A 109,896-nucleotide genomic window follows, 5' to 3' on the forward strand; every position below is an offset into this window, starting at 1 on the left:
TCCGCCGGGAAGATCATGCGAACGGTGCATAAATGTCACGGCACCGACACAACGCAGAGCTTCTCGCCGTTCGGACCAAAGACGGTGAGCCGGGCGCTCCATCCGTTCGGCGACACGGAGACGGTCGATCGCGAAAGCGCAAGCCGTCCTGGGTCAGCCTTCTGGAAATCACCGCCTTGAACATTGCTTGAGGTGTTGCCATTGGAATTCGAGAAGATCTCGAACTGGTAGCTTCCTTCACCGCGACCATCGCTTTCGATCGTCGGGACCAGGGTCATGGCGCCGCCAGTCTCCTTATGGTGCTCGATGATGCAATGTACGGGTGGGAGGGCCGCAATCATTGTAGGACTCCGTAGCGAAAGAGGTCAGCGGCATCGCCGCTGACCTTCAACTGAACTCGACTAGTGTTGAATGGTGATGGATTTGTTGCCGACGCCGGACTGATAGGTCTGAGAGTCGTTGCCAACGCCAAACTGACCGGTAAAAGACATGTTTCCTCTGCCCGATTGTTCGGTATACGATTCGTTACCGAAACCTCTTTGTAGGGTTACGGATTCGTTGTATCTGCCATGTTGAACAGTTGATGCGTCATTCCAGCCGCCGCGCTGGCCAGTGAAGCTGAAGTTGCCCCTGCCACTCTGGGCCGTGCCAGCGAAGTTGCCCCAGCCGCTCTGATCCGTGATGGACTGATTATCCGCAGCGAATACGCCGGAGATCGACGAAAGCGCAAACACGGTTGCAATTACTAGACCCTTGATTTTCATTGTATCTCTCCTCTTCCCCCGTCGGAATTGACGGTTGAGAGACACTACCGCATCGCCACTCGCGCGCGGGTTTCAAAGCTTACCTAATGGAATGGATGAATTCCCCGTTTGCGGCAAGGAATGTGGTGTCGCTTAGTGATGATGGGGGCTGCAATCGTTTCCGTGACTATGCCATTAGTGACATGTGCCAGACAGGTAGGCTGGAGCTCTAGAGTTCCTGAAGGTCGCTTCAACGACACATTGGGCGACTGCGATACGCTTCCACACGATTTTGAAAAGAGATGGTGCCGCTTACGGGCACAGGAATCGCACATCACCGCATTTCAAGCCGTATCATGACGCCTCAATATGATTGTTTTACAATGACTTACTTGTAAAATCACGACTCGTCATGTATCACTCAATACCATCAAATCTCACTCAAAAGGGTGGATTGAAAGGTGGATTGAATGGGTCGCGAGTTAAATAGGCTGTCTGCCGTTTCAGTCAAGAAATTGGCACCGGGAAAGTACGCTGACGGTGGCGGCCTTTGGCTTTATAAGCGCGAAGACGGTGGGGGGCAATGGGTGCTCAGGGTCACTGTTCACGGTCGTCGTCGCGAGATGGGGCTGGGTCCAATTGCAGATATCTCCCTGAAAGACGCACGAGACGATGCCACCAAATGGCGGGCAGTTACGCGGCAAAACCTCGATCCCATCAAAGAACGGGAACGGCTGAAGCGAGAGGCCGCAAAACGCCTGCATTTGTTAAAGGAGATAGCTGAAGACGCTTTCGAAAGCCGGAAGGCAGAGCTGAAGGAAGACGGTGTCGCCGGACGTTGGTTCAGCCCGCTGGAGATCCATATCCTGCCCAAGCTTGGTAAGGTTCCAGTTTCGGAAATCGATCAGACCGATATCCGGGACGTCCTCTCGCCCATATGGCATAAGAAGGCGGAGACGGCGAGGAAAGCTTTAAACCGCCTTAGCATTTGCTTGAAGCATGCCGCAGCCCTCGGGCTTGAAGTTGATATTCAGGCCACAGAAAAGGCTCGGGCCCTTCTTGGCCAACAGCGGCACAAAGCCACCAATATCCCCGCCATGCCGTGGCGCGAAGTGCCTGCATTCTACGGCACGCTGTCCGATGGCACAGTCACGCATCTCGCGTTGCGCCTACTGATCCTTACGGGGGTCCGCTCTGGCCCCCTGCGTTTCCTGCACGACAGCCAAATCAACGGCGATGTCTGGACAATCCCTGGCGAGGCCATGAAGGGGCGGAAGGACAAGACACCGGATTTTCGGGTGCCGCTTTCTGACGAGGCACTGGAGGTCATCAAGCAGGCTCGTCAGTTGTCACGCGACGGCTTCCTTTTCCCGAGCGTAAAGCGCGGCGTTGTGTCGGATATGACCATGTCGCGGCTGATGGAGCGGGCGAAGATGGCGGCTAGGCCGCATGGCTTTCGGTCCAGCCTTCGCGACTGGATAGCCGAAGCGACCGATACCCCGCACGACGTCGCTGAAACGACACTCGGGCACATCGTCGGCGGCGCTGTCGAGCGGGCATATCGACGAACTGATTTTTTGGAGCAGCGCCGAACTCTGCTGGCGCGTTGGGCGAAACACGTCACAGGCCAAACCGGTCAAGTGATCCAGCTTGTGAAGGAATGATAGAATGTTCGCCGTCGATGGATATGAATCGCTCAAAGTGTTCACCCGCGCTGCAACTGGCGTTATATGGGAAAGAGTTCAAGGTGAGGATGCGAGACGGTGGCGCGAAGCGATCGCAAAAGGCGAAGCGTACCAGTTACGAATGGAAAAGATTCAACGTTGAATGCGCCGCTCAGTTCCTGGTCTATGATCTATTCACCAGCTTAAGGGCGACTGGAGCTAAGCGGATACAGCTTCTGAGGCCGGATGGAGTAAGGCTCGCTTTTCCGTTAGGATTGCTCAGTCCGCATTGGTTTTGGTCCGTATCTCCTGAATCTCCATATGCCGAGGCACTTGGTGCTGAAGCTAGACGCAGAGGTAAAGAACCAAGTCGTTTGTATTTGCCGATCCCATCTTTTGACGTTGAAGCTTTATCTCACGACTATTGGGTTTTCCCGTTTTTAGAATCGCAGGCATTCGTGGCCCGCGGTGGATTCACCATGAACAGGTTCAATCAGAAAATTGAGCTGATGTTTCCTGTCGTCAACTGGGATACCGGTTGCATCGATCTCCAAGCCCACAGGACATATCTAGAAAGCGTCAAGGGCTTTAGACGGGTATCAGTGCACTCCGTCGCCTGGGCGTCGACAACGTTCCGAAACAGGCAGAGAGATTCGCATACGGGTCATCCGACAATGAAGACTTTATAGCGTCGATACTGCCTTTTGATGGCTGTTCTATCATTGCCCCTGAAGAATGGCTTGAAACGATCCATAAGGGAAACTCATTGGGGAAATTGGAAGACGCTTCGTCCGCTTCGCTTCAAGGCCCACGCGACATGATCGTGTCCATTTTAGAGGAAGAACCAAGTTTCAATAAAGCCGCCGTCAGGAAGCAAATAATGAGCGCTTTTCCAAACGTCTCAAATCGGAAATTCGATCAGTATTGGGCATCTGTCGCCGAAGAGAAGCCCTACATCCAGACGCCAGGACGGAAATCAACACGGCGTATCAAAACGCTTTCTTAATCGTGTAGACTATTTCGTTGTCTAACAATCCAGCAAATTTCAGCCTGTATCAAACAAGCTACAGGCTGAACAAATGCAAATCACCGACCCGCTTCTTACTAAGAAAGAAGCCGCTGCGATCCTGAAGATCAGCGTTCCTACGCTTTATCGTAGAGTTGCTGACGGCACTGTTCCCAAACCCATTAAGATCGGCGCACTTTCCAAGTGGCCGATGTCTGACATTCTTGGCACGATCGAAGACGCCAAAGCTGCGCGGAATCCACGCGCATGGTGAGCGTCCGGTGAGGGGATTTTGGTCAGGCGGGGAATTGGCGCAAGTTACGACACAGATGAATCATTTGTGACGTAACAGGGTATGAATGGCCAAGGTTGAGATCCTGACGGGTACGGAGCGACAACGTCGATGGTCCACAGAATTGAAGCTTTCGATTTTGCAAGAAGCGTTTAGTGCGGATGGGAGCGTTTCCGACGTAGCGCGCCGGCACGACGTCCTTCCGCAACAGATATACGCCTGGCGAAAGAAGTTCTTTCCACCTGAATTGAAATCTCCGGAGACCGCATTCATTCCGGTCTCGCTTATCGGAGCATCGGCGAGCCACAGCGACGATACCAAGAAGAGCGGTGTTCGGTCGAAGTGTAAAGACGTTGAGATCGTTCTGAGGAATGGCCGCTTGCTAAGAATTGCAGCGGACATGGATCTCCAGGTGTTATCGTCGCTGGTCGCTTGTGTGGAGGCAGCATGATCGGGCCTTCGGGAAATGTGCGGGTTTATCTGGCCTGCGGAGTGACCGACATGCGGCGTGGCATTGATGGACTGTCGGCGCTCGTTGAGACGGTTATCAAGGAGGCGCCAGGTTCCGGCGCAATCTTCGGCTTCCGCGGAAAACGTGCTGATCGGATCAAACTTTTATGGTGGGATGGCCAAGGGTTCTGCCTATTTTACAAAATTTTGGAACGCGGATACTTTCCCTGGCCGACGGCGAAAGAAGGGGTTGCGCATCTGACGCAAGCCCAGTTGTCGATGCTTGTTGAGGGGATCGACTGGCGCCGACCTGCGTGGACTTCCGCTCCCGGTCGAACGGGTTAAAAGCTATATTTTGCAATGACATCCGAGGCATAATGCTAGCGTTTCCGGCGCAAATCGGCTACGTATGCGGGTATGGAAACGACGCCGCTGGACAGTCAGGACGAGCTATCTGTTTTGCGCGCTCTCGTCGCTGAACAGGCGGCGAAACTTGAGAGCCAAGAAGCTGAAGTCAGCAAGCGAGACTCCATTATCGGGCTCCTGCGCGCGCAGTTGGATTTGCTCCGCCATCGGCAGCATGGCGCTTCTTCGGAAAAGATCGACCGCAAGATCGAGCAATTCGAGCTGATGCTGGAGGAGATCGAAGCCTCCCGTGCCGAGGCCGAGCTTCGCTCCGGGAAAGCTCCTTTGCCGGAGTTGGACGACGCACCGGACAAGCCGAAGCGCAAACCATTGCCCGATGGTCTTCCAACCGAAGAACTGGTCTATGCGGCACCCTGCAATTGTCCGACCTGTGGTGGTACATCGTTCCTGAAGGCCGCTGACAGGGTGGTCCAGGTGATGGAGCACGTGCCGGCGTCCGTCAAGATTGTCCGCCACGTCGAAAAGCGCATGATCTGCAGGGACTGCGATACGACGGTGGCAGGCGAAATGCCGACCCTGCCGATCGAACGCGGCAAGCCCGGACCGGGGTTGCTGGCCCATATCATGGTCGCCAAATTCGACGATCACATCCCGCTCTACCGTCTATCCGAGATGTACGACCGGCTGGGGATAGATATCTCCCGATCCGTGATGGCCGACTGGGTCGGCCGCGTGTCAGTTCTGCTGGCTCCTCTCATCTTGCTGATTAGAGCCCATATCGCGGCGGTCGATCGAATACATACGGACGATACCCCGGTGGATGTTCTCGACCCTGGGCGAGGAAAGACAAAAACCGGGCGGGTCTGGGTCTATGTCTTCGATGGCAGCGGCTATCAAGATCCCACTCCAAGAGCCATTGCCTACTACTATAGCCCCGACCGCAAGGGCGCGCATCCAGCCGACCATCTCGCTGCCTTCAGCGGCGTGATGCACGCGGATGGCTATGGTGGCTATAAGAAGCTTTACGGCAACCAGATCATCGAGGCTGCGTGCATGGCGCATGTACGCCGCAAGTTTCACGATGTGATCAAGCTGAAGCCATCTCCAATCGCTGACGAAGCGCTGTCGCGCATCGGTACGCTCTACGATATCGAAGATCGTATCCGCGGCATGTCGGCTGACCAGCGGCGTACACTGCGCCAGCAACACGCCAGGCCCCTTCTGGAGGACCTCAAGAGCTGGATAGAAGAGACGCTTTCGACGCTGCCACAGAAGCAGAAGCTGGCTGAAGCGATGCGATATGCCCTCTCGCGATGGGCAGCGTTGAGCGTTTACATCGATGATGGCCGTGTCGAAATCGATAACAACATAGCTGAACGAGCCATGCGTCCGCTTGGAATCGGAAGAAAAAATTGGCTCTTCGCCGGGTCAGACAAGGGCGGTGAGCGCATCGCCAACATCCTGACCATCATCGAGACTGCCAAACTCCATGGCCACAATCCGGAGGTCTATCTCACAGACGTCCTGACCCGGATACAGAGCCACCCAAAGGATCGGCTCCAGGAATTGCTACCGTGGCAGTGGGCGCCTGCAAAAGACCGATACGAGGCTGCGTGATGGCACGCTCGAGGTTCATCTATACGCTGAAAGAAGTCGCCGGCATGATCGGCGAGAACCTCGAATTAATCGAGGAGGTGACCGCCAACTCAGACAATATCGCCGAGGGCGAACTGGTATATGTCCGCGATGGCAGTGAAGATGGCACAACAGGCCTGACCGAAAATGGAATTGACGACCTTCGAGATCTCCTGGCCGACATACGGACGTGGGATGGTGGAATCCGCCAGTTCCTCGTCGATGAACAATGCGATCCCGAGATGATCGAGCGCGTCATGGCAGATGAACTAAGCCGCAAGTCCTAAACCGCGCCTCGTAGACGCAAAAAATGCGTTCGCCGGACGCTCACCGCGCATGAAGGCCACCACCGAGGAGCAACTGGAAGCCTGGGAAACGTTCCGGCTGGCGAAGATCAAGGCCGATAAGACCCTCGACTTCCGAGACGGCCGGACCGCGGCTATCGCGTGGAACCATTTCGCGAACATGTTTATCGGCGAGAAGCCGGTGACGCCGACTGATTTTCTGCTTCATCGCAAGATTGCGATTTTTCCCGTCCATAAGACCCGAGCTCCCGGAGGTCATCTCGATCGATGACCGAAGCTCTCGACGTGCAATGCCTCCCCTACATGCCGCTGCAAATTGAGCGCCTTCGAAAGTCGAAGGCGTGGCTGAGGTGCAAGCGAAATCCAGAGATTGCCTTCTACATGGTGAACCTGTGGATGCGCGCCTGGCACGAGATCCCAGCCGGCAGCATCGAAGACGATGACGACGTTCTAGCCGACGCGGCCATGTGCTCCCCCGAGAAGTGGGAAACGCTGAAAGTAGATATTCTGCAGGGCTGGGATCACCGGGACGGCCGGGTCTTTCACAGCACCGTTACAGAGATTGCGACAGAGGCAGAAAGCAAGCTTCGTCGTAACAAAACGCGTACTGCCGCAGCGAGAGAGGCGCGCGGACAGCAACGTCATTCCTCTGTGACAGACGCTGTAACAGGCAATGTCATAGAGGATGTAACAGGCAACGAAGGGAAGGGAAGGGAAGGGAAGAGAAAGAGCAACATCTGACGATGTTGTTAGCGCAGCCGACGGAAAGTATGCCTTCGAGGCCAAGGCAATTCGCCTTACCGACGCCGACTTGGCGAAATGGAAAAAGGCATTTCCCCACGTTTCGCTCGAGGCAGAGCTTTGGGGTCTCGACGAGTGGGCAGTGGCCCAAGGCAACAACTGGTTCAACGCCGTCAGCGGTGCGTTGGCGAAGAAGGAACGCAGCGCGGTCGAGCGAGCGAATGCTGCGGCCGCCATCCGCGACAAGGGAGGCGGGTCGAGGCGTCCCGATCCGCGGATATGAAAACTGCTGAGCAAATCCTGAGAGATTACAAAATCCAACTGAGGCGCGTCACATCGGGAAACCAGAAAACAATCTGCCCGAAGTGTTCAGCGACCAGACGAAACAAGCGCGAGCCGTGTCTATCGGTCCGGATAGACAGTCAGGGCATCCAATTCAACTGTCACCATTGCGGCTTCCATGGAGGCGACTACTTTGACGACCAAGCTAGGCCAAATCGGGGTTCAAGCGTTCGTAAACCGGAAGATCGACCCAAACGTCGCAGCACTTTCCGGCGCATATACGGGTAAGGCTGTAACGGATGCAGACGGACAAACCGTTGTCGAGCCTGATGTCTCCGGCAACATCGTCGTGTTTCCGTTCATCGACGGCGGTCGTGCTGTTGCCGAGAAGTATCGAGCTCCGGGAAAGAAATTCTGGCAACGGAAGAACGGCCGCAAGACGTTCTGGAACGCCGACTGCATGGACGATCCTGCGTTGGAGGACGGCCACAAAGCATTGATCATCACCGAAGGCGAGATCGACGCCCTTACCTCGATCGACTGTGGCTTTCATACGACCGTCAGTGTTCCCGATGGGGCTCCGCCGGTTCGAGACGGCGAAGACCCCGATCAAGTCGAGGATACGGCGCCGGAAGACGATAGCCGCGGCAAGTTCGAATTTGTGTTCAACAATCGCCACCGGATCAAACGCATCAAGCGTTTCATTCTCGCCGTCGACAACGACGGCCCCGGCCGTCGCCTTGCTGCCGAGCTTGTTCGTCGCATCGGTGCGGCTCGATGCTCGTTCGTGACCTATCCGGAAGGTTGCAAGGATCTGAACGACGTCAGGATGAATTTCGGTCCCGACGCCGTCGTTCGAGTGTTGACGGAAGCGAAGCCCTACCCGGTCAAAGGTATCTACCTGCTATCGGATTATCCCGAGCTGGACGAGCCGAGAACCTATTCTACAGGGTGGCCCGATCTCGACCCCTATCTTCGTGTCTGGCTCGGTGAGCTGCTCGTGGTAACGGGCATTCCCGGGCATGGCAAGTCAACCTGGACAATGAACATGTGCGTCAACCTAGCCCGCGCCAATGGCTGGCGGATAGGCGTTGCATCCTTTGAGATCCCGACGGTGCCGGCGCTGCGTTATAAGCTGCGTCTGGCCGCGTCTGGCGTCGAGAGCAAGCAATGGAACCGTGATATCGTCGCAGACGCTGACGTGTTTATTCAGAAGCACTTCGTATTCATCGACGCCGATCCCACGGGCGATGCCGATGACGATATGACGTTGGAATGGTTACTCGAGCGCGCGGCCGATGCGGTCTTGCGGCATTCAATCCGAGTGCTGGTGATCGACCCGTGGAACGAGGTTGAGCACTACCGCCCAAGGAACGAGAGCGAGACACAATACATCAACAGGGCGCTGCGCCAGATCCGCCGCTTCGCCCTGAAATACGAGGTTTTGGCGATTGTAGTTGCCCACCCGACCAAGGAGTTGGGGAAAGGCGGAGAGGCCAGAACGCCGACGCTCTACGACATCGAAGGCTCCGCGGCATGGTACAACAAGCCAGACCATGGCGTGGTGATCGATGTTCCAGACCCAGACCTGAACGAAACCGTCGTCTGGGTGAAGAAGGCTCGCTTCTCATGGTCCGGCCGCAAGGGTGATGTGACCCTTCAATACCTCCCAGAGGTCGAAGGCTACCAGTCGCTCAACGGCTTCGCGCCCATGTGGAAAGCAGCTCAGGCCGAACATGAATACCAGCCCACCAGACCGTCGAAATCAGGCGCCTACCAGGGGAAGAAGCAATGACTTCAGCGATCGAAGAACAACTCCCCGAAGACGTCCAGCAGCGCATGATCGAGAAGCTCCTCGGCAAGGTGAACGCCGAGCGCATCAAGACGGCGACAAGAGGCTTCCGCCCGGTGTCCGTCATCGTCGCCTATGAGTTCTACCGGATGCCAATGCAAGATTTCCGAAGCTGGCGGATCGATCGCATCGAGAACGGCAGGAAGGATCAGCATCTCGGGAACCTGAACGCCGAGGACTGCCGCAGGGAAGTCGAAGCCCTCCGGAGCAAGGGCTTTACCGTCAGGCAAGTGACGATCGGTCTCGCGCCTACAAAGGCCCAACTCGAGCAAGCGCGGAAAGCCGGCAAGATTCGCCGCAGCTCCATCATGGACAAATTGAAGGATGTACGAATTTGAAAATGCAAACACTAAACCGAGCCTTCAACCCCAGCAACGAAGAGCGGCTGGCGAAGGAGACGAAGGCCGAAGAGCTGACGTTTCGTGGTCTTCGCAGCGAGGAGGGCAGGCAAGGAGGGCAGGAGTTATGGTTTGCCGTCAAGGCGGTCCCAGGGTCCCAGCGCTCGCCGTCGACGCCGGCGAACGACGATCGGGCGCCGAGCCTCAGCCTCGTCGAGCGCAGTCTTGCCAACGCCGGTTTCGAGTGCTTCATGCCTACGTACCGTTTGGTGGTGAGGCATCACCGGAACCGCAAGCTCATCGAAAAGCGCTTCCCGATCTTCACGGGGTATGTGTTCGTCAACCTGCCCAAGCGGCGGTTTGTTGAGGTCGAGGCAGTCGAAGGCGTAGGCAAGCTATTGAAGTTCAGCCGGACCTATGGCGAAGAGCCGGAACCCTTCAGCTTTCCCCAAGAGACGATCGACCGTCTCCGCTTTACGGAGTGGTTTGAGGATCAGCAGTTCTTGAGCCGGAAAGCATATGAGGTGCGGCAGGACGAAGTCGATCGCGAGTTGAAGGCGATGAAGAACGCTAAATCCAAAGGCAGCAGGAAGATCCGCAGCGCGCACTATTCTGAGCTGGCCGGCAGTTTGTCGCGCAGCATGACGTCGCCGTCGTCACGTTCTTTGGTTATGGAAACGATGGCTCAGTTGTTGAAACTGAGCGGAACCGCTTGAAAACTCATTACCATATGGTAATGTCTGCGCACTGATTTGTGGATGTACAGTGCGCAGAGACGCCGGTCCACGCGGCCCTGATCGGGTAAGCCGCACGACGGGAGAATAAGCTTGTCTTCAAAGCTCACGTCTGGATACTCCAGTCGGAAGTTGTCGCCAGCAGCCTTGACGTAGTTGGCAATGTCCCCTTCTTCGGAAGCAGAAAACTCCAAGATAACCGATGATCGGGGTTCTTTTTGTCTCGTATAGACACTTTCATGCGCATGCGTAGACTCCATATCTGGACTTTCTCTTGAAGGCACACGGACCTAGAGCTGGCAGCGCACGTAGGCCATTCTTTTGTCCCCACGTTTGTAGCCTGCCCGAGGCCCCCTCGATAATTCATCGACCACATGGGTCGCGAACGTTTCATCAAGCCGCAGGTACTTCCACCCTTGACGCTCGCCGCTATTGCTGCCGCCGCGGACCTGCCAGGCGAGCATGATGTCATTGCCGTCTTGTGTCGTCCCAACGGCGTGGACCTCAACGACGCGTGTGTAGCCGTCATATCGAAGCTCAAGGCACTGTTTTAGGCGTAATGCTTCACAAGGGGTGTTCAAGCGCATTTCCGACTCACCTCACGGGGCTAAACCAGGTGAGACTTAATCGAATACAGCGAAGAGTTGCAATAAGCGGCCAGCGTGTCCGGCGACGATGATTGATGGTCAGTTAGGGTAGTGGATGAACCAGGTGGTCCTTATTACTCACTCGGTGGCACTTGTCGCTCTGGGCTTAAGCTTCCTGTTCAATGTGGTCCTGATCTGGCGAACATTGAGAGCTCTGTCTTCTAGAGTAAATTCGATCGAGATTAATTCCGCTCGAAGCCGCGATGGGATGTAGGCAAAGAAAACCTCGCGGCATCCGTCGGTCTCCCCCACCAACTTGAACTGGGATGCCGTGCCGGCGGGCGCCACCGATGATACCGGAGAGGTGACGTTGGTCAGGTTGTCCGCTGAGAGGTCAGAAGCCGCGGGAGAAATCCTGTTCCCGTAGCCGTCATCGACGAGCACGATCTGGGATGTGACGAGCTTTCCGCCAACTGGCAGGGTTAGACGTGCTGAGGCCATATCCCAAAAGCGATCGGTTCGGTTCTTGGTCATCACGTCAATTGAGTACCATTCATCCGAACCCGAGAGCCATCCATGGGAGATAACCTCTAGATCGGGTGACGTCGGTCCCTCAGCAGCGAGCGCCTGTCTTCGGCCATAGATGACCCCCGCAACGCCAGCCAAAATCCGAATATACCCGTTGCCGTTCCAAGAGCCGCGATCCAGAAGTTCGTATCAGCGTCCACTCCGAGCCCCATGTTTCGCCAATCCAAAACGCGATCATGCAATTTGCGGGTTAATGCTACCCTACAGGCGAAGTAGTCATGGGCAAGCTCAACACCATTAAGCCACTTGTGGCCACTCTTCCTCCGCTCATTGGTAGACCCAAGGGTGAGAAGGCACGAGACCGACACCGCCGCCAGACACAGCCCTGGCGAGCCTGGTACAACACTCCACGATGGGAGAGGCTGAGGCGTCAGGCCTTCGAGCGCGACCTCTACTTCTGCCAGCGCAGCGGAGAGCTATGCTCGGGCACTGGCAATGATCAGAACGCACCGGTGGCGAACCATAGGATCCCGCACCACGGTGATCCGACTCTCTTCTGGGACATCAACAACATCGAGACGGTGACCAAGCGCATCCACGATGGGCTGATCCAGTCCGAGGAGCGCAGGGCACTAGTAGGACTGTAGAGCCAAGAAGGCTTAGGGCCACTGAGGACCAACCGCGTACATGTAAACCCCAGCAATGGCGATCGCGATGAGGAAGATGATGATGACAAACCGAGACATCCCTCGGCTGGCTTTCTTATCGGTGCTCTTCATGAGCGTTCAACGGTAGCGGACCACCGAAGGTTCCAGCGATCGAGCAGCCCGGGGGGGTATGCCAGATCCGAAACGCCTCTGCGGCCGGACCCGCGTCCCCCACATGTAGAGATTTTTTTGTGATCCAGCAGTTTCCAGCCGGAAACCAGAGTGGAAACCATGGCTAAAGAGAACAAGCCCATCGACTGGGCCGGCATCGAGAAAGACTACCGGGCTGGCGCCATGAGTGTCCGCGACATTGCCCGCTGGTATGGGGTTTCTCACACCGGGATTAACAAGAAGGCGAAAGCTGATGGCTGGGTAAGGGACGCCAAACCCAAGCACATTGACCGGTCCGAGCCGGTTGAACGAGTTGCCAAGCCGGTGGAACCTACTGTGGACCTGTCGGAGAAGGGCAAACTGCTTGCTGGCCGGATGATGGACGAGCTCGACGCAGTGACGTCACTGCATGGCGAGCTGGAAGACATGATCTGCGACGAGGAGAGCGATCCGCGGAGACGGCAGGCACTCTTGAAGGCGATCTCGCTCGGTGAGCGGGCAAAGACCTTGAAGGATCTCAGCGCCACACTGAAAACGCTCACCGAGTCAGCGGCACCGGCGGGAAAGAAAGCTGCTCGAAAAGATGCGGCCGCAGCCGCTGCAGCCGGTGGCGGTAAGTTCGCTCAGCGGCCGGGCCCAAAGCTGGTGGTCGATAACAAGTGACGCTGCATTGGTCGACAGCATGCCCGGACTGGGAAAAGCGGATCGTATCGCAACGGTCGCTGATAGCATTCCGGCCACTCTTCCAGAGCGAGGCCGACTACGCCCTGAGCGTATTCAAGGCGCTGAAGGTCACAGACCTGCCAGGCCAACCGACGTTTGGCGAAGTAAGTGACCAGTGGGTGTTTGACTTCGTCGCGGCGATCTTCGGGGCGTACGATGCCGAGACCGGCAAGCAGCTCATCACCGAATTCTTTCTGCTGATCAGCAAGAAGAACACGAAATCCACTATCGCCGCAGCGATCATGCTGACGGCGCTGATCATCAACTGGCGGCATAACGAGGAGCTGCTGATCCTGGCGCCGACGATCGAAGTTGCGCAGAACAGCTACAAGCCTGCCGCCGCGATGGTCCGTGCGGATCCGGAGCTCGACGCGAATGCCGACGAGGGCGGCTTGCTTGTCGTCCAAGACCATCTGCGGACGATCAAGCACCTCGGGACCGATGCGGCGCTGAAGGTGGTGGCCGCTGATACGGACACAGTGTCCGGCAAGAAGGCTGGCCGAATCCTGATCGACGAGCTTTGGGTGTTCGGCAAACGAGCGAACGCGGATGCGATGCTCAGGGAGGCGACGGGCGGCCTGGTGTCGAGGCCGGAAGGGTTCATAATCACTCTGTCGACGCAGAGCGACGAGCCTCCGGCCGGCGTCTTCAAGGCAAAGCTCGACTACGCGCGAAACATTCGCGATGGAGTGATAGAGAACCGGAAATTCTTGCCGGTCATCTACGAATTCCCGCCAGAGATGATCAAGACGAAGGCTTACGAGGATCCGGCGAACTTCTACGTCACGAACCCGAACATTGGTCGATCGGTCAGCCAGGAGTGGCTGCAAGACGAGATGACTAAGGAGCTTTCGGGCGATCGGACGACGCTGGCGACGTTCCTCGCCAAGCATTTGAACGTCGAGATCGGCATGAACCTTCGCGCCAACAGGTGGCCGGGAGCGGATCTCTGGGACGGCAGGGCAGTAGAGAGCATCACGCTCGACTATCTCGTCGCCAACTGCGACGTGATCGTTCCGGGGTTGGATGGCGGCGGCCTCGATGACTTGTTCGGCCTTGCTGTTGTCGGAAGGCATAAAGTGACGCGAGAGTGGCTGTGCTGGGTGCACGCCTGGTGTCACCACGGTGTGCTGAAACGACGCCAGTCGATCGCAACCAAGCTGCGCGAATTCGAGAGCCGGGGCGAGTTGACGATCGTCGACGACGAGCTCGAGGATATCTCTGACATCGTCGGCATCATTGCTCAAATCAAAGATGCCGGCTTGCTCGCTTGTGTGGCCGTCGACCCTGCCGGCTTAGGCGAAATGGTCGAAGCATTGGATGAGATAGGCGTCACCCAGGAAGAGGGGATGCTGATCGGTGTTCCGCAAGGCTTCCAGCTGATGAATGCCATCAAGACGGCGGAGCGCAAGCTGGCGAACGGCACCTTGCGCCATTCTGGCACCGGCCTCATGCAGTGGTGCGTTGGCAACCTAAAAATCGAGCCCACGGCCACTGCCATTAGAGCGACGAAGCAGAACGCCGGCGATGCGAAGATTGACGTCGCGATGGCTCTTTTCAACGCCGTAACGGTGATGAGCCGCAACCCAGAACCGAAGCGTAAGCCGCAATTCCAGATGCTTGTCGTCGGCGGCCGATAAGGAAGCACACATGAACAGGATGTATTCGGTCCTGACGGTGAAAGCCGTCGAGGAGGATCAGCGCATTATCCGCGGCGTCGCAACCACACCCAACCCGGATCGTGTCGGCGACATTGTGGAACCCCTCGGTGTCCAGTTCAAGAACCCGATGCCACTGCTACATCAGCACGTTCACGACAAGCCTGTCGGCACCGTGACCTTCGACAAACCCACCAAGGACGGCATCACCTTCGAGGCAAAGCTGCCGAAGATTGAAGATGCTGGCCCACTGCGCGACCGGATCGAAACCGCGTGGGGCGAGCTTAAGGCCGGCCTCGTGCGCGCCGTCTCGATTGGATTTCGTTCGCTCGAGCATGCCTGGATGGATGATGGCGGTATCCGCTTCATCAAATCGGAAGTGCTCGAACTCTCTCTTGTGTCCGTACCGGCCAATGCCGACGCGGTGATCTCCACCATCAAGTCAATCGATCGCCCTCTGCTCGCCGCGACCGGCAAAGAGCCGAAGGCAAACGATCGGCCTGCTCGTCCCGGCGCCTCGGGAAAATCCACCAAACCGGTAAATCTCAAGCCAAAGGAAAATGCAGCTATGAAGACCGTAGCAGAACAGATCGCGGCGCTGGAAGCCTCTCGGCAGGCCAAGTCCGCACGCATGGGTGAAGTCATGCATAAGTCCATCGACGAAGGCCGATCCACCGATCAGTCCGAGCAGGAAGAGTTCGACACGCTCGAACAGGAAGTCGGCCAGATCGACGGCGACCTGAAGCGCCTTCGCGCTTTGGAAAAGACGCAGGCTCTCACCGCAAAGCCGGTAATAGCCAATCAGATCAAGACCACAGAAGCGGGCGCTGCCGTCCGTATGGGCGCTCCCGTCGTCATCAAGAGCGACAAGGACGAAGCCTTCGAAGGGCAGAGCTTCACACGCATGGTGATCGCCAAGACCCTGGCGCGCATCGATGACATGTCGGCGGTCGGCGTCGCTCATAAGCGCTGGGGCAAGAGCAACCCACAGCTCGTTGAAACCATCAAGGCTGCTGTCGCAGGCGGCGGTACAGAATCCGGCGAGTGGGGTTCGGAGCTCGTTCACATCGATCGCTATACCGGCGACTTCATCGAATACCTGTACAGCCGTACCGTGTTCGACAAGCTGCCGCTGCGCGAAGTGCCGGCCAACGTCAACATCGCTGGCCAGGATGGTGCTGCCACCGGCTACTGGGTTGGTCAATCCAAGTCCATTCCGGTCACCAAGGCTGACTTCTTCGACGTGAACCTGACGCCTCTCAAGGTTGCCGCTCTTGCTGTGGTGTCGAAGGAACTTCTTCGCGATTCATCGCCGTCCGCTGAGAAGCTCGTTCGAGACGCCCTCGTCGAGGCATCGGCGCAGCGTGTCGATCAGACCTTCCTTGGCACCGGCGCAGCCGTTGCTGGGGTATCGCCGGCTGGCATCCTCAACGGCGTCACGGCCGGCACCAGCGCGGGCTCCGACATCGAAGGCGTTATTGCCGACGTCAAGGCGCTCTATGCTGGCTTCATCGCGGCGAACAACGCTGACGGCCTCCAGTTCGTAACCACGCAGTCGCTCGCCAAGTCCGTAGGCCTCATGCAGAACGCTCTCGGCAATTGGGCATTCCCCGGTTTGTCGGCGAATGGCGGCAGCCTGCTCGGCGATCCGCTTGTTGCTGGCGGCAATGTCGGAGCCGGCGACCTGATCCTGCTGAAACCGTCCGACATCTACAAAATCGGCGACCGCGGCGTGGAAGTCTCGCTTTCGACCGAAGCCGCCATTGAGATGGACAGCGCACCGGCCGGAGCTAGCGACACGCCGACCGCGAACACGAGCGTTGTGTCGATGTTCCAGACGGATTCCGTGGCCATCAAGGTCGTGCGCCCGCTGAACTTCGCGAAGCGCCGCGCATCTGCCGTCGCTTACATTGGCGACGCCGATTACGGCGCGGTGGCACCGTAAAGCGCTAAAGCGGGGCTTCGGCCCCGCCATTCTCCTTATTTTGATGGAGGGTTCGATGGACCTGATTGCTACTCGCCGTATGAGCTATGGAACGCGTCGGCTTCTGCCGGGTGACAGGTTCACCGCACCGAGCCAGACTGCCCGCGTATTGATCGCAATCAAGAAGGCAAAGGCGGCCGGCGCTGAAGGGCTAGGCGCAGAGCCAGCAAAGCCGTTGGCAGTGCTTCGCACCGAATATCAGGCGGTGACTGGCAAGCGCCCGTTCCACGGTTGGGATGCCGAAACCCTCAAGACGAAAATCGCAGAGGCGAAGGACGCTAACTGATGCGCCTTTTTGGGTTCAATATCTCCCGCGCAAAGTCGGTTGAGAAAGCGGTCTCGCCTGTTCCGCAAGGCGGTCGCGGATGGTGGTCGATCCTCGAAAGCTTTCCGGGTGCATGGCAGCAGAACGTCGAGATCAAATTCGACTCCGTTCTGTCCAATCACGCTGATTTTGCGTGCCGGACGCTGATCGCCTCGGACATTGCCAAACTTCGTATCAAGCTGGTGGCGAAAGATAGCAATGGCATTTGGTCGGAGACCTCAAACCCAGCCTATTCGCCCGTCCTGCGCAAGCCGAACGACTGGCAGACCCGTATCCAGTTCATGGAGAGCTGGGTGCTGTCAAAGCTGCAGCGAGGGAACGCATATATCCTGAAGCAGCGCGACGGGCGCGGCGTTGTGGTCAAGCTCTATGTTCTGAACCCCGACCTAGTGACGCCGCTCGTCTCCGACAGTGGGGCGGTGTTCTACCAGATGAATACAGACGCTTTGAGTGGCGTCGACCAGCTTATTACCGTCCCGGCGCGCGAAATCATCCATGACCGGTTCAACTGCTTTTTTCACCCGTTGGTTGGCCTATCGCCGATCTTTGCCAGCGGCTTGGCAGCGATGCAGGTGCTTGCGATCCAGAACGACAGCACTCTGTTCTTCCAGAACGGAGCCCAGCCGGGCGGTGTGCTCACGGCTCCCGGTGCGATTGAGGACGCTACCGCGCAACGGATCAAGGAAAAATGGGATAGCAATTTCTCCGGCAAGAACGCCGGCAAGGTTGCGGTCCTTGGCGACGGCCTCAAGTACGAGGCGATGAGAGCCAAATCCACAGACAGCCAAATGATCGAGCAGCTGAAATGGAGTGCTGAGGTCATTTGCTCGACCTACCATGTCCCGCCCTACAAGATCGGCGTAGGGCAGATGCCGACGAACAACAACGTCCAGAGCTTGAACGTCGAGTTCTACAGTCAGTGCTTGCAGCGGCTGATCGAGGACATTGAGCTCTGCCTGGACGAGGGGCTCGGCACAGGGGAATCGCTCGGTACAGAATTCGACCTCGATGGCCTCCTACGTATGGACAGCGTGTCGATGATGGAGACGCTCGATAAGGCGTCCGGCATCATGACTATAGACGAGAAGCGGCGGAAGCTGGATCTCAAGCCTGTGCCGGGCGGTGGCAGCGTCTACCTGCAGCAGCAGAATTACAGTCTGGATGCCCTCGCCAAGCGCGATGCACAGGCTGACCCGTTCGGTACGGCCAAACCTGAAACTGCTTCGACAGAACCTGATCCGGCCAACGACAACCCGTCTGAGGCAGAGGCTCGCGCCGCCTTGGTGGAAATTCTCAAAGGACTTCGCTGATGAAATTCGATGGAAAGGCCTTCGGCGCTGAGATCGTCGGCGTGGTGAAGGGATATCTGGAGAAGGAGTTGGCGCCACTCGCGGCTCGAATGGATGCTCTTGAGAAGCGCATCGAAGCAATCCCGGCGCCAGTGGATCTGTCCTCTGATCTCGCGGCTCTGAAAACAGCTATAGAGGCGATCGTCATCCCGGAAATTCCGAACACACCAGAGCTTCCGGATATTACAGCGATAGTCGGAAAGGCCATCAAGGAAGCGGCAGCTGCTATCCCGGCCCCAGAAGACGGCAAGGACGGCCTTGGCCTGGCCTGCGCCTTCATCGATCGCGACGGCAACCTCGTCCTCACAATGACCAACGGTGAGCCGAAGAACCTCGGGCCTGTCGTCGGCAAGGACGGCGAGCCCGGCAAGCCCGGCCGCGATGGCTTCAACCTCGAAGACTTCGACGCCTCCGTAATGGATGACGGGCGCACGGTGCTCCTGTCCTTCACTGGCAAACAACTCGACTACAAGGTCGAGCTTGGCTTCCCTGTCATGCTCTACCGCGGCGTCTTCAAGGACGGCCAGCCCTACGAGCGCGGCGACACCGTCACCTGGGCGGGTTCGCTCTGGCATTGCGACAAGGCGACTTCTGAAAAGCCGGGAGACGGCTCCAAGGACTGGACCCTCTGCGCCAAGAAGGGCCGCGACGGAAAGAACGGCGAGGCAAAGGAAGCCAAGCCGTTTCAGCCGCTGACGATAGGCACTCCGGCGAAGGGGAAGTGACATGGCCCTTGTAACCGTCGACCAAGTCAATCTCGCGCTCCGCCTAGAACTCGTAGATGCCGATGAGCGCATTCCTGATATCGAGCTGAAGATTAGCCAGGCCGAAGACGCGGTGATCGACTACCTGAAAAAGCCAGATCATGGATGGGACCAGACGACCGTCCCCGGGCGCGTTTCGGCAGCGATCTTGCTCGTCATCCAGAGCCTGCTCGATGTGGCCGACACCGGCGGCCTTCTCCCCGGTCTCGGCTCCGGTGACCCCAAGAATCCTGTGGTGGCGCTCCTGTATCGCCTCCGCGACCCTGCAATCGCCTGAAGGAGCTTTCAATGGCCCGTGTCCGTTTCACCCATGACTTCGACTACAAGCCAACGCCTCAGTCGACGATCGGCTACAAGGCCGGAATGGAATTGACCGTCAAACGAGAATGCGCCGATCAGGCGGTTGCGGCCAAGAAGGCTGTCGAGCTCCCGTCAGCAGGAAAGCCCGCCGATGGCGCCGAGTAAGCCAACCTCTGGCGAGCTGCAGCACCGCGTCGCCTTTGACGAGCGGACAACGGTTGATGATGGTTACGGCAACACCGAAGGCGGCTTTGCCGAGCGGTTCAAGTCGTGGGCCGCATTTCGCCCCCGGGGCGGCTCCGAGGCTGTTGTTGCCGCGCGGCTGGAAGGCCGCAACATCCTGGGCGTCTACCTCCGTTCCACGGCGCAGACGACGCAGATCAAAGCGGATTGGCGGATGAGGGATGTTCGCACCGGCGACGTCTACGCCATCCGGATCGTTGATGCCGTGTCAGACCGCTACTGGGTCTACGTCGAGGTGCAGACGGGAGTTGCCGCCTGATGAAGACGAAAGCCAAGTTTCTCAGCCGTCAAAAGACGATGAGCCTCCTGAACGGCATCGTTCCTGAAGCTGAGAAGGAACTGGCGAAAGCGCAGATGGACGGCGCTCAGTCGCTCGCGAACAAGATCAAGCCTCGCGCTCCGAGCGAGACCGGCTCGTATAGGCAGAGCATCCAGGCGGACAAGCTGTCCAACCGGCCGGGAGAGCGTTCTGTTAGCGGCAAAGGGATCGACAACGAAACTAAGGACCCCAATGCGACGGGGGTGTTCGCCGACTATATCTGGCGCTTCCTTGAGTTCGGTACCGTCAAGATGACGAAGCGTCCGCACATCTTCCCCACCTACCGCCAAGAGCGACCGAAGATCCGCCGGAAGATGGCGGCTGCGGTGCGCAAGGCCGTGAAAAAAGCCAAGGGTTAGCAATGGCCTCACCATCGTTGGAATTGCAGGGTGCCATAGCGGCACGCCTGAAGGCCTCGGCTGGCCTCACGCCTCTGGTCGGGAGCCGCATCTACGACGCTGTACCGGCAGACAAGGTCTTTCCCTACGTCACGATCGGGGAGGGCGACGAGACGAGCGACGACGCCGATTGCGTCGACGGCTTCGAGATCTCGCTCGACATCGATGTCTGGTCGAGAGCTACCGGGTACCCAGAAGCCAAGCGCATCAGCGACGAGATCCGAAAGGCGCTCAAGTCACCGGACCTGACTCTGCCGATAAACGCTCTCGTCTTTTTCCGTCACCGCCAAACCCGATTCCTACGAGACCCGGACGGCCTGACATCGCATGCCGTGATGACCTTCGAGGCATTCGCGGAACAACCTTAACCGCCATTAGGAGACCCTAAAATGACCAAGGCGACTACCATCAAGGGCGGGAAGTTCCGCGTCCTAATCGGTGACGATGCTACCCCAATTGGGTATTCCGCTCCCTGCGGGTTCACGCAGCGTTCGATCACCCTGAACAAGGGCCTGAATGAGGTCAACGTTCCGGACTGCGACGACCCCGACAAGGTCGACTGGCTGGGCCGTGACGCCACCTCGCTTTCTATGACGATCGCCGGTGAGGGCGTTCTCGCGGCCGAGAGCGTCGAGACCTGGCTCGATGCCTTCGACAGCATCGATTCTATCCCGGTCAAGGTCGAATGGGAGTTCCCCGCCAAGACCATCACCTGGACGGGCGCCATGCATCTCGAGAGTGTTGAAGCCGGGGCAGCCAATGCCGGCCGCGCAACGCTGAACGTCTCCATGCAGAGCGACGGCGAAATGGTCCGTACCGTCACGCCGGTGACCCCGTAATGAGCAGAGACGGTTCCTGCGAGGTTCCTTTCAATGGCCGGCGGACGTTCTTCAAGCTGGCTTGGCGTGAACTGATGAAGATCCAGGAGGCCTGCGACGCGGGCCCCTATCTCGTCCTCGATCGGCTGGTGTCTGGTCGCTGGCGGCTTCAGGATATTTCGGAGGTCATCAAATGGGGGCTGATCGGCGGCGGCATGTCACAGGGTGATGCCTTGACGCTGGTCGAGTCCGAGGTCGAGGGACGGCCTCCGCTGGAAAACCTCGTCGTTGCACAGAAGGTCCTTGGGGCTGGCGTCATCGGCAGCGCGGAGGAGGACGTCGGAAAAAAATCGGTGGCGGCAAGCCCGGTAAAGCGGAAGAGCCGCTCCCGAATGGGAAGATCCGGTTTGCCGCCGTCATCGGAAACGGAATAGCCATGGGCCTGTCGCCTCAAGAGGTGATGGGCCTGTCGATTTTCGAATATCTCGCTGCTCTAGACGCCGTCTGCGAGGAATCGGAGGGCGACAAGAAGTTGAGCGCGACTGAGAAGGACGAGCTTTGGGAGTGGCTTTCATCGGGATGATTAGAAGATGCCAGTTAAATCGAGCTGGTTTCTCTCGTAGGCATCCAAGCGGCCAAGATCATCGCAGGTGTGAGGTCCTTCAGGAACACGGTCGTTCGTGGGGCCTGACCTGGCTTCTCTGGAATCGTGGCGTTCGCCATTTGATTGCATATCTCGCGTGTCAGCTTCGCTATCTGAAGACGCTCTTTAGCTGCTTCCCGAACCTTCGACGCCTGCACTTGTGTCCAGCCGTAGTGAGCGCCGCCAGCGATGATGACAACGCATGCTGTGGCGACGAGCCCTTTCAACCAACCATCCAAGTGAGTGCCTCCCATTGGCTACTGATAACGAACAGCTGGTTTTGAGCATAAGTGCCGACACCCGTCAAATCCAACGGCAGTTAAAATCTCTGGTTGGTCAAACGCAGGCCAACACGAAGGCTATCGAGGATGCTTTCAAGGGGATAGACAAGGCCTCCGATAATGCGTTCGGCAAGGTCGCAGCCAATAGCAATCGCGCCTTCACGACGGCAGAGCAGGGTGCCAAGCGCTACCAGAATGCGATGCGATCCTCCACGGTTCAGACCGGCAACCTCGCCGCGCAATTGAACGACATCAGCGTCCAGCTCGCTGGCGGTCAATCGCCGTTCCTAATAGCTCTACAGCAGGGAACTCAGATTACGCAGGCGCTGGGCAGCGGAACAGGTGTGCGCGGTGCGGTCGCTGGCGTTGCTGGTGCTTTCACGTCACTGCTCAACCCTGTATCCCTCGCCACGATCGCTGTCATCGCCCTTGGCGGCGAGGCCGTGCAGTATTTCACCTCGCTGTTGTCAAACGGAGAGAAGTCTGAGGAAACCCTTCAGAAGCAGGCTCAGTTGATCCAGCAACTCGCCAAGGATTGGGGCGATGCTGTACCCGCGCTTCGCGAGTACGCTGACGAATTAGAGCGCGCGCAGAAGATCAGTGACCTTCAGGCTGGCGCTCAGATTATTAACGAGAACACTCTCGAAGATACGAATGCAGCCATCAAGGACGTGATCACCGCGTATGATGATTTCGTGAACAAGCTGCAGAATGCAGGCGAAGAATCGGAAGTGATTCTTCATTTCCAAGATGCCTTCAACAAGTTTTCAGAGGCGGCACGTGACGGCTCGCTTAGGGTGGAAGACGTCCAACGCGTCCAAGACGCATTGGCCGCGGCGGTCAATAGTAGCGGTATCCCTGCGATTGACGAGTTTCGGGACAGGTTCGAGAAGTTAGCCGCCGCCGCACTTCAAGCGGCCAGTAGCGTCCAACAGGTCAACGCTCAGACGGGAGCCGCGACCACAGCGCTCTACCCCTCTCAAGGCGCATATGCTGGTGTCGACAGGTCCTCGGATGGGGCAATCCAAAACGAAAGTCTCAGTCTTCCAGAAGACGGGCCGGTTCCTGGCTCTAACCCCCTCCGGGATGAGAGCCTCAACAACGACGATCTCTACGGCAAGCCGAAGAAGGCAACCCGTGACAAGGCAGCGGAGTCGGCGAAGCGCGAAAAGGAAGCTGTCGCTGAACTGATCGAGCAGCTCGAATTTGAGCAAAGCCTGATCGGGATGACGTCGGCCGAGCGGGCGGAAGCGAACGCGCTTCGTCGCGCTGGTGCCGCCGCCACCGATGAGCAGAAGGCGAAAATCTCTCAGCTGGTTGAGGCGTCCTACGCGGAGAGAGATGCTATCCGGGCCAACCGTGATGCAATGGAGGAGCTTCAAGACGTCAGCCGCGACGTTCTTGGGGGGATCATCTCCGATCTTCGAGAAGGAAAGAGCGGGGCAGACATTCTAGCTGGCGCTCTCGAAAGGGTTGCATCTCGGCTCTTTGACGCAGGGTTGAACGGCTTGTTTCCATCAACGGGTGCCGGCGGTACCGGAAAGGGAATATTCGGAGGCGCAATAATTCCCGGTATCTTGCATAATGGCGGCATCGCCGGCTCAGATGGATATGGGCATGGCCGCGCGTTCTCCCCTTCTGTTTTCAAGGGAGCGAAGCGGTATCACAACGGTGGGATTGCTGGCCTTCGTCCCAATGAGGTGCCGGCGATCCTGGAGCGAGGTGAGCGGATCACTCGGAAGGGCGATAGCGGTTCGAACGGCTCGGTCTCCATCAACTACTCGCCGTCTTACGACAACCGCGGTGTTGATGGCGAGCGCCTGGCGCGGCTTGAGCAGTTGCAGGAGAAGGATCGCCGCGAGTTCTCCTCTCGTGCCATCAGCGCTGTCCAGAAGGCTCGTAAAAGCAACGTGAAAGGTCTTTAAATGGCAATCGCCTTTCCGCGCGACATTCTCGCGGGCTTTCCGGGCTGGTCGACGAGGTTCGAGCTTGCCTATCGTCAGGAGCGTTCCCGCACTGCAGGTGGCAAGACATTCGCCAAGGATCTCGGCTCGCCGATCTGGCATGCTTCATATGTGACGAAGATCGTTCGGGCGAACACCGTCGACAAATGGCGGGCGATACTCGCCAGCATGGACGGCGGAATCCAGTCGTTCATTGGCGTCAACCTGTCCCGCTGCTACCCGATCGCCTATCCTCGCGGCGCCTGGCCGACGGGAAGCTCATTTGACGGAACTGGCGGCATTACCGGCATCGATCCCAACCGCAAGGTGTTCAGCATTCGGGGCTTCCCTCCGGGGTTCAAGCTGTCTGAAGGCGACATGATTCAGGTAGGCAACACTGATTTGCATTGGGTTCAGGCGGACGCGGTTGCAAACGTCTCCGGCGTGTTCCCTACGCTTGAAGTGCGCCCGCACCTCTGGCCGTCGGTCACGGCAGGCACAGCGGTGAGCGTCAAGCGTCCTCACTGCATCATGTCGGTCGACCCTGACACGATCAGTTCGCAGACGGACCTTTCGACCGGCGCGGGCTCGATCTCTTTCGATGCATGGGAGGCCCGCTGATGCCTCGCAATATGACTGCGGCCAACGTCGCGGCGTTGCAGGAGCGGAGGCTCGTTGCTCGCGACTTCCTCTGGATCGTGGCGCGCGATCGGATCACAGGCGAGCTTGTGCCTGATGGCACTTGGAGTGACTGGGGCGATGTAGCGGCGCAGGTGATCAATCCCGATACCGGCCTAACGGAAACCCGCAACTTCTACGGCTCTGGTACGCTTATCCAGATGAGCGACATTCCGCTCGTCAAGAACATGAGCGTCCAGAACGTCACAATTCACATGTCGCAGATCAACGACCATGTGGAGCAGCTTGTCCGCGATTACGATGTTCGCCAGGCTCGCGTCGAGGTTTATCGCGGTCTCTTCGATCCGGACACGCGGCAGATGGTTGCTCCGGCCGAAAACCGCTTCGTTGGCTTCGCCGACAACCTTGTCATTGAAACTCCGAGCGAGAACGAGGAGGGCGGCGTAACGCTCACCTGCGTCAGCCATACGCAGGAGATGACGCGCGCCAACGCCGAGACGCGAAGCCATGAAACGCAGGTTCTGCGAGACCCTGGTGACACGTTCTACAAAGACGCAGCCACAACCCCGACTTGGAAAATTTGGTGGGGTTCACAGAAGGGCGTCGTGCCCACGCAGAAGAAACGCAAGAAGTTTCTAGGGATTTTCTGATGGACATTTACGAGGCGCGACTGAGCGACCTTCCGGCGCTCGTCGCGTTGGCGGAAAGCTTCCACGCGGAGGCTGGCGGCTCATATCCCTTCAGGATTGACCGCGTGCGCTCGTTTCTCGCTCAGGCGATAGCGAGCCCCGATTTTCTCGCTGTCGTCGCTGGCGAGGCTGCCTGTGGGTTTCTCATCGCACGGGCTGGCACGAACTACCTGACTGGCGAGCGCATGGCTGAAGAGGTGGCCATGTACGTCCATCCCGATCAGCGATCGGCTGGGCTGGCGTGGAGCTTCATCAAAAGGTTCGAGGCGTGGGCCGTGACCACGGCTGGGTGCACTGTTGTCAAACTGACGGCGCAGCATTCGGCAAGGCCCGAGGCCGTCGCCAGACTTTATCGAAGAAGCGGGTACGCCGCCGCGGAAACAGCTTTCATCAAAAGGCTTTAACTGATGGCAATTTTTACGGCACTGGCCGCGACATTTTCCGCTGTCAGCTCCTTTATCGGTAGCCTTGGCGCCTTCGGGACCTTTGCCCTCCGTACCGCTGTCGGCGTCGGTCTCAGCCTCGCCGCTCAGGCTCTCGCCGGCAAGCAGAAAGACAACACGAACTTCTCCATCAATGGGGACATACAGGGCGGCGGCGACCTGGCGCGCTCGTTCATCCTTGGCCGCTATGCGACCGCGGGAAGTCTCGTCTGGTCGAATACATGGGGCAACGACGGCGATACGCCGAACGCCTGGTTCACCCAAGTCATCGCGCTTTCAGACTTGCCGATCACCGGCCTCGTCGAGGTCTGGGTCGACGGCAAGAAGGTGACCTATGATCCGGCTGGCAACAACAACACAGCGTTCGGGTATTCAATCCCGGACTACGAAAACAGCGGCCCGAACCTCTACGTCAAGTTCTATAACGGCAAGCAGACGGCAGCCGACCCTGCGCTGTACACGTATTGCCAAAGCATAGAGCGCCCGTGGGGCGTTGACCGCATCGGCTACGGCGTAGCCTACGCGATTGTGCATGCTCGCGCGACGAAGAACATGTTCAGCGGCTTTCCGGCTGTGACCTTCGTTGTCGACGGCATTCCGCTATACGACCCGTCGAAGGATTCGACCGTTGTCGGCGGCTCCGGACCTCAGCGCTACAGCGACCCGTCGACGTGGGGCGGCGATGGCGACCGGCTCCCGGCGGTTCAGACCTACAACATCATGCGCGGCCTTCGCTATGGTACGCGGTGGGTATACGGCGTGCAGGGCCTGACGACGGCCCGCCTGCCGGTTCAAAACTGGATCACCGCAATCAACGAGTGCCGCAAGGTCATCGTCTCTGTCTCCGGCGACGGTACCCAATACCGATCGGGCGGCGAGATCTCCGTTGATCAGCCTGTCAATGCCACAGTCGAGAACCTGCTGACGGCGTGCCAGGGCTCGCTCTCCGAGATCGGCGGCGTCTATCGCCTGTTTGTCGGCGAACCCGGCACTCCGACGATCAGCTTCACGGATGACGATATCCTGTCGACCGACGGGCAGACCTTCACGCCGTTCTACGGCTTGGCGGACACCATCAACGGTATCAACGGGACATATCCCGAGCCGGCCAATGGATGGGTGACGCAGACTGCGCCTCCCTACCTTCGGCCAGATCTGGAAGCGAAGGACGGTAACCGACGACTCCTGGCTGATGTGTCTTTTGACCTGGTGCCGTATGCCGAGCAGGTGCAGCGGTTGATGAAGTCGGCGCTCCTTGCCGCGCTCCGAGCTCGCCGACACACGATCGTCCTGCCGCCAAGCTTCTGGCCGTATGCGGTGCCCGGCGAGGTCATCCAGTGGACATCGGTCCGCAATGGCTACGCGAACAAGTGGTTCGTGATAGACGGTGCAGTCGACCGCGGCAATCTCGATGTGATGGTCGACATCACCGAGGTTGATCCGTCAGATTACGATTGGGATTCGGAAACCGAATTCCAGCCGCCAGTGGATGGGGCTGTCGGTCCTGTCGTGCCGCAGCCGCAGCCGATCATCGATTGGTTCGTCGAGCCGTACACGCTACTGGATAACGCCAGCAACAGCCGCCGGCCTGCGATCCGCATGGTTTGGGATAATTCACCAGGCGGGCTGATCGGCGTCATCGGCGTGCAATGGGAGGTGCGTGATGCCGAAACCTTCGTAGTCGTCTATCGCGGCAACACGCTTCGCGCTGACGTCGGCTCGGTCATTATCGCGCAGAACCTCTTGCCCAATAATGCCTATGGCGTACGCGGTCAGCTCGTGCCGTCCGATCCCGACCGGCTCATGGAGTGGAGCGACTGGCTCCCGGTCACGACGCCCAACGTCCTGCTGACGGATATGGATATCTATCTGCCGGGTGTCGTTGAGGGCGTGGAGGAACTGGTCAACGATGCGACGGCTTGGATCAGAGACGGGACCCGTCAGACGATCCTTGAAGCGCAGCGCATCTCGCGCCTGCAAGCCGACGAGGATTTCGGCAGCTTCCTGGCGCGTCAGCAGTTGCGCACGGAAATGGTGCTGACGAATGGCAGCATCACGGCCAGCTACCTCAATGCCATCACGATCGCGACCGGGCCGAATTCGGCTCTGGCGCTGCGCCTGGAGGATCTGGAGGTCTACGTTGACACGACCGTGGCGACCGCGATCGACTCGCTGCAGGTGCAGATCGACGAGCAAGGCGACGCATTGGCGTCAGCTATTACCTCGCTTTCGGCCGCATCCAATACGGGCGACGTGGCGACGGCAAACTTTCGGATGACAGTCAACGCCGGTCCCTCGGGCTACGCGGCCCGTATCGGCGCAGAGGCACGAGCGGGAGGCTCCGGGAGCTTCAAGGCGGCGGCATGGTATCTGGACGTTCCCAGCTCACCATCGCAGCCGACGCGTTTCCTTGTCGTCGCCGAGCAGTTTGTCGTCGCCAACCAATCCGACCTTGGCAATGTCAGCAACCCGCTCGTCTTCCAGTCCGGCGTGCTGTCGCTCAACGTCGCCAATATCGGCACGGTCAACACCGGCATTCTTCAAAGCCCCAACGGCAAGATGGTGGTCACCCTGACGGCCGGAACGATCGAGATCTACGACTGATGGCAGTACGAGTGAAAATGACGCCCGGCCGCGTGGTTATTTCCAAGCCGGGCTATGATGCAGGCAACTCGGATGGGATCGGAGACCGCAACAAGGTTTTCGATTCCAACTGGAATTTCTCTGGCACGATGCTGCAGGCGGGGCGGGCAGCCGGAAACAATGGAGCGAGCAATGCACCGATCACGATTCCGTTTGGCCGCACCTATACGTTTGTGCCGGCAGCGCGCGTCGTTGCGTTCTTCAGGGCAAACGGCAGCTTTCCGACGATCACCGGATATCAGGCCTACTACGACCTGCCGCAGTGGGGCGCCAACTCGCGCATCTATCAGGACCGCATCTACCTGGAGTCCGATACCGACGGTGCGACCGCGTGCGAGTACATTCTCTGGCAGATCTACGGAGTTCGATGAATGGCCAAGCGGACCAGAATAGGCCCGCACGTCACGACAGGCGAGCCGGGTGTCTACATCAGTCATCCAGGCGTCGACGTCGACAACGTGGCGGTGCCGTACTTGCTGGATTCTCGATACAAGAATCTGGATCTCTTCACGTACGGCGTTGTTGGCATGAACCGCATGAATGCGGTGTCGGAGACGGTCTACTACGCGACGGTGACGATCGCTGACCTTGGCTATCAGCCGCAGTTCTACGCGAACATGGTCTACGCCTCCAACAACGCCGGCGGCATTCCCGTCAACTCGGCATACTGGCCGTCATCTGGGGTGACTTTCTACGTCAACGCCGGCAACAGCCAGTTCACGCCGCAATTCTCGGGCGTCTGGATGCCTAACCGCACGACGATCTGTGCGCAGGCCAACATTCTGCAGAACAACGTGAACGGCAACATGGTGCTCTACTACGTCGTCTTCAAAAATCCGGAGACAGCATAATGGGGCGGCGTGTTTTTATCGGCAACGACGCTGGCGTCATGAAGTTTCGGGCGACGAACATGTCGACGATCGATTCCCGCTATGCCGACATCAGCCAGTTGACCATTCACGAGCAGATGGCTCCGATGGTTCCGAAGGACAGCGGGCAGATCACTTTTGGCGGTGCAGGCTCTGCAAACGTCGGCCTGACGAAGTCGTATAGCTATCCGCCATTCATCTTGCTCAAGTCGAGTATCGGGGTTGTCCCCGGTCACCCGAATCTATGGGCCACGATCAACGTCAACAGCTTCGTCATTACAATCTCGACACGGTTCGCTCACACCGTGACCTGGTACGCATTTGATGAGCTCGTTTAGCCAGGAGCCGCAATGTCTGAAGAGAACAAAATCATCATCTCGCCGCAGGTGCAGCTTGTAGAAACGGCGGCGCAGAAAGGCTTTCTCGAACAGCGAGTGCTGATGCTGTCCCAGCTTCTGCACGACAAGGCCGACGAGGTGGCCGCCCTGCATCGGGACGTCAATGAGCGCAACGAAGGCAATGCTGAATTATCAAGGCGCGTCGAGGACCTGACGGCCCGCCTGCAAGCGGCGGAGACAAACGCGGCCGAATTCGAGCGGCAGCTTTACCTTGCCCGCAATCAACCCGAAACGACAGAGGCGCTGTAATGGCCGCAATTCTTCCATCCTCCTACAAGGAGGGAACCGTATCGGTTGCCAACGGCAGCACGGCGGTGACGGGCACCAACACCTTCTGGGGAAACCCGAATGGCGAGGGCAACCCGATCCTGCCGGGCGACTGGTTTGGTTTGCATAAGGGCTATGCCATCCGCATCGCCTCGATCGAGGGCAACGGCGCGCTGACGCTTGCTAACCCCTGGCCTGGCCCGTCGCAGACTGATGCGGCCTACGAGGTCATGCTCCAGAGCGACAATGCCCGCATGGCGACGAGTACGAGGCTACTCCTGCAGCAGCTGATGAACGGTAACATTGCGGCGTTCACCGGGCTCGATGGCGAACCCGATACGGTTCCGTATTTCGTCGGACCCGGCGCCATGGGCCTGCTCACCCGGCAGGATCTGACGCAGGGCGTGAACTACGACGTGCAGGTTGATACGCTTGCTGATCGTGCCGCCTATGACTTGCAGGTTCCAGGATACGCTGTGTTCGTGTCAGACGTCGGGGACGGACGGGCGGCTATCTATTCGAAGGTAACGGCAGCTTCCGGAGATTGGAGCGATCCCGCTTACATCACCGGGCCGCGCGGTTTGAACTGGAAAGGCGCATGGAGTGGCGCGACGGCGTACGCGAAGGATGACGCGGTCAGCTACAACAACGCATCCTGGATCGCGCTTGTCGACAACACCAATGCAGCACCCATGGCGGGGGCAATCTGGGGCCTGCTGGCTGCGCGTGGTGCCACTGGTGCGATTGGCGTCAATCCTCGTGGAGCATATGAGAACGCAACGGCCTACGCGGTTACAGACTCCGTGCTCTACAATGGATCGACCTGGATTGCCATCGCGGCGACCACCGGAAACGCGCCGCCCAACTTGCCGACGACGTCTAACACCTGGTGGCAGCTGCTTGCACAAAAGGGCGTTGATGGAACCGGAACGGGTGATGTCGTCGGGCCGATCGGGGCTGTCGATGGCAACGTACCGGTTTTCGACACGGCGACGGGCAAGAAACTGAAGGATGGTTTCCCCGTAACCGCGTACATGAAGACCCTTCTTGATGATACCGATGCGGGCGCCGCGCGCGCGACACTTGCAGGTTTCGGCGTCGTCCGGCAGACCGTATTCACCGCATCGGGCACCTTCACCCCTCACGCTGACATGATCTACTGCATCATAGACTGCTACGGTGCGGGTGGTGGCGGCGGCGGCGCCGCTTTGACGACAAGCAACACAATCAATGGTGCAGGCGGTGGCGGCGCCGGTGCAAAGTCTCGGAAGATCGCCAGCAAGGCGGATATCGGCGCATCGCAGGCCGTGAGCATCGGGGCGGCGGGTACGGCGGGATCGAGCGCGCCGGGCGATGGCGGTAACGGTGGGACGTCCAGCGTCGGGACACTTTGTACTGCTCCGGGCGGATCAGGGGGCAAGGCTGCGGGAGCTGGTAGTTCTGGTCTCGGCGGGGCCGGTGGCGTCGCGGGGACGGGCGATCTGTCGTTGCCTGGATGTCCTGGGGTGACCGGATTTCGGTCGGGGACCACACTCACAATTGTTTACATGCGACAGGGCGGCGACGCGGCTGACAGCGTTGGGTTCGGCGGGCCGTTGCTGCTCGGCGCGGCGGGGGCTCCCGCGGTCGGATACAGTGCGGGCGGTTCAGGCGGCTCCGATTACAGTGGCGGCGGCACAAAGGCAGGCGGCGTTGGCGCCAATGGGCTCGTCGTAATCACGCAATTCTGCGCGAGGTGATCATGATATTTTGTAAAATCGAGAATGCGGTAGTCGTCGACAGGATCATTGCTGACGATCTTCCGAGTGACTGGCCAGACCTTTCTTCGTGGGTGCAGGAAGATGAAGCCCAAATCGGATGGGGATACACTGACGGCGCATTTATACCGCCTCCCGCACCTGTCCTTCCGGCCCCCGTCCCCGCTGAAATATCGAGACGACAGTTCTTCCAGGTGCTTGCAAACCGGCAGTTGATCAGCAAGGGCGAAGCCTTGACAGCAGTAACGGCTGGCACTCTGCCTGCCGCGCTGGACGCGCTAGTCTCCCAGATCCTCGATGAGGATATCGAGTGGGAGGCCCGCATGCTCTTTGCTGGTGCGCAGACCTTCAATCGTTCGAATGGCTTCGTGGATTTCTTCGGCGCCATGCAGGGGATGTCCACCGTCGATCTCGATCAGCTATGGCGGGATGCGTCCGTCTTGGATTGATCTGCTGACATCAGGGAGCCCGCCGGGGTGGGCGGGCTTCCTGACGCATTACTAACAGGAGCTGACCGCATCTCGGTCGGCTCGATAAAAGCACAACCACGCATTGCTGACGCCTCAGCCAATAGGCGTAGGTTGCCTACCTTCCGGTGAAAAAATGAAACTCATCCCCGACTGGCGCCGGGTGCTTTCGCGCGCCTGGTCACTGCGTCTCATCGAGCTCGCAGCACTGGCCGACATCATCCTCAATCTGGTTCCGGCGGTGGCCGACTACCTGCCTTGGTGGCTGACGTTGCTGCTCCTTGGCGGCGCGTACGTCGGTCGAATGCTGGCGCAGCCTGAACCGGCAAAGGCCGACAAGGAGGCAGAGAATGCCAATCAATAAAATAGTCGCCACAAAGCGCGGCAAGGCGGCAATTGCCGCTGCCATTATCGCTGCCGCGGTAGGCGGCTGGCAAAGCCAGAAGGACACGTCTGCGGCAGTCCACCCGCCGGCAGTTATTCTTGCGCAAAAGGCGCTGATCGAGACGTGGGAAGGCGTCGTACTCGAAGCGCACTGGGATCCATACGCCAAGATCTACGACATCTGCTACGGCAAGACGAAGTTGAACGGCAAGCCAATCACCAAGGGCATGAAGTTCACCAAGCAGCAGTGCGCTGACTTCCTCGAAGACGACCTCTACAACGAATATTACCTGCCGCTGGTCAAGCGTACGAACTGAGGCGGCCACCGCAGCCGCATCTGCTTCTGCGTTGGCAGCGCTAGCGCGCGAAGAGCTTGCCTTGCACAAGCTCCATACGGCCGAACATTACGTTTCCAAGGCCGGGCTCCGCGAGACGACGGATCAGATCATGGAAGCAATCAGCGGCGTGAAGGCTGCGGTTGACAACATGACGCTTCGCGTTGATCGGATCGTCGAGAACCAAGCCAAGCTGCGCACGACGCGCAGCTAATCCGGCTGCCTCTCGTTACTTGGGGGCGCGCGACCGGATACTCGCGGCTCTTAGGCGTCATCTCGCCAAGCGGAGGATGCTCCATCCCGAAGATAAATTCGAACTTCTCGAGCAGACGGCCGGCCTGATGTTGTAGGCCCTCGCGGACCAGTCGACGGAGCCGACCTAGTGTGAAGGGAATCGCTCATCAGTTGACCAGGCTAGCGACCAGAGATGAGCCGATCACCCCACCCAAAACTCGATCATAGCTGTCGAATCCAGGACATGGATTCATTTCCAAGCAGTACCAGATATTGTCCTCTGTCACCTTGAAGTCGAAACCGGCTAAATAGATATTTCTAGACTTGGCGTAGGATACGCAAAGGTCCGAAATTGTGGTCGGTATGTCGGGATAGGGCCGGAAGTGAGCAATCTGTCTACTACGACCGACGTACCTGTAATCGACCGCGCCGCTTTCTACGGCGACGCCAAATGCGTTCTCACCCACGGTATGCACTCTGACGTCAATTCCGGAAACGCGCTCTTGAAAGAAGACTGGGCATTGACGCAGCGTTGATAGACGATCCGGTGTAACGTTCCCAACCTCCTCTACAACGCTCCGTTCCCCACTGTTGGACTTGTAAATCGTTGGTCGACTTCGTGAAAATGCTTTGAAATCTTCTGCTATTGACGTGCTTAGGGAGCGCGGTACTGTGAATCCTGCTTCTGCCAACAGATAAGTTTGAAGCGGCTTGAAGTTATTCTCCCAGCCGGCGTACAAATTGTTTACGACTCTCGACTGACAAGACGCTATCGCGAGGTCGAGCGCCCGAAACCGGGCCTGCTGAATACGTGGAACGACGCCGAATGATTCGCTTTTTCCCGGATGTAGAAGTCGTTGATAAATACACTTGTAGTCTGACAAATTTAAGCAAGCGTCTGAGCAACGGATAGTCAGGCGATGGGCCGCGGTATCCAAATCAACCTCGCCCGTCGCATAAAATTCGAACAACTCCAAAAACTCATAATCGTGCCCGGCTAGGCACTGCAAAACATGTCGGATCGTGTGATCACCAGCGAAACCAATCACTAAGAGGTTAAATCTACTCATGGTCTAGGCAATTCGCGAGCTGTAGAGTGATGGAGCTGAGAACATTTTCATCGAAAACCGGAGGCGGGTCCATAAATAGCTTCGTGAATTGCCAGCCTTCATGATGCTGGATAAATGTCAGGTATGCGTACTCGAGGCCCAAAGCCTCACACACGCCCTCTGCTGATTTGATGACGGCCTCAGCAGAACCTTGGTGCTCACTCCGACAGCCATCTATGCTACTGTACGACAGGAGCTGTGTCTCACCAGGCAGCCTCACGACAATGTAGTGCTGCGCATCTGGGGAGTAATCAATGTGAGACACGATCCTTCGCCCCAAGTCTGCTGCGCTAGAACTCCACAGCGAAACTCCACTCGCCAAGTCCGTCTGAGCGTGCAAACCTTCGGCCACGTCAGAATTTCCTGGGCCTCTCACCAGATCTGCTACCGTCGGAATTCCAAGAGCTCGCGCAACAATGCGGGCCAGGAGCGGGTCCGAGTACAGTGGCGGCGTGAGGGTATGTGGACGGTTTATGGCACGACCTTGAAACAACGTCATGAAAGTGAACCAGGACGCAAACGTCTCCGCTCTCCTATAGGCGGAGTCCGATTGGTCTTCTAGATCCCCTATATAGTAGTTTGTAAATATTAGTGTGTCTGACCCGTTCAAGGTCAATATTTCCGAGCCTTTTTTCAGCCTAAACTTGCCATCTGTGTGGCAAATAGGAACACTTATTTGAACCTCTGCTAAGTCCGTTACCCACAATACTTTTTTGTTTCTTTCTGCAAGTAGTTCCGCAAGGCTGGAAAGAACCCCATCTCCTGCCGTTCCAACAAGTATTGTCGTGCTCGCATCCATAGAGCGAAGCATCTCCGGTTAGGCTAATGGCAAGAAAGGAAAGTCTTGGCTTGAGCGGTCGAACTGCTGGACCCCGAGCTTCTGATAATCGGCAAATATACCAAGCGTGTCTATTGCGCCTTTCTCGGGTGTCATTTTTACGAGGCGCTCAACGCCGTCTTTCCCGCTACCTTTGTCGGCGCCGTCTTTGCTATCTTTGCCGTCTTTCCCTGACTCCTTTCCATCCTTCGAATTACCCGCCTTGTCTGTTTTGTTGTCCTCGTTGCACCCACTGCAGCACGCCGCCTGGGCACCCCCGAAGCCGCCCGTCCCGCCGCCAACTAGTGCCATTGTGCTCGTCGACGATCCCGTGGCTGACGGAGAAGTGCCAAGTATGGCGGCAAGCGCTTCTTTCTTGCCCATCCTCAGGACAGTCTTATAAAATTCGTTTGATTCGCGAACGATGTTCTTCGTTAAATCGGGCCTTTCTTCCGGCTGAATAAACAGCGAAACTGTCGATATTGTGCGACCGTCGCCATACAGGTTGTCAATATCACCAGCTATTTCAATATTTATCTTACTGCCTGACTTCTTTAGCTCTTGGCTTATTTCAGCAACGGTTCTGTTATAGTCGTCATTTTTTGTGATGTGAAACATCAGTCTCTCGACGCCCCTGACGAGCGCCAACCGCAGGATCTGTGCGTTTAGCTGCCGGCGAATGCTCGACTCGTTCTGGACTCCAGCACGAACTAACACAAAGGGCACAAACATATGCGGCGAGTAAGTCAGCAGATCAATTGCTGCGGCTGCTATAAGTATGCGTGTGTCCTCATCTCTCAGCAGTAATAGAGTACCTGATCGCAGTGCGGCGGCGACACGCTCCTGTGCACCATTGTGCTCGTAAAAGGAGCCATATGCAGGAGGCCATAGCTCTGCAACCTCTAGAAAGTCGATTTCCGTCTCGCCGAAATGTAGAATTGTGGCCATTGCTCATCTCCGGTTAAAACCCTGGTTAGAAGAGCCTCCATCGAGAATTTATAGCACAAGTCGAAAAAGTCCGCAATCTGGCGAGTTGGCTCAATCAAGTAATATGTTGTCTGGTTAGTAGTAAAGCATTCCTGTTGTTTAGAACATTGTTCTCGACAATTGTGTTTCTGTTCTGAACATTTGTGGCTTGCCAAGGCAGGACCTCTCTGGAACTCGCGCAAGCCATTGCAATCCATTGCGACTTCCAACTGACCCATCGGCGCCCCGGAACCCATATCGTAGGCGCCTGCTACGAAGAGGCGCATCTGCTCGATATCCGCACCTGCCTTCAGTGCAGCAACATCGGTGGCCGTCCACTAGTTCACGGAAAAAGAAAAAAGGCCGGGACGAAACCTCGTACCGACCTTCCTCGATCCGCCTCGACAACAGCTGCCAGTGCATCCGTGGTCAACCGTCAGTCAATGGGCAGAAGACGACTTCTAATGGACTTGGGTTTCCTGTGGGTGGATGTGCCGCTTGGCAGAATCGATGGTATAAAGCCGGGATGCCAAGACCGACAGATGATCAAATCCTGGAATACACCAACCAATTCGTCGAGGTGATGCGAGAGGACTTTGAGCGTTCATTCGGGCTGAGAGAAGTTAGAAATTATGTCGGCGCCGAGTTTGACTTTGATGCTCGCGAAATGGATGACGAGCTCGAGCTTGCCATTATCCGGCGCTTCGATGCCCACTACGACTTAGCGCGCGCTACTTTCGACATGCGCTGGGAATTCTTGGATTCTTACGTAGAGGCGCAGTTGTAGCCCTGTTCGCTCCACACGATCGCAAAAAAATGCCCCGCAAAGCGCGGGGCAAGTTCTACGCGGCCTCGGGGTGGGTCTACCCAAGGCGATTATTCAACTCCAAATAGTCTCCCACGGTTCCATCGGCATATTTTTTTTCGACTCACCTAGACGAAACGAATCACGTCGCCATTTGTTGATTCTGCCTTGTCAAGAAGTTTCGAAAATGGACCAAGATCTTCCCGTTTTCATAAAGCCGTTGGACGTCGAGATCGATGGCGTCGATCAGTACCGACATGCCGAAACCGTTCAGGATCTCGCGCGAATGCTTCTGAGCAAATGGCCAGGCTGCGAAGGGGAAAAATTCCATAGCGCCCTCATGCGATCCATTGAGGCGATGGAGTGGTATGTCGCCGCCGCGACGGCACGCTCAGCTTTTGTCGATGCCGCTCACGAGGCGGGCATGCATGTCCTTCCGGATGACATGGCAGAGATGAAGAAGGCCAGCTAATGGCCAGGGCTCCACGTTCCCAGCCTCTACAGGCCGACGCTCAGCCGCTCCGTTCGCGCGCACGAAAGCCGCGTGACCCTTCCCAGCCGAAACTCCCCCTTGATCCAATGCCGGCTCGCATCGAGCCATGCCTTGCGCTTCTCAAGCCGCGTCCACCAATCGGTCCCGATTGGACCTATGAGGTGAAATGGGATGGCTATCGGATCGCCCTCCACCTGAACAATGGAAATGTCCGGATCCTCACCCGCGGCGGCCATGACTGGACGCATAGATTTCCCGGGATCGAGGAGGCGGCCAAGAGACTTGGCGTCGGCACGGCCATCCTGGACGGCGAGGCCGTCGTGCTCGACGAAGAGGGCAGGCCGGACTTTGGACGGTTACAGAACTCCCTCGGGGGTCGCGGTGGCAAGCTGCCGGCCGGCAACGCGATCATGTTCGCGTTTGACCTTCTCTACTTCGATGGGCATGACATTCGAAACATGGAGTTGTCGTCACGCCGCTTCTTCCTGGAATCGCTCCTTCGGAACGAGGAAGGCGCAATCCGCCTCTCGGATGAAGTCGATGGTGACGGTCGCGAGATTTTCGCTGCGGCCTACGAGCACGGCCTCGAAGGCATCATTGCGAAGCATAAGGATAGCACCTATCGCTCGGGCCGGCTCGGTGACTGGATCAAGGTGAAGTGCGTCCAGAGCGACAGCTTCATGATCGTCGGCTACGAGCATTCGCTCTCGGCTCGCGGCGGGATCGGCAGTTTGCTGTTAGCGGCCCGCAAAGAAGGCAAGCTGGTCTATGTCGGTTCGGTCGGCACTGGTTTCAGCGAGCTTACCGCGCAGCATCTACGTACGACGCTAGACCGCATCAAGCGGAAGTCGTCGCCGATCGAATACGGCGGACGGCGCCGAGTGGTCTGGGTGCAGCCGACGCTGATTGCCGAGATCGAGTATCGCGCCTGGACACATGACGGGAAGCTGCGGCACTCTTCATACAAAGGGTTGAGAGAAGTGCAGGACAACGCTGCAGTCTATGAGCTGGTTTGAACCGAACCCCTCTCACTATCGTTGCACTGCCCTTGGCTCACATCGATCAAGCACCAGCGTGGAACAAGCCACGCTGAATAGGCTTTACATTCGTGTATTGCTCACTGTAGGGCTTGCACAGGTCGCAACTCCTTCTACTCTGGTGGAGTTGCAAACATGTGAGGCCTGTACGGGCGAAACTCTTCGCATTGGAGGTTCAATATGTGGCTGTCCCGAGCCGCCGACGGACCGGCGGCAAATTCCATCTCTCCCAGACGGGAGCTTGGCGCTTACGAGGCGCTATGGCTGGAAAAAGGAGCAACCTTCAAGACTCTAGCAGATCGATTTGCTTCCGACCCTACCGCTCTTCCGTCTGATTTTGTCTCAGCGCAGGTCGCAATGTCATGTGCTGACGACGTTATGAAGACCTTAAAAAAGGCAGGCGTGCATCAATTCGGGGTTCGAATCAATCATGCCGGCGACTATCCCAAGAAGCTTCGTGATGCCAAGCACCCGGTTGAGGTGCTTTACTACCAAGGGGAATGGGAACTTACCGAAACCAGATCAGTCGCTGTCGTGGGAAGCCGTGAGGCTACTGATGAAGGCAAGCGGCGCGCAGCGAGACTAGCACGAGAGCTCGTCGATCGAGGCTTCACCGTTGTTTCAGGCTTGGCTAGAGGGATTGATATTTCCGCTCATACAGCAGCAGTCGAGCGAGGCGGAAAAACCATCGCCGTGATCGGGACGCCGCTTGGCGTATCGTATCCGAAAGAGAATGCCGAGATGCAGGCGCTCATCGCCCGGGAGTATCTGCTGATCTCGCAGGTTCCTGTCCTTCGGTATGGGAAACAGGCCGTCCCTCAAAATCGTCTTTTCTTCCCAGAGCGGAATGTGACAATGAGCGCTCTGACAGAAGCCACCATCATTGTCGAAGCTGGCGAGACCTCCGGAACCCTGACACAAGCTCGCGCTGCGATACATCAGGGTCGTAAGCTCTTCATATTAGACTCTTGTTTCAACCGCACAGACATAACTTGGCCATCTCGATTTGCGGCTGAAGGAGCAATTCGCGTGCGTTCATCTGACGATATTTGGGACGCGCTTGGCTGATCTTCTTCTTTCTCTAATCGACGACACGACACGCGGCGACCACACCCGGTTGGCAGCTTCGGACACTTGCTATTACCTTTTTGAGTATACCTCGCGCCGACGTTACGACTTCAGCGCGACCAACAACTTGATCAGCAACTTAAAAAAGAAGCCGAGCACGTCTTCATCTGCTGCGTATCGGTATAAAGGCGTAGCAATCCGACAGTGCACCGAGGCCCTCAAAAAAGTCTTGAACCCAAAGTGGCTTGCGACAGGCACGATGGTTCCCACTCCGTGCTCTAAGGTTGAAGGTCACGCTGATTACGACGATCGAATCGAGCAGATATGCCGAGGGGTGGGCGCTAACTTTGATGTTAGGAAACTCGTAAAGCAAACGCAGTCCACCACTGCCTCACATGAGATGAACGAAGGTGAGCGGCTAACCGTTGAAGACTTGTTGGCCGTTTATCAGATAGACGAAACAGTATCAGGGCCCGCTCCGACGTCGATCGCTATCGTAGATGATGTCCTTACAGCTGGGACGCATTATCGAGCTATGCATACAGTGCTGTCTGCGAGATTTCCAAAAGCAAAGATCTACGGGATTTTCATCGCCAGGCGCGTGTTTCCAGATCCTTTCGATGACGAGACATAGGCAAATTCGTCAATCCCGCCGCCGCTGCGTCTCAGCAGCGGTTACGAGTTATTCCTTACCTTTCAGGCCGTTGGCCGCCATAAGCCGATCATAATATTCCTCGGCCATTCGAGAAGCTTCCCGAGCCGTAGGCTCGAATCCCTGGTGAGGCATAAGACGCTCTCTCACCTCCGGCCCGTGGCCGCTCCATTGCCACTTCTCCCTCTTCGGGCCGCCGTCTTCGTACCTGATGCGGCCGACTGGCACTTCCCCATCCCAGGCTTGGAAATCTTGCAGCGGTTTGCCGTCTAGGCCGGTCTCTCCCGTCCATGTCGGCTTCCAGAGATATTTCGGCTGGTATTGGGGCGTGCGCACAGGGGCCTCTCCTTGAAGAGGTTGCCGACAGCCGCATGATGTCGTGGATGTTATTGTCGCTCCGCCCGAAGCGTCAGATAGATGGCGTCAATCCCTACGTCCGTCAAGCTTCTCCGAAATCAGCGGAATTGTGGATAGCGTGGAAAATCGAGATTGTGATTGGCGGCTGGTGATTTTGTGACGTGAACTGACGTCAGGAGGGCCGCGCTGTGTCACTTGCCCACTACGCTCATAATGCCAGAAGCGCACAGCGGGCGAGAGCCAGGATGGAGCGCGCCGGGATGAATATGAATGGCGACATCCTTTGGACGGATCGGGAACGTGAGGTAATCAGGCAAATCGGCCCTGACTTTGACGCCATTCGAAAGAAGCTTCCCAAGCGGACACGCATCGCGATTGCCGCGCAATGCCGCAGAATGGGGCTGAAGCAGAAGTCCCAGCACATATGGTCAGCCGCAGAGATCAGCAAGTTGAAGCGAATGTATCGGGGAGGGGCTTCCGTCGCCGAAATCTGTGAGGCCTTCCCGCATTCCATCTGGGACAATATTCAACAGGTAGCCAGATATCACGGATCTCGACGAGATTACAGGCGCCCATATAAGCTGACCGGCATACCAGGGCTGGATGAGGTCCGGCGGCGTTGCTTTGAGATCCGCTGGTCTATGCGGGATTTGGACAAGGCAGCCAAGACCGGTTCCTATTTCAGACGGTGCGGCTGGATTGGGAAGAACATCAATCACCGGGCTCTCGGTCGTGCGATCGAGGCTCTCGATGGGGTCGTGCAAGCCCGTTGGAATGAGTAGCGCGCGAGACCTCAAAGCGACAGCTGCTGCGTGACAAACACCTTACGGGTCACAGTTTTCCTCTCCGTCCTCGTCTTCATTTCCCCAGACTGCCGGCGCCACTCTTGCTTCGGTTTGCGTTGATCTTCAAAGCGTCTTCCCGACGCTTCCGAAGGCGATCCTCTGTGGCCTTTTTCTTTTCCGCCCTTCTATCAGAAAGGATCTTCTGGAAATCGGGAACCTCATCCTGGCGAGCGACTGAAGCCAGCCGGCGCCCCTTCGCTACCAATGCTGGCGTCACGGTCGTGCGCCTCTTGGCTATGAATTCCTCGATGTCTGCCAGCAGATAACGTCGGCTAGGCCGGCTACTAAGCCCGACGTCAACGAATGCGATTTCACCCGCGATGGCGAGGTCACGGAGCTGCTTTGTTGAGATGGTCAGCAGTTTTGCCGCCGCCTCCGCAGTTAGGAGAGAATTCATTTGTTGTTCCGTGGCAGGGAGGCCGTTTCGTCTGCCGTCCTCAAGGTCTCTTTCAGAAGCCGCGCGTAATACTTCTCAGCTTCCTTTTCCGCTACATCATCCCAAAACTTGGACGCCTCGTGCCATTCTTCCCATAGCTGCCGTGGAAAGCCACTCGAATCGACTTCCTTGAGGATAAGTGCCCAGCCTTTGAATATGGGCGTCTCCTCCACGAAGAACCGACGCTCGACCTCGTACACGTAAAAGTCATTGTTTGCGTAATTTGGGGATAGGATCGTGTCGCCAACGACAGGGCACGAGCCATAGAAGTCGACCGGATAGCAGGTAATCTCTTCCAGTTTGCCCTTTCGGTCGATTGTATAGGTTCTCACCTCGATCCGTGGGCGTTCTCCTGGTGGCTCGGCGCGGCCAGCGTCTGTTGTGGCTGGATCTTGCTGTTTCTTCGGCACAATCCTCTCCACCCTCGGCCCTACTCCCCGCGGGAGCCTTGATTTCGTTCGAAGTGGTCAACGTCGGCCCACTTAATCCTGATCAGCTTACCGCCCAAGCGGAAATACGGGAGTTGACCCGCGGCGAGCATATTCCGGACGTGACGTTCCGAGCACAGCCAGCGCTCTGCAAGCGACTTCGGCGTGAACGGACGATGGTCTTCGTCTAGTGGTGCGCTCATTCTTTCGGCCTCGGCTCACCGTAAACTTACGTGCTTATTCCCAACAAGTCGAACACCCGGTTGTCCGTGGTTTAAGAACTCGATGCCTCGTTCCTCCAGGACACGTTGAACCGTCTGAACATTCTGCGCCCTACCTGCAATCTGTCCGCTGCCCGCGGCTTCCATGTTCCGGATCGTGTTCACATTCACCCCGGCCATTTCGGCAACTTCCTTCTGTTCTAATCCGGCTAGCGCGCGCGCTGCCTTTAGTTGATTTCCCGTTGTAAGCATTCGAAAACCCCTTCTCAAAATTAGAAATATAGGTATCAAAACCATATATGCGTTGACAATGGTTAAAATCGGATTAGGGTTACTGAAAATAGATAACTAGTTTCTAAACCTAAATAGGAGTTCACTGCATGCCGACCCCATCGATTCCGGCTGCCGGCGAAGCTATGCCGAAGCCAACCCCAACCGACGAGCAGATCGTCCGCGCGTTCTGCGACCTTGAACATGACGTCTGCTGCCTCCGCAGCATGATCAACATCCTTGGTGATATGCTCGACGACAATCTCGTTGACGTAGACACCGGCGCCCAGAGCAGGCAGGAAGTGTTCAAGATCTGGCTCACAGACGGCCAGATGAACATGCTGTCGTTCGCATGGAATGACGTGATCTGCCGGGCCAACCGCCTCGAGCGAGCATTCTTTGCGGCCGTTGATGGTGAGCGCGCACAATGACGTCACCTTCTCTCGTGTCACGCAAGATCAGCGACGTCGAGGACATCCTGTCTAGCGTTCGCTTCCTCAACGAAGCCGTCTTCCTTGCCGCCTGCGGCATTGGAACTATTGAATACACTAACGCCATCCAGGCAGTCTGTGACGAGATCGAGAACAAGCTGTTGGTTGTAGGTGAGCGTCTCGACGAGATCCGGGAGGAGCTGAAATGAAGCCAAACGAACCTCTCGATCCGTCGGACCTCGTCTACGAGCTTGGCGACCTAGAACAGCTCCTGCGGGCGATCTATGACGTTATGCACGAGATGGATTACGTCAGGCAGGATGGCAGCCGCATCGTCGAACTCGACAAAGTCGCCTCGCTTCAGCGTATCGCCTGCACTCACGCCGCTATGTTGGTTGCTGCATCTTCAAAATTCGATCGCGTGACTTGTTACGCCAGTGGGGAGGAAGGCAGATGCTGAGCGACCTCATTGCACGCTACATGGATGCCAAGCGCGTCTGGGAAGCGCAGTTCGACGAGGATTGCGACCGCGCCGGCGACAGCCCAGAATGGGACGTCTACATGGATCTGTCCGACGATGTTATCTCCTACCGCTGCAAGACGGCAGACGAATTGCACTCGAAGGCAGTCATCTTACTTTCCGACGCGAACATCTTCGACACGCTGAGCAACACCAACGGCCACGGTCCTCTGCGGAGATTGCTGGCCTCTCTCTGCTAGCCCGAGCCTGATTTCTCTTCCCTGTGCCTGCCCGCTTCGCGAATGAAGCGGGCTTTTTCATTGCGGCCCCCCTCTCTGACGGCAGCTCGGGAGTTTATTCACAGAAATGTGAAAGGGGGATCGATAGGTGGTTCGTCAATATCAGCAAGCACTGCAATTAATTGATTTTGCTAAACAATCTACGAAAAGAATGGTGCCGCTTACGTGACTCGAACACGTGACCCCATCATTACGAATGATGTGCTCTACCGACTGAGCTAAAGCGGCAATCCCTGCGGCCGAACGATGCGGCCCGCGATTTGCATGGGGCTGATACAGGCATTGTTTGAAGATTTCAAGCGCCCTGTCATCTCTTCGGCAAAAAAGAACGACGCTGTGGAAATCCGTTGCCGGTCTCTAGAGCGACAGTCGCGCCCGGGCAGCCGCGTATTCCGCTTCGAGCCGATCGACAAGCGTGTTGACCGGTTCGATCGCCTTGATGGCGGCGATGCCTTGTCCGCTGCCCCAAATGTCCTTCCATGCCTTGGCGCCGCCGACGGCCTGTTCGAAATCCATTTTCGAGGGATCGGCGACCGGTAGGTTGTCGGGGTCGAGGCCGACTGCCCTGACCGACGGTTTGAGGTAGTTGCCGTGCACGCCGGTGAAGTAGTTGGAGTAGACGATGTCGTTCGCCATGCCATCGACGATGGCCTGCTTGTAGGCTTCAGAGGCGCGTGCCTCTTCGGTTGCGACGAAAGGCGTGCCGATATAGGCCATGTCGGCTCCCATGGCCTGCGCCGCGAGGATCGCGCCGCCATTGGCGATCGCGCCGGCAAGCAGCAGCGGCCCGTCGAACCATTCGCGGATTTCCTGGACGAGGGCAAAGGGCGAAAGCGTGCCGGCGTGACCGCCGGCACCGGCCGCGACGGCGATCAGCCCGTCCGCGCCCTTGCGAATGGCCGAGTGTGCATGCCGGTTGTTGATGACGTCGTGGAGCACGATGCCGCCGTAGGAATGCACCGCGGCATTCACCTCCGGCACGGCGCCGAGCGACGAGATGACAACAGGCACCTTGTATTTGACGCAGAGCCTGAGATCGTGCTCCAGCCGCTTGTTCGACATATGGACGATCTGGTTGACGGCAAACGGAGCCGCCGGCCGTTTAGGGTTTGCAGCGTTGTAGGCGGCCAGCTCCTCGGTGATCATGGCGAGCCATTCGTCGAGCTGGCTCTCCGGCCGTGCGTTCAGCGCCGGAAAGGCGCCAACGATCCCAGCCTTGCACTGCGCCAGCGTCAGCGCCGGATGCGAAATGATGAAAAGCGGGGAGGCGACGATCGGCAATCTGAGATTCTGGGTTAGGATCGGAGGCAGAGCCATGAGACACCGTGAGAATTGACGTTTACGAAAACGTCAATGTGATACCAGAGACTTTGGCAGAGGAAAAGCTCGCTCTATCGATTCCACAAATATCGGCTATTCTTGCAGGGACATAAGAGGTGTGCGGCAACCGTGCGTTATCCCCTGCCGATGCGATCCGGAGGCCCGGTGAGGCTTGCGATTTGCTGTGGCAGTGGTTACCGCATTTACGAACTGTTAGGGATAAGGCCCAGTCTCAGAGTAAAGGACCGGATGTGAGCGGATTAGAAACGGCTATCAGAACGGCGCTCAGCAATGCCGATCGCGACAATCCCGAAGTCCGTGCAAAAATCTATCAGTCCGCGCGTCAGGCGCTCGAAGCCGGTCTTCGCAAACAGGACATCACTGACGCGGAAGCGGTTGCCTATCACCGCCACAGGCTCGAAACGACGATTCATATGATCGAAGCGGAGGAGCGCGAGCGCCTTCATCCGCGCCAGGGACCGCCGGAAATTCCTGTTCCACCAGTCGTGGAAATGCCGAAGCCCGCTGCCCACGTGGCAGAGGAAGAGGTAGCGAACGTCTCGATCGGCGGCGAGACTCGCGAGCATTCCGTCACGGATCCGCGCTTCGACGACGAATCCAGCCTCGCCGGCGTGCATGCCGGTAGCGGTGACCATCTCGGCGTTGCGCCGGTTGCTGAGACGCCGGCTGCGGAACGAAAGCCGGCTCAGATGGACTTCCGGCCGGAGCGCGCGGCGGTTCGGCGCAAGCCGCGCAAGTTCTTCTCCCGGCTGCTCGTCGCCTGCGTGCTTCTTGCCTTCATCGGCATGGGCGCCTGGTGGGTATATTCATCGGGCTTGCTGATGACCGCTGCAGAACGAGATACAAGCGTTGCCAATCCGCCGGCGAGCACGCAACCGGAAGACTTCGACGGCGCCGACAGCGGCAGCGATAACGCTGCTGCGGGCGATAATGCGGCGCCCGTCGCGATCGACCCGCAGAATTCGTTCTCTGCCGATTGGATCGAGGTTTTCAAGCCGTCCGACGCCGACAAGATCAAAACCGGCGCACAATCTCAAACCCAAAATGTCGCGGAAAATGACGGCCCGGCTGTGCGCCTGATTTCGCAGAGCAATGGCAGTGACGGCAATGTCAGTATCAGCGTTCCGGCCGATGTGCTGCAGCAGCTGGCCGGCAAGTCCTCGACGATTGCGATCACGCTGCAATCGACGTCCGACGAACCGACGCAGATTACCGTGGAATGCGATTTCCAGTCGCTCGGCGACTGCGCCCGCCATCGCTTCTCCGTCACCCGGCAGAAGTCGGATGTGCTGCTCCAGGTCCGCTTCGATCGATCGCTGGCGCCGAACTCTGCGGGAAGCCTTATGATCAACAGCGACGTCGACGGCAAGGCGCGGGGCATCAACCTCTACGCCGTGCGAATCCTGCCTGCGCAATAGGCTATTTCAGGAAATGGGGACCTGCGCCGATGATTTTATCGTCGAGCTTGCCGATGGCGTCCTTCTCCTTGCCGTCGTAATCCATCGTCTTCAGCATGTGACGGATCAGGTTCAATCGAGCGCGACGCTTGTCGTTGGCATGAATGACCGTCCATGGCGCGAATTCCGTATGCGTCTCCTTCAGCATGCGGTCGCGTTTCTCGCTGTAGTCGCCCCATTTCGTCAGGGCCGCTATATCCATCGACGACAGTTTCCAGACCTTGAGAGGATCGTGGCGCCGATCATGGAAGCGCTTCAGTTGCATCTCGCGGCCGATATCGAGATAGAATTTGAAGAAGAAGATGCCCTCATGGGCGATGATCTTCTCGAGCTGAGGCGCCTGGTTCAGGAAATCTTCATATTGTTTCGGCGTACAGAAACCCATGACGGGCTCGACGCCGGCACGGTTGTACCAGGACCGGTCAAAGAGCACGAACTCGCCGGCAGTCGGGAATTGCGCAACGTAGCGCTGGAAATACCATTGCCCGGCTTCGCGTTCGGTGGGTTTCGTCAAGGCGACAACGCGGGCGAGGCGAGGATTCATATGAGCCGATGAGGCGGAAATCGCGCCACCCTTGCCCGCCGCATCTCGCCCCTCGAAAAGGGCCAACACCCGCCTGCCAGTGGCCTGCAGCCAGAACTGCACCTTGACCAGCTCGATCTGCAGCTTCTCCAGGTCCTCAAGGTATTCCTCTTCCTGGAGCTTTTTGTTGTAGGGGTAGTCGCCCGATTGCAAGGCAGCCTCGTCAACCCATTCCGGCAGCACGGGATCGTCGACGTCGAAGACACGTTTCTTTCCGCGGATGTCCAGTTCGACGGCTCTACGTTCGACATCATCGGCCATGGCTTCTCCCCCCACTGTGAGCTTCGAATGCAGGCGACCATATTTCTCGTTGAAAATCAAATGTCTTGCAGTTTGCGGAAATTCCTGTGCGTTCCCGTCACGGCTTTTCCGTCTGCCGGTTGCAGCCGAAAACTTCTGTCATGATTCACGGCTATCAGGCAGAGTTTGAAGATAGAAGTACGAGTCGAGATCGCGAGGGGCAGTTGGAAAACGAGACGCCATGGACACGAAGCCTGATTTTGCGCATTCGGCAGGAGCGCCCCGTCCTGCTTGTGGCGCTGCTGATCGCACTGATCGCGCTTGCCGCAGGCACGAACAAGTGGGTTGTGCTCGGCCTTCTGCTACTGATGATCATTACGGCCTTGTGGCACGCGGTTCCGATCATCCCGGAAGTCCCGCTGGAACCCATTCCCGAGACTGTCGAAACTTCCGGCAACCGCTTGGCCGAGGTTACCGCGACGCTGGAGGCGCTCGATGTGCCGGTCATGGTGCTCTCCGGCGACGCCTCGGTGCTTTACCAGAATCGCGCCGCCGAAAAGGCTTTTGGCGAGGTCACCACTGGTGCACATATTTCCGCTCGCCTGCGCTCGCCTGGCGTCCTCGACATGATTAGTGAAACGATTGCGACCAATGCACCGAACCAGATCGAGCATTCCGAACGTCTGCCATCCGAGCGCGTTTACATCGTCCGCAGCGCGCCGGTGATCCTTGATGGGCAGCAGCCTGCCGATGAGCGGTTCTTTGTGGTTTCTTTTCGGGATATTTCCGAAGTCCGTCGCATCGACCGCATGCGCTCCGATTTTGTCGCCAATGCCAGCCATGAATTGCGCACGCCGCTCGCGTCCCTGCGCGGTTTCATCGAGACCATCCAGGGACCGGCAAAGAATGATGCGAAAGCGCAGGAGCGCTTTCTCGGCATCATGCTGGATCAGACCACCCGCATGAGCCGTCTTGTCGACGACCTGCTGTCCCTTTCGCGCCTCGAGCTCAAGTCACATATCGCCCCGGATCATAAGGTCGACCTCGTTCCCCTTCTCGGCCACGTGAGGGACTCGCTGGTACCGTTGGCAAATGACGTCGGCGTTGAGATCGCCCTGCATCTTCCGCAAGGCAAAGCAGAGGTGCTCGGCGACCGCGACGAGCTGGTGCAGGTCTTTGAAAACCTGATAGAAAATGCCTGCAAATACGGGCAGGAGGGAAAGGCGGTCGATGTGTTCCTGAAGAACGGTCGGGGCGAGCCGGTGGAGGTCGCCGTCGTCGACAAGGGGCCGGGTATTCCGGCCGAGCACGTGCCGCGTCTGACGGAGCGATTCTACCGCGTGAGCATCGAGGATAGCCGCTCGAAGAAGGGCACGGGGTTGGGCCTTGCCATCGTCAAGCACATCCTGACGCGGCACCGGGCGCGCCTGATCGTCAAGTCTGAAGTCGGCAAGGGAACGAGTTTCACCGTGCGTTTTTGACATAAAACCGCAGGCGTTCGTCCGTGCACACGAATTTTATCAAATAAATTCAATAGTATAATACGTCACAAATGTTTCATCAAAATGACATAAAAGCTCTGGTCATCAGGGGCTAAAGAGAGCGGGCCGCTGATGAAGACGGCACCGCCAAGGGCCACTCAAGGCCGCACTCAGACCGCTATATGCCCGGGAGATTGTTATGAACGCCTTTAAATTTACGGTCGCTGCACTCGCCGCTTCCGCCGCTTTTGCCGGCGCGGCTGTTGCTCGCGACCAGGTTCAGGTTGCTGGTTCGTCCACCGTCCTGCCTTACGCCAAGATCGTTGCCGAAACCTTCGGCGAAACCTTCAAGGACTTCAAGACGCCGGTCGTCGAATCCGGCGGCACGGGCGCGGGCCTCAAGGAATTCTGCAAGGGCGTAGGCCCGGACACCATCGACGTTGCCAACGCTTCGCGTCCGATCAACGCCAAGGAACTGGATGCCTGCAAGGCGGCCGGCGTAACCGACATCCAGGAAGTGAAGATCGGCTATGACGGCATTGTCTTCGCAACCGACTCGTCCAACCCGGACGTTGCCTACGTTCCGGCCGACATCTACAAGGCTCTGGCTGCTCAGGTCGTTGTTGACGGCAAGCTCGTCAACAACCCGTACAAGAAGTGGTCGGAAGTTAATCCGAAGCTCCCGGCCGTTGACATCGCTGCCTACATCCCGGGCGAAAAGCACGGCACCCGCGAAGTCTTCGAACAGAACGTTCTCGCAGCTGGCTGCAAGGCCTCCGGCGCTCTGGATGTCATCAAGGCTGCGGTTTCCGAGGCTGCTGCTCAGACCAAGGCTTGCGTCGCAGTCCGCAAGGACGGCGCTGCTGTCGACATCGACGGCGACTATCCGGAAACCCTGGCACGCATCGCTGCCAACAAGACCGGCGTTGGGATCTTCGGCCTTTCCTTCTATGAAAACAACGCCGACAAGCTGAAGGTTGCAACCGTCAACGGTATCGTTCCGTCGACCGAAACCATCTCCGACGGCACGTACCCGGTTTCCCGCCCGCTGTTCTTCTATGTCAAGAAGGCACACCTCGGCGTTATCCCGGGCCTGAAGGAATATGTCAACTTCTTCGTTTCGGAGCCGATGATCGGCCCGGATAGCCCGCTCGTCGAGTACGGCCTCGTTGCTGCTCCTGATGCAGAGCGCGACGCGATCCGCAAGTCGGTCGAAGATGGCAAGACCATGTAATGACCTTGCCGGCGCGATCGCCAAGATCGCGCCGGCATTGCCTTGTCCCGCCAGTTGGTACGGGGTTTGAACTTCTCCAAGTTTGAGAGCCGGATCGGTCCGCCTGCCGTTTCCGCTTTTTGGGGTCAAAGGGCCTGGGGACCTTACGAATGAGTACATCCGTCATACTCCTGTGCCTCGTGGTGCTGGGCGCCGTTGCCTTTCTGGCAGCCAGCAGCCGCGCTACGGCACTTGCGGGAGGCAAGTCCTCCGCGCTGCATTCGCGACCGGGCTATTATGGCGCCTATGCCGCTATCTGGACGATACTTCCGGCACTGATCGTGCTGTGCGCTTGGCTGGCAATCAGCCCTTCAATCATTGAATCTTCCGTCCGTGGCGCCTTCCCGGATGACGTCAAGGCGCAGCCTGCTGCGCAGCAGAACCTGAACTACGGGATGGTCAGCGCGATCGCACGCGGCCTGCCGCTGCTCACCCCGGAGGCGATCAGCGGTGCTGCCAGCGATCCGGCGGGCCTCCAGGCAAAGCTTGCTGCGAAGGGTGTTCCCCTTGCCGGTCAGCCGCAGCCCTACATGATCGACGCAGCGCAGAAGCTGAATGCTGAATCCGGCTCCAGCCGTCTCGTCATGACGGCGCTCGTTCTCGTCCTTGCCGTTGCCGGCGCGTTCTATGCGCTTCGCGAAGTCGCTCCGCGGTTCCGTGCACGAAACCGCGTCGAACGCGTCATGCTCTGGGGCCTGCTCCTGGCGTCGTCGATCGCCATCCTGACGACGATCGGTATCGTTCTGTCGATGCTGACGGAAGCCGCACATTTCTTCGCGGCAGTTCCTGCCGCAGACTTCTTCTTTGGTACTGTCTGGGATCCGCGCTTTGCCGGTGCCGGCAGCTCGTCCTTCGGGCAATTCGGCTTGATCCCGCTGTTGCTCGGCACGCTCTACATCGGTTTCGTTGCAATGCTGGTGGCAGTGCCTGTCGGTCTCTTCGCGGCGATCTACATGGCTGAATATGCTGCCCCCAGGGTCCGGTCTATTGCAAAGCCGCTGCTCGAGGTCCTCGCCGGTATTCCGACGATCGTTTACGGCTTCTTCGCCCTCGTCACCGTCGGCCCCTTCCTGCGCGACCTGTCTTCGCAGGTGAGCGGCCTCCTGTCTGGCAATTATACGAACTTCATTCAGGCGCAGAGCGTTTTGACGGCGGGTATCGTCATGGGCATCATGCTGATCCCGTACGTTTCGTCGCTGTCGGACGATATCATCACCGCAGTGCCGCGTGCGCTGCGCGACGGTTCCCTCGGGCTCGGTGCGACTCGCTCGGAGACGATCAAGAAGGTCGTGCTTCCCGCAGCGCTGCCCGGCATCGTCGGCGCGCTTCTGATGACAGCCTCGCGCGCCATCGGCGAAACCATGATCGTGGTGCTGGCGGCGGGCGTCGCAGCGCGCATCCAGCTCAATCCTTTCGAGCCGATGACGACAGTGACGGTCAAGATCGTCAACCAGCTGACCGGCGACCTAGAGTTTACCTCGCCGCAGACGCTGGTCGCCTTCGCCCTCGGCATCACGCTGTTCTTCATCACGCTTTGCCTCAACATCTACGCGCTCTACATCGTGCGCAAATACCGGGAGCAGTACGAATGACGGATATTGTTTCTCCGGTTCAAGGCGTTGTCGTTTCGATGGCGCCTGAACGTCGCGACATCGGTCTGAAGGGCCGCTATGCCGCCGAACGCCGGTTCCGTGCCTATGGCATAGCCGCGATCTCCTTTGGCTTGATCTTCCTGGCAATCCTTCTGACAACCGTCATCAGCAAGGGCTACACGGCCTTTCAGCAGACGGCGATCACGTTGCCGATCGAATTCAGCGAGAAAACGATCGACCCGAACAACAAGCGGGCGACCGATCCGTCCGTGCTGATTGCCGCGAACTACCCGGTTCTCATCCGCGACGCGATGATCAAGACGCTGAACCTGAACGCATCGAGCCGTCCTGATGTGCGTGATGCGACAGCGATGATCTCCAAGGGTGCGCCGATCCAGTTGCGCGACATGGTCGTTGCCGATCCGTCGCTCATCGGCAAGACGGTCAATGTGACGCTGCTTGCCGACGCCAACATCGACTCCGCCAACAAGGGTCAGATCGACCTCAAGGTGGACGAAAAGAACCGCAAGGTGAACGACAAGCAGGTTGGCTGGATGAACCAGCTGGCTGCCACCGGTACCCTGCACAAGCAGTTCAACACCGGGCTCTTTGTCAACGGCAACTCCAGCCGTCCGGAAGCCGCGGGCCTTGGCGTTGCGCTGATCGGCTCGCTCTACCTGATGCTGATCGTGCTTGCCCTCGCACTGCCGATCGGCGTTGCCGCTTCGATCTACCTCGAAGAATTCGCCCCGAAAAACAAGCTGACGGACCTGATCGAGGTGAACATCAATAACCTCGCAGCCGTTCCCTCGATCGTCTATGGTCTGCTCGGTCTTGCCGTCTTCATCAACTTCGCTGGCCTGCCGCGCTCGGCGTCGCTGGTCGGCGGTCTGGTGTTGACGCTGATGACCTTGCCGACGATCATCATCGCGACCCGCGCAGCACTTCGCGCCGTGCCGCCGTCGATCCGGGCGGCTGCTCTTGGCCTCGGCGCTTCCAAGATGCAGATGGTCTTTCACCACGTACTGCCGCTTGCGATGCCCGGCATCCTGACCGGCACCATCATTGGCCTGGCGCACGCGCTCGGCGAGACCGCACCGCTCCTCCTGATCGGCATGGTCGCGTTCGTAGCCAACGCTCCGGCAACGCCGATGGATCCTTCGACGGCCCTGCCGGTGCAGGTCTATATGTGGGCCAACGAAGCCGAACGGGCGTTCGTCGAACGCACGTCGGGTGCCATCATCGTCCTGCTCCTGTTCCTGATCGTCATGAACTTCGGAGCCATCCTCTTGCGTCGTCGCTTTGAGCGCCGCTGGTAAACGGAGTAGACATTATGAACATGTTGACGGAAGCAGCAGTTGAGAAGGCGCTGGATCAGAAGATGAATACCGTTCCCTATAAGATGATCGGCCAGGACGTCTCGGTTTACTACGGCGAGAAGCGCGCGCTCTTCGACGTAAAACTGAACATTCGCGAAAACACCGTGACGGCGCTCATCGGCCCTTCGGGCTGCGGCAAGTCCACCTTCCTGCGCAGCCTGAACCGTATGAACGACACGATCGACGGTTGCCGCGTCACCGGCAAGATCACGCTCGACGGCGAAGATATCTACGATCCGGATATCGACGTCGTGGAACTGCGGGCCCGCGTCGGCATGGTGTTCCAGAAGCCGAACCCGTTCCCGAAGACGATCTACGAAAACGTCGCCTACGGCCCGCGCATCCACGGTCTCGCCAAGTCGAAGGCCGACATGGATCAGATCGTCGAACTCAGCCTGCAGCGCGCCGGCCTGTGGAACGAAGTGAAGGATCGCGTTCATGAAGCCGGCACCGGCCTTTCCGGTGGCCAGCAGCAGCGCCTCTGCATCGCCCGCGCCGTTGCCGTGAGCCCTGAAGTGATCCTGATGGACGAGCCGTGCTCTGCGCTCGATCCGATTGCGACGGCAAAGGTCGAGGAGCTGATCCACGAGCTTCGCGAGAACTACACGATCGTCATCGTGACGCACTCGATGCAGCAGGCTGCCCGTGTTTCGCAGCGCACCGCCATGTTCCACCTCGGCAACCTCGTCGAGGAGAACGATACCGACAAGATGTTCACCAACCCGGACGATCCGCGCACCCAGGACTACATCATGGGGCGCTTCGGTTGATCGCCGGCGTCGGTAACACTCACGATATTCAAGGATGATCCCTATGGCATCGACACATATCTTTTCTGCCTACGACGATGATTTGAAGTTCCTGTCCCGCCGTATCTCGGAAATGGGCGGCCTGGCCGAGCAGATGGTCTCGGATGCCGTTCGCGCTCTTGTAAACGGCGATACTGCCCTGGCCCAGAAGGTCATTTCTGACGACGTGATCCTCGACCACGCTGAACGCGAGATCGGTGACAAGGCAATCGTTACGATCGCCCGTCGCCAGCCGATGGCGGCCGACCTCCGCGAGATCATGGGTTCGATCCGCATCGCGGCCGATCTTGAGCGCGTCGGCGATCTCGGCAAGAACACCGCCAAGCGCGTCATTGCTGTCCAGAGTGCCGGCGTGCCGCGCAAGCTCGCCCGCGGCCTCGAGCACCTTTCCGAACTGGCGCTCGTCCAGCTCAAGGAAGTCCTCGACGTCTATACGAGCCGTGCTGCCGACAAGGCAAAGTCGATCCGCGAGCGCGACGAGGAAATCGACGCGATGTACACCTCGCTGTTCCGCGAGATGCTCACCTACATGATGGAAGATCCGCGCAACATCACCAGCTGCACGCATCTTCTGTTCTGCGCCAAGAACATCGAGCGCATCGGCGACCACGCCACCAACATTGCCGAGACCATCTATTACATGGCCACCGGTGCTCAGCCGGAAGGCGAACGTCCGAAGGACGATACCGCCAACACCGTCGGCGCCGTCACGGAATAGTCGTTCTGCGACCGCGCCCCCAGGAGACCGAAACGAATGATCCCTAAAGTAGCTGTCGTTGAAGACGAAGAAGCACTGAGCGTGCTTCTTCGCTATAACCTTGAAGCTGAAGGTTTTGAGGTCGATACCATCCTGCGCGGCGACGAGGCCGAGATCCGGCTGCAGGAACGCACGCCAGACCTTTTGATCCTGGATTGGATGCTGCCGGGTGTGTCCGGCATCGAGCTCTGCCGGCGTCTGCGTATGCGACCGGAAACCGAGCGCCTTCCCATCATTATGCTGACGGCTCGCGGCGAGGAAAGCGAACGCGTTCGCGGTCTCTCCACCGGCGCCGACGACTACGTCGTCAAGCCGTTTTCGACGCCGGAGCTTGTCGCGCGCGTCAAGGCAATGCTTCGTCGCGCCAAGCCGGAGGTGCTCTCCACGCTGCTGAAGTGCGGCGACATCGAGCTCGACCGCGAGACGCATCGCGTTCATCGCAAGAGCCGTGAAGTCCGCCTCGGCCCAACCGAGTTCCGGCTCCTCGAGTTCCTGATGGCGTCCCCCGGACGCGTCTTCTCGCGTTCACAGCTCCTCGACGGCGTCTGGGGTCACGATATCTATGTGGACGAACGCACCGTCGACGTCCATGTCGGTCGCCTGCGCAAGGCGCTGAACTTCTCCAACATGCAGGATGTCATCCGCACCGTGCGCGGCGCCGGATATTCCATGGAAGCATAAGGCTTCGATGGGGACCGAGCGGCTTTCATCTCGGAAACAAAAAAACGGGCCCGCCTCGTGCGGTAATGCAGTTCACTTAGGTTTGCTTACGGCTCTTATCGGGTATCTGGCAGGCAGTTTTTTGACGACACGGGGGCATGATCGCCCCCGTTTTTCTGTCAGCAGCAAGTCTGCCAATCTGTTTCTCAATCTGGTGAGGTGGGCGGGGATTTTGCCGGGTGCTTCGATCGCCATCCATCCCCATTCGTGACGCAGGTAATGCAGGGCTGTGATAAAGCTTAGTCGGGTTGGCTCGACTTGGGCTTCGGTCGCGACCTCTGCCATTTCGAGCCGCACCAGATTGTAGGCCAGCAACGCGCCCCAGACCTCCTGATAGACAGTCTCCGGCGTGCCGCTTCGCAGGGTCAGTTCGCTACCGAGAAGCTCCTGCTTGAGTTCGCGATAACTTGTCTCGATGCGCCATCGCTCTTCATACTGATGGACGATTTCGCTTGCCGGATAAGTTTGTCTGTCCATCAGCGATGTCAACAATATGCGCTTTTTGCCATGGCTGGTGGTCGTCTCGATGGCCCTGACCTCCCAGAAGGCCGGCAAGTCCGGTTCTGCCTGCCGCGCCTGGGGCGAGACCTTCATGCGCACCCGATAATCGGTGGGGTGCGGATCCAGTCGTTCCCATGTGCTGTTGGCTTTGGCCGGAATCAGCCAGTGACGCTCATGTCCCTTCGTCTGCAATTGCAAGAGAAGGCTGGCACTGAAGAAGCCCTTGTCGAAGACCGTCAGCGAATGGTCCGGAACCCGGTCGAGCAGGCTTTTGGCGTAGAGCATCTCGTTTGTGCCATAGGCTCCGAACACCGCATCACGCACCAGATGCGTCGCCAGCGCCGTCAGCGTCAGCAGCCGCAATTGCGGATAGCTTGCGACAACGCCAGACGCGTAGGCCTGCGCTCCAAAATGCGCCCGGTTCTCCGGGCTGTTGGACGTCCGCAGCGTGCTGCCGTCCACGGCATAACGACAAAGACCCCGCCAGGCACGCCCGGATTGGTGGCGTTCATCCCAGCATGATGCACTCATTGCAAACAAGTGCGCCAACGGTGCCTGACCCAAGCGCTGCCGTGCCTGTGTCAACGCGCTCTTGGCAATATCCGCGTTGACCTCATCGGGCAAAACCAGATCAAGATGGGCCACCACCTCCGGGATCGACTGATGACGATAAAGGGCCAACGCAATCACCAGCCAGACGACCTGCTCGGCTGGCAGCTTGCGCTTGCGGATGCTCGCCTTGCCTGTCGTGGCGAGAGCCTGAGCGATCCAGTCCGGGTCGATCGCCTGCGAAAGAGCCGATAATTCGGCCGAATGTCCAAGGGTGCGTGACATCACAAACAAAAACAGGATGGGAAACGAATCCCCATCCTGAACCATCAAACTTGCCCGCAGCTCACTAAGTGAACTGCATTAGCCCGCGCGGGCCCGTTTTCTTTATTCCTTATCCGGCTTGCGCATCAGGCGACCCGGTTAGCGGCCTTGCGGCGCTCATTGACCGGCTGGTAGGCCATGCGCTGATGGTACGTGCAATACGGGGAGGAATCCGGGGACTCGCAGCCGCAGAAGTGGAAGTCGTCCTTCAGCGGATCGCCGACCGGCCACTTGCAGGTGCGCTCGGTCAGTTCCGTCAGGCCGAGGCGACGCGAAATCGGGACGACCACATTTGCGGCCGGGCGGAAGCGGACTTCCTCGACCGTGTCGATCTCGATCTCTTCCTTGAGCATCGTTGCACCCTGCTGGCGGGTGACGGTACGCGTGGTGATCCGCGATGCGTAGTTCGGTGCGCGCGGCGCCGATGTGGTGCGCTTGGGCGTTCTGACGGTGGTCGTCGAGCCGCCGGCCTTGGCACGACCGGGCAAACTCAAACGGTGAACTTTGCCAATGACGGCGTTACGGCTTACACCGCCAAGTTGCGCTGCGATCTGGCTGGCGCTCAGGCCCTCTGACCACAGCTTCTTCAGTTTTTCAACGCGCTCGTCTGTCCAGTTCATGCCCCTGTCTCCGCCTTATTAGCGTTGGTGTAGGCAGAATCCCTCACCGTTGCCTCGGACGTATCCGAAGCAAGAAACGCTTGCTCGATTTTGGTGACTAGTTCCGCCGCATGCAGTCTAGTAATTGAGTTTTAACCTAGTGTGAGGCTGACTCCGTGACAAGAGTCGGTTGAATCTCGGCGAATCGATTCTCAGGTTTTCCCCAACTTGCTGGGCGCGAGAGTCATTTCTGCAACATTAATTGTTGATAGATCCGGAGCCTCCCGATCGCCGCTTGACGCATGCATCAAAACCTCAGTTTTGTTGACATTGCAGTGCGAAAAGTAAATAGTGCTGCTCGCCGCCGAAAGGCGGCATTTTTAATTTCCGGACCTGCATTCCTTAGCCGGCGTCCGGCTGCTGATGGTTATTGACAGGAGATCGCGCCATGGCTGAAGCCGCGCTTTACGACACCTACTCTCGTGCCCCGCTGCGGTTCGAGCGAGGGGAAGGCGTGTGGCTGATCACCGAAACGGGCGAGCGATATCTTGACTTCGGCGCAGGCGTTGCCGTTACCTCCGTCGGCCACAGCCATCCGCATGTGGTGGGTGCGCTGAAGGAGCAGGCCGACAAGGTCTGGCACCTGTCCAATATCTACGAAATCCCGGGTCAGGAAGTGCTCGCGAAGCGGCTGACCGAGGCTACATTCGCCGAAAAGGTGTTCTTTACGAACTCCGGCGCGGAAGCCCTGGAATGCGCGATCAAGACGGCGCGCCGCTATCAGTTTTCCAACGGCCACCCCGAGCGGTTTCATATCATCACGTTCGAAGGTGCCTTCCATGGCCGCACGCTGGCGACGATCGCTGCGGGTGGCCAGGAGAAGTACCTCGAAGGCTTCGGTCCGAAGGCGCACGGCTTCGATCAGGTTCCTTTTGGCGATCTCGATGCCGTCCGCAGCGCCATCACAAACGAGACGGCCGCGATCCTCATCGAGCCTGTCCAGGGGGAGGGTGGCGTCCGTGCGGCGACCAACCAGTTCCTGAAGGCACTTCGTGAGATCTGCGACGAGCACGGTCTGCTGCTGGTCTTCGACGAAGTGCAGACCGGCATGGGCCGCACGGGCAAGCTGTTTGCACATGAATGGTCCGGCGCCACCCCTGACATCATGGCAGTGGCCAAGGGCATCGGTGGCGGCTTCCCGCTCGGCGCCTGCCTTGCGACTGCAGAGGCAGCGTCCGGCATGAAGGCCGGCACGCATGGCTCCACTTATGGCGGCAATCCGCTTGCCATGGCTGTAGGCAGTGCCGTGCTCGACGTGATCCTCGCGGACGGCTTCCTGCAGCAGGTGCGCGACGTCTCGCTGGTTTTCCGCCAAGGGCTCGCCTCGCTCAAGGATCGCTATCCTGATATCATCGAGGACGTTCGCGGCGAGGGACTACTGCTCGGCGTCAAGGCAGCCGTGCCGTCTTCCGAGCTGCTGCAGGCAATGCGTGACGCTCATCTGCTCGGCGTTCCCGCTGGCGACAACGTCATCCGTCTTCTGCCGCCTCTGGTCGTCACACCGGACGAAGCTCGTGAGGGCCTCGCCCGCCTTGAGCGTGCCGCCGAAAGCGTGCGCGCTTCGAAGGTCAAGAAGACGGCTTAATGGATAATGCCTGCCGCAAGGCGGGCCTGATAGGTAAAGACAATGGCTTCCACCAAACACTTTCTCGATCTCTCCGTCGTTGCGGCATCAGACCTGCGGCTCATCATGGATGACGCCATGTCCCGCAAGCAGGCCTTCAAGGCTGGGCAAGGCGACAAGCCGCTCGCCGGCAAGATGCTCGCGATGATCTTCGAGAAGCCTTCGACCCGTACCCGCGTCTCCTTCGACGTCGGCATGCGCCAGCTGGGCGGCGAGACGCTCTTCCTCTCGGGCACCGAAATGCAGCTTGGTCGCGCCGAGACCATTGGCGACACGGCGAAGGTGCTCTCACGTTACGTCGATGCGATCATGATCCGCACCACCGATCATGCCCGCATGCTGGAGCTGGCCGAGCACGCCACGGTTCCCGTCATCAACGCGCTGACGGACGATACCCATCCCTGCCAGATCATGGCCGATATCATGACCTTCGAGGAGCATCGCGGCCCCATCAAGGGCAAGACGATCGCCTGGACCGGCGACGGCAACAACGTTCTGCATTCGCTGGTCGAAGGGGCTGCCCGTTTTGGCTATCGTATGAATATGGCTGTCCCCCTTGGTTCCGAGCCGAAGGATCACTATTTGAACTGGGCCCGCAATGAGGGCGCCGAAATCATGCTCTGCCATGATGCCGACCGTGCGGTCGCCGGCGTCGATTGCGTGGTGACCGATACCTGGGTCTCCATGAATCAGGAACATCGGGCCCGGGGTCACAACGTCTTCCAGCCTTATCAGGTCAATTCGGCTTTGATGGCACAGGCCAACAAGGATGCATTGTTCATGCATTGCCTGCCCGCCCATCGTGGTGAGGAAGTCACGGACGAGGTGATCGACGGCCCGCAATCCGTCGTCTTCGATGAAGCGGAAAACCGTCTTCATGCGCAGAAGTCGATTCTTGCTTGGTGCCTGGGCGCGATCTGAACCATACTTGACGCCACGTTTGGCCGGAAGGCCCGTTGGCCGCGCGAGCGGATGGACACTCTTGTCTGCCGCTCTCAGACTAGGAGAAGACCATGGCAGAACCTGCAGCCGCCCTCAGCGAATTCAATTTCGCCGGCGATGATCACGTCGTTCCATTTCAGGTTGAAGGGCTGGATGTGCGCGGTCGCGCCGTCCAACTCGGGCCGATGCTGGACGCGATCCTCGAGCGTCATCGCTATCCTGCGCCTGTCGCGAGGCTTCTTGCCGAAGTCGTCGTGTTGACGGTGCTGCTCGGCACGTCGCTGAAATTTGACGGCAAGTTCACGGTGCAGACCAAAGGCGACGGCCCGGTGGACCTGCTTGTTTGCGATTTCTCGACGCCCGAAAACGTGCGTGCTTATGCGCGCTTCGACCAGGGCCTCCTCGACAAGGCCATCGCCGCTGGGCAAATCGAGCCTGAACAGCTGCTCGGCAAGGGTATGCTGGCGTTTACGATCGATCAGGGGAAGTTTAGCCAACCCTATCAGGGCATCGTTGCGCTCGACGGAGCGACCCTCGAGGAAATCGCCGGCGCCTATTTCCGCCAGTCGGAGCAAATTCCGACGCGAGTGCGTCTTGCCGCTGCCGAGCTCTTCGATCGCGACGACGTGGGCAAGCCGCGTCACCGTTGGCGGGCAGGGGGGCTCGTGGCCCAGTTCCTGCCGGTAGCGCCGGAGCGCATGCGCCAGCCGGATCTTCATGGGGGCGACGGTGACACGGCCGGCGGTTCCCACAAGGAAGACGATGCATGGATGGAAGCCCGCTCGCTCGTTGAAACGATCGACGCCGACGAGTTGACGGATCCGCAGGTGGGCACAGAGAGGCTGCTGTACCGCCTGTTCCACGAACGCGGCGTTCGCGTCTACGAACCGCGCGAGGTCTTCGATCGCTGCAGCTGTTCGCGCGAAAAGATCAAGGGCGTGCTGAAGGGTTTCTCTGCCGAGGAAATCGATGACAGCCAGGAAGACGGCGCGATCTCGGTCACCTGCGAGTTCTGCTCGACAACCTACCGCTTCGAAGTGGAAGAGGTGGCTGAGGCTGCCGAGTGATCAGTTCAGGACTCTGAGCAGCCCTGGCGAATCCAGCGAGAAGGCGGGTATTTCGACATCGAAAAGCTCGCCTTCATCCGTTTCCATCTGGTAGTGGCCGAACATCAGCCCTGATGGCGTATCCAGTGGGCAGCCCGAGGAATATTCATAGGTATCGCCCGGAGCAAGCCGCGGCTGTTCGCCGACAACGCCGGCGCCCGTGACCTCATCGACGATCCCGTTCTGGTCTGTGATGTTCCAGTAGCGGTTCACCAATCGCACGGTCGTGTCGGAATTGTTGCTGATGACGATCTTGTAGCCCCAGACATAACGATCGTCCTCCGGATCGGATTGCTCCTCCAGATAAAAGGGTTCGACGACGACTTCAATGTCGCGTGTAAGGGCGCGGTACATGCCTACACCATAGTCAACATACGTTACCGGTATCTTATACGGCGGCCCATCCGTCAATAAACCGATAGGCGATCAAGTCCCGAATGCCTGCAATGGCAAGAGGTTTCGCGTGCTAAGCCTAATTTTAGCCCGCCTCGCGTGTGGCGGAAGCGCATGGCGGTCGGCCGGATCGCAGGTGATCCGGCCGATATGGGCTGATCAGGCGTTCACCTTGGCGAGCGCCTGGGCAAAATCCTCGATCAGATCGTCCGTGTCCTCGATGCCCGCAGAGAGACGAACGGTGCCGCCGGAGATGCCGAGCTCTGCGCGCGCCTCGTCGGTCAGGTTCTTGTGCGTCGTCGTCGCCGGGTGCGTGATCAGGCTCTTGGCGTCGCCCAGATTGTTGGAGATCTTGACGATATCAAGCGCGTTTTGAAGCGCGAAGGCTGCCTCCTTGCCACCCTTCAATTCGATGGCAACAAGCGTTGAGCCGCCCTTCATCTGCTTGGCGACGATGTCGGCCTGCGGATGATCCTTGCGGCCGGGATAGATTACCTTGGCGACCTTCGGCTGATCAGCCAGGAAGTCGGCGATCTTCGACGCATTTTCGGTCTGCTGCTTGACGCGCAGTGGCAGTGTCTCGAGGCCCTTCAGCAGCGTCCACGCCGTGAACGGCGACATCGCCGGGCCGGTGTGGCGGTAGTAGTCTTGCAGGTTCTCGTTGACCCATTCCGTGTCGGAGAGGATCACGCCGCCGAGGCTGCGGCCCTGACCATCGATGTGCTTGGTGGCCGAGTAGACGACGATATGCGCGCCGAGCTCGAGTGGCTTCTGGAAGATCGGGGTTGCAAAGACGTTATCGACCACGACCTTGGCGCCGATCTGGTTGGCGAGCCTGGCAACACCGGCGATGTCGATCACTTCCAGCGTCGGGTTCGTCGGGCTTTCCAGGAAGAACACCTTCGTGTTCGGACGGATCGCCTTTTCCCAGTTCTCGAGATGGCGACCATCGACCAGCGTGCATTCGATGCCGTATTTCGGCGCAAGCGTCTCGACGACCCAACGGCAGGAGCCGAAGAGGGCGCGGGCTGCGACGATGTGGTCGCCTGCCTGCACCTGGCAGAGGATCGCGGCGGTGACGGCTGCCATGCCCGAGGCCGTGGCACGGGCCTCCTCGGCACCTTCGAGCGCGCACATGCGCTTCTCGAACATGTCGTTGGTCGGGCTGCCGTAGCGAGCGTAAATATAGCCTTCGGTCTCGCCCTTGAAGCGTGCTTCGGCCGCTTCCGCGCTTTCATAGACGAAGCCCTGCGTGAGGTAGATTGCTTCGGAGGTCTCGCCATATTGCGAGCGCAGCGAACCGCCGTGGACGAGTTGGGTTGCCGGGCGCCAAGTCTTGCTCATGAATCACCACTTTCAAACAACAAAAAAACCGGCCGCGAAAGCAGACCGGTTTTGCACCCGGTCCTTTTAGCCACTTGTTTAACGTGGCTGCAAGCCGACCGGCCAAATCACCACGGGATAAAGCTGCAATACTGCCGTTCTATGCTTGCGTCAATTCCTTGAGTTTGGTTTTGTCTGCGACAAATATGGATGAGGCATGATGGCTCGCGTAACAGGAATTTTGGCAGATCGTGCGATTGCCGCGCTCTTTGAGGCCGGGCGTCTCACCTCTGAGCGCGATTTAGATCACGACCAGATCCAGCCGGCAAGCCTCGACCTCAGGCTTGGCGCCAAGGCGTTCCGCGTTCGCGCGAGTTTCATGCCGGGCCCATCCCATCTCGTGTCCGACAAGCTCGATCGCCTAAGCCTTCACGTCGTCGACCTCTCCGAAGGTGCCGTGCTGGAGACAGGCTGTGTCTATATCGTTCCGCTGATGGAGCGCCTCGACCTGCCGACCGATATGTCGGCCTCGGCCAACCCGAAGAGCTCGACGGGGCGTTTGGATATCTTCACGCGTGTCATCACCGACTATGCGCAGGAGTTCGATAAGATCCCGGCCGGCTATTCCGGCCCTCTCTACCTCGAAATCAGCCCGCGCACTTTCCCGATTGTCGTGCGCCGGGGCTCGCGCCTGTCGCAGATCCGCTTCCGTGTCGGGCATTCTCTGCTCGGCGAGCCCGAACTTCTGGCGCTGCACGATGCCGAAACGCTGGTTGCCAGCAAGCAGCCGAACGTCTCGGGCGGCGGTATTGCGCTGTCGATCGATCTTGCGGGCGACAAGGACGGCCTGATCGGCTACCGCGGCAAGCATCACACCGCCGTCGTCGATGTCGACAAGAAGGCGCAGCACGACATCTATGATTTCTGGGAGCCTCTCTATAGTCGCGGCCGCAACGAGCTGATCCTGGATCCTGACGAGTTCTACATCCTCGTCTCCCGCGAAGCCATCCATGTGCCGCCGCACTACGCGGCCGAGATGACCCCCTTCGATCCGCTGGTCGGCGAATTCCGCGTGCACTATGCCGGCTTCTTCGACCCAGGCTTCGGCCACGCGCCCGCTGGCGGCCGCGGCAGCCGCGCCGTGCTCGAGGTCCGCAGCCACGAGGTTCCCTTCATCCTCGAAGACGGCCAGATCGTCGGCCGCCTCGTCTACGAACATATGCGGGAGCACCCGGAAAGCCTCTACGGCTCCGGCCTCGGCTCGAACTATCAGGCCCAGGGCCTGAAGCTTTCCAAGCACTTCCGCATTTGAGCGTCCTGGTGTGCTCGGTCGCTGGTTGTCGCTTTCGCGTCGGCAGCCAGAGGGCGCCGTTCGCCATCATTCGGCCAGAGGTGGGGCAATGTTTCTGCCGTCGATTTGAAGGAGCGGCGCGTGATAGTCCGGCCGGTAGAATCTTCTTGAGCCTTGTGGTGTTCGTGCTGTGACGGTGTGGGGTCCTAGATCGCGGACAAGGACCGATGGGCGCGCGAACACACGCTTAATCCTGACATTGTCATGAGTCAGATGAATTGAAGGGCGGTTCGCGCGTGCTTTTGTTTTGTTTGTGAGAGCGCTTATAACGTTCGGGTTATTTGCCGCCAAAGGTATTTTACTATGAAAAGGAAGTATTGATCCGCAGTTGTGACCCCGCCCACCAAACCGCGCGGTGGCTGCAATATCAGAAGTGCCTTGTTACCGTTGTCGGTGTTTGACCGCTTGACAGCGGCCATCATCTGTAGAAAGTCTCGCTCTAGTGCGGGTGTAGCTCAATGGCAGAGCAGCAGCTTCCCAAGCTGAATACGAGGGTTCGATTCCCTTCACCCGCTCCAGCAACCTTTTCAACAAGTTAGATAAGGATTTCGGCCCCGGAACAAACCGTGGTTTTACAGGCAGTTTTACAGCGCCTGTTCGTCGTTCGTGCTTTTCGACTCGATTTTTTTCTGTTCGCGAGCCTCATTAAGCTGACGGATTGCCTCGCGTGTAGCCGCGCCGCGACTGACATAACGACGAATAATCTTCTCCACCTGGTCTTCTTCCCAGCCCATGATTTCCGCAATGACGCGGATTGACAGTCCAGCGGTGTAGAAGTTGGTCGCAGCTGTGCCGCGCAGGTCATGGAAATGCAGATCGCGTTCCTGCATCCGCGCCTCAACCTTGGCGGTCCAAAATGAACTGGCGAGGCCATCTTGCGTCCAAGGCCGCTTGCGGCTGTTGGTGAGAATGATGGGCGAGCGCTTCGGAATTCGGTCTAGAAGTTCATTGAGCGCATCGTAGCGGGGAATGACCGCTTCCTTGCGGTGCTTGCTTTTACCCGTAGATATCACAATGGCATCCTGCCCGACGTGCGACCATGCCAATCGGACCAAGTCGCCCGCTCTCAGACCTGTATGTGCCGCAAGGTCAACGGCGAGGGCAACGTCGACAGAGGCTTCGGGTCTTAAGCTGGGCGATGTCGTCGGCTGTCCAAATGATTTCCGCCCTGGATTGACTGTACAGGTGTTTGATACCTTCGCACGGGTTCGAAGCGATCTTACCCATGGGATCAACGGCGTGAGATAGCAGCCGAGACAGAACCTGCAGCGCGAAATCTGCCGTTCGCGGCGTCTCGGAATACTCACTACGCCACCGAATAATGTGGGGACGGATCTTTTCGGGACGGTTAAACTGCGCGATGCTGAGACCGCCAAATCGATCGGTTATACGGTCGAGCCATGGCGACCAAACGCGCCTTGTTGAAGCAGCGAGCTTGCCGTACTCATGTGTCTTGTAGTGCGTGATCACTGACAGGAATCTGCCGTCGTTTGGCGTCCGTCTGTCGGCGATTGCCTCATTATAGGATTTCATGAATTCAAAGGAGCCTGGAATGCCCTTAAGGGCAGGGCCGCCGCGCCAAGCGTAATAGTAGACACGGCCCTTCGACCTGACTGTATGGATGCCCTTAAGCTCGATTTCGACCATGACGCTGTTCAAATTCCCTCAGTTCGCGATCGAGCTCATCCTCATCAGGTTTACCCGGTGGCGTAAAATGCCACCGCATGCCGCCGTCTGGCAATGTGTCCATTGCAAGTGGCACGATACCGGCTGCTTTTAGGGCAGCGAGGGTTGTAGTGATGTCCGCAGACCTGATGACGGCTCGGCGTCCCATCGCTTACCTTCCTGTCCATGCATCAAATTCGGCGCGAAGCTCTAACCACCGGTTACGAGCGCCGGCGTCGGTGTTCAATTCGTTGCGACTATCGATTTTCAGAAGGTATCGAACGTGGGAGTCCACGCGGACGGCGTCGCTGACTTCAGTCGCGCCCTTCTTTTCGAGCAGAAAGCGCCGGAACATCTGATCGTTCGATCTCATCGCACATTCGGCCGCGTAATTGGCGTTCTTACGCGCATACTCTGCCCGTAGCTGGCGGCGAGGCTTCCAGCGCCGGATCTCAGCGAATGCATCCTGGAGTAGTCCAAGGAGAAAACGTAGATCGTCATGGGCATGAAGCAGGAAGTCGCGGTCAACGTAGCCACATTCGACGGTCAACTGCGCCACGGGGACCGGCTGTGTGTTTGGCCCGATGACGGCGATTAGCTCAGTGCCGGTGCTGCCTAGCTGCCAGTTGGTGCTGGCCTCGGCATGGCGCGCACGTATCGCGGAGAGACGCTTGGCGTCTTCTTTAGAAGCCAAGGATGCCTCCCTGGCGATCGGGCTCATGGGCGGCGGCATACATGGAAACCCAAGGCATCGTGAAGTCTACATAGGCAATTCCGCCGTGGTCACCGGCAACGACGCGGCGTTTCACTACGATCTTCCTGATCTCGATCGGCCGATCGAGCGTCTGCTGACGAAGGTCGCGGCCTTTCAGCTTTTTCAGCTTGCTGGATGAAAGAGGGGTGGGGACGTCGGCTATCACATGTCCCTCCACGGCGAATTGCTCCATGTGTCGTCGGCGCGGAGCGAGCGCAGGCGTCGCCATTCGACGAAGCGGCAAATGGCCTTCGGCAGCTTGCCGATAAGCAGGGCGGTATCAAACAAGAGTATGCCTCTTGCATTCCTGAAAAAGCTGTGACAGCAATTGCGCCACTGGACGAGCCAGACCAGCGGACCCTCCGATCCCCGATGCATCGATATCGGGCAGAGCAGGCCAAGTGCCTCAGGGAACACCGCTACCGGCCCCAGCCTTGAATGCCTCAGTCTGGAGGCGCCGACTCAAGGTCAGTGCTACTGCTATGTTCAGCCACTCAGATAGGTATCCTCGGCTCAGGTTTAGTTGCCGCTATTTATTGCTACTTAGGATTATGCTATAAGTTGCTAATATTCCAGGGGCAGGACTATGGTGCACAAAGGGCGCATGATTGCCACCGCAGCGTATTTGTACGGAGCGTCTTGCCTGTGCTTGAGGGCTCAAGACGCACCGCAACCGCCCGTAAATCGCGCCGGCCAAAATCTGGCGGTTGTAAATCCGCTGACATCCTTCCAGATGTGGGCGTGCTTTCTTTGCGTTTTCATTGGGCTTCTCGTCTTTGCCGGGCAGTTCTATCTTTTGTTAAAGGTAGAAAGAGTTACAGCTGATGACATCGTCAAGAACTGCACGATTACGCTGGTTATAATCGGCGCGCTAATTTTGATTGTCGCCGGCTATAACAGCCAGCAAACTGCTCAAGCGTTCGGGTTATTCGGAACCGTTATCGGCTACCTTTTGGGAAGGTCAGCAGGAAAGAGTGAAGGACGTCAGGAAAGGTCCGGAGGAAGTTCATGAGGCTGAGGTCTCAACTTACTCTCTTTGTTGCGACAACGCTGTCTAGCGCTGCTTATATGCAGGCGGGACCAGTGGCGATGGCGGCCTGTACTGGTGTGGAATGTAATATTCCCCTCAAAAAAGGAACCCCGACTTCCAAAGCGCGCACTGGTCTGCCACCGCCTATTAGCATCCCACAGCCTCCGCCACCGATATCACCCGCACCGGGTGATCCTGACAGCTCCGGTGTTAGCCCACCACCTCTCGCGGAACAGTTCTACCTTCAGAATTTCGGCGATCAACGGATTGCAGCCATCCTACTCACTTCTGAAAGAAAAGCTTGTGGTGAGGTGCAGGTCGCAGCCGGAGGATCCGAAACCGTAGCTGCGTGCGGCAAGTACCTAATTTGGAACGATGGGACTAAGACGCGGGAGATAGAATTTCATCTTGGCCGCGCCTATAAGATCCATTGGGATGGCGTAGGCTGGGCTATCGACGATGTGACAGGCGACATTCAATAGCTGGGCGACCCCTGTGGTCGTCTTTTCTGTATCTAGGGGTATGAGCAAACTCTCATCTCTCAAGCCTCGTCTATCGACCCTTGGCTCTCGTCTCTCTCCGATGTCCTCCACAACGAGACAGGAAGCGGAGACGCAGCGCCATCGTGAACGTGACCAGACGCAGCCATGGCGTGCCTGGTACAAGACAAGCAGGTGGCAGGAGCTCAGACGCGATGTTCTCGTGCGGGATGCCTACATCTGCCAACGGACAGGCGTTCTTTGTATCGGCAAGCACCCTGCAGGCAACAGTCCGGTGGCTGACCACATTAAGCCGCACCATGGTGACGAGCGGTTGTTCTGGGATCCGAGCAACCTGCACTGTGTCACCAAGGCCTACCACGACAGTCAGAAGCAAAAAGAAGAACGCGCGCAGGCCCGTTGGTAAGCCTGTGGCGACCCGCCGAACCTACCCCTGACCCCAAGGGGTGGACCAAAAGTCTGGAAGGCCTCGCCGCCCTAGACCCACCCGTCGAGTATGGGGGCCGGCGCAAGAACCTTGTGTGGGTCCAGCCGACGCGGATTGCCGAGATTGAGTATCGCGCCTGGACACATGAGGGCAAGCTCCGCCACGCCTCATATAAGGGCCTGCGAGAGGTTCAGGACAACGCCGCAGTTTTTGAGATATTGCCGGAAGCGTGAGACAAAGCGGGCAAAAAGCATAATGATCAGGCGAGCAGTCTCGCTGCCTCACGATTCCGCAAGATCATGATTTTGCTCGCTTGCTGTACTCCGGCATGGGGCACCACCAACTCACGGCCTCCCGCCTTCTATTACCGTCGGCTGGATTACTATCACCGTATGCTACGGCGACATACCCCCACTAAATGGCGATCTGACCTTATCTGCAATCGCGTGATAGGATGCGGCCGTCGCTGGTGCAATATGCGCAAGCGTTAGAGCGGAGGCGATCGCTCGCTTCCGGTGCCGAGGTTCTAACAGGGAGCAATCAACGATGAAAACGCGCGTTTATCTAGCAGTGCTCGCCGCCAGTTGTTTTTCATGCCTTCCCGTCTCCGCTCAACAGGTAGTCACCGGGACCGTCGGTTCACCCAGCGCAACCTCCACCATCGACGGGCAGTCGCTGCCAGCAGCGCCACCGGCCTTCGGAGGTACCATCAACTTGGACGCAAAGGACTCCACGTCTTGGTGGCCACCGACTGTGGTGCCTCCCAAGGGCGCTCCGAACGTACTGCTGATCATGACAGACGATGCGGGCTACGGCGTCTCCGGTACCTTTGGCGGCGTCATTCCGACACCGACGCTCGACAGGATCGCGGCTGACGGGCTGCGGTTTACCCAGTTCCACTCCACCGCACTCTGCTCGCCGACGCGCGCAGCGCTGATTACCGGTCGCAATCATCATTCGGCGGGCTTCGGGGTAATCGCCGAACAGTCCACCGGGTTTCCGGGATACGATTCAATCATCGGGCCGAACAACGGCACCATTGGCACGATCCTCAAGGAACACGGTTACGCCACCTCCTGGATAGGCAAAAACCACAACACTCCCACATATGCGATCTCCACCTCTGGACCCTTCGACCAGTGGCCCTCGGGGATGGGTTTCGACTATTTCTATGGCTTCATGGGCGGGGAGACCAACCAGTGGACACCATGGTTGTTTCGCAACCACAGTCAAATCTTCCCATGGAATGAAAATCCCAACTACAACATGACAACTGGGATGGCTGACGACGCCATCAACTATCTGCGCGAGGTAAATGCCGCGACGCCCGATAAACCGTTCTTTATGTACTATGTTCCTGGCGCTACCCATGCTCCGCATCAGCCTACGAAAGAATGGATCGACAAGTTCAAGGGTAAGTTCGACATGGGCTGGAACGCCATGCGCGACCAGATCTTCGCCAATCAGAAACGCCTTGGGGTAATCCCGGAGAACACTCAGCTCACACCCTGGCCGGACGACCTGCCGCAGTGGGATACGCTGGGACCTGACGAGAAGAAGATGTTCGCTCGACAGGCCGAGGTCTATGCCGCGTATGTGGCCTACGCGGACAATGAGATCGGTCGTGTTATCGATGAAGTTCGCAAGCAGGGTAAGCTCGACAACACTTTGATCATCTATATTGAGGGGGACAACGGAACGAGCGCCGAGGGCTCTACCGTTGGCACAGCATTTGACCTTGCGGCTATTCAGGGCATCAACATGCCTGTCGCCGACCAATTGAAATACTACGACGCTTGGGGGGATCCAACGACCGAGCCGCACATGTCGGTGGCCTGGTCCTGGGCATTCGATACGCCGTTCAAGTGGACCAAGCAGATTGCGTCCCACTTTGGTGGTACCCGGCAGGGCATGGCGATGTCCTGGCCCGGCCACATTACCGACAAGGGGGTGTTCGCAGCCAGTTCCATCACGTGATTGACATCGTTCCGACGATCCTTGAAGCGACCGGGATTGAAGCGCCACAGACCATCAATGGTATCGCACAGAAGCCGATCGAGGGCGTGAGCATGGCTTACACGTGGACAAAGGGCGCAAAGGATATGCCCTCCGCGCGCAAGACTCAGTATTTCGAGATGTTGGGCAATCGTGCAATCTATCACGACGGCTGGATCGCCTCCACTACGCCACCGGCTGGACCATGGCTGATGGGGCTCGGCACACTGCCAGACGTGATCGACGGCTATAACTGGGAACTATATAACCTCAACGATGACTATTCACAGTTCAACGATCTCGCAGCCAAGGAGCCGGACAAGCTGCGCGACATGCAGCAACTTTTCCTCGTCGAGGCGGCTAAATACCAGGTGTTGCCGCTGGACAATTCTGTCGCAGCGCGTCTCTTGGCGCCTCGGCCGAGCGCCACTGCAGGCCGCAATGAATTCGTGTATACAAGTGAGCTGTCGGGCCTCCCCGCCGCATCGGCGCCGAGCCCGCTAAACCGGTCCTATACTCTCACTGCGGATGTCGAGGTTCCAGAGGGCGGCGGCGACGGGATGTTAGCCACGCTCGGCGGTCGCTTTGGTGGCTATGGCCTGTACCTGATTAAGGGAAAGCCTGTCTTTACTTACAACCTTCTGGCGCTTGAACGCTTCCGTTGGGCGGGCGAGCAGGCACTGACGCCCGGCAAACACACCGTCGCCTTCGATTTCACCTATGACGGCCCCGGTTTTGGGAAGGGCGGCAGAGGCGTACTAAGTGTTGACGGCTCCAAGGTCGCGGAGCGGTCGATCCCTCACACGATCCCGTTCCTGATGACAATCGACGAGTCATTCGATGTCGGCGTTGATACCCGCACATCTGTCGACGACGAGGACTATCAGGTGCCCTTCCGCTTCACCGGGATGCTCGACAAGGTAACGGTCAAGGTCGGACCGCCGCAGTTATAGGCGACCCCTGTACAGGCGTCACGAAAGCCCGACTTCAGTGCCTCGCGACGGGCACTGACCGTCTGAATGGAAGCCATAGCCCCAATACGCAACAGCAACGGCGGCGCGGCTCACCAATCCTCTCTTGCAGCGATGGGCGGCTGTGGGATTGCAGTTCCCCCCTGTGTCCGCTTAATTGGGGACCAATTGCAGTCGCGGTCAGCGTCGGGAACGGGCCAAAATCCCACATGCTAGCCTCTGCCTGCTCTCCTTGGCTTCGCCCCTGGGTGCTGCTACAATCGGGTTCTAACGTACCCTGGCCTCCTTTTGGATCGGTTGTCTATTCGGCGCGTAGGCTATATGACTATGTATAGGCGGCATCGCTCGAATGCCGGCAGCTCGGAAGTAGCGGGCAAGCGACGGAAAGCGAATGCCTTCACATGGGCACCAGCCGACCATTGACCAAGTCGTGACGTTAGTTCCCAGGCCGCCGGAAGGAATTTCGATCCGCACGTCGCCGTTGTCATTGCCTCGGAGGATTATCTGAAGGCGATGCGGCTGAACCGTTCGACGCTTTCACTTTCTTGCCCGCGGTGTACCGAGCTCGGCAACTTCGGGACAGTCCAGAAGAAATTCAAGCGATGGGAGTGCAGCCGTGAACAATCAATCCATGCAGGTTAGTCGGCGGAACGTTCTCCTTGCCTCCGCTGCCGGCACGCTGGCGCTCGCTGCGCGCAACGCGGCGGCGCAGGATGCTTCCAAGGCCGGTTTCTCGTTTGCCGCCTATGGAGACTCGCGGCCTATGATGTACTTGCCTTCCAAGGAGGGAAGTCCCGATCTGACGCAGATGTTCGTGGAAATGTTTGGGCTGGTCATGCCCGAAAAGGTCGCCAAGGAGGTGGTGGAGAAGGACGTGAAGCTGACCTTTGATCCCACCACCAAGGAGCTTATCCAGGTAGTCATGCCGTTCACGTCCAAGAGCGAAATCACGACCATGACGCTGGACCAGGGCTGGGTCACCGAGGCCTCCGTCGAGGATGTGAAGCTGCTTCCCGGCGTGCACCGGACGATGTTTCGGCTTGCAGGTGGCGAGTGGGTGGCGCGCGAGATCGTCCAGGACGTCAAGGCGGGACGCGCCGAATTTGTGGTTAGCAGCGGCGACGTCGTCTGGTGGGGAAATCAGGGACTCACGGTCACCGACAGCCCGTACTGGAAGCGCGTCAACGACACAATGCTGAAGCAATTGCCGCCTCCGGATAGCGATATGCTTGCGGCCGGGTTGGAAGGCCGCTGGTTTATCGGTGTGGGTAATCACGAGGTTTGGGCCGATCCCAAGATCGAGGGTGTGCTTACCGCAGTGCCCTATCTGAAGAAGTTAGGCGTGACGCCGGAGAACCTGATCTACAAATTCGACTTCAAGGGCGCCCGCTTCATCTTCCTGTGGAGCGGCAAGACCGACTACCGGTCGCCGTCCCTATGGGATGCCGACCGACCGAAATATGCAGACCAAATGAAGCAGATGCAAGCGTGGCTGGACGAGGCCAAAGCCAATGGCATTGGCAAGGCTTTCATCGCATTTCACTACCCAGTGTTCTGCCGATCTGGTTTTGGAGCCATTCCAGCCGCCGACAATCCGCACAAGCTGATCGCGGCCTATGCCAAGGACATGGAGATCGTCGTTTTCAACGGGCACGTCCACACCACCGAAATGTTCGAGGTCGACGGCGTCAAATACCTGGTCTTGGGCGGTGGAGGGGCGGAGCAGGATCCCACTCTTCCTGGCCGGACGAGCATCAAGGTGCCTGACGACTACCCACCGGACCTTTACTGGAAAGGGCAGCCGCCGAAGGAAGACTACAACTACGTCCTCGTGGATGTCGTGCCCGGCCAGAAGACCAAATTTACGCTCAAGCGCTTCCGGCCTTGGTCGGCCGAGCCCTACGCGACAGTTGAGCTGTTCGTATGAGGAGGTCGCTTCTGGAGCCAGGAGCGCGATCATGCCGACAGCGCTTCTGATCGTTCATGGCCTTGTCGCGGTCGCTTTGCTCGGTGCGATAACGCACCAGGTGTTGTCGACGTGGGCGCCGGTGCACAATCGGTTCGGTTCCGTATTCAGCCGCTTTCGCGCCGTGCCGGCCGCCTCGTTCGCCAACGCCGTTACTTTGTTATATGCGGTCTCGGCGTGTCTGGGTGGGATCGTTTACCTGTATTTTCGAGTCGACATCAGGCCGGGTCTGGAGCAGGCCGGCCAGTGGTCCGCGCTAGGCCTTTTCGACCTCAAGGAGCATTTCGTCGCCATCGGCGCCGCGTTGCTGCCGGCCTACTGGGTGTCCTGGCAACGCCCGCTATCCGAAGAACGCTCCCGAACCCCAGCCGCTCTGACCCTGATCCTCGCGTTCGTCGTCTGGTGGAGCTTTCTGATGGGTCACGTCCTGAATAACATCATGGGCTTTGGTCTATGACGTCGTCGCCCTTGTTCCGCCGGTTCGCGTTTGCATACGGGACGTCGTTTGCGGTCCTGTACGTTGTGGCGCTCAAGTTCGATCTCGCGCTGTTCACCGTCTATCCCTCCCTGGGCGTCGTCCTCCTTGGTACCCATCATTCCGGAGACGTCGCCGATCCGGCGGTAGGCTTCGCCGCGCCCGGCATGTACTGGTATGGGTGGGTCGCTACCGCCGCGCTCGCCGCGCTCATGACAGGCCTCATCGCCGTAGCACTACCGGCACGCTGGGCGAAGGGTGTCTGGCCGGTGATCGTGTGGGTGGCGCCGGTGGCGGCGATGATTGCGTGCGTTTATCTCACATTGCCTTGGTTTCGACTCTAGCCACCGGCTGAAGAACCGCAAGACGTACTCAGACATGCGATCTTGGTCGCGAAGCGCTTTCGATTCCGTTTTCTGCCCCAAATCGGTCACTCATTCAGGCCGAGCCGCAATGTCCACTCATGGCGCAAAGCCGCCTATCTCGTTCAGCCGACCTATCGTAACAGGGGGATGCGTGTAAACGGTCCAGCGTTTTATATCCCCAACCCGCTGCAGGTTTATTGCCCTGCCGGGGTCACCTGGCGAGACCTTTTTTTCGGGTCTGCACGAGGCAGAAATGGAGGCTTCAGAGTTTTACACCCCCGTTGATCTTATTGAGCAATCTCCGACAGAAATCGCACAGTTTTACTCTTAAGTGTTTGATAAAGGCCGATTAAGTCGAGCTTCCCAAGCTGAATACGAGGGTTCGATTCCCTTCACCCGCTCCACGAAGGCCACAGGGCGCATCGCCGACAACGCAGAAAGCAAAAAGATCCTGATCGCTACCTGACGGAGCGAAGCGGCGGAACACTCTTATCTCGACTTTGTACATTATGCAGCGAAGCAAAGTGCTTGTGTCATCCGCTTGAGGCGGCTTGGTTGAGTTTCAGGAATGTCCGGGTCTGGCGGGTGCTGTCGATAAATATCCTGATCCCACAGGATCATGCGAACCGCACCGATGGCATCGGAGAAGGTGAACTCTGTTTTCTTGTACCAGGCGGCGGCATAGGGAAGGACGCCATGACCGAGCAGATCGCATGCCCAGAGTGTGACGAGGCTGTAGAGCGCCAGCAGCGACGGGGTCGTGCGCATGATGGCTTTGTCGTTCCACTGCCGTTGGGTTTCCACGCCAAGATGCGCTCGCGTTTCGGCGAAGGTGACCTCGATCTGCCAGCGCCGAACGAAATAGGCAATGATCTGAGCGGGCTCAAGGTTGACGTTGGTGCTCATGAACGCCTGGGGTTCACGACGGCCTGATGGATCGCGAACGAGAACCCAGCGAATTGGTCTTGGGGGCGTTCCACGCCGATACCAGAGGCCGGTTCCTGATGTGACATCAAGGGTTTTGTCGGTTTGCTTGCCGTACCAGGACGATGCGACGATGCGCTGCCACTCGGTCTTTGCGTCTTTGAGGAGCGTTTTCAGTTTCGGCAATGGCCTGCCTTTTTGCGCCGGTCGCCCGAGCGTATGTTCGTGCCGTTGATCTGGTGGAGCAAAGAGACTGGCATCCAGACGCAACCGCGTGATGAGAGTGGCCGTGTCGGGAAGAGCCGCAGCCAGTGTATGAACGGCAAAGCTGCTATCGCCGACAAAGATGATTTCGCGGCCCGGCAGCCAGCGGCAAAGCTGCAAGACGCCTTGCCTTGCCCAATCAGTCAGCAGCTTGTGCTTTCGGCCCTTCTTCTGATCATGGCGCTCAGAGGGACACAGGATCGTCAGCACCGGCAGGGCTTTAATACATTTTGCCCATGGGACAGGTGAAAGAACCATGAAGCTCAACCATCTCAAGCCGCTGGCCTTGACAAAGTGGCCATGGCTGGAGCGCACCGGGTCACGATAAATTCCACGCGCGGCGATGCGTTGGCCCCAACGCCGTTCGATTGTATCATCCATGCCAATCACGACAGGGCCCTCGGGCACGAGCCGGGCAACAATGATGGACAGCAGACGGGCCGCCAACGTGCGAGGGTTCCAGCGGGCTCGGTTGAGGAGTTGATGATAGGCGGCAAAATTACTTACCTCCGCGCGTCCGGTGATGCGCAGGCAGGCCGTCACCGTTCGCTTGCCAGGCGAAAGGAGCGCACCCATCACCAGGACCAGCAGATGCTCCCAGCTTGGCGCGGTAAACCAGAAACGAAACGGCGACAGCCATTTGCGAAGGATGTGGGGGACCGCGTCTCCCGGCTCACGGCTACAATCATGTTGTTCGCTCATCCATTCGTTCGAATCCGATCAAACGAATGGCGCAAGGCCGGGACCCTGCGGCGAATTGATTCACCCAGGGCTGCTCAGATGCCCCCGAAATCACCACCGATTTTGTACAAAGTCGAGCTTATGCCGCGGCCGTTTAGTCTCCAGTCCAACAAAGCAAGGAGAAACGTTATGGATTGGAACCGCGTCGAAGGAAACTGGAAGCAGATGAAGGGCAAGATCAAGGAGCAGTGGGGCAAACTCACTGATGACGACCTTGATCAGATTGCCGGCAAGCGCGACCAGTTGGAAGGCAAAATCCAGGAACGCTACGGTATCGCCCGCGATCGCGCGCGGCGAGACATCGACGATTGGTACGGCAATCAGACTTGGCATTGACCATGACGAGCCCGGAGCCAACCCTCCGGGCTTTCCGCGTCATGCCAGCTTCACGATGGGAAGTTGATCTTGGTCATGAAGCCGCGATCGATCAGTTGCTGCGGCCCGTCATAGCGAATCGACTGACCGTAGCTGAAGTCGATTTCCCCTTCGCGATGAAGGACATCCATCATCTTCTGGTAGTGCTCGGAAGAATTATAGTGCTGCTTGCCCTCAGCTGCTTCGGCTATCTTGGCCTTGTAATTGGTAAAGAATTTGAAGTGCAGGATAGCGCCCCAGACAGACGGGAAATTGCGCTCATATGGCAGTGGCTGGTGCGGGCTGCTACCAAAAAAGCATTCATTGTCCCAATAAATGACGGGGTATTTGATAAGCTCATTGCCCTCAGAAAATTTCCGCCCTCTCGGACCGCCATTAATACTAATGCCGCGTTTGGTAAGCGTTGATACATAGCTATCGCCATCAAGGTAGCGCGAGAACTGCCAAGGCCTGTCGATAGGAGGCGAGGCTTCGGCGACTTCGCTCAATTTAGGATACATATCCAGCATTGGCGCTGCCATTCGCTTGAGGTTGCGAGCTTCAAGCGCATTGATAAGTGATGACAATGGTCGTCTGAAGCAGTCGTCGTAGACGAGGAACTCATCAGAATCGACGTTCAGATACCATCGGTCGAAGCCATAAGTGGCGAACAGACGTTCCCGCCAATTTCGGCCCCGCCTCGCGTTCCCATACCTCACCGGAGATGTCCAGACGTCAACGTCTGGCTCACTCAAAAGGGCCTCTCTCGTGCCGTCTGTCGAGACGTCGTCAACGCAGATGAACCGCGTCACGCCCAGCTGGCGATAGTGTTGAATGAATGCGTTTAAAAGAACAGCGTCGTTATGGGTAACAAAGACAAGGGGCACATCTGCTGACGTGAGGGGCTTGATCTCGCGAACTGGCTGGATGGTCACATCAGCTCGATTGCGCCTCTCGCGGCGCGTTACCCGAAATGTGTCATAGCCCGTCTGGAGACGATCGAGGAAAGAGCGCGCAAGATCGGGCACGCCGGAGAGAAACGGGTAGTTCATGAGTGGGACACAGGACTCCTAGAATATCCAAAGCAGCTTATAACGCGTTTTCCGGCGTGCATCGTTCCAACACATCCTGAAAAACTTCGCTTTCGTCAAAAGACCCGTCGGTGGCAGTTTGTCGACCAGGCGGTAGCAGCCAAGGGTGTATGTCAGTCGTTGGGAGAGCTTATCACGAAACCCCTTCGCCCCATACCTTTGCTCGGAACCCGATCCTTCCCTGAAGTCCAAGGTGGGGCCGGGGACATAGGCGACCAGATCGCGAACGACAAATTCCGAGAGGACATAAGAGGCGAAGCCCCAAGGATTGCCCAGTTCGTACCAGCGCGCCATCAATATATCGACTGACCGCGATCTGAACATGCCGTAGATCCACTCGGACGGAAATGTCAGATTGCGTGGTACGCGACCTTTTGCATACGACTCCTGAAAGTTGAATATGTTGGCTGCCGGATTCTTGAGCTTGAAGCCTTGGGCATTGAAGCTCTTTGTCGAGCAGGCGGCGAGCAACTTTGCGTCGTCGGCATCGAGCGCCTCGACCAGCTTTCCCAAGAAATCTCGAGATGAAAGATCGTCGGCTGCCCGAAGGCAAAAATAGCCTGCCGCCTCAGCGCCGAGCTTCATGGCCTTGGCGAAGTTAGCTTCTGCACTCAGATGGGTTTCGTTTGATATGACGGAAAAGCGGGCATCGTCCTCGCAGAAGCGCTGCGCCACCTGCAATGTCTCATCTGTTGAGCAGTTATTGAGGATAATGGCGCGGAAATCGCCGAAGTCCTGACCGGCGATTGACTGCAAGCTCTCTCGCAGGGTCGTTGCGCCGTTGTAGACCGGAAACATCACCACAACTCTGGCATTCATCGGCAAGACACCACGACAGAACCATTAATCGAAAAAAAGCTGCCGATATCCACGCGCGGCACCGGCTTCCCAGCTTTGGGTCCCCGCTGATTTATCCCCTTGCCACGGAAATGCAACGGCCACGTAGCCAGCCTGCCTTGATCGCCTTGCAAACACCGCGAAGGATGCCCTTAAGACGTAGGCTCGCAGGAAATTTCGATAGTTGACAATCCTCTAATAAACATAGTTAATTTTTAACTATTCTCCGATATCACGGGAACGCAGACGACCCCTTGGTCGTTGTCGGCATGATCAGGAGGAGTGGCAGCATGCTTTTGAAGATTTTCACGGCAAAGCGCGAAATCCGGGACAATGGCGATACCGGCACCTATGCGGATGGCTACCATGCGCCGGAAGCGCCTCTTGCGTCGGCGCGCGATGACGATCGTGCTTCCTATGAGCGCGATTATGGTCGCGGCCGCAAGGTAGAACAGATTCCGCTCGGGTTTGCCTGAGTTCTCTTTTTGAGTTGCCTCTCGGCGCGAGCTTGCGTGCCCTGCAGCGAAGCCATGGCTTGCTGCTTGAAGTCAGAAGACGATAATCAAAGGGTGGCAATGAGCCGCCCTTCGTCTTTTGTGTCTTTTGGTTGGATCAGAATTCCGTCCAGTCGGCGTCGTCGCGCGCGCTGGAAGGAGCGCTGCCAGCACTGAAGGCGCTTGCAAGCTTCTGCCCGAGCGCCCGAGCCGGCGAGTTGGACGGGCGTGTGATCCCTGAAGTGGCGATGCGGACCGGCGCTTTTCTGGCTGCGGTCGGCGGCACGGCCGGACGTGGCGCGGAATGGATCGGAGTGCCCTGGAGTGGAACGCCGGCGACGGTCGCGCTGAACCCGCCGGTGCCGGTGAGCTTGAACTGGTCGAGCAGATTGTTCAGTGTCGCCGCTTCCGTCGCGAGCTTGTGGCTCGCCGCCGTGCTTTCCTCCACCATGGCCGCATTCTTCTGCGTTCCCTGGTCCATCGTGTTCACGGCCGTGTTGATCTCGTGCAAGCCGGTCGATTGCTCGCGGGCGGCTTCGGCGATCGCGTCGACGTGCTTGTTGATCTCCTGGACTTCATGAACGATGGCATCCAGCGCCTTGCCGGTTTCGCCGACAAGCGACACGCCCGTCTGCACATGACCGCCTGACGCGGTGATCAGCGACTTGATCTCCCTGGCGGCGTTGGCCGAGCGCTGCGCGAGTTCGCGCACTTCCTGAGCAACGACGGCAAAGCCCTTGCCGGCTTCACCCGCGCGGGCGGCCTCGACGCCGGCGTTGAGTGCGAGAAGGTTCGTCTGGAAGGCGATGTCGTCGATGACGCCGATGATGTTGCCGATCTCCGCCGAGGACTGCTCGATCTGCTGCATGGCGTTGACTGCCTTGCGCACGACCTGGCCGGACTTTTCGGCACCCGCCCGCGTGCGCGCCACGAGGCCGCGTGCTTCATCGGCGCGTCTGGCGGCATCCTTCACCGTGGTGGTGATCTCCTCAAGTGCGGCCGCCGTCTCCTCGACGGAGGCGGCCTGCTGCTCCGTGCGCTTTGAAAGCTCGTCTGCGGAGGCGCGGATCTCGCTTGCGCCGGCGGTGATGGAGCGGGCGTTGGCGCCGACCGTCTGCATGGTGTCGTTCAGCCGCAGGATCGAGTTGTTGAAATCTTGCCGCAGCGTGTCGAGATTGCCAACAAAAGCTGTGTCGATCCGTGATGCGAGGTCCCCGGCGGCCAGTCGGCGCAAGCCGTCGCCAAGCGCGCCAACCGCGCGTGAGAGGTCTGCGGCGTCGGTCGCGCGCTGCGCCTCGCGCTCGCGGCGTTCGCTGTCGCTGAGATTGCGGTTCCTCTCGGCCTCGCTCTCGAGCCGGAGGCGCTCGACGGCGTTGTCGCGGAAGACGGCAACGGCGCAGGCCATTTGGCCGATTTCGTCGCGACGATCAAGGCCGTCGATCGCGCTCTGCGTATCGCCCCGCGCGAGCTGTGTCGTCCGATCACGCAGACGGGCCATCGGGGCGGTGATCCCCGCTTGAGCGACCCATACGCTAAGGCCGAGCGCGCCTAGTACAGCAAGGCCGATCAGCGCGAAACAGAAGGTTATGCGCTGGTTGACCGTGGAGGAGAGCGCATCGCCGCCGTCGTTCAGCAACGCCATCAGCGCGTCGTTGTTGGCGATCATTTTCGGGGTGACCGTGTTCAACTTGGCGTTCAGCATGCTGGCCGCAAGCTGCGCGCCAGCGCTGTCCTTTGCCTTGGCAAGGGCGACGACCTTGCTGGAAAGCGCTTCCATCTCGCCAATGCCGACAAGAATGTCGTCGATTGCCTGCGTGCGGCTTGGAACCAGGGCGGCGGCCTGTTCGAGACGTTCGCGCGCCTGAGGCATCTTGCTTGGCGTTGCGAGCGCCGTATTGAAAGCGGGCGTGTCCGGCTTGAGGCCGGCGATCAGCGTCACCTGAAGCACGGCGGCTGTTGCCGAAGCGCTGGCGCGCGATGCCTGCATGGCAGCCATCGCCTCGTGGTCGATGAAGGCACTGTAGGCGGCGTCGGCACCGCGAAATTCCGTGATGACGTAAACGAGGCCCCCGAGCGCGATCGCTCCGAGAAGCGCGACGACAGATATGATCTTCGTCTGGATTTTGAAATTCTTCAGCATGGATATGTCCAGTCGTTTCATCCGGCCAATGGCGGGCCGGCTATGAAAGCATTTTAAGAGGCAGGGCATGACGCATGACACGGCATGGTGGGATGCCTTGAAGGCTCGACATGCGCATCATGCATTCGGCCCGCGAGCCGGCGTCGTCCCGGCGAATAGAATGGGACATTGTTTAATGCGCCCCTAACGCTTACTGCCTGTCCCAGGAAAAATTTGGACCGTGCCGCCTAGTGCCGAGCGGCGCTAAGCGCGACGCAACCTCTTAGGCGTGGTGACGGGTGCACGAGGCGTCCTGTCCCAGAAGAAGGGTCTTCTCGGCAGCTCGAAAAGCGCGCGCCATGCCGCGACGAAATCATGCGGGACATAGATCCATCGCCAGCCGACGCTGCGCCTTTCGTCTCGCAGCATCAGCGCGCGGTCGTCGATCCCGCCCGGCGCATATTCCCCGACACGCATGACTCTGATACACCGTTTCCAGAATGGCAGTGCGTGCTTCCCCGAGGCGGATCATCATGGTGCAATTTAAACTGGCATCCCTGAATCTTAAGGGGCTATGCAGCTTTCTGCTATGTATGGTTGTATTTTTTTGCCCGCTCTCGCTGTTCGCCCAGCAGGCGGCGCCGAGCTTGCCGCTGCTTTTCGATTCCAGGGAGCGCCTTGCAAAGCCGGACCTTTCGTCGCTCGTGCGCCTGCGGTTCCTGACGACGATCGATTTTCCGCCGTTCAACTTTACGGATCAGAACGGCAAGCTTGCCGGCTTCAACATCGATCTCGCCCGCGAGATCTGCGATGAACTAGAGATTGCAAGCAAATGCCAGATCCAGGCACTGCCGTTCGTTGACCTGAATGCTGCGCTGGCAGCATCGCAAGGCGATGCCGTCATCGCCGGCATTGCCGTCAGCGAGGAGTTGCGGCGGCAATTCGCCTTTTCTCGCCCGTATCTGATGCTGCCCGCCCGCTTTGTTCGAAACTTGAAGGCTCCCATCAAGGGTGAAGATGCCAGTGTTTTGGCCGACCATTCGGTCGGCGTCGTCAAGAAGACGGCGCACGAGGCCATGCTGTCCGCCTATTTCCCGAAGGTGAAGGTCGTATCCTTCGACAGCAAGGATGCCCTTTTGGTGGCATTGAGAGAGGGCAAGGTGGAGGCTGCCTTCGCAGATTCCCTCCAGCTTTCGTTCTGGGTTTCGTCACAGGCTTCGGCGAAATGCTGCGCGCTCTTCGACGGGCCCTATCTCTCCGAGCAGTTTCTTGGCGAAGGCATGACGATTATGCTGCGTCAGAAGGACGATGTTCTGACGGCAGCGCTCGACCATGCGCTGGCAGCGTTGTCGCGCAGTGGCCGCCTGCAGGAAATCTACCTGCGCTATTTCCCTTACGGCTTGTACTAAAGGCGCATGTCTTTATCTCGAAACCGGTTCCCATTTTCGGGAGACACGCGTTAGCCCTTGCGGAAGCGGGCGATCGCGCTGCGCTCGATGGCGGCGCAGGTCAGCTTGTCGAGGCCGAGGCGATCGCGCAGCAGGCTGAGCAGGCGCAATTCTTCCGCCTTGACCGAGAGATCGGCCGAGGCAACTTCGACAGCTAGGGCGTAGGCCGTGTCGTAGAGGCGCGAAGGCAGCGTGTCCTTGACGGTTTCAAGCACGATGTCGAGACCCTCGGGGCCGGCCAGCAGCGCTGCGCAGTCGCGCGCAACAGAAATCAGCTTCTCGTCGTCGAAATCATGGAAGACCGGCAGGAAGCCGATCAGTTGGCCGATGCGCTCCATCTCGCGATCGTTCATCGTGCTGTCGACGGCGGATGCCATCACCATCACGTAGATCAATGCGTCGTGGGCGGAAAGCGGCTTGTTCATATCTCGATGATTCCTCTGGAACGAGCTCAGAGTCTAGGAACTGGCCAGCGATATTACAAGCCGTCAAGCGGTCGATCGGAAGGCAGATTCTCGGGGATGCTGGTTTCTGCGGCGCTGCGAGGGTCGTCACCATAGAGGCCTTTGCCTGTCTGCCTTGCCTTCTCGCCGACTTCGGCAAGCGCAGATCCCTTTTCAGCCTCTGCCCAGCCGTTTTCGACGAGCCACTGCGAAATGTCCTGCGTGCCGATCCTGCAGGCGGCGGTAACTGTGCCGGTCCACTAACTGCTATCGAGATCGCAGCGGACGGTTCTGAGGCGCAGAAACAGCCGCACATTGGTTTTCGCCAGCATTCCGCATGGCCATTCCCGGCCTTTCCTGTCGGTGCATATCTTGTCTGCTGGCGTAGGATTGATGCCGGCAAGTTGCAGGCGGCGTTCGCCAAACGCCAGCACGCCCGCACTTTCGGCGACGGGGCGAACGAGGTTCGCGTCCTTGTCTTCGGCGATTCTTGCCGGTTGCGCCGGCTCCGCTGCCGCAATGCGCTCGAGTGGCTTGCCGTCGACGACGGCTGGGTAAAACTGGCTGACGTCGTCGACGCGCCGCGCATTCATGCTGGCTTCGGGACTTGTCGTTGGTCGCGCTGCGGCGGCGGGAGGCGGCACATGCAAATCCGTCGGAGCTGCAGTCTCCTCCGGATCAAGGGCCGAGCCAAGCCGCTCTCCACCCGCCGCGATCAGGCCGGCAACAGTTCCGATCCCTGCAACAGCCGTCAGAATTGCCGCGGGACGCATGGAATATCTTCCTACTGGCTGGCCCAGATGATGCGGGCGATCCAATCCACGTCTGAAAACTCGATCGTCCGGTTCGGATGCTCGGGGTTGAGCGACATCAATTCGATCGATCGCGGGCTCTGGCGCAACAGTACCTTGGCCATAACCTCGCCCTCGCGCGTCTTGACGACGACGCGATCGTTGCGGCGAACTTGCGCGCCAGGCGCGACGATCAGAACGTCGCCGTCGCGGTAGAGCGGCATCATGCTCTCGCCCTGAACCTCGAGCGCATAGACGCCCACCTTCTGCGAAGGCGCCGTTGGGAATTCCACGACGTCCCAGCCTTGCCCGGCCGGAGAGCCGCCATCATCGAAGAAACCGCCGGCGCCGGCCTGCGCAAAGCCGAGAAGCGGGATCGAGCTGCCCTGCGGCGGGAAGGCGCCCTCCGGAAGGCTGGAAAAGCTGCCTGCCGGGCGCATGAAGGCCAGGAATTGCTCCATGCTGGCGCCGGTTGCATCCAGCACCTTGGCGATCGATTCCGTCGATGGCCAGCGCAGCCGTCCATCGGCAGACAGTCGCTTGGACTTGTTGAAGGAGGTCGGATCGAGCCCCGCGCGTCGGGCAAGGCCGGACGGCGTCAGGTCATGCCGTTCGGCAAGCCTGTCGATCGCTCCCCAGATTTGCTCGTGTGACAGCATGTCGCCTGATTCCTGCGCGCGTGCGCGATCCTTCAACGGCGAAATATTAACCGCAAGCCCAGCGGGAGTAAAGAGATGAAAGGAATAAAATCCTGTCCCGAGGCCTCAGGCCACCATTGCCATGTTGATCTTCCCGAGCTGGATCACCGCTTGCGTGCGGCTATCGACATTGAGCTTGAGCAGGATGGCCGAGACATGCGCCTTGATCGTCGCCTCGGAAACGCCGAGCTCGTAGGCGATCTGCTTGTTGAGAAGGCCTTCCGCCAGCATCGTCAAGACACGGCTCTGCTGTGGTGTCAGCGTATGCAGACGGTGGATCAAGTCTGCGACGTCAGGGTCCAGTTCCTGTCCGTCCCGGTAGGTCTCTGGCGTGGCGATATCGCCGGCCAGAACCGTCTGGATGCCGCGGCGGATGTCGTCGATCCCTGAGGATTTGGAGATGAAGCCGGATGCGCCGAGTTCCAGCGCGCGGCGGATCGTGGTCGCATCATCGGTCGCGGAGATGATGACGATCGGCAGCCCGGCGAATTCGGAGCGCAGCGCCATCAAGCCGGAGAAGCCGCTGACGCCAGGCATCGAAAGATCGAGCAGCATCAGGTCCGCTTCCGGGTGTTCCCCGGCGGCCATCCGCGCTGCGGCGAAATCGCCGGCTTCGACGATCTCAGGATGGCCTTCCATGCCGATCACCGCCTGACGAAGCGCATCACGGAAAAGCGGATGGTCGTCGGCAATGATGATTGTCTGTTCCTGCATCGATCGCTCCCTCCCAAGGGCCCGATTGCCTGGTCATGGCTCGTGCTCCCCACACGATACATGCCTTCATTCTGATATGACTATACCAAATCATGTCTTTTGCGGAAGGGTATTGCGCTCCTCCTCGCTTTGGAATTCCTTGACTATCCCCATGAAGCTGCGCATCCAACGCTCCATGATGCCGATCGAGCGGTCGATTTCCGCGTCTGAGGGCAGGGCCTTGTTGACGATGCTCTTGTTCTCCAGCGCCGTGACGCGGGCCGAAAGTCGGTCGAGTTCCTGCTCGTAGGCGGCGCGCTCGTCGGCGGCCATTCGGCAGGCGAGAGTACCGTCCTTCTCCTCGCAGAGCGACATGGCGCCAGTCTTCCGGTCGAGGCGCACGAAGTGGTCGCCGCTGCGCTCCAGCTGGAATCGGGACGTGTCTGTTTCTGCCGCGTGGCCACCGAGCGGCAACAGAAGCGCAAAAAGGCCGATTGCGATATGTCTCATGATTTCCTCCGGAAATCTCGGTGGCCGCCGCATTTTTCGCAGCGAGGCGTGGACATCGCCTTCGCTTTGCGGCAAAGCCCGGGAAAGACCAGTCATTCCGAGGCCATCATGACCCTGACACCCACGCTTTACAAGATCGTGACGGAAACGCTCTGGCAGGAGACGAAGGCGGCCGGCATTTTCCGGGGTGCCGGGATTGACCTCCAGGACGGTTATATCCACTTCTCGACAGCCGCCCAGGTCAAGCAGACGGCGGCACTGTATTTCGCGGGTCAGACGGGGCTTCTGCTCGTTGCCGTCGATGGCAGCAAGTTCGGCGAGGAGCTCGTTTTCGAACCGTCACGCGGCGGCGATCTCTTCCCGCATCTCTATGCCGATCTGCCGTTCTCGGCCGTATTGTGGGAAAAGCCGCTGCCGCTCGATGCCGCCGGCCAGCATATATTTCCGGACCTTCAGCCATGATCGATCTGTTCAAGCATGCCGCCCGCAAGGGGCTCTTCCTCTTCGACCCAGAGACTGCGCACGGCATGTCGATCGCCGCGCTGAAGGCAGGTGCCGTTCCAGCCTGCCGGATCGCGCCCGATCCGCGCTTGAGGCAGAGTATTGCCGGCCTCGATTTCGTCAATCCGATCGGTATGGCCGCCGGCTATGACAAGAATGCCGAAGTGCCGGAAGCGCTGCTGAAGATCGGCTTCGGCTTTACCGAGATCGGCACCGTGACGCCGAAGCCGCAATCCGGAAATCCGCGACCGCGTATCTTCCGGCTGGTCGAGGATGAAGGCGTCATCAACCGCCTCGGCTTCAACAACGAGGGACACGACGCCGCCTTCGCGCGGCTATCGGCCGTGCGCGGCAACGGCATGATCGGCGTCAACATCGGCGCCAATAAGGACAGCGAAGACCGCATCGGTGACTATGTTCTCGGCATCCGCCGTTTCTATTCCGTCGCGCGCTATTTCACCGCCAACATCTCCTCGCCGAACACGCCGGGCCTGCGCGATCTGCAGGCGCGCGAAAGCCTCGCTGCGCTCTTGTCGGCGGTGCTTTCCGCCCGCGATGCCGAGGCCGCTAAGTCTGGCAGGAAGATCCCGGTCTTTCTGAAGATCGCGCCCGATCTGACGGAGGAGGGGCTGGATGACATCGCGGCCGAGGCATTGTCGCACGCGCTGGATGGCCTGATCGTCTCGAACACCACGCTTTCCCGCGATGGCCTTAGGGATCAGCGCCAGGCGAAGGAAGCGGGCGGGCTCTCCGGCAAGCCGCTGTTCGACAAATCGACCGCCGTTCTGGCAAAGATCCGCAGGCGTGTCGGCGGGGCGATGCCGATCATCGGCGTCGGAGGCGTGTCGTCGGCGGAAACGGCGCTGGAGAAGATCAAGGCCGGCGCCGATCTCGTACAGCTCTATTCCTGCATGGTCTATGAAGGGCCGGGACTGCCGGGCACGATCGTCCGCGGCCTATCGAAGCTGCTGGATCGCGAGCAGGTGAAATCGATCCGCGACCTCAGGGACAGCAGGACGGATCACTGGGCAACGCGGAACGTCTGATCCGCCCGCCGCCGGACGAGCATCGCCAGGAATACCCCGCGAACTAGCAGGAAGCCGTTCATCGCCAACCACAGGCCGTGGTTGGCAAAGAGCGGCACGAAAACGGCGAGCGCGACGAGGTAGCCGGCAAACGACATCAGCATGCGGTTGCGCATGTCCGTCGACCACGTGGCGCCAATGAACACCCCGTCCATCAGGAAGGCGAGGGCGCCGGTAAGGCCGGTGACGGCGGCCCAGGGCAGGTAGGTCTCGGCCGCCTGCTGGACTTCCGGCGATGTGGTCAGCACCGAAATCAGCCAGGGACCGGCCAGCAGGAAGAACACCGAGATGATGCCGGCAAGTCCGAAAGACCAGAGCGCCGACAGCTTCAGTCCGCGGTCGAAGGCCGGCCGGTAGCGTGCACCGATGGCACGTCCGGTGATCTGTTCGGCCGCGTTGGCAAGTCCGTCGAGATAATATCCCGAGAGCAGGAAGAAGTTCATCAGCACGGCGTTGGCAGCGAGCGTCACCGCCCCGAAGCTGGTGCCGATCCGCGTCATCAGCGTGAAGGCGGCAAGCAGCACGAAGGTGCGGATCAGGATGTCGCGGTTCAATGCGAAGAGTTCGGCCAACTGATGCCGCGAGAAGATCTGCGCACGCGTCGGTCGGTCGGCGTGGTCGAAGCCGCGGAGGACGATCAGCAGGCCGACGACTGCACCAGCCGTCTCGCCGACCATCGTTCCCCAGGCGACACCGGCGACACCCCAGTCGCGCCAAAGGCCCAGGTAAATCGCGAGCACGATGTTGGTGCCGTTGATGATCGTCTGCAGCAGGAGCCCGACACCGCCCTGGCCGCGGCCGAGCACGAAGCCGAGGATCGCGTAGTTGGCGAGCGCTGCCGGTCCGGCGAGAATGCGGATGGAGAAATAGATGCTGGTCGCAGCCGCAACGGCGTTCTCCGGTCCCATCAGCTTCAGCCCCGCTGCGAGAAGCAGCGGCGACAGACAGAGAAGCGCCACGCCGCAGCCGAGCGCCGAGATCAGCGCCCGCCAGAAAACGCCCTGCTCAGCATGCCGGTCGTGCCGCCCGAAGGCCTGGGCGGTCAGCCCGGTGGTGGAGGCGCGCAGGAAGTTGAAGCTGCCGAGGATCAGGTCGAACAGCATGGCCCCGATCGCAAGCCCGGCGAGCGCGTCCGGCTGGCCCGTATGCCCGACGACGCCGGTGCCGACGAGACCGAGCAGCGGCGTCGTGATGAAGCCGAGCGTCATCGGAATCGCGATGGAGAGCACCAGCCGGTGCGTCACGTCGAATGCCAGCCTGTTTCCGTGACCGTGGGTATCCATGCTTGCCTCTGAAAGCTGAGGCAGAATCGTCTCAGCCGGAAAGCACCATTGCCCAGTAGGGCACGTTTCTGGAAGCGGAATTGTGGGCGACCGCAACGCCCAAGCCATTATATCGGCCGAGCATGTTCTCCAGATGGTGCGGCGAGTTGATCCAGGCGGTCACAACCGAGGGAACCGACTGCTGACCGGCCGCGATGTTTTCAGCGGCCGGCATCTGCACGCCGCTTGCCTTGACGCGCGGGGCAAAGCCGTCACCGATGCCCATGACGTGCTTCATCTTGCCGGCAGATGCCATGCGCTTTGCCTGAAACATCGCCGCAGCCTTTGCCGCTGGATCAGCCGAGAGCGGCGGCAGCCCGTTCTTGCTGCGCAACTGGTTGACAAGCGGCAATGCGTCCGCCGTCTCGTCGTCGCCGTTCGAAGGAATGGAGGATAGCTGGGGTGCCGTGGTGCAACTGGCGACGCCAGCGATGAGTACAAGCCCAGACATGTGCAGCAGGCCGCGTCGCGAAAGGATGAGAGAAGTCATGTTAGCGCCGATAGCTGAAGAGACGGATGAGAAGGAAGACGGGAATGACAATGGTCGCGCCAAGCAGCAGATAGTCGCCGACGCGTCCGAGAGCGGAAAAGCCGCGATGCCAGACTTCCAGAACGAAATTGCGGAAGCCGTAGATGAAATCGAGCGGCGCCCAGCCGAACACGGCCATGATGAAGCCGACGATCAACGATACGACCAAAAGCTTGACCAATGTGCGGCCGACGGAATCGCCGAGAAACTTGTTCACCTGATCGGACATGCGCCATCTCCTGTTTATCCCTGAAATACGGACGCGAATCGCTGCTCGCAAGCCTTTTTCAGGTCTGGCGTCCTCGCCTCTGAAATAGGACTTGAGTTTTTTTGTGGCCGCGGCCAAATGCGGGCCGATGCCAACAGGTCTTCACCATGCAGTCCAACCAGCTCACTTCAGGCGACGTCATCGCCGACCGCCGTGCCGACTACGCCAAGATGCTCGACGAAAGCGGCGAGCCGCATGCCGCCGCCGAACTGATGGAGCAGGCGCTGGAGCTGGTACCGCGCTGGGCTGCCGGCTGGTATCGCCTTGCCGGCTACCGTGAGAAATCAGGCAACACGGCCGGCGCGATCGAGGCCTACACGCAGACCTTGGATGCGAGCCCGGACGATATTTTCGGTGCGAAGCTCAAGCTTGCTCTGCTCGGCGAGGTCATGACACCCGACCAGCCACCGAGCAGCTATGTCGAACGCCTGTTCGACGACTATGCGGATCGCTTCGAGACGTCGCTGGTGGAGAAACTGGACTACAGCGTTCCGGGGAAGCTTGCCGCACTCGTTGCCACGACGGGCAGGCACTATTCGCTGGCCGTGGATCTTGGCTGCGGCACCGGCCTGCTGGGGCCTGAGATCCGCGATCGCGTTGCGCGCCTCGAGGGCTTCGATCTGTCGCGGAACATGCTTGCCAAGGCGGCCGAAAAGCATGTCTACGATCACCTGGAACAGGCCGATCTGTCGTTGGCTCCGGAGGCCACGGGCCTCTTTGCGGAGGGTGCGAGGCATCGTGCCGACCTCGTCACGGCGGCTGACGTCCTGATGTATCTCGGCAATCTCGAGAGCGTGTTCGAGGCTGTTTCAGCGCTTGTCGTGCCGGGTGCCGATTTTGCATTTTCGGTCGAGGATGCCGGCGGAGACGATGGGTTCCATCTCGCGCCGTCGTTGCGCTACTCCCATTCCGAAGCCTACGTCCGCGCGCTCTGCGCCCGCTATGGCCTTGATGTCAGCGCCGTCAGCAAGACGGCCATTCGCAAAGATGGCGCAAACACTATTTCAGGCATTCTGTTCCTTACGCATAAGGCGGTATAGCGGAACGATTCTTGCGAAGTGATAATAGGTCAGTATTGCTTACGTATTTCGCTTGATTGCAGTGCAAAATCGCCTGATAACCCTACGTCATTCGCCACAGCACGGGGGCGCTCGCAAGAGCCCGAAAACGCTCGGCATCATTCATCATCCACATTTTGTCCCGCTCGGGCCTTCCCCCCGGGTGCGCTTGGACTCTGCCGTTTGGGGATCAACGACATGGCACAGCTCTTCAATGCCCTCGGCTTCTGGAACACCAGTGCCACCCGCCATACCCCGATCGAGGACGTTCAGGGCATTTTCTCGGGCAGCCTCATTGCGGCATTAGGACTCTTCATGCTGGCCAGCGCCGGCCTGCTGACCGGCAGCACCGCCGGCATCGCGTTCCTGCTCCACTATGCCTTCGGCGTGAACTTTGGTCTCGCCTTCTTCCTGCTCAACCTGCCGTTCTTCTATCTGTCGTGGACGCGGCTCGGCATGGCCTTCACGGTAAAAACTTTCATCGCCATCGGCCTGACGTCCGTCATGACCAGCTTGCAGCCGAAGGTGATGGACATTTCGGCCATTCATCCTGCTTGGGCGGCCCTGCTCGGCGGTCTTTTGCTGGGGTTCGGCCTTCTGGCCCTCTATCGCCACCGCGCCAGCCTCGGCGGCGTCGGCATTCTCGGCATCTACATGCAAGAGCGTTTTGGGATCCGCGCGGGCCTTGTGCAGATGGCGATCGACCTCTGCGTGCTGGCTGTCGCCTTCTTCGTCACCACGCCACCGGTGGTGTTTTATTCGGTTCTCGGCGCGGTGGTGTTGAACCTCTTCGTGGCCATCAACCACCGCGCCGATCGCTATATCGCGCTTTAGGCGGCCTGTGCCGGCTTGTCGATCGGGTGCTGTGACCGGAAGCCGACAGCGAGCCGGTTCCAGACGTTGATCGCGCCGATCGCCACCGTGATCTTGGTGATGGCTTCTTCCGTAAACTGCGCCTTCAGGGCTTCGAAATCGGCGTCCGGTGCACCGGTTTCGGCGATGCGGGTGACTGCATCGACCCAGCCGAGCAGGGCGCGTTCCTTGGCGTCATAGACCGGCGATTCCCGCCACACGCACATCAGGTTGATCCACTGCTCGCTCAGGCCGTCATGGCGGGCTTCCTTAACGTGCATGTCGACGCAATAGGCGCAGCCGTTGATCTGCGAGGCGCGAAGCTTGATCAGATGGATGAAGCGGCGCTCGAGGCCCGATCCCTGAACATATTGCTCCAGTGCGGCAACAGCCTTGTAAGCTTCCGGCGATGCCTTGGCGAAGTTGAAACGTGCTTGCATGGTTCATTCTCCTTTGGGTTTTGCGGCTCAGCGAGCCGCTCTTCGTTCATTCAATTCAAGGAAGGCGCAGCCGCGGGCGGCGATCCCGCCGTCATCGTCAGCAGTCAGCTGCGCAAGGATGTCCGCGATGCTGGTCTTGGCGAGCTCGGCGCGGTAGGCGCGCTCGGCCCGGAGCATCGCCGCGCTGATCTGGCACGGCTTGGCGAAATAGCGTTGCGGTAGTTGGTTCGGTCCACGCTGGCGGATCTCGCTGCAACGGAAGGCCGGCTCCGGCCCTTCGACCGCGAGGACGATATCGAGGAGGCTGATGTCATCGGTCTGTTTCGCCAGCCGATACCCGCCCTTCGGGCCCGGAACCGTATTTAGGATGCCGGCACCGGAGAGCGCCTGCAGGTGCTTCAGAAGATAGCTCGTCGAGACGCCGTGAAACTCCGCAAGTGCGGCGGCCGAGAGCACGCCCCCTTCGGAAAGGCCGGCCAGCATAGCAACGCTGTGTATGGCCTGCTCGACGCCATCGCCCAATTTCATCGGAAAGTCTCCTCAATTCGTGGATAAAATATATCTATGATTAGGCGACGCGTCAAGTCGGCATATGAGCGAGATAGAATACAAGGGGTGCCGTGCTCGTGCGGGGTTGTGAAGCGGCAAGGAACCGCTAAAGTCAGCCCTGTTGGGCAAAAACAATTCCAATAAGGGAACAGCAATGAGAAAGACCATCTTCCTGGCGGCCGCTGCCTTGCTTGCGGCGACGCATCTCGCCTCCGCCGAGGACACGATCCGCATCGCAACGGAGGGCGCCTATCCTCCCTTCAACTACGTCGAATCCGACGGCAGCCTCAAGGGTCTCGACGTCGACATGGCCAATGCGCTCTGCGAGGAGATGAAGGCCAAATGCACGATCGTCGCACAGGACTGGGACGGCATCATTCCGGGGCTTCTTGCCAAGAAGTACGATGCCATCATCGCGTCGATGAGCATCACCGAGGAGCGCAAGAAGCAGATCGACTTCACGAACAAGTACTACACGACGCCGCTCGCGGTCGCCGTGCCGAAGGATAGCGCGCTGAAGGGCGTCAGCGTCGAGGACATGAAGGGCAAGGTCGTCGGCGCGCAGGCTTCGACCACGCAGGCCGACTACGCCAACGACGTCTACGCGAAGGGCGGCGCCGAGGCGAAGATGTATCCGACGCAGGACGAGGCCGTCGCCGACCTCCAGAACGGCCGTATGGACGCGTTGATCTCCGACAAGTTTGTGGTGGTCGATTGGCTGAACAAGGCCGGCAAGGATTGCTGCAAGCTGCTCGGCGACGTGCCCGGCACCGAAACGCAAGCCGGCATCGGTATCCGTCAGGGCGAGACCGAGCTGAAGGAGCGCTTCAACAAGGCCATCGACGCGCTCGTCGCCAACGGGAAGTATCAGGAAATCACCAAGAAATACTTCCCGTTCGACATCTACTGATCGCTTGCCGATCCAATCGCGCGGAGGCCCAAAGCCTCCGCGCCCTTTGACCAAGTCCATCCGATGAAAACAGATATCCTCGTTCTCGGTGCCGGCATTGTCGGCGTCAGTGCGGCCATTCATTTGCTTGATCGCGGCCGGTCCGTCATCCTTGCCGATCGCGGCGAGCCGGGCGGCGGCACCAGCTACGGCAATGCCGGGCTGATCGAGCGCTCCTCCGTTATTCCCTACGCCTTCCCGCGGCAGCTCGGCGCCATTGCCAAATATGCGCTGAACGGTTCATCGGACGTGCGTTACGATCCGGCCTATCTGCCGCGCATTGCCACATGGCTGGCGCGCTACTGGTGGCATTCCTCGCGGACCAATCTGGAGAAGGCGACGCGGGCGTTGCTGCCCTTGATCGAGGCGAGCGTCTCCGAGCATGACAAACTGATTACCCGCGCCGGTGCCTCCGAGCTCATCCGCGAACGCGGCTGGGTGTCGTTCTACAAGAATCCGCGCCGTTTCGAGGCCGCTCGTGCGGAGGCCGAAAGTCTGTCTGCCCACGGTCTGGCGATCCGCATTCTTGATGGAAGCGAGTTTCTGGCGCTGGAGCCCGCCTTTGCCGCCGCCGGCAGCCGCATCTCCGGCGGCGTGCACTGGCTCGACCCCAAGACCGTGACCGACCCGCAGGCGCTGACGGCTGCCTATGCGACGCTATTTGCGACGGCCGGCGGCCAGATCGTCCGCGCAGATGCCTCCGCATTGCGCGAGGAGAAGAACGGCTGGTCGATCACCACGGCCGAAGGCGAGATCATCGAAGCCGGCGAGATTGTCGTCGCCCTCGGCCCGCAATCCGGCCTGATCTTCCGCAAGCTCGGCTACCCCTTACCGCTGGCGATCAAGCGCGGCTATCACCGCCACTATGCGCAGCGCGAAGGTCAGCCACTTGGCCATTCGGTCGTCGACGAGGAGGCGGGCTACGTGCTGGCGCCGATGGCGCGCGGCATCCGGCTGACGACGGGCATCGAATTCGCTGCGCCCGATGCGCCGCCGAATACCATCCAGCTACGCCGCGACGAGGCTCATGCCCGCGCGCTGTTGCCGCTCGGCGAGCCGGTGGAGGCGACGCCCTGGCTCGGTCTGCGGCCATGCCTGCCCGACATGCGTCCAGTGATCGGTCCAGCGCCACGCCATCGCGGCCTCTGGTTTAATTTCGGCCACGCCCATCACGGCTTGACGCTCGGCCCCGCCAGCGGCCGGCTGCTGGCAGAGCAGATGGCCGGCAACGATACCTTCGCCGATCCCAAGCCGTTCCATCCGCATCGCTTCCTCTAGATCAGGATGATTTAGGCCGATCGGGCCGAACATCTGAATCCTGATCTACTTCAAAGAGATAGCGCGGGATTTCGGCCGAAAACCAGTTACACTTTTCGGCATCCCGCTCTAGATCCGCCATTCTATTTCGACGGTCGGTGCGCTACCTTTAGCGCCGTGGACCAGATCGATTCCGAAGCCCGCATTGTCCTGCCTCCGCCTTTCGCCCGCTGGTTCGCGGACAAGGGGTGGCGTCCACGTGCCCATCAGCTGGAATTGCTGGCCCGCGCCGAGGCCGGCGAAAGCACGCTGTTGATCGCGCCGACCGGCGCCGGCAAGACGCTCGCGGGCTTCCTGCCCTCGCTGACGGACCTGACCCGCCGCGGCAGGATCCCGCCGGGCTCCCGCTTCACCGGCATCCACACACTCTACATCTCGCCGCTGAAGGCGCTCGCCGTCGATATCGAGCGGAACCTGATGAAGCCGGTGGAGGAGATGCGGCTGCCGGTGACGGTTGAGAACCGCACCGGCGACACACCGAACGCCAAGCGCCAGCGCCAGAAGTTGAGCCCGCCCGATATTCTGCTGACGACGCCAGAGCAGGTGGCCTTGCTGCTTGCCAATCGCGAGGCGGAGCGCTTCTTCAAAGACCTGAAATACGTCATTTTCGACGAGCTGCACTCGCTCGTCACCTCCAAGCGCGGCCACATGCTCTCGCTCGGCCTTGCCCGCCTGCGCCGGCTCGCCCCGTCTCTACAGACGATCGGCCTGTCCGCCACCGTCGCCGAGCCGCTGGACCTGCAGAAATGGCTGGTCGCGCAAGAGGGGGGCGAGGAGCGGCACGCCGGGCTGGTGATCGTCGAAGGCGGCGCCAAACCTGATATATCGATCCTCACCACCGAGGAACATATCCCCTGGTCAGGTCATTCGGCGAAATACGCGATCCCCGATGTCTACCGGCAACTTCTCGAACACCGCACGACGCTGCTCTTCGTCAATACCCGCTCGCAGGCCGAAACGCTGTTTCAGGAGCTCTGGACTGCGAACGAGGAAAACCTGCCGATCGCACTGCATCACGGCTCCCTCGATGTCGCCCAGCGGCGAAAGGTGGAAGCTGCGATGGCGGCCAACCGGCTGCGCGCCGTCGTCGCCACCTCCACGCTCGACCTCGGCATCGACTGGGGCGATGTCGACCTCGTCGTGCATGTCGGCGCGCCGAAGGGTGCCTCTCGTCTCGCCCAACGCATCGGTCGTGCGAACCACCGCATGGACGAGCCCTCGAAGGCGATCCTTGTGCCCGCCAATCGCTTCGAGGTGATGGAATGCCAGGCCGCACTCGACGCGAACTATATCGGCGCGCAGGACACCCCGCCGGTCGGCAGAGGCGCGCTTGATGCGCTCGCACAGCATGTGCTCGGTATGGCCTGCGCCGAGCCGTTCGAGATGCTGGAACTTTACGACGAGATCAGGAGTGCCTCACCTTACGCCGATCTCTCCTGGGAGACCTTCGAGCGCGTCGTCGAATTCGTCGCGACGGGCGGCTATGCGTTGCGCACCTATGAGCGCTATGCCCGTATCCGCAAGACCAAGGAAGGCCGCTGGCGCGTCTCCAATCCGCAGGTCGCCCAGCAATACCGGCTGAACCTCGGCACCATTGTCGAAAGCCCGATGCTCAATCTGCGCATGGTCAAGCGCGGCGAAGGCGGCCGGCTCGGCCGCGGCGGCGCGCCGTTGGGAAAGGTCGAGGAATACTTCCTCGAACAGTTGTCGCCCGGCGATACCTTCATCTTCGCCGGCAAGGTGCTACGCTTCGAGGGCATCCGCGAAAATGAGGCGCTCGCCTCGCAGGCCTTCTCAATGGATCCGAAGATCCCGTCCTATGCCGGCGGCAAGTTTCCGCTTTCCACCTATCTGGCCGATCAGGTGCGCTCGATGATCGCGGACCCGGAGCGCTGGCGTCACCTGCCGGATCAGGTACGGGACTGGCTGGCGATCCAGCAGGAAAAATCGATGCTGCCGAAGCGCGACGAGCTACTGATCGAAACTTTCCCGCGCGGCAGCCGCTGCTACATGGTCATCTATCCCTTCGAGGGGCGACTGGCGCACCAGACGCTCGGCATGCTGCTGACACGGCGATTGGAGCGCGCCGGCGCCAAACCGCTCGGCTTCGTCGCAACGGACTATTCGCTCGGCATCTGGGGCTTCGAGGACATGGGGCTGATGATCCGCAACGGCAGGCTCAGCCTCGCTGATCTCTTCGACGAAGACATGCTGGGCGATGATCTCGAAAGCTGGCTCGACGAATCCTTCCTTTTGAAACGTACCTTCCGCAATTGCGCCGTGATTGCAGGCTTGATCGAGCGCCGTCATCCGGGCAAGGAAAAGACCGGGCGGCAGGTCACGGTCTCGGCCGATCTGATTTACGACGTGCTCCGGACACACGAACCGGATCATATCCTGCTGCAGGCGACGCGGCAGGATGCCGCAAGCGGGCTTTTGGATATTTCCCGGCTTGGCGATATGCTGAGGCGAATCAAGGGCCACATCACGCATCGGGCGTTGGACCATATCTCGCCGCTAGCGGTGCCCGTCATGCTGGAGATCGGCAAGGAGCCGGTGCATGGCGAGGCTCACGACGCGGTGCTGGCCGAAGCCGCCGACGACCTGATTGCCGAGGCGCTGGCCTAGAGAAAGTCCCGGAAAGGTTCGCGCCGGCTTACCATCCGGAATTGCATGAGACGAAGAGATGAGCGTCTGCCTGAAGGTAGCGCTTCCATGACAAAGGACTGACAGGATTGATGAACCGCCTGGCGCTCGCGCGTGAACTCAACGGACTGACCGCACTGCCAGGCGTCGAGACGTCTGTGCATGGCGTTGCTGCCGTTTGCGATCCGCTCGGCGCGCTCTACGTGCCCGATGCCGGTATCCTCGTCGTTTCCGACCTACACCTCGAGAAGGGCGCGGCTTTTGCCCGTCGCGGGATGCTCCTGCCGCCCTACGACACGCTGGCGACGCTGACAGTGCTTTCGGCCGTCGTCAGCCGCTACGATCCGAAGCTGGTTGTGTCGCTCGGCGACAATTTCCATGACCGCGTCGGCTCGGCGCATCTCCCCGAGGCGTTCCGCAACCTGATATCGGAAATGGCCCGTGGCCGCGAATGGATTTGGATCAACGGCAACCACGATCCCGACGGGACCGTCGATCTGCCGGGCGCTTCGGTCGATGAAATGCATTTCGGCGGCCTGACCTTTCGCCACGAGCCGAAGGGCGGCCTGCAGAAGGGCGAGATCGCCGGACACCTGCATCCCGCCGCGACGGTGCGCCGCCGCGAAAAGTCGGTCCGCCGTCCGTGTTTCGCCACTGACGGCGCCCGCTTGCTGATGCCGGCTTTCGGCGTGATGACCGGCGGCCTTGATCTTCGCCACAAGGCGATGAAGGGGCTGTTCGATCAGGCCTCGTTGATTGCCCACCTTCTTGGGCGCGACCGGATCTACTCCGTCAGGTTTGGGAACCTCGTGGGGTGAGCGCCACTGGGCGGCAGGCGGGGAGCTATCCAGCCGTCTTCGCCTTAGTCGCCGAAATAGTAGAGAGGCTGGCGTGTCAGCTCGCCGCGGCCGAGATGGCCGTAGACGTCCTTTCCCAGAATCCAGAACGAAATCGCCTGGGTCTTCATGCAGAAAATATAGTCGCCGGAAATCCAGTGCTCTGCCTTGCTGCCGGAGAGCGGATAGAGATGGTCGCCAACGCCATACATGACCGCCCGGTGCGAGCTGTAATCGTATAAGTAGCGCTCTGCCATCTATTCTCCTGATTCTATTTCAGAAAGAATCCCATGGGCGCGAATGTATTGTCAAACAATACTGTCGCGACATGCCGACCAACCCAAATTTGTTTCGTTCTTCAGGGTTGTGTATGAATTCTACTAGGTTTTTTCGGTGAATGCGAAGAACTCAATTGCACTCCTGCAACTGCCGCTGATAGGTCGTCGCCATGTTGGAAAAACGCTGCGCCGTCTTCTGTAGCTGCGCGTTCGAGCGCCAGTCGCCGCGCATGTAGCCTTTCGGGCCGGAATAGTAGGCGAGGTATAGACCGTAGGCATCGTTCACGGGGATGCCGGTCATCTGGCTGTTTTGCGAATGGTACCAGCCGATGAAGTCGATGGCATCGGCGAAGTTGGTGCGGCGCGCGGCCCAGCTGCCGGTCGCGGATTGATAGTGATCCCAGGTGCCGTCGAGCGCTTGCGAATAGCCGTAGGCGGTGGACGGTCGCGTCCAGGGAATGAAACCGAACAGCTTGGTGCGCGGCGGTCGCGCATAGGGTTGGAAGCCGGACTCGGTATACATCGTCGCCATCAGGATCGGGACCGGAACCCCATATTTGCGCTCCGTCTTTTCAGCCGCGCGCTGCCAGCTCGTAAACATCCCGTCGCGCTGCTCGAAGACGGCGCAGATGTTTCGGGTCTGTCGGGGAGTCGTGGCGCAGCCGGCAACAAGTGCCAGAAGCACGAGGGCGAGGAAGGCACGGATACGCATTACAGGGAACCTCTCGTTACCGAGAGATTACTAACTCGTAAATATTAACGAGCGGTTTTTAGTCGAATGCGAGTTGCCACTGGTGAAATGGCGACGGTGCTCGCCCGATCTATGGGAGCAATTTTCCCATCCGGAAGTTGGCCAGCGCCTGTCCCCGCTTTTCGACGCTTTGGCGCGTCAGCACGACGAAACCTCGCCGTTCGAAGAAAGGCCTGGCCGTCAGGCTTGCTTCCGTAAAGATGCGGCTGAGCCCGAGTGCCCGGGCTTCCTCTTCTATTGTCCGCAGCAGCGCAGTCGCCGCCCCGATCCCTTGATGGCCGGGATACACGAACATCATGTCCAGATGCCCGTCGGACCCCAGATCGGCAAAGCCGATCGGCAGGTCTGCGGCCTCGGCAACCCAGGTCGGCCGGTTTGACCGGCGCTCCGCCCAGGCCTGCCGGTCGGCCACCTGGGCCCAGGCTTCTATCTGCGCCGGCGTATAGTCTTTGGACGCGACTTCGCGGATCGCCCGCAGGAAAATCTCCACCGTCGCATCGCAATCTGCCGGTACGTAGCGTCGCAAAGTCACCATGGTCGCAAGCATCCGTTTCGCTGTCTGGATGGTCTATACTCTTTGCGGCGCGGGTCACCGGCTGATAGCCAAACTGCCTGGCCCGAAAGAGCTAAAGGAGCGCGTGTCGCGTCTTTTCCGCGGCGCACCGTCCCCGTTGCGCTTGGCCTCAGGGCATCTATTCTGAGAAAATGCCTGGTCAGTTCGTGGAGTATTGAATGTCGGCAGTGCCTTTCTCGAAGATCTCTTCGCCACTCAATGCGCTGCTGACCGCGATTGGTCTTTTGTCGGTGGCAACGCTCACGACCCCCGATCTCGCCGGAGAGACAAGGCTCGTCGTGGAAGCCGTGCTTGCAGCAATCTGGGTCGTCTATGTCCTACAGCTGAGTGGCACGCTTCTTGTGCGGCGTCGCAGTCGCCTATCGGGTGGGAACGCCGCCCTCGTGATCGACCTGCTGGCGGTTTTCGTCCCCATGGCGGCCTTCCTTTTGATCGCCTCGCGCGATTGGAGTCTGTACTGCGCCGTCTGGCTCCTCAAGCCGATGCGCGATTCGACGTTTTTCAGGCTGATGGCAAAGGTCGTTGCGAATGAATCGCGCAATCTGCTTGGCGTGACATCTGTCTTCGGCATCGTTCTTTTTGGCGCTGCGTTGGCTGGTTATGTCATCGAGCGTGACGTCCAGCCGGATAAGTTCGGCAGCATTCCGCAGGCGATGTGGTGGGCGGTCGTGACGCTGTCGACGACCGGCTACGGCGACGAGATCCCACAAAGCCTGGCAGGCCGGGTGCTGGCCGGATTGGTGATGATGAGCGGCATCGGCATTTTTGCGCTTTGGGCCGGTATCCTCGCCACCGGCTTCTACGAAGAGGTCCGTCGCCGGGACTTCGTTCGCAACTGGCAGCTGGTCGCCGCCGTGCCCCTGTTCCAAAAGCTTGGCTCCGCGGCACTGATCGAGATCGTGCGGGCGCTGCGGCCGCGTATCGTGCCCGCCGGTGCAGTGATCTGCCGCAAAGGCGATGTTGGCGACCAGATGTTCTTCATCGTCGAAGGCCGGGTCAGTGTAGCGACGCCCGATCATCCGGTAGAGCTTGGTACAGGAAGCTTTTTTGGCGAGATGGCGCTCATCAGCGGCGAACCGCGCTCAGCGACCGTCAGCGCAGCAACCGAGGTCTCCCTGCTGTCGCTCTATGCGGTTGACTTCCAGATGTTGTCGAGCAGCAGTCCCGAGATTGCGGAGATCATCCGCAAGACGGCACTCGAGCGACGGGGCGCCATACCAAAGAGCTGATCGCTGCTGCGGCCTCTCATCCGCTGTCTTGTACATCCTGTTCCGGCCAGGGATTGATGCCATCGCGCAGCCAGAGAAGCGTATCCAGCCAGAATCCAGCGGCATGGCGGGTATGAAACAGACCGAAATGCCCGACCGATTCAAAGCCGAGCCTCTCTGGCGTCATCAAGACTTCTCTCCTGACGGCATTTCTGTAATAGCCAAGCGATCGGCGAATGGCTGGCACTGTGCCCAACTCGTCATCGGAAAGGGCGACTGCAAGGATCGGCGCCGTGACGGCATCGAAACGGCCGAGCACGTCTGCGCGCTCCACGCGCGGATAAGACATCTCCATCTTCGCGCGGCGGAAACTCCATTCGTTGGCGACACCGGCGGGTAAGTCCTCCAGCCACCCCAGGCGCTTGCCGGGGAAGTAGCCGAAGAGCGCAGTCAGTAGTGGCATCACCAGGTGCCATTTGACGAAGAGCCTCGCTCGCCTATCCGGCGCATAGTCGCACCAGTAAGCATATTGCGCGCCAACCGTCAGCATCCGGCTAATCAGATGCGCGTTGGCCGACTGGCCGGGCAGGTGGCCGCCGATGCTGTGGCCCACGACCATCACCGGTGCCTCGGGGTAGCGGCCATGCATGAAACGCAGTGCCGCGTCGAAGTCCTTTTCGCCCCAATCGCGCCAGAGGTAGCCGATGCCCCGAAGGCATTCCGGTCGTGATTGGCCGATACCGCGGTAGTCGTAGGTGAGCACGTCGAAGCCGTGCCGCGCGAGAAACTGGGCGTAGTAGTGATAGTAGTGAGCAAGGACGCCCGTTGCCGGATTGATGATGACGCTGGCCAGCGGCGCTTGCCTGTTGGCATGCCAGAGATGGCCTCCAAGCGGCACGGCATCGCCAGCGACGATTACGATGGGCGTTGCACCCGTTGCCGGGTGGCGTCTTTCCGTTCGCAAATTCTGGTTGTCGACCTCATCGTCAAGCATGCTCTGCCTCGATCTTCCTCTTGGCAGAAGCTACACGCGAAGCAGTGTTGTTGACACTCACTGGTCGGTATACATTGCCCTATGGCCTTATCTGTATCGAACACTCGAGAACGTCTGGTTGCTGCTGCCGCCAAGCTCTTCTATGCCGAGGGGATCAAAAGCGTCGGCGTCGACGCTGTTGCCGAGGCAGCCGGGGGTTACGAAACGAACGCTTTATTATCACTTTGACAGCAAGGACGCCCTGATCGCGGCCTATCCGGAAGAGCGAGATCAGCCGAACCTGGCATTGTTTCAACGTTGGTTTGGCGAGGCTGAGGGCGACGTCGCCATCAAAATCAAGGCAATCTTCGATAGGTTGGCAAGATCCACGCGGCATCCCAAGTGGAGAGGCTGCGGCTTTCTTCGCACGGCAGCAGAGCTCGCCAATATGCCGGGGCATCCGGCTATGAGGGCTGCTGCCTTGCACAAGCGCCGCGTGGAGGACTGGTTGGCAGGTATTTTCGAACAAGAGGGTGTGAAGGACGCTCGGCAGCTGGCTCGCCAGGTCATTCTTCTGCTCGACGGTGCCTTCTCCGTCGTGCTGCTTCATCGCGATTCGACTTATCTGGAGACGGCGGGAGGCGCGGCGGCGGCGCTCATCGCGACGGCTCCTCGAAGGTAGCTTCAGCCTGCCTTGACCGGTTCGTATCGCAGGATTACCGCGCCGCCCTCAGTCGTCGTGCTTTCGAGCAGTTTCAGGGGAAGCTGCTGACTGGCCGGTTTGAAATGCGGGTTGCCGCCGCCGAGGATAACCGGCACGAGGCAGATGCGGATCTCGTCCACCAGCCCCGCCTTCAGCAGCGAATCCGCGAGCTCCGCACTTCCGAAAATGAAGATCGTCTTGCCCGCCTCGGCCGTCAGCTTTTTCAATTCTGCGACAGGGTCGCTGACGACGCGTGTGTTGTTCCAGTTCGCCGCCGTCATCGTCTTTGATACGGCAATCTTGGCGATGTCGTTCATGTATGCCTTGATCTTCTCTTCGCTCTCGGCTGTCGGCCAGTAGGCGGCCATACCCTCATATGTCTTGCGGCCGAAGACGAGCAGGTCGCCTTCCTCGCCAAACTGCTCGGCGTAGCGCTCCAGCTCGGGACCCCAGGCAAGATTGTGAAATTCGATATCCCACGGTTTCGTGCCTTCGAAATAGCCGTCAAGCGGCATCAGATTCCAAACAACAAGCTTCCTCATGGATTCGTCCTCCTCGAGACTGATTGCAATTAGCAATTGGTTGAAAGTTAGGTTGACTGGTGGCAAAGTGCAAGCAGTTTATTTGGAGGAACCTATGGACGATGCTCACCGCTCCGGCTGCCCGATCAATCTGACGCTAGAAGTGCTCGGCGATCGCTGGAGCCTGCTAGTCATTCGCGACATCATGTTCGGCAATCGGCGCCACTTCCGCGAATTGCTGCAGCATTCCGAAGAGCGGATTGCGTCGAACATCCTGGCCGACCGCCTGCGTCGCCTGGTCGACAGAGGCCTGCTGACGCGTGAGGCCGATCCGACGCACAAGCAGAAGGCAATCTACAGTCTGACGGAAATGGCGATCCAGCTGGTGCCGATCTTTGCGCATATGGGTGCCTGGGGACGCAGGCATCTTCCGGTTTCCGAGGAGCTCTCCATTCGGGCCGAACATCTGGAGACCGGAGGTGCGGAACTCTGGGAGGAATTCATGGACGAGTTGCGCGCCAAGCATTGCGGCAAGAAGCTGCCTGCTGGAACGCCGTCCGTGCTCGCACGCCTGACCGAAGCCTATCTCGATGTCGTCGCCGGAAATCGGCCTGATCAATCCTTGCGGAACACCACGCTGGCGCCCCAGCCCGTGACGAGCGCGAGGAAGACGGAGAGCAAGCCATAGGCGATCGGTTGGGCGTGCGCCGCGTCCGTAATCATCTGCTCGATCCCTGTCTTGATGACGCGCAGCGGAACGGACTTCTCGGTGACGAAGCTGCCGCTCTTGAAGAGATAGGCACGCACGGTGTGCACGCCGTTCGGAATGTTTGCCGGCAACCGCAGGCTTGCCTTGAAAAGGCTGGAGCTTACGAAACGCACGCCGCTCGGGTCGCGATCATAGAGGCCGCCGTTCTCCTGCAGCCGGCGAAAGGCCTGCCGGAACTCGCCGAGATTGCTGGCATCGCCGACGAAGCCGACCGGCGTCAGCGGAATGTGATCGATCCCGATTCCCCTGTCCGTAAGGTCGAGCGGCGTGGTGATGTCATCCAGCATGCGCGAACTCGACATGGAATAGGAGTGCGGCACCGCCTCGAAGGTCATCGAGCGCGTATTGATCCAGATGCCGAACACACGCTCCTTCCGGCGCACGGTTGCGTCTTCGCGCGGCCCCTCAAGAACGACCACCACATCATACTGGCCAATCGCCAGCAGCAGGCTGTCGGTGTTGGTCACGGCCCCGAAAATCGTCAGGTCTGCGCCGCGAAAATCCGAGGTGATGGCGATCTCGCTGGTGGACGTGCCGATCTCAAGTCCTTCGGCCGTCGTTTGGCTCGCCTGGCCCGGGAGCAGCATTTGCGCGGTCGCGACACCATGAAGCATCATGGCGCAAAATAGCAGAGCAGCGAGGAAGCGGCGCATCAATTCGCCCCCATGACCACGGAGTAGACATCCGCTGGCGTTACGACCAGCGCAACGGCAAGGCGAAGGCCGACGGCGAGCACCAGAAGCCCGAGCAGCGCACGCAGCTGCTCGCCGCGCAGCTTTTGTCCGACGCGCACGCCATATTGTGCGCCGATCACACCGGCGATCATCAGGATAAAGGCGAGCACGATATCGACCGAGAAGTTGGTCGCAGCCTGCACGACAGTCGTGTAGGCGGTCACGAAAATGATCTGGAACAGAGACGTGCCGACAACCACGTTGGTCGGGATGCGCAGGAGATAGATCATCGCCGGCACCATGATGAAGCCGCCGCCGACGCCCATGATCGATGTCAGGATGCCGATGCCGAAGCCGAGCGCGATGACCGGGATCACGCTCAGAAAGATCTTCGATTTCTTGAACCGCATTTTCAGCGGCAGCTTGTGCACCCAATGGTGATGGCCGGGTCGTCGTGGTGTTGGCGGCACGTTCTTTGCCGCGCGGCGCATGGCATTGACGCTTTCGAGCAGCATAAGCCCACCGACCGTGCCGAGGAAGACGACGTAGAGCAGCGAGATGATGAGATCGAGCTGGCCGATCTGCCTCAGCAGCGAGAAGATCCATATGCCGAGGGTCGCGCCGGAAAGGCCGCCGACGAGCAGCACGGTTCCGAGCTTCACATCGAGCGTTCCACGTCGGAAGTGAGTGATGGCACCAGAGATAGAGGAGGCAACAACCTGGTTGGCGCCGGTGGCGACGGCCACGACCGGCGGGATGTTGTAGAAGATCAGGAGCGGTGTGATCAGGAAGCCGCCGCCGACACCGAACATTCCGGAGAGAAAGCCGACGGCCGCCCCCATGCCGAGAATGATGAAGATGTTCACCGACAATTCTGCGATAGGCAGATAGATTGTCACAGCAGACCCCGATCTATGAACTGCCCCCACAGGCAGGCGTTCTTACATCCTGTTCGAATGGCGCATCCTACGGTGAAATCGTTGCCAGAGGATTTCGATAAGCGACATGCGATCCGCTCGATAGCGTGATCACTCTCGAATAATCAGGCTTTTTTTGGGTTTTATGACAGACCTTTAGAGGACGAGCCCGCAGGATCCATCGTTGTGCTCGATCCGTCGCGGTTGAACGCGACGCACCTGCCGACTAGGGTCGACACTGCATGATGGGGGATTCGCGTGAAGGCAGGATTGGTTCGTTGGTTATTGGTTGCTTGGGTCTTGCAGCCGATTGCCGCAAAGGCGGAATGGCAGCCGGTTGAACAGGTGCGGACCTATGCGGTGACTGGCAGTTCAGGCGCAGCACTCTACGATTCAATCGGCGAGAAAGGTCCCGAGCTTGGCGGCAGTCGCGCGGTGGCGCATACGACGTTCAAACTGACCTGGACCAGAAAATACGAGCGCCGAGGAAACGCCTGCGTCCTGGCTGTGGCGCGGCCAAAGCTGATCATCACCTATACGCTGCCGAAGCCTGCGGTAGAGCTTTCCGCGGTCACTCAGGCAAGCTGGGCCACCTTCATTGCCGGCATCGAAACGCATGAGCGGGTGCATGGCGACCACATCAAGGAAATGGTCAGGGATATCGAGGCGACGAGCGTCGGGCTGTCTGCCGACGATGATCCCGACTGCAGGAAGATCCGGATCGAGCTGACGAAGCGGCTCGGCGAACTCTCCGCGCGGCAGCGACAGCGCGGCCGCGATTTCGACAAGGCCGAGATGAGCGAGGGCGGCAATATCCGCCGCCTCATCCTGCAGCTCGTGAACGGCCCTTGAGGACCGTTCGAACGCCATGCCGGATCAGCCCAAAGCGGCGGCGGCGACCGGGGCCAAATGCGGCCAGACCTCAAGCGCCCCGCGATAGATCATGCTCAGCGCCACGTAGATGATGATGGCCAGACCGAGGTAAGCGATCCAGTGGTAGCGGTTGAGCAGGCGCGCGATGAAGTTCGCCGCGATACCCATCATCGCGATCGACAGGATCAGGCCGATGACGAGGATCGTCGGATGCTCACGGGCCGCGCCGGCAACGGCAAGCACGTTGTCGAGCGACATCGACACGTCGGCGATCACGATCTGGCTGGCCGCCTGGTAGAAGGTCTTCTTTGGCGCCGCGCCGCCTTCGGCTCCTTCCGCTTCATTGCCGCTGCCGTTGCGCAGATCGCGCCACATCTTCCAGCAGACCCAGAGCAGGAGGATGCCGCCGGCCAGCAGCAGGCCGATGATCTCGAGAAGCTGGACGGTGACGCTGGCAAGCGCGATCCGCAGTACGGTGGCGGCGAGAATGCCGACGAGGATCGCCTTCTTGCGTTGGTCGGTCGGCAGCCCCGCCGCGGCAAGACCGATGACAACGGCGTTGTCGCCAGCAAGCACGAGGTCGATGAGGATGACCTGCAGAAGCGCCAGCAAGCCGGCAGAAGTGAAAATTTCCATGACGTGACAATCCCTGACATATGCGAAACGCCTGCCGGCGCGCTGCTAACGCATAAATGATCGCTGATCTGCTTATCAAGTGGCTGAAGGACATTGTGGAAAAGTTCTCACGCCTGTTGATGTTCCGCCCCGTCGATTGAGTACCCTTCATGCACCGTTGTCCGGGCGCTTTCCGGATGCATCGAATTCTTTGCATCGCCCGGGATTGGCCATGACGTTCTGAACATGCTAGCGAGAGCCGCAAAAGGCCCCGGTACGCATGACGGAGGGGCGCCGCAACTCTTTCGGACTCCACGCAAACATGATTCGTATCGAGAATATCAGCAAGCAGAACAGCCACCGGATCCTCTTCATCGAGGCTTCCGCGGCGCTTAACAGAGGCGAGAAGATTGGCCTTGTCGGCCCGAACGGCGCAGGCAAGACGACGCTCTTCCGCATGATCACCGGGCAGGAGCAGGCCGACGAAGGCCAGGTCTCCGCCGAGAAGGGCGTGACCATCGGCTACTTCAATCAGGACGTCGGCGAGATGGAGGGCCGCAGCGCGGTGGCTGAGGTCATGGAAGGCGCCGGCCCGGTCAGCGTCGTTGCGGCCGAGCTGCGCGAGCTCGAAGCGGAGATGATCGATCCCGACAAGCTCGACGAGATGGACCGGATCATCGAGCGCTACGGCGAAGTCCAGGCGCGCTACGAGGAACTGGACGGCTACGCACTCGAGGGCCGTGCGCGCGAAGTGCTGGCCGGTCTCAGCTTCACCCAGGAGATGATGGACGGCGACGTCGGAGCGCTTTCGGGCGGGTGGAAAATGCGCGTGGCGCTTGCCCGCATCCTCCTGATGCGCCCGGACGTCATGCTGCTCGACGAACCGAGCAACCACCTGGACCTCGAGAGCCTGATCTGGCTGGAAGAATTCCTGAAGACCTACGACGGCGCGCTGCTGATGACCTCACACGACCGCGAGTTCATGAACCGCATCGTCAGCAAGATCATCGAGATCGACGGCGGCTCGTTGAATAGCTATTCCGGCGATTACGGGTTCTATGAGCAGCAGCGGGCGCAGAACGAGAAGCAGCAGCAGGCGCAGTTCGAGCGCCAGCAGGCAATGCTTGCCAAGGAAATCAAGTTCATCGAGCGCTTCAAGGCACGCGCCTCGCACGCTTCGCAGGTGCAAAGCCGCGTCAAGAAGCTGGAGAAAATCGATCGGGTCGAGCCGCCGAAGCGACGCCAGACCGTCGCCTTCGACTTCCTGCCCGCACCACGGTCGGGCGAAGACGTGATCAACCTGAAGAACGTCCACAAGAAGTACGGCAGCCGGGCCATCTATGAAGGCCTGGACTTCATGGTCCGCCGCAAGGAGCGTTGGTGCATCATGGGCATCAATGGCGCCGGCAAGTCGACCCTGCTGAAACTGGTGGCGGGTTCCACCGAACCGGATCAGGGCAGCGTCGCCCTCGGTGCCAGCGTCAAGTTGGGCTACTTCGCCCAACACGCTATGGATCTGCTCGACGGAGATCGAACTGTGCTGGAATGGCTGGAGGACTCCTTCCCCCAGGCAGGCCAGGCGCCGCTCAGGGCGCTCGCAGGATGCTTCGGTTTTTCCGGTGACGATGTCGAGAAGAAATGCCGCGTTCTTTCCGGCGGCGAAAAAGCCCGGCTCGTGATGGCCAAGATGCTCTTCGATCCGCCGAACCTGCTGGTGCTGGACGAGCCGACGAACCATCTGGATCTCGATACCAAGGAGATGCTGATCAAGGCGCTGTCGCAATACGAGGGCACCATGCTGTTCGTCTCCCACGACCGGCATTTCCTTGCCGCTTTGTCCAACCGCGTGCTGGAACTGACGCCCGACGGTATCCACCAATATGGCGGCGGCTATACGGAATATGTCGCCCGCACCGGCCAGGAAGCCCCCGGTCTGCGGAGCTGACGACATCACGACGAATGCCGTGGCTGGCCTCCGCGAGCGCCTCTCCCGGGCGCTAGGGTTCGCCGGAGCCCGGACTTCGTTCACCATCAGCATTTCGGTGCGGCCGGCAGGCCGTACCGGCCAGGAAAGGCGCTGAGCCGTGACCTGAGTTCCGGCTGGCGCCGTGCCGCCTCCGCAAGGCGTCGTTCCAGATCCCCGAACTCCTCCGTGTCGTCGGCCGCCGTCCCGGCGCCGGCAAGTTCGAAATGCCGAAATGGGATCAGAAAAGCCAGAAGGCTGTCCGCGATGCCCTTCTGATCTTGGGCGCTACAATTCCGGACTTCAAAGGCGCCTTCGGCACAAGGAAGCCGTCGATCCGGCGCGTCATCTGATCGGTACGGCGACGGGATGGGGAGGAAACCCTGAAAAGGATGCAACCTATCTCAATGTGACACCCGAAAAGAACGACGGCAAGACAGTCTACGAGCTCACCGTCAAGGACGTGCTGGTGGATGGCTTCTGGTCCATCAGCGTCTAAAATGCAAAGGGCCACTTCCAGAAAAACAAGCGCAACGCGTACACGCTCAACAACATCACCGCCGCAAAGGCTGCCGACGGTTCTCGACGTGCAATTCGGCGGCTGCAATGGGAAGGTCGCAAACTGCCTGCCCGTCGTCAAAGGCTGGAACACTGTTCACCTGTATCGGCCTCGGGCGGATATACTCGACGGAAATGGAGTTCCCTCCGCCACAGAATGCCGAGTAGTGTCGTCGGTTCGTTGCGAGCGTTTGGCGGAAGCTCGTGGCGAGGTAATCGCGGGTGGGCAGTGGGTTTTAACGGCAGCATCGCTTCCTTGTCCTTCGCACAAGCGCGGCGCGGCCCTAGAACGCCTCGTCT

123 protein-coding genes, 2 tRNA genes, 6 pseudogenes and 1 riboswitch are annotated in these 109,896 nt (G+C 59.2%); of the genes and pseudogenes, 87 read left to right on the forward strand and 44 right to left on the reverse strand.

Annotation, left to right across the window (positions count from 1 at the left end; all coding sequences use genetic code 11):
* Positions 1-35: 35 nt before the first annotated feature.
* Together csgH and LPU83_RS41105 are read right to left on the reverse strand one after the other, a co-directional pair.
* The gene (gene csgH / locus LPU83_RS41100) at positions 36-341 is read right to left on the reverse strand and encodes a curli-like amyloid fiber formation chaperone CsgH (protein ID WP_024316692.1); all 306 of its coding nucleotides are present in this window, start codon (positions 339-341) and stop codon (positions 36-38) included.
* A 60-nt stretch (positions 342-401) separates the two neighbouring features.
* A complete protein-coding gene (locus LPU83_RS41105; protein ID WP_024316691.1) occupies positions 402-764 on the reverse strand; it encodes a hypothetical protein in 363 nt (120 codons plus the stop codon).
* 449 nt (positions 765-1,213) lie between these two features.
* Between LPU83_RS41105 and LPU83_RS41110 the strand changes: the two genes are divergently transcribed.
* The 13 genes from LPU83_RS41110 (at position 1,214) to LPU83_RS41170 (ending at position 10,390) form a co-directional block, all read left to right on the forward strand.
* Positions 1,214-2,407, forward strand: a complete 1,194-nt coding sequence (locus LPU83_RS41110) for a tyrosine-type recombinase/integrase (protein ID WP_024316690.1) — start codon at positions 1,214-1,216, stop codon at positions 2,405-2,407.
* A 4-nt stretch (positions 2,408-2,411) separates the two neighbouring features.
* Positions 2,412-2,570, forward strand: coding sequence for a hypothetical protein (locus tag LPU83_RS41115; RefSeq protein WP_157997327.1), 159 nt, complete (start codon positions 2,412-2,414; stop codon positions 2,568-2,570).
* A 916-nt stretch (positions 2,571-3,486) separates the two neighbouring features.
* Complete coding sequence (locus LPU83_RS41120; RefSeq protein WP_024316689.1) at positions 3,487-3,687, forward strand: helix-turn-helix transcriptional regulator; 201 nt, start codon at positions 3,487-3,489, stop codon at positions 3,685-3,687.
* Positions 3,688-3,772: 85 nt separating this feature from the next.
* Positions 3,773-4,156: an IS66-like element accessory protein TnpA gene (gene tnpA, locus LPU83_RS41125; protein ID WP_037068998.1), complete on the forward strand. Its 384-nt coding sequence runs from the start codon at positions 3,773-3,775 to the stop codon at positions 4,154-4,156.
* Positions 4,153-4,500, forward strand: coding sequence for an IS66 family insertion sequence element accessory protein TnpB (gene tnpB, locus LPU83_RS41130; RefSeq protein ID WP_037069001.1), 348 nt, complete (start codon positions 4,153-4,155; stop codon positions 4,498-4,500). The genes tnpA and tnpB overlap by 4 nt, the downstream gene beginning before the upstream one ends.
* A gap of 72 nt (positions 4,501-4,572) precedes the next feature.
* Positions 4,573-6,138 (forward strand): IS66 family transposase, encoded by a 1,566-nt coding sequence (gene tnpC, locus LPU83_RS41135; protein ID WP_037069003.1) that lies wholly within the window; start codon positions 4,573-4,575, stop codon positions 6,136-6,138.
* A complete protein-coding gene (locus LPU83_RS41140; RefSeq protein WP_037069005.1) occupies positions 6,138-6,443 on the forward strand; it encodes a hypothetical protein in 306 nt (101 codons plus the stop codon). The genes tnpC and LPU83_RS41140 overlap by 1 nt, the downstream gene beginning before the upstream one ends.
* Positions 6,444-6,492: 49 nt before the next feature.
* Positions 6,493-6,732: a hypothetical protein gene (locus LPU83_RS41145; protein WP_024318367.1), complete on the forward strand. Its 240-nt coding sequence runs from the start codon at positions 6,493-6,495 to the stop codon at positions 6,730-6,732.
* Entirely contained in the window at positions 6,729-7,202 is a 474-nt protein-coding gene (locus tag LPU83_RS41150; RefSeq protein WP_024318366.1) for a DUF1376 domain-containing protein, read from the forward strand. Before LPU83_RS41145 ends, LPU83_RS41150 begins: the two co-directional genes overlap by 4 nt.
* Positions 7,203-7,272: 70 nt before the next feature.
* Entirely contained in the window at positions 7,273-7,485 is a 213-nt protein-coding gene (locus tag LPU83_RS41155) for a hypothetical protein (protein WP_024318365.1), read from the forward strand.
* Between the two features lie 192 nt (positions 7,486-7,677).
* Positions 7,678-9,279 carry a bifunctional DNA primase/helicase gene (locus tag LPU83_RS41160; RefSeq protein WP_024318364.1) on the forward strand — a complete coding sequence of 534 codons (1,602 nt, stop codon included), beginning with the start codon at positions 7,678-7,680 and terminating at the stop codon, positions 9,277-9,279.
* Positions 9,276-9,674: a hypothetical protein gene (locus LPU83_RS41165; protein ID WP_024318363.1), complete on the forward strand. Its 399-nt coding sequence runs from the start codon at positions 9,276-9,278 to the stop codon at positions 9,672-9,674. The genes LPU83_RS41160 and LPU83_RS41165 overlap by 4 nt, the downstream gene beginning before the upstream one ends.
* Before the next feature lie 2 nt (positions 9,675-9,676).
* Positions 9,677-10,390, forward strand: coding sequence for a transcription termination/antitermination NusG family protein (locus LPU83_RS41170; protein ID WP_051166759.1), 714 nt, complete (start codon positions 9,677-9,679; stop codon positions 10,388-10,390).
* Positions 10,391-10,698: 308 nt separating this feature from the next.
* Here the strand turns inward: LPU83_RS41170 and LPU83_RS41175 are convergent, their stop codons facing one another.
* A complete protein-coding gene (locus LPU83_RS41175) occupies positions 10,699-10,995 on the reverse strand; it encodes a hypothetical protein (protein ID WP_082321164.1) in 297 nt (98 codons plus the stop codon).
* 1,040 nt (positions 10,996-12,035) lie between these two features.
* On the opposite strand from LPU83_RS41175, the gene LPU83_RS75090 reads away from it, so the two are divergent.
* The 29 genes from LPU83_RS75090 (at position 12,036) to LPU83_RS41315 (ending at position 33,194) form a co-directional block, all read left to right on the forward strand.
* Positions 12,036-12,170 (forward strand): hypothetical protein, encoded by a 135-nt coding sequence (locus tag LPU83_RS75090; protein ID WP_258579770.1) that lies wholly within the window; start codon positions 12,036-12,038, stop codon positions 12,168-12,170.
* 291 nt (positions 12,171-12,461) lie between these two features.
* On the forward strand, positions 12,462-13,004 hold the full coding sequence (locus LPU83_RS73400) for a hypothetical protein (protein WP_024318358.1): 543 nt from the start codon (positions 12,462-12,464) through the stop codon (positions 13,002-13,004).
* Positions 13,005-13,006: 2 nt separating this feature from the next.
* A complete protein-coding gene (locus LPU83_RS41190; protein WP_024318357.1) occupies positions 13,007-14,704 on the forward strand; it encodes a terminase large subunit in 1,698 nt (565 codons plus the stop codon).
* A gap of 10 nt (positions 14,705-14,714) precedes the next feature.
* The gene (locus LPU83_RS41195; protein ID WP_024318356.1) at positions 14,715-16,667 is read left to right on the forward strand and encodes a phage major capsid protein; all 1,953 of its coding nucleotides are present in this window, start codon (positions 14,715-14,717) and stop codon (positions 16,665-16,667) included.
* 55 nt (positions 16,668-16,722) lie between these two features.
* Positions 16,723-16,992 carry a hypothetical protein gene (locus tag LPU83_RS41200; RefSeq protein WP_024318355.1) on the forward strand — a complete coding sequence of 90 codons (270 nt, stop codon included), beginning with the start codon at positions 16,723-16,725 and terminating at the stop codon, positions 16,990-16,992.
* Positions 16,992-18,341, forward strand: coding sequence for a phage portal protein (locus tag LPU83_RS41205; protein WP_024318354.1), 1,350 nt, complete (start codon positions 16,992-16,994; stop codon positions 18,339-18,341). Before LPU83_RS41200 ends, LPU83_RS41205 begins: the two co-directional genes overlap by 1 nt.
* On the forward strand, positions 18,341-19,105 hold the full coding sequence (locus LPU83_RS41210) for a hypothetical protein (protein ID WP_024318353.1): 765 nt from the start codon (positions 18,341-18,343) through the stop codon (positions 19,103-19,105). The genes LPU83_RS41205 and LPU83_RS41210 overlap by 1 nt, the downstream gene beginning before the upstream one ends.
* Position 19,106: 1 nt before the next feature.
* A complete protein-coding gene (locus LPU83_RS41215) occupies positions 19,107-19,421 on the forward strand; it encodes a hypothetical protein (protein ID WP_024318352.1) in 315 nt (104 codons plus the stop codon).
* A gap of 11 nt (positions 19,422-19,432) precedes the next feature.
* The gene (locus tag LPU83_RS72960; RefSeq protein WP_167546197.1) at positions 19,433-19,609 is read left to right on the forward strand and encodes a hypothetical protein; all 177 of its coding nucleotides are present in this window, start codon (positions 19,433-19,435) and stop codon (positions 19,607-19,609) included.
* Positions 19,596-19,946, forward strand: coding sequence for a head-tail adaptor protein (locus LPU83_RS41220; protein ID WP_024318351.1), 351 nt, complete (start codon positions 19,596-19,598; stop codon positions 19,944-19,946). Before LPU83_RS72960 ends, LPU83_RS41220 begins: the two co-directional genes overlap by 14 nt.
* Positions 19,946-20,365, forward strand: a complete 420-nt coding sequence (locus LPU83_RS41225) for an HK97-gp10 family putative phage morphogenesis protein (RefSeq protein WP_024318350.1) — start codon at positions 19,946-19,948, stop codon at positions 20,363-20,365. The genes LPU83_RS41220 and LPU83_RS41225 overlap by 1 nt, the downstream gene beginning before the upstream one ends.
* A gap of 2 nt (positions 20,366-20,367) precedes the next feature.
* On the forward strand, positions 20,368-20,772 hold the full coding sequence (locus tag LPU83_RS41230) for a DUF3168 domain-containing protein (RefSeq protein ID WP_024318349.1): 405 nt from the start codon (positions 20,368-20,370) through the stop codon (positions 20,770-20,772).
* Positions 20,773-20,793: 21 nt separating this feature from the next.
* Complete coding sequence (locus LPU83_RS41235) at positions 20,794-21,243, forward strand: phage tail tube protein (protein ID WP_024318348.1); 450 nt, start codon at positions 20,794-20,796, stop codon at positions 21,241-21,243.
* Positions 21,243-21,656: a gene transfer agent family protein gene (locus LPU83_RS41240; RefSeq protein ID WP_024318347.1), complete on the forward strand. Its 414-nt coding sequence runs from the start codon at positions 21,243-21,245 to the stop codon at positions 21,654-21,656. Before LPU83_RS41235 ends, LPU83_RS41240 begins: the two co-directional genes overlap by 1 nt.
* Positions 21,657-21,658: 2 nt before the next feature.
* Entirely contained in the window at positions 21,659-21,805 is a 147-nt protein-coding gene (locus tag LPU83_RS41245; protein ID WP_157997329.1) for a hypothetical protein, read from the forward strand.
* Between the two features lie 262 nt (positions 21,806-22,067).
* Positions 22,068-24,071, forward strand: coding sequence for a phage tail length tape measure family protein (locus tag LPU83_RS41250; RefSeq protein ID WP_082321165.1), 2,004 nt, complete (start codon positions 22,068-22,070; stop codon positions 24,069-24,071).
* Positions 24,072-24,710 (forward strand): hypothetical protein, encoded by a 639-nt coding sequence (locus tag LPU83_RS41255; protein ID WP_024318344.1) that lies wholly within the window; start codon positions 24,072-24,074, stop codon positions 24,708-24,710.
* Complete coding sequence (locus LPU83_RS41260; RefSeq protein WP_024318343.1) at positions 24,710-25,378, forward strand: hypothetical protein; 669 nt, start codon at positions 24,710-24,712, stop codon at positions 25,376-25,378. Before LPU83_RS41255 ends, LPU83_RS41260 begins: the two co-directional genes overlap by 1 nt.
* Positions 25,378-25,821, forward strand: a complete 444-nt coding sequence (locus LPU83_RS41265) for a GNAT family N-acetyltransferase (RefSeq protein ID WP_024318342.1) — start codon at positions 25,378-25,380, stop codon at positions 25,819-25,821. Before LPU83_RS41260 ends, LPU83_RS41265 begins: the two co-directional genes overlap by 1 nt.
* A gap of 3 nt (positions 25,822-25,824) precedes the next feature.
* On the forward strand, positions 25,825-28,464 hold the full coding sequence (locus LPU83_RS41270) for a phage tail protein (RefSeq protein ID WP_037069018.1): 2,640 nt from the start codon (positions 25,825-25,827) through the stop codon (positions 28,462-28,464).
* 17 nt (positions 28,465-28,481) lie between these two features.
* Complete coding sequence (locus tag LPU83_RS41275) at positions 28,482-28,874, forward strand: hypothetical protein (RefSeq protein WP_024319038.1); 393 nt, start codon at positions 28,482-28,484, stop codon at positions 28,872-28,874.
* On the forward strand, positions 28,875-29,354 hold the full coding sequence (locus tag LPU83_RS41280) for a hypothetical protein (RefSeq protein WP_024319037.1): 480 nt from the start codon (positions 28,875-28,877) through the stop codon (positions 29,352-29,354).
* Positions 29,354-29,710, forward strand: a complete 357-nt coding sequence (locus tag LPU83_RS41285; protein ID WP_024319036.1) for a hypothetical protein — start codon at positions 29,354-29,356, stop codon at positions 29,708-29,710. The genes LPU83_RS41280 and LPU83_RS41285 overlap by 1 nt, the downstream gene beginning before the upstream one ends.
* Positions 29,711-29,722: 12 nt before the next feature.
* Positions 29,723-30,019 carry a hypothetical protein gene (locus tag LPU83_RS41290; RefSeq protein WP_024319035.1) on the forward strand — a complete coding sequence of 99 codons (297 nt, stop codon included), beginning with the start codon at positions 29,723-29,725 and terminating at the stop codon, positions 30,017-30,019.
* Positions 30,019-31,776: a hypothetical protein gene (locus tag LPU83_RS41295; protein WP_024319034.1), complete on the forward strand. Its 1,758-nt coding sequence runs from the start codon at positions 30,019-30,021 to the stop codon at positions 31,774-31,776. The genes LPU83_RS41290 and LPU83_RS41295 overlap by 1 nt, the downstream gene beginning before the upstream one ends.
* Positions 31,777-31,778: 2 nt before the next feature.
* Entirely contained in the window at positions 31,779-32,243 is a 465-nt protein-coding gene (locus LPU83_RS41300; RefSeq protein ID WP_024319033.1) for a hypothetical protein, read from the forward strand.
* A gap of 154 nt (positions 32,244-32,397) precedes the next feature.
* Entirely contained in the window at positions 32,398-32,625 is a 228-nt protein-coding gene (locus LPU83_RS41305) for a DUF7940 domain-containing protein (RefSeq protein ID WP_024319032.1), read from the forward strand.
* Positions 32,612-32,962: a glycoside hydrolase family protein gene (locus LPU83_RS41310; protein WP_197901945.1), complete on the forward strand. Its 351-nt coding sequence runs from the start codon at positions 32,612-32,614 to the stop codon at positions 32,960-32,962. Before LPU83_RS41305 ends, LPU83_RS41310 begins: the two co-directional genes overlap by 14 nt.
* A 61-nt stretch (positions 32,963-33,023) precedes the next feature.
* Positions 33,024-33,194: a hypothetical protein gene (locus tag LPU83_RS41315; RefSeq protein WP_244656134.1), complete on the forward strand. Its 171-nt coding sequence runs from the start codon at positions 33,024-33,026 to the stop codon at positions 33,192-33,194.
* Between the two features lie 187 nt (positions 33,195-33,381).
* Here LPU83_RS41315 and LPU83_RS41320 read toward each other — a convergent pair whose 3' ends face one another.
* Both LPU83_RS41320 and LPU83_RS41325 read right to left on the reverse strand, forming a co-directional pair.
* A complete protein-coding gene (locus LPU83_RS41320; RefSeq protein ID WP_024318323.1) occupies positions 33,382-34,284 on the reverse strand; it encodes an ATP-grasp domain-containing protein in 903 nt (300 codons plus the stop codon).
* Positions 34,285-35,140: 856 nt separating this feature from the next.
* Positions 35,141-36,088, reverse strand: coding sequence for a hypothetical protein (locus LPU83_RS41325; protein ID WP_024318321.1), 948 nt, complete (start codon positions 36,086-36,088; stop codon positions 35,141-35,143).
* A 544-nt stretch (positions 36,089-36,632) separates the two neighbouring features.
* On the opposite strand from LPU83_RS41325, the gene LPU83_RS41330 reads away from it, so the two are divergent.
* From LPU83_RS41330 to LPU83_RS72765, 5 genes are all read left to right on the forward strand, one after another.
* Entirely contained in the window at positions 36,633-36,893 is a 261-nt protein-coding gene (locus LPU83_RS41330) for a hypothetical protein (RefSeq protein WP_024318320.1), read from the forward strand.
* Between the two features lie 205 nt (positions 36,894-37,098).
* Positions 37,099-37,383, forward strand: coding sequence for a DUF982 domain-containing protein (locus LPU83_RS41335; RefSeq protein WP_024318319.1), 285 nt, complete (start codon positions 37,099-37,101; stop codon positions 37,381-37,383).
* Positions 37,383-38,420 carry a non-homologous end-joining DNA ligase gene (gene ligD / locus LPU83_RS41340; RefSeq protein ID WP_024318318.1) on the forward strand — a complete coding sequence of 346 codons (1,038 nt, stop codon included), beginning with the start codon at positions 37,383-37,385 and terminating at the stop codon, positions 38,418-38,420. Before LPU83_RS41335 ends, ligD begins: the two co-directional genes overlap by 1 nt.
* Positions 38,421-38,621: 201 nt before the next feature.
* Entirely contained in the window at positions 38,622-39,509 is an 888-nt protein-coding gene (locus LPU83_RS41345) for a DNA-processing protein DprA (RefSeq protein ID WP_029710433.1), read from the forward strand.
* Positions 39,502-40,143, forward strand: coding sequence for a hypothetical protein (locus tag LPU83_RS72765; protein WP_024318316.1), 642 nt, complete (start codon positions 39,502-39,504; stop codon positions 40,141-40,143). Before LPU83_RS41345 ends, LPU83_RS72765 begins: the two co-directional genes overlap by 8 nt.
* Before the next feature lie 48 nt (positions 40,144-40,191).
* Here LPU83_RS72765 and LPU83_RS41350 read toward each other — a convergent pair whose 3' ends face one another.
* From LPU83_RS41350 to LPU83_RS41370, 5 genes are all read right to left on the reverse strand, one after another.
* The gene (locus LPU83_RS41350; RefSeq protein ID WP_024318315.1) at positions 40,192-40,497 is read right to left on the reverse strand and encodes a hypothetical protein; all 306 of its coding nucleotides are present in this window, start codon (positions 40,495-40,497) and stop codon (positions 40,192-40,194) included.
* 879 nt (positions 40,498-41,376) lie between these two features.
* Positions 41,377-41,760 carry a helix-turn-helix domain-containing protein gene (locus LPU83_RS41355; RefSeq protein ID WP_024318313.1) on the reverse strand — a complete coding sequence of 128 codons (384 nt, stop codon included), beginning with the start codon at positions 41,758-41,760 and terminating at the stop codon, positions 41,377-41,379.
* On the reverse strand, positions 41,757-42,209 hold the full coding sequence (locus LPU83_RS41360) for a hypothetical protein (RefSeq protein ID WP_024318312.1): 453 nt from the start codon (positions 42,207-42,209) through the stop codon (positions 41,757-41,759). The genes LPU83_RS41355 and LPU83_RS41360 overlap by 4 nt, the downstream gene beginning before the upstream one ends.
* 20 nt (positions 42,210-42,229) lie before the next feature.
* Positions 42,230-42,430 carry an excisionase family DNA-binding protein gene (locus LPU83_RS75735; protein WP_112334065.1) on the reverse strand — a complete coding sequence of 67 codons (201 nt, stop codon included), beginning with the start codon at positions 42,428-42,430 and terminating at the stop codon, positions 42,230-42,232.
* Positions 42,431-42,445: 15 nt separating this feature from the next.
* On the reverse strand, positions 42,446-42,745 hold the full coding sequence (locus LPU83_RS41370; RefSeq protein WP_342213981.1) for a helix-turn-helix transcriptional regulator: 300 nt from the start codon (positions 42,743-42,745) through the stop codon (positions 42,446-42,448).
* 83 nt (positions 42,746-42,828) lie between these two features.
* Here LPU83_RS41370 and LPU83_RS41375 point away from each other — a divergent pair, with 83 nt between their 5' ends.
* Genes LPU83_RS41375 through LPU83_RS41390 form a run of 4 tightly spaced genes read left to right on the forward strand, consistent with a single transcriptional unit; the run spans position 42,829 to position 43,869 of the window.
* A complete protein-coding gene (locus tag LPU83_RS41375; RefSeq protein WP_024318310.1) occupies positions 42,829-43,149 on the forward strand; it encodes a hypothetical protein in 321 nt (106 codons plus the stop codon).
* The gene (locus LPU83_RS41380; protein WP_024318309.1) at positions 43,146-43,358 is read left to right on the forward strand and encodes a hypothetical protein; all 213 of its coding nucleotides are present in this window, start codon (positions 43,146-43,148) and stop codon (positions 43,356-43,358) included. The genes LPU83_RS41375 and LPU83_RS41380 overlap by 4 nt, the downstream gene beginning before the upstream one ends.
* On the forward strand, positions 43,355-43,609 hold the full coding sequence (locus LPU83_RS41385) for a hypothetical protein (RefSeq protein WP_024318308.1): 255 nt from the start codon (positions 43,355-43,357) through the stop codon (positions 43,607-43,609). Before LPU83_RS41380 ends, LPU83_RS41385 begins: the two co-directional genes overlap by 4 nt.
* Positions 43,603-43,869 carry a hypothetical protein gene (locus LPU83_RS41390; RefSeq protein WP_024318307.1) on the forward strand — a complete coding sequence of 89 codons (267 nt, stop codon included), beginning with the start codon at positions 43,603-43,605 and terminating at the stop codon, positions 43,867-43,869. The genes LPU83_RS41385 and LPU83_RS41390 overlap by 7 nt, the downstream gene beginning before the upstream one ends.
* Positions 43,870-44,060: 191 nt before the next feature.
* Here LPU83_RS41390 and LPU83_RS41395 read toward each other — a convergent pair.
* Together LPU83_RS41395 and LPU83_RS41400 are read right to left on the reverse strand one after the other, a co-directional pair.
* Positions 44,061-44,136: transfer RNA gene (locus tag LPU83_RS41395), tRNA-Thr, on the reverse strand.
* Between the two features lie 129 nt (positions 44,137-44,265).
* Complete coding sequence (locus LPU83_RS41400) at positions 44,266-45,225, reverse strand: NAD(P)H-dependent flavin oxidoreductase (protein ID WP_024318306.1); 960 nt, start codon at positions 45,223-45,225, stop codon at positions 44,266-44,268.
* A gap of 254 nt (positions 45,226-45,479) precedes the next feature.
* On the opposite strand from LPU83_RS41400, the gene LPU83_RS41405 reads away from it, so the two are divergent.
* Positions 45,480-46,667, forward strand: a complete 1,188-nt coding sequence (locus LPU83_RS41405; protein ID WP_037069027.1) for a hypothetical protein — start codon at positions 45,480-45,482, stop codon at positions 46,665-46,667.
* A gap of 1 nt (position 46,668) precedes the next feature.
* On the opposite strand, the gene ppk2 is transcribed toward LPU83_RS41405, so the two are convergent.
* Positions 46,669-47,550: a polyphosphate kinase 2 gene (ppk2, locus tag LPU83_RS41410; protein WP_024318304.1), complete on the reverse strand. Its 882-nt coding sequence runs from the start codon at positions 47,548-47,550 to the stop codon at positions 46,669-46,671.
* A gap of 236 nt (positions 47,551-47,786) precedes the next feature.
* Here ppk2 and phoR point away from each other — a divergent pair, with 236 nt between their 5' ends.
* The 7 genes from phoR (at position 47,787) to phoB (ending at position 55,501) form a co-directional block, all read left to right on the forward strand.
* Positions 47,787-49,010 (forward strand): phosphate regulon sensor histidine kinase PhoR, encoded by a 1,224-nt coding sequence (gene phoR, locus LPU83_RS41415; protein WP_024318303.1) that lies wholly within the window; start codon positions 47,787-47,789, stop codon positions 49,008-49,010.
* A 199-nt stretch (positions 49,011-49,209) separates the two neighbouring features.
* On the forward strand, positions 49,210-50,244 hold the full coding sequence (locus tag LPU83_RS41420) for a substrate-binding domain-containing protein (RefSeq protein ID WP_024318302.1): 1,035 nt from the start codon (positions 49,210-49,212) through the stop codon (positions 50,242-50,244).
* A 149-nt stretch (positions 50,245-50,393) separates the two neighbouring features.
* Positions 50,394-51,875 (forward strand): phosphate ABC transporter permease subunit PstC, encoded by a 1,482-nt coding sequence (pstC, locus tag LPU83_RS41425; protein WP_024318301.1) that lies wholly within the window; start codon positions 50,394-50,396, stop codon positions 51,873-51,875.
* On the forward strand, positions 51,872-53,194 hold the full coding sequence (gene pstA, locus LPU83_RS41430) for a phosphate ABC transporter permease PstA (protein WP_037069030.1): 1,323 nt from the start codon (positions 51,872-51,874) through the stop codon (positions 53,192-53,194). Before pstC ends, pstA begins: the two co-directional genes overlap by 4 nt.
* Before the next feature lie 14 nt (positions 53,195-53,208).
* Positions 53,209-54,024, forward strand: a complete 816-nt coding sequence (pstB, locus tag LPU83_RS41435) for a phosphate ABC transporter ATP-binding protein PstB (RefSeq protein ID WP_024318299.1) — start codon at positions 53,209-53,211, stop codon at positions 54,022-54,024.
* Between the two features lie 43 nt (positions 54,025-54,067).
* The gene (gene phoU / locus LPU83_RS41440; RefSeq protein ID WP_007796220.1) at positions 54,068-54,781 is read left to right on the forward strand and encodes a phosphate signaling complex protein PhoU; all 714 of its coding nucleotides are present in this window, start codon (positions 54,068-54,070) and stop codon (positions 54,779-54,781) included.
* 36 nt (positions 54,782-54,817) lie between these two features.
* A complete protein-coding gene (gene phoB / locus LPU83_RS41445) occupies positions 54,818-55,501 on the forward strand; it encodes a phosphate regulon transcriptional regulator PhoB (RefSeq protein WP_007529789.1) in 684 nt (227 codons plus the stop codon).
* Positions 55,502-55,573: 72 nt separating this feature from the next.
* Here phoB and LPU83_RS41450 read toward each other — a convergent pair whose 3' ends face one another.
* Complete coding sequence (locus LPU83_RS41450) at positions 55,574-56,920, reverse strand: IS4 family transposase (protein WP_197901946.1); 1,347 nt, start codon at positions 56,918-56,920, stop codon at positions 55,574-55,576.
* Between the two features lie 80 nt (positions 56,921-57,000).
* Complete coding sequence (locus LPU83_RS41455; RefSeq protein WP_024313157.1) at positions 57,001-57,534, reverse strand: GcrA family cell cycle regulator; 534 nt, start codon at positions 57,532-57,534, stop codon at positions 57,001-57,003.
* Positions 57,535-57,961: 427 nt separating this feature from the next.
* Here LPU83_RS41455 and LPU83_RS41460 point away from each other — a divergent pair, with 427 nt between their 5' ends.
* The 3 genes from LPU83_RS41460 (at position 57,962) to LPU83_RS41470 (ending at position 61,206) form a co-directional block, all read left to right on the forward strand.
* On the forward strand, positions 57,962-59,158 hold the full coding sequence (locus LPU83_RS41460; protein ID WP_024313156.1) for an aspartate aminotransferase family protein: 1,197 nt from the start codon (positions 57,962-57,964) through the stop codon (positions 59,156-59,158).
* A gap of 42 nt (positions 59,159-59,200) precedes the next feature.
* Positions 59,201-60,118, forward strand: coding sequence for an ornithine carbamoyltransferase (gene argF / locus LPU83_RS41465; protein WP_024313155.1), 918 nt, complete (start codon positions 59,201-59,203; stop codon positions 60,116-60,118).
* 92 nt (positions 60,119-60,210) lie between these two features.
* Positions 60,211-61,206, forward strand: coding sequence for an Hsp33 family molecular chaperone (locus LPU83_RS41470; RefSeq protein ID WP_024313154.1), 996 nt, complete (start codon positions 60,211-60,213; stop codon positions 61,204-61,206).
* Here LPU83_RS41470 and apaG read toward each other — a convergent pair whose 3' ends face one another.
* Complete coding sequence (gene apaG / locus LPU83_RS41475; protein WP_024313153.1) at positions 61,207-61,599, reverse strand: Co2+/Mg2+ efflux protein ApaG; 393 nt, start codon at positions 61,597-61,599, stop codon at positions 61,207-61,209.
* A 198-nt stretch (positions 61,600-61,797) separates the two neighbouring features.
* Positions 61,798-62,982 carry an O-succinylhomoserine sulfhydrylase gene (locus tag LPU83_RS41480; RefSeq protein ID WP_024313152.1) on the reverse strand — a complete coding sequence of 395 codons (1,185 nt, stop codon included), beginning with the start codon at positions 62,980-62,982 and terminating at the stop codon, positions 61,798-61,800.
* 45 nt (positions 62,983-63,027) lie between these two features.
* Positions 63,028-63,106, reverse strand: a riboswitch (SAM riboswitch).
* A 72-nt stretch (positions 63,107-63,178) separates the two neighbouring features.
* Between LPU83_RS41480 and LPU83_RS41485 the strand changes: the two genes are divergently transcribed.
* Both LPU83_RS41485 and LPU83_RS41490 read left to right on the forward strand, forming a co-directional pair.
* Positions 63,179-64,273 (forward strand): 2'-deoxycytidine 5'-triphosphate deaminase, encoded by a 1,095-nt coding sequence (locus LPU83_RS41485; RefSeq protein ID WP_024313151.1) that lies wholly within the window; start codon positions 63,179-63,181, stop codon positions 64,271-64,273.
* Between the two features lie 483 nt (positions 64,274-64,756).
* Positions 64,757-64,830, forward strand: a tRNA-Gly gene (locus tag LPU83_RS41490).
* 66 nt (positions 64,831-64,896) lie between these two features.
* On the opposite strand, the pseudogene LPU83_RS41495 reads toward LPU83_RS41490, so the two are convergent.
* The 4 genes and pseudogenes from LPU83_RS41495 to LPU83_RS75095 all read right to left on the reverse strand — a co-directional run bounded on the left by LPU83_RS41495 (position 64,897) and on the right by LPU83_RS75095 (position 67,019).
* Positions 64,897-65,959: pseudogene (locus LPU83_RS41495) on the reverse strand (tyrosine-type recombinase/integrase).
* Between the two features lie 190 nt (positions 65,960-66,149).
* Positions 66,150-66,698, reverse strand: coding sequence for a hypothetical protein (locus tag LPU83_RS41500; RefSeq protein WP_063828717.1), 549 nt, complete (start codon positions 66,696-66,698; stop codon positions 66,150-66,152).
* Positions 66,661-66,897 (reverse strand): hypothetical protein, encoded by a 237-nt coding sequence (locus LPU83_RS41505; protein WP_024313149.1) that lies wholly within the window; start codon positions 66,895-66,897, stop codon positions 66,661-66,663. Before LPU83_RS41505 ends, LPU83_RS41500 begins: the two co-directional genes overlap by 38 nt.
* On the reverse strand, positions 66,894-67,019 hold the full coding sequence (locus LPU83_RS75095) for a hypothetical protein (RefSeq protein WP_258579773.1): 126 nt from the start codon (positions 67,017-67,019) through the stop codon (positions 66,894-66,896). The genes LPU83_RS41505 and LPU83_RS75095 overlap by 4 nt, the downstream gene beginning before the upstream one ends.
* Before the next feature lie 316 nt (positions 67,020-67,335).
* Here LPU83_RS75095 and LPU83_RS41515 point away from each other — a divergent pair, with 316 nt between their 5' ends.
* From LPU83_RS41515 to LPU83_RS41540, 6 genes and pseudogenes are all read left to right on the forward strand, one after another.
* Positions 67,336-67,743: a hypothetical protein gene (locus LPU83_RS41515; RefSeq protein ID WP_141652532.1), complete on the forward strand. Its 408-nt coding sequence runs from the start codon at positions 67,336-67,338 to the stop codon at positions 67,741-67,743.
* A 974-nt stretch (positions 67,744-68,717) separates the two neighbouring features.
* Positions 68,718-68,921 (forward strand): annotated as a pseudogene (locus LPU83_RS41520) (ATP dependent DNA ligase); the annotation flags it as partial.
* Positions 68,922-69,234: 313 nt separating this feature from the next.
* Positions 69,235-71,636, forward strand: a pseudogene (locus LPU83_RS41525) (arylsulfatase).
* Positions 71,637-72,270: 634 nt separating this feature from the next.
* Positions 72,271-73,581: a metallophosphoesterase family protein gene (locus tag LPU83_RS41530; RefSeq protein ID WP_024313145.1), complete on the forward strand. Its 1,311-nt coding sequence runs from the start codon at positions 72,271-72,273 to the stop codon at positions 73,579-73,581.
* 31 nt (positions 73,582-73,612) lie between these two features.
* Positions 73,613-74,077, forward strand: coding sequence for a hypothetical protein (locus LPU83_RS41535; protein ID WP_024313144.1), 465 nt, complete (start codon positions 73,613-73,615; stop codon positions 74,075-74,077).
* The gene (locus LPU83_RS41540; RefSeq protein ID WP_024313143.1) at positions 74,074-74,439 is read left to right on the forward strand and encodes a hypothetical protein; all 366 of its coding nucleotides are present in this window, start codon (positions 74,074-74,076) and stop codon (positions 74,437-74,439) included. The genes LPU83_RS41535 and LPU83_RS41540 overlap by 4 nt, the downstream gene beginning before the upstream one ends.
* Positions 74,440-74,967: 528 nt before the next feature.
* On the opposite strand, the gene LPU83_RS41545 is transcribed toward LPU83_RS41540, so the two are convergent.
* Entirely contained in the window at positions 74,968-76,350 is a 1,383-nt protein-coding gene (locus LPU83_RS41545; RefSeq protein ID WP_037068948.1) for an IS701 family transposase, read from the reverse strand.
* A 168-nt stretch (positions 76,351-76,518) separates the two neighbouring features.
* Here LPU83_RS41545 and LPU83_RS41550 point away from each other — a divergent pair, with 168 nt between their 5' ends.
* On the forward strand, positions 76,519-76,725 hold the full coding sequence (locus LPU83_RS41550) for a CsbD family protein (RefSeq protein WP_024313142.1): 207 nt from the start codon (positions 76,519-76,521) through the stop codon (positions 76,723-76,725).
* A gap of 50 nt (positions 76,726-76,775) precedes the next feature.
* On the opposite strand, the gene LPU83_RS41555 is transcribed toward LPU83_RS41550, so the two are convergent.
* Positions 76,776-77,795 carry a glycosyltransferase family 2 protein gene (locus LPU83_RS41555; RefSeq protein WP_024313141.1) on the reverse strand — a complete coding sequence of 340 codons (1,020 nt, stop codon included), beginning with the start codon at positions 77,793-77,795 and terminating at the stop codon, positions 76,776-76,778.
* Positions 77,796-77,813: 18 nt separating this feature from the next.
* Positions 77,814-78,653, reverse strand: coding sequence for a glycosyltransferase family 2 protein (locus LPU83_RS41560; protein WP_231052191.1), 840 nt, complete (start codon positions 78,651-78,653; stop codon positions 77,814-77,816).
* A gap of 308 nt (positions 78,654-78,961) precedes the next feature.
* Here LPU83_RS41560 and LPU83_RS41565 point away from each other — a divergent pair, with 308 nt between their 5' ends.
* Positions 78,962-79,147 (forward strand): hypothetical protein, encoded by a 186-nt coding sequence (locus LPU83_RS41565; RefSeq protein ID WP_024313139.1) that lies wholly within the window; start codon positions 78,962-78,964, stop codon positions 79,145-79,147.
* Positions 79,148-79,283: 136 nt separating this feature from the next.
* On the opposite strand, the gene LPU83_RS41570 is transcribed toward LPU83_RS41565, so the two are convergent.
* Positions 79,284-81,305, reverse strand: a complete 2,022-nt coding sequence (locus LPU83_RS41570; protein WP_024313138.1) for a methyl-accepting chemotaxis protein — start codon at positions 81,303-81,305, stop codon at positions 79,284-79,286.
* A 243-nt stretch (positions 81,306-81,548) separates the two neighbouring features.
* Positions 81,549-81,761 carry a hypothetical protein gene (locus LPU83_RS41575; protein WP_024313137.1) on the reverse strand — a complete coding sequence of 71 codons (213 nt, stop codon included), beginning with the start codon at positions 81,759-81,761 and terminating at the stop codon, positions 81,549-81,551.
* A 56-nt stretch (positions 81,762-81,817) separates the two neighbouring features.
* Here LPU83_RS41575 and LPU83_RS41580 point away from each other — a divergent pair, with 56 nt between their 5' ends.
* Complete coding sequence (locus LPU83_RS41580) at positions 81,818-82,693, forward strand: transporter substrate-binding domain-containing protein (RefSeq protein ID WP_024313136.1); 876 nt, start codon at positions 81,818-81,820, stop codon at positions 82,691-82,693.
* 50 nt (positions 82,694-82,743) lie between these two features.
* On the opposite strand, the gene LPU83_RS41585 is transcribed toward LPU83_RS41580, so the two are convergent.
* From LPU83_RS41585 to LPU83_RS41605, 5 genes and pseudogenes are all read right to left on the reverse strand, one after another.
* Positions 82,744-83,157 carry a tellurite resistance TerB family protein gene (locus tag LPU83_RS41585; RefSeq protein ID WP_024313135.1) on the reverse strand — a complete coding sequence of 138 codons (414 nt, stop codon included), beginning with the start codon at positions 83,155-83,157 and terminating at the stop codon, positions 82,744-82,746.
* Positions 83,158-83,210: 53 nt separating this feature from the next.
* Positions 83,211-83,948: pseudogene (locus LPU83_RS41590) on the reverse strand (thermonuclease family protein).
* A gap of 11 nt (positions 83,949-83,959) precedes the next feature.
* Positions 83,960-84,625, reverse strand: a complete 666-nt coding sequence (locus LPU83_RS41595) for a S24 family peptidase (protein ID WP_024313134.1) — start codon at positions 84,623-84,625, stop codon at positions 83,960-83,962.
* Between the two features lie 105 nt (positions 84,626-84,730).
* A complete protein-coding gene (locus tag LPU83_RS41600) occupies positions 84,731-85,378 on the reverse strand; it encodes a response regulator (protein ID WP_024313133.1) in 648 nt (215 codons plus the stop codon).
* Between the two features lie 90 nt (positions 85,379-85,468).
* A complete protein-coding gene (locus LPU83_RS41605; protein ID WP_024313132.1) occupies positions 85,469-85,867 on the reverse strand; it encodes a hypothetical protein in 399 nt (132 codons plus the stop codon).
* A 108-nt stretch (positions 85,868-85,975) separates the two neighbouring features.
* On the opposite strand from LPU83_RS41605, the gene LPU83_RS41610 reads away from it, so the two are divergent.
* Together LPU83_RS41610 and LPU83_RS41615 are read left to right on the forward strand one after the other, a co-directional pair.
* Positions 85,976-86,329, forward strand: a complete 354-nt coding sequence (locus tag LPU83_RS41610) for a DUF952 domain-containing protein (protein ID WP_176703573.1) — start codon at positions 85,976-85,978, stop codon at positions 86,327-86,329.
* Complete coding sequence (locus LPU83_RS41615) at positions 86,326-87,414, forward strand: quinone-dependent dihydroorotate dehydrogenase (protein ID WP_024313130.1); 1,089 nt, start codon at positions 86,326-86,328, stop codon at positions 87,412-87,414. The genes LPU83_RS41610 and LPU83_RS41615 overlap by 4 nt, the downstream gene beginning before the upstream one ends.
* Here the strand turns inward: LPU83_RS41615 and LPU83_RS41620 are convergent.
* From LPU83_RS41620 to LPU83_RS41630, 3 genes are read right to left on the reverse strand one after another with little or no spacing between them, the layout of a single operon-like run.
* Positions 87,390-88,736, reverse strand: coding sequence for an MATE family efflux transporter (locus LPU83_RS41620; protein WP_024313129.1), 1,347 nt, complete (start codon positions 88,734-88,736; stop codon positions 87,390-87,392). The two genes, LPU83_RS41615 and LPU83_RS41620, sit on opposite strands and share 25 nt — an antisense overlap.
* A 31-nt stretch (positions 88,737-88,767) precedes the next feature.
* Entirely contained in the window at positions 88,768-89,265 is a 498-nt protein-coding gene (locus tag LPU83_RS41625) for a CAP domain-containing protein (protein WP_024313128.1), read from the reverse strand.
* A gap of 1 nt (position 89,266) precedes the next feature.
* A complete protein-coding gene (locus LPU83_RS41630) occupies positions 89,267-89,533 on the reverse strand; it encodes a DUF6460 domain-containing protein (RefSeq protein ID WP_024313127.1) in 267 nt (88 codons plus the stop codon).
* Between the two features lie 146 nt (positions 89,534-89,679).
* Between LPU83_RS41630 and LPU83_RS41635 the strand changes: the two genes are divergently transcribed.
* Entirely contained in the window at positions 89,680-90,612 is a 933-nt protein-coding gene (locus tag LPU83_RS41635; RefSeq protein ID WP_024313126.1) for a class I SAM-dependent methyltransferase, read from the forward strand.
* 216 nt (positions 90,613-90,828) lie between these two features.
* Positions 90,829-91,464 (forward strand): YitT family protein, encoded by a 636-nt coding sequence (locus LPU83_RS41640; RefSeq protein ID WP_024313125.1) that lies wholly within the window; start codon positions 90,829-90,831, stop codon positions 91,462-91,464.
* On the opposite strand, the gene LPU83_RS41645 is transcribed toward LPU83_RS41640, so the two are convergent.
* Positions 91,461-91,922, reverse strand: a complete 462-nt coding sequence (locus tag LPU83_RS41645) for a carboxymuconolactone decarboxylase family protein (protein ID WP_024313124.1) — start codon at positions 91,920-91,922, stop codon at positions 91,461-91,463. The two genes, LPU83_RS41640 and LPU83_RS41645, sit on opposite strands and share 4 nt — an antisense overlap.
* Before the next feature lie 27 nt (positions 91,923-91,949).
* Entirely contained in the window at positions 91,950-92,450 is a 501-nt protein-coding gene (locus LPU83_RS41650) for an RrF2 family transcriptional regulator (protein ID WP_024313123.1), read from the reverse strand.
* Positions 92,451-92,625: 175 nt separating this feature from the next.
* Here LPU83_RS41650 and LPU83_RS41655 point away from each other — a divergent pair, with 175 nt between their 5' ends.
* From LPU83_RS41655 to pdeM, 4 genes are all read left to right on the forward strand, one after another.
* Positions 92,626-93,381 carry an ABC transporter substrate-binding protein gene (locus LPU83_RS41655; protein WP_024313122.1) on the forward strand — a complete coding sequence of 252 codons (756 nt, stop codon included), beginning with the start codon at positions 92,626-92,628 and terminating at the stop codon, positions 93,379-93,381.
* Between the two features lie 63 nt (positions 93,382-93,444).
* Positions 93,445-94,698: an NAD(P)/FAD-dependent oxidoreductase gene (locus tag LPU83_RS41660; RefSeq protein ID WP_024313121.1), complete on the forward strand. Its 1,254-nt coding sequence runs from the start codon at positions 93,445-93,447 to the stop codon at positions 94,696-94,698.
* Between the two features lie 156 nt (positions 94,699-94,854).
* Positions 94,855-97,365 (forward strand): ligase-associated DNA damage response DEXH box helicase, encoded by a 2,511-nt coding sequence (locus LPU83_RS41665; protein ID WP_024313120.1) that lies wholly within the window; start codon positions 94,855-94,857, stop codon positions 97,363-97,365.
* Between the two features lie 107 nt (positions 97,366-97,472).
* Positions 97,473-98,201 (forward strand): ligase-associated DNA damage response endonuclease PdeM, encoded by a 729-nt coding sequence (gene pdeM, locus LPU83_RS41670; protein ID WP_024313119.1) that lies wholly within the window; start codon positions 97,473-97,475, stop codon positions 98,199-98,201.
* A 44-nt stretch (positions 98,202-98,245) separates the two neighbouring features.
* Here pdeM and LPU83_RS41675 read toward each other — a convergent pair whose 3' ends face one another.
* The 3 genes from LPU83_RS41675 to LPU83_RS41685 all read right to left on the reverse strand — a co-directional run bounded on the left by LPU83_RS41675 (position 98,246) and on the right by LPU83_RS41685 (position 99,783).
* Entirely contained in the window at positions 98,246-98,476 is a 231-nt protein-coding gene (locus LPU83_RS41675) for a hypothetical protein (RefSeq protein WP_024313118.1), read from the reverse strand.
* A 151-nt stretch (positions 98,477-98,627) separates the two neighbouring features.
* On the reverse strand, positions 98,628-99,209 hold the full coding sequence (locus tag LPU83_RS41680; RefSeq protein ID WP_024313117.1) for a transglycosylase SLT domain-containing protein: 582 nt from the start codon (positions 99,207-99,209) through the stop codon (positions 98,628-98,630).
* Positions 99,210-99,318: 109 nt separating this feature from the next.
* Complete coding sequence (locus tag LPU83_RS41685; protein WP_029709885.1) at positions 99,319-99,783, reverse strand: GNAT family N-acetyltransferase; 465 nt, start codon at positions 99,781-99,783, stop codon at positions 99,319-99,321.
* A gap of 197 nt (positions 99,784-99,980) precedes the next feature.
* On the opposite strand from LPU83_RS41685, the gene LPU83_RS41690 reads away from it, so the two are divergent.
* Positions 99,981-101,051: a cyclic nucleotide-gated ion channel gene (locus LPU83_RS41690; RefSeq protein WP_024313115.1), complete on the forward strand. Its 1,071-nt coding sequence runs from the start codon at positions 99,981-99,983 to the stop codon at positions 101,049-101,051.
* 16 nt (positions 101,052-101,067) lie between these two features.
* Here LPU83_RS41690 and LPU83_RS41695 read toward each other — a convergent pair whose 3' ends face one another.
* Positions 101,068-102,024 (reverse strand): alpha/beta hydrolase family protein, encoded by a 957-nt coding sequence (locus LPU83_RS41695; protein WP_024313114.1) that lies wholly within the window; start codon positions 102,022-102,024, stop codon positions 101,068-101,070.
* Between the two features lie 81 nt (positions 102,025-102,105).
* Between LPU83_RS41695 and LPU83_RS41700 the strand changes: the two are divergent.
* A pseudogene (locus tag LPU83_RS41700) lies at positions 102,106-102,685 on the forward strand (TetR/AcrR family transcriptional regulator).
* Positions 102,686-102,687: 2 nt separating this feature from the next.
* Here the strand turns inward: LPU83_RS41700 and LPU83_RS41705 are convergent.
* Positions 102,688-103,248, reverse strand: coding sequence for a dihydrofolate reductase family protein (locus tag LPU83_RS41705; RefSeq protein ID WP_024313113.1), 561 nt, complete (start codon positions 103,246-103,248; stop codon positions 102,688-102,690).
* A gap of 94 nt (positions 103,249-103,342) precedes the next feature.
* Here LPU83_RS41705 and LPU83_RS41710 point away from each other — a divergent pair, with 94 nt between their 5' ends.
* Positions 103,343-103,915: a winged helix-turn-helix transcriptional regulator gene (locus LPU83_RS41710; RefSeq protein WP_024313112.1), complete on the forward strand. Its 573-nt coding sequence runs from the start codon at positions 103,343-103,345 to the stop codon at positions 103,913-103,915.
* Here the strand turns inward: LPU83_RS41710 and LPU83_RS41715 are convergent.
* The gene (locus tag LPU83_RS41715; protein WP_024313111.1) at positions 103,843-104,649 is read right to left on the reverse strand and encodes a TIGR02186 family protein; all 807 of its coding nucleotides are present in this window, start codon (positions 104,647-104,649) and stop codon (positions 103,843-103,845) included. The genes LPU83_RS41710 and LPU83_RS41715 overlap by 73 nt on opposite strands.
* Positions 104,649-105,569: a sulfite exporter TauE/SafE family protein gene (locus LPU83_RS41720; RefSeq protein ID WP_024313110.1), complete on the reverse strand. Its 921-nt coding sequence runs from the start codon at positions 105,567-105,569 to the stop codon at positions 104,649-104,651. The genes LPU83_RS41715 and LPU83_RS41720 overlap by 1 nt, the downstream gene beginning before the upstream one ends.
* 276 nt (positions 105,570-105,845) lie before the next feature.
* Here LPU83_RS41720 and LPU83_RS41725 point away from each other — a divergent pair, with 276 nt between their 5' ends.
* Entirely contained in the window at positions 105,846-106,439 is a 594-nt protein-coding gene (locus LPU83_RS41725) for a DUF922 domain-containing Zn-dependent protease (RefSeq protein ID WP_024313109.1), read from the forward strand.
* Between the two features lie 24 nt (positions 106,440-106,463).
* Here the strand turns inward: LPU83_RS41725 and LPU83_RS41730 are convergent, their stop codons facing one another.
* Positions 106,464-107,096, reverse strand: a complete 633-nt coding sequence (locus LPU83_RS41730; protein ID WP_024313108.1) for a TerC family protein — start codon at positions 107,094-107,096, stop codon at positions 106,464-106,466.
* A gap of 301 nt (positions 107,097-107,397) precedes the next feature.
* Between LPU83_RS41730 and LPU83_RS41735 the strand changes: the two genes are divergently transcribed.
* Together LPU83_RS41735 and LPU83_RS74015 are read left to right on the forward strand one after the other, a co-directional pair.
* Positions 107,398-109,020, forward strand: a complete 1,623-nt coding sequence (locus LPU83_RS41735) for an ABC-F family ATP-binding cassette domain-containing protein (protein ID WP_024313107.1) — start codon at positions 107,398-107,400, stop codon at positions 109,018-109,020.
* Positions 109,021-109,250: 230 nt separating this feature from the next.
* A pseudogene (locus LPU83_RS74015) lies at positions 109,251-109,764 on the forward strand (DUF1214 domain-containing protein); the annotation flags it as partial.
* Between the last annotated feature and the right edge of the window lie 132 nt (positions 109,765-109,896).

It is taken from the genome of Rhizobium favelukesii (genome assembly GCF_000577275.2).
Taxonomy (GTDB): Bacteria; Pseudomonadota; Alphaproteobacteria; order Rhizobiales; family Rhizobiaceae; genus Rhizobium; species Rhizobium favelukesii.

Bases quoted from the DNA above. Each gene is read 5' to 3' on its own strand.
- csgH (WP_024316692.1), bottom strand. From the start codon at position 341: ATGATTGCGGCCCTCCCACCCGTACATTGCATCATCGAGCACCATAAG.
- LPU83_RS41105 (WP_024316691.1), bottom strand. From the start codon at position 764: ATGAAAATCAAGGGTCTAGTAATTGCAACCGTGTTTGCGCTTTCGTCG.
- LPU83_RS41110 (WP_024316690.1), top strand. From the start codon at position 1,214: ATGGGTCGCGAGTTAAATAGGCTGTCTGCCGTTTCAGTCAAGAAATTG.
- LPU83_RS41115 (WP_157997327.1), top strand. From the start codon at position 2,412: ATGTTCGCCGTCGATGGATATGAATCGCTCAAAGTGTTCACCCGCGCT.
- LPU83_RS41120 (WP_024316689.1), top strand. From the start codon at position 3,487: ATGCAAATCACCGACCCGCTTCTTACTAAGAAAGAAGCCGCTGCGATC.
- tnpA (WP_037068998.1), top strand. From the start codon at position 3,773: ATGGCCAAGGTTGAGATCCTGACGGGTACGGAGCGACAACGTCGATGG.
- tnpB (WP_037069001.1), top strand. From the start codon at position 4,153: ATGATCGGGCCTTCGGGAAATGTGCGGGTTTATCTGGCCTGCGGAGTG.
- tnpC (WP_037069003.1), top strand. From the start codon at position 4,573: ATGGAAACGACGCCGCTGGACAGTCAGGACGAGCTATCTGTTTTGCGC.
- LPU83_RS41140 (WP_037069005.1), top strand. From the start codon at position 6,138: ATGGCACGCTCGAGGTTCATCTATACGCTGAAAGAAGTCGCCGGCATG.
- LPU83_RS41145 (WP_024318367.1), top strand. From the start codon at position 6,493: ATGAAGGCCACCACCGAGGAGCAACTGGAAGCCTGGGAAACGTTCCGG.
- LPU83_RS41150 (WP_024318366.1), top strand. From the start codon at position 6,729: ATGACCGAAGCTCTCGACGTGCAATGCCTCCCCTACATGCCGCTGCAA.
- LPU83_RS41165 (WP_024318363.1), top strand. From the start codon at position 9,276: ATGACTTCAGCGATCGAAGAACAACTCCCCGAAGACGTCCAGCAGCGC.
- LPU83_RS41170 (WP_051166759.1), top strand. From the start codon at position 9,677: ATGCAAACACTAAACCGAGCCTTCAACCCCAGCAACGAAGAGCGGCTG.
- LPU83_RS41175 (WP_082321164.1), bottom strand. From the start codon at position 10,995: ATGCGCTTGAACACCCCTTGTGAAGCATTACGCCTAAAACAGTGCCTT.
- LPU83_RS73400 (WP_024318358.1), top strand. From the start codon at position 12,462: ATGGCTAAAGAGAACAAGCCCATCGACTGGGCCGGCATCGAGAAAGAC.
- LPU83_RS41195 (WP_024318356.1), top strand. From the start codon at position 14,715: ATGAACAGGATGTATTCGGTCCTGACGGTGAAAGCCGTCGAGGAGGAT.
- LPU83_RS41200 (WP_024318355.1), top strand. From the start codon at position 16,723: ATGGACCTGATTGCTACTCGCCGTATGAGCTATGGAACGCGTCGGCTT.
- LPU83_RS41205 (WP_024318354.1), top strand. From the start codon at position 16,992: ATGCGCCTTTTTGGGTTCAATATCTCCCGCGCAAAGTCGGTTGAGAAA.
- LPU83_RS41210 (WP_024318353.1), top strand. From the start codon at position 18,341: ATGAAATTCGATGGAAAGGCCTTCGGCGCTGAGATCGTCGGCGTGGTG.
- LPU83_RS41215 (WP_024318352.1), top strand. From the start codon at position 19,107: ATGGCCCTTGTAACCGTCGACCAAGTCAATCTCGCGCTCCGCCTAGAA.
- LPU83_RS72960 (WP_167546197.1), top strand. From the start codon at position 19,433: ATGGCCCGTGTCCGTTTCACCCATGACTTCGACTACAAGCCAACGCCT.
- LPU83_RS41220 (WP_024318351.1), top strand. From the start codon at position 19,596: ATGGCGCCGAGTAAGCCAACCTCTGGCGAGCTGCAGCACCGCGTCGCC.
- LPU83_RS41225 (WP_024318350.1), top strand. From the start codon at position 19,946: ATGAAGACGAAAGCCAAGTTTCTCAGCCGTCAAAAGACGATGAGCCTC.
- LPU83_RS41230 (WP_024318349.1), top strand. From the start codon at position 20,368: ATGGCCTCACCATCGTTGGAATTGCAGGGTGCCATAGCGGCACGCCTG.
- LPU83_RS41235 (WP_024318348.1), top strand. From the start codon at position 20,794: ATGACCAAGGCGACTACCATCAAGGGCGGGAAGTTCCGCGTCCTAATC.
- LPU83_RS41240 (WP_024318347.1), top strand. From the start codon at position 21,243: ATGAGCAGAGACGGTTCCTGCGAGGTTCCTTTCAATGGCCGGCGGACG.
- LPU83_RS41245 (WP_157997329.1), top strand. From the start codon at position 21,659: ATGGGCCTGTCGCCTCAAGAGGTGATGGGCCTGTCGATTTTCGAATAT.
- LPU83_RS41250 (WP_082321165.1), top strand. From the start codon at position 22,068: ATGCTGTGGCGACGAGCCCTTTCAACCAACCATCCAAGTGAGTGCCTC.
- LPU83_RS41255 (WP_024318344.1), top strand. From the start codon at position 24,072: ATGGCAATCGCCTTTCCGCGCGACATTCTCGCGGGCTTTCCGGGCTGG.
- LPU83_RS41260 (WP_024318343.1), top strand. From the start codon at position 24,710: ATGCCTCGCAATATGACTGCGGCCAACGTCGCGGCGTTGCAGGAGCGG.
- LPU83_RS41265 (WP_024318342.1), top strand. From the start codon at position 25,378: ATGGACATTTACGAGGCGCGACTGAGCGACCTTCCGGCGCTCGTCGCG.
- LPU83_RS41270 (WP_037069018.1), top strand. From the start codon at position 25,825: ATGGCAATTTTTACGGCACTGGCCGCGACATTTTCCGCTGTCAGCTCC.
- LPU83_RS41275 (WP_024319038.1), top strand. From the start codon at position 28,482: ATGACGCCCGGCCGCGTGGTTATTTCCAAGCCGGGCTATGATGCAGGC.
- LPU83_RS41280 (WP_024319037.1), top strand. From the start codon at position 28,875: ATGGCCAAGCGGACCAGAATAGGCCCGCACGTCACGACAGGCGAGCCG.
- LPU83_RS41285 (WP_024319036.1), top strand. From the start codon at position 29,354: ATGGGGCGGCGTGTTTTTATCGGCAACGACGCTGGCGTCATGAAGTTT.
- LPU83_RS41290 (WP_024319035.1), top strand. From the start codon at position 29,723: ATGTCTGAAGAGAACAAAATCATCATCTCGCCGCAGGTGCAGCTTGTA.
- LPU83_RS41295 (WP_024319034.1), top strand. From the start codon at position 30,019: ATGGCCGCAATTCTTCCATCCTCCTACAAGGAGGGAACCGTATCGGTT.
- LPU83_RS41300 (WP_024319033.1), top strand. From the start codon at position 31,779: ATGATATTTTGTAAAATCGAGAATGCGGTAGTCGTCGACAGGATCATT.
- LPU83_RS41305 (WP_024319032.1), top strand. From the start codon at position 32,398: ATGAAACTCATCCCCGACTGGCGCCGGGTGCTTTCGCGCGCCTGGTCA.
- LPU83_RS41310 (WP_197901945.1), top strand. From the start codon at position 32,612: ATGCCAATCAATAAAATAGTCGCCACAAAGCGCGGCAAGGCGGCAATT.
- LPU83_RS41320 (WP_024318323.1), bottom strand. From the start codon at position 34,284: ATGAGTAGATTTAACCTCTTAGTGATTGGTTTCGCTGGTGATCACACG.
- LPU83_RS41325 (WP_024318321.1), bottom strand. From the start codon at position 36,088: ATGGCCACAATTCTACATTTCGGCGAGACGGAAATCGACTTTCTAGAG.
- LPU83_RS41330 (WP_024318320.1), top strand. From the start codon at position 36,633: ATGCCAAGACCGACAGATGATCAAATCCTGGAATACACCAACCAATTC.
- LPU83_RS41335 (WP_024318319.1), top strand. From the start codon at position 37,099: ATGGACCAAGATCTTCCCGTTTTCATAAAGCCGTTGGACGTCGAGATC.
- ligD (WP_024318318.1), top strand. From the start codon at position 37,383: ATGGCCAGGGCTCCACGTTCCCAGCCTCTACAGGCCGACGCTCAGCCG.
- LPU83_RS41345 (WP_029710433.1), top strand. From the start codon at position 38,622: ATGTGGCTGTCCCGAGCCGCCGACGGACCGGCGGCAAATTCCATCTCT.
- LPU83_RS41355 (WP_024318313.1), bottom strand. From the start codon at position 41,760: ATGAATTCTCTCCTAACTGCGGAGGCGGCGGCAAAACTGCTGACCATC.
- LPU83_RS75735 (WP_112334065.1), bottom strand. From the start codon at position 42,430: ATGAGCGCACCACTAGACGAAGACCATCGTCCGTTCACGCCGAAGTCG.
- LPU83_RS41370 (WP_342213981.1), bottom strand. From the start codon at position 42,745: ATGGTTTTGATACCTATATTTCTAATTTTGAGAAGGGGTTTTCGAATG.
- LPU83_RS41375 (WP_024318310.1), top strand. From the start codon at position 42,829: ATGCCGACCCCATCGATTCCGGCTGCCGGCGAAGCTATGCCGAAGCCA.
- LPU83_RS41380 (WP_024318309.1), top strand. From the start codon at position 43,146: ATGACGTCACCTTCTCTCGTGTCACGCAAGATCAGCGACGTCGAGGAC.
- LPU83_RS41385 (WP_024318308.1), top strand. From the start codon at position 43,355: ATGAAGCCAAACGAACCTCTCGATCCGTCGGACCTCGTCTACGAGCTT.
- LPU83_RS41390 (WP_024318307.1), top strand. From the start codon at position 43,603: ATGCTGAGCGACCTCATTGCACGCTACATGGATGCCAAGCGCGTCTGG.
- LPU83_RS41400 (WP_024318306.1), bottom strand. From the start codon at position 45,225: ATGGCTCTGCCTCCGATCCTAACCCAGAATCTCAGATTGCCGATCGTC.
- ppk2 (WP_024318304.1), bottom strand. From the start codon at position 47,550: ATGGCCGATGATGTCGAACGTAGAGCCGTCGAACTGGACATCCGCGGA.
- LPU83_RS41420 (WP_024318302.1), top strand. From the start codon at position 49,210: ATGAACGCCTTTAAATTTACGGTCGCTGCACTCGCCGCTTCCGCCGCT.
- pstC (WP_024318301.1), top strand. From the start codon at position 50,394: ATGAGTACATCCGTCATACTCCTGTGCCTCGTGGTGCTGGGCGCCGTT.
- pstA (WP_037069030.1), top strand. From the start codon at position 51,872: ATGACGGATATTGTTTCTCCGGTTCAAGGCGTTGTCGTTTCGATGGCG.
- pstB (WP_024318299.1), top strand. From the start codon at position 53,209: ATGAACATGTTGACGGAAGCAGCAGTTGAGAAGGCGCTGGATCAGAAG.
- phoU (WP_007796220.1), top strand. From the start codon at position 54,068: ATGGCATCGACACATATCTTTTCTGCCTACGACGATGATTTGAAGTTC.
- phoB (WP_007529789.1), top strand. From the start codon at position 54,818: ATGATCCCTAAAGTAGCTGTCGTTGAAGACGAAGAAGCACTGAGCGTG.
- LPU83_RS41450 (WP_197901946.1), bottom strand. From the start codon at position 56,920: ATGGTTCAGGATGGGGATTCGTTTCCCATCCTGTTTTTGTTTGTGATG.
- LPU83_RS41455 (WP_024313157.1), bottom strand. From the start codon at position 57,534: ATGAACTGGACAGACGAGCGCGTTGAAAAACTGAAGAAGCTGTGGTCA.
- LPU83_RS41460 (WP_024313156.1), top strand. From the start codon at position 57,962: ATGGCTGAAGCCGCGCTTTACGACACCTACTCTCGTGCCCCGCTGCGG.
- argF (WP_024313155.1), top strand. From the start codon at position 59,201: ATGGCTTCCACCAAACACTTTCTCGATCTCTCCGTCGTTGCGGCATCA.
- LPU83_RS41470 (WP_024313154.1), top strand. From the start codon at position 60,211: ATGGCAGAACCTGCAGCCGCCCTCAGCGAATTCAATTTCGCCGGCGAT.
- apaG (WP_024313153.1), bottom strand. From the start codon at position 61,599: ATGTACCGCGCCCTTACACGCGACATTGAAGTCGTCGTCGAACCCTTT.
- LPU83_RS41480 (WP_024313152.1), bottom strand. From the start codon at position 62,982: ATGAGCAAGACTTGGCGCCCGGCAACCCAACTCGTCCACGGCGGTTCG.
- LPU83_RS41485 (WP_024313151.1), top strand. From the start codon at position 63,179: ATGATGGCTCGCGTAACAGGAATTTTGGCAGATCGTGCGATTGCCGCG.
- LPU83_RS41500 (WP_063828717.1), bottom strand. From the start codon at position 66,698: ATGAGCCCGATCGCCAGGGAGGCATCCTTGGCTTCTAAAGAAGACGCC.
- LPU83_RS41515 (WP_141652532.1), top strand. From the start codon at position 67,336: ATGATTGCCACCGCAGCGTATTTGTACGGAGCGTCTTGCCTGTGCTTG.
- LPU83_RS41535 (WP_024313144.1), top strand. From the start codon at position 73,613: ATGCCGACAGCGCTTCTGATCGTTCATGGCCTTGTCGCGGTCGCTTTG.
- LPU83_RS41540 (WP_024313143.1), top strand. From the start codon at position 74,074: ATGACGTCGTCGCCCTTGTTCCGCCGGTTCGCGTTTGCATACGGGACG.
- LPU83_RS41545 (WP_037068948.1), bottom strand. From the start codon at position 76,350: ATGAGCGAACAACATGATTGTAGCCGTGAGCCGGGAGACGCGGTCCCC.
- LPU83_RS41550 (WP_024313142.1), top strand. From the start codon at position 76,519: ATGGATTGGAACCGCGTCGAAGGAAACTGGAAGCAGATGAAGGGCAAG.
- LPU83_RS41555 (WP_024313141.1), bottom strand. From the start codon at position 77,795: ATGAACTACCCGTTTCTCTCCGGCGTGCCCGATCTTGCGCGCTCTTTC.
- LPU83_RS41560 (WP_231052191.1), bottom strand. From the start codon at position 78,653: ATGAATGCCAGAGTTGTGGTGATGTTTCCGGTCTACAACGGCGCAACG.
- LPU83_RS41565 (WP_024313139.1), top strand. From the start codon at position 78,962: ATGCTTTTGAAGATTTTCACGGCAAAGCGCGAAATCCGGGACAATGGC.
- LPU83_RS41570 (WP_024313138.1), bottom strand. From the start codon at position 81,305: ATGCTGAAGAATTTCAAAATCCAGACGAAGATCATATCTGTCGTCGCG.
- LPU83_RS41575 (WP_024313137.1), bottom strand. From the start codon at position 81,761: ATGCGTGTCGGGGAATATGCGCCGGGCGGGATCGACGACCGCGCGCTG.
- LPU83_RS41580 (WP_024313136.1), top strand. From the start codon at position 81,818: ATGGTGCAATTTAAACTGGCATCCCTGAATCTTAAGGGGCTATGCAGC.
- LPU83_RS41585 (WP_024313135.1), bottom strand. From the start codon at position 83,157: ATGAACAAGCCGCTTTCCGCCCACGACGCATTGATCTACGTGATGGTG.
- LPU83_RS41595 (WP_024313134.1), bottom strand. From the start codon at position 84,625: ATGCTGTCACACGAGCAAATCTGGGGAGCGATCGACAGGCTTGCCGAA.
- LPU83_RS41600 (WP_024313133.1), bottom strand. From the start codon at position 85,378: ATGCAGGAACAGACAATCATCATTGCCGACGACCATCCGCTTTTCCGT.
- LPU83_RS41605 (WP_024313132.1), bottom strand. From the start codon at position 85,867: ATGAGACATATCGCAATCGGCCTTTTTGCGCTTCTGTTGCCGCTCGGT.
- LPU83_RS41610 (WP_176703573.1), top strand. From the start codon at position 85,976: ATGACCCTGACACCCACGCTTTACAAGATCGTGACGGAAACGCTCTGG.
- LPU83_RS41615 (WP_024313130.1), top strand. From the start codon at position 86,326: ATGATCGATCTGTTCAAGCATGCCGCCCGCAAGGGGCTCTTCCTCTTC.
- LPU83_RS41620 (WP_024313129.1), bottom strand. From the start codon at position 88,736: ATGGATACCCACGGTCACGGAAACAGGCTGGCATTCGACGTGACGCAC.
- LPU83_RS41625 (WP_024313128.1), bottom strand. From the start codon at position 89,265: ATGACTTCTCTCATCCTTTCGCGACGCGGCCTGCTGCACATGTCTGGG.
- LPU83_RS41630 (WP_024313127.1), bottom strand. From the start codon at position 89,533: ATGTCCGATCAGGTGAACAAGTTTCTCGGCGATTCCGTCGGCCGCACA.
- LPU83_RS41635 (WP_024313126.1), top strand. From the start codon at position 89,680: ATGCAGTCCAACCAGCTCACTTCAGGCGACGTCATCGCCGACCGCCGT.
- LPU83_RS41640 (WP_024313125.1), top strand. From the start codon at position 90,829: ATGGCACAGCTCTTCAATGCCCTCGGCTTCTGGAACACCAGTGCCACC.
- LPU83_RS41645 (WP_024313124.1), bottom strand. From the start codon at position 91,922: ATGCAAGCACGTTTCAACTTCGCCAAGGCATCGCCGGAAGCTTACAAG.
- LPU83_RS41650 (WP_024313123.1), bottom strand. From the start codon at position 92,450: ATGAAATTGGGCGATGGCGTCGAGCAGGCCATACACAGCGTTGCTATG.
- LPU83_RS41655 (WP_024313122.1), top strand. From the start codon at position 92,626: ATGAGAAAGACCATCTTCCTGGCGGCCGCTGCCTTGCTTGCGGCGACG.
- LPU83_RS41660 (WP_024313121.1), top strand. From the start codon at position 93,445: ATGAAAACAGATATCCTCGTTCTCGGTGCCGGCATTGTCGGCGTCAGT.
- LPU83_RS41675 (WP_024313118.1), bottom strand. From the start codon at position 98,476: ATGGCAGAGCGCTACTTATACGATTACAGCTCGCACCGGGCGGTCATG.
- LPU83_RS41680 (WP_024313117.1), bottom strand. From the start codon at position 99,209: ATGCGTATCCGTGCCTTCCTCGCCCTCGTGCTTCTGGCACTTGTTGCC.
- LPU83_RS41685 (WP_029709885.1), bottom strand. From the start codon at position 99,783: ATGGTGACTTTGCGACGCTACGTACCGGCAGATTGCGATGCGACGGTG.
- LPU83_RS41690 (WP_024313115.1), top strand. From the start codon at position 99,981: ATGTCGGCAGTGCCTTTCTCGAAGATCTCTTCGCCACTCAATGCGCTG.
- LPU83_RS41695 (WP_024313114.1), bottom strand. From the start codon at position 102,024: ATGCTTGACGATGAGGTCGACAACCAGAATTTGCGAACGGAAAGACGC.
- LPU83_RS41705 (WP_024313113.1), bottom strand. From the start codon at position 103,248: ATGAGGAAGCTTGTTGTTTGGAATCTGATGCCGCTTGACGGCTATTTC.
- LPU83_RS41710 (WP_024313112.1), top strand. From the start codon at position 103,343: ATGGACGATGCTCACCGCTCCGGCTGCCCGATCAATCTGACGCTAGAA.
- LPU83_RS41715 (WP_024313111.1), bottom strand. From the start codon at position 104,649: ATGCGCCGCTTCCTCGCTGCTCTGCTATTTTGCGCCATGATGCTTCAT.
- LPU83_RS41730 (WP_024313108.1), bottom strand. From the start codon at position 107,096: ATGGAAATTTTCACTTCTGCCGGCTTGCTGGCGCTTCTGCAGGTCATC.
- LPU83_RS41735 (WP_024313107.1), top strand. From the start codon at position 107,398: ATGATTCGTATCGAGAATATCAGCAAGCAGAACAGCCACCGGATCCTC.